The sequence below is a fragment of the Achromobacter sp. SD115 genome (genome assembly GCF_017355315.1).
GTDB lineage: Bacteria > Pseudomonadota > Gammaproteobacteria > Burkholderiales > Burkholderiaceae_B > Achromobacter > Achromobacter xylosoxidans_B.
On record NZ_JADIJM010000003.1, the window covers coordinates 222110 to 331881 of the forward strand.

Genomic DNA, 109772 nt, shown 5'->3' on the forward strand with positions numbered 1-109772 from the left:
GTTATGGCCTGAAGCAGACGCTGGGCGAATCCGCCGGCACGCAGACCTTCGATTCCGTCATGCACACCGATGTGGTGATCGTGATGGGCGCCAACCCCAGCAGCGGCCATCCGGTGTTCGCCTCGCGCCTGAAGCGCCGCCTGCGCCAGGGCGCGCGCCTGATCGTGATCGATCCGCGCCGCATCGAACTGGTGAGTTCGCCGCACATCAAGGCCGACTTCCATCTGCAGGTGCGCCCCGGCACCAACACCGCGCTGCTGTCCTCGCTGGCGCACGTGATCGCCACCGAAAACCTCATCGCCGAAGACTTCGTGGCCGAGCGCTGCGAAGCCAAGGCCTTCAAGGAATGGCGCGACTTCGTCTCGCTGCCGGAAAACTCGCCGGAAGCCATGGAAGAGATCACCGGCGTGCCGGCGCAGGCCGTGCGCGGCGCGGCGCGCCTGTACGCCACCGGCGGCAACGGCTCCATCTACTACGGCCTGGGCGTAACCGAACACAGCCAGGGCTCCACCACCGTCATGGCCATCGCCAACCTGGCCATGGCCACCGGCAACGTCGGCCGCGAAGGCGTGGGCGTGAACCCGCTGCGCGGGCAGAACAACGTGCAGGGCTCTTGCGACATGGGCTCGTTCCCGCATGAGCTGCCGGGCTACCGCCACATTTCCGACAACACGGTGCGCGCGCAGTTCGAACAGGACTGGGGCGTAACCCTGCAGCCCGAACCCGGCCTGCGCATCCCCAACATGTTCGAGGCCGCGCTGGGCGGGACCTTCAAGGGCCTGTACTGCCAGGGCGAAGACATCGTGCAGTCGGACCCCAACACGCAGCACGTGGCAGCCTCGCTGGCGGCCATGGAATGCATCGTGGTGCAGGACCTGTTCCTCAATGAAACAGCCAAGTACGCCCACGTGTTCCTGCCCGGCTCCTCATTCCTGGAAAAGGACGGCACCTTCACCAACGCCGAGCGCCGCATCTCGCGCGTGCGCAAGGTGATGGAACCCAAGAACGGCAAGTCCGACTGGGAAGTGACGGTGGCGTTGTCCAATGCGCTGGGCTATCCCATGGACTACAAGCATCCGCGCGAGATCATGGACGAGATCGCGCGCCTGACGCCCACGTTCTCCGGCGTCAGCTACGAAAAGCTCGACAAGCTGGGCAGCCTGCAATGGCCCTGCAACGACGACGCGCCCGACGGCACGCCCATCATGCACATCGACGAGTTCGTGCGCGGCAAGGGCAAGTTCATGATCACCAAGTACGTGCCCACGGACGAGCGCAGCACGCGCCGCTTCCCGCTGCTGCTGACCACCGGCCGCATCCTGTCGCAATACAACGTGGGCGCGCAGACCCGGCGCACCCCCAACGTCATGTGGCATGGCGAAGACGTGCTGGAACTGCATCCGCAGGACGCCGAGGACCGCGGCGTGAAGGACGGCGACTGGGTCGGCATCCAGAGCCGCGCAGGCGAGACCGTGCTGCGGGCGACGCTGACCGACCGGGTGCAGCCGGGCGTGGTATACACCACCTTCCATTTCCCCGAGTCCGGCGCCAACGTCGTCACCACCGACAGTTCCGACTGGGCCACCAACTGCCCCGAATACAAGGTGACGGCCGTGCAGGTCACGCGCGTGTCCCAACCGTCGGAATGGCAGCGCCAGTGGTCGCGCTTTGCGGATATCCAGCAAAAGCTGCTGCGCGAGCGTTCGCGCGAAAACGAGGCGGCGCTGACCGGGAAATAACCGCCCGCCTCAACCGCCAGGACGCCGCCATGCCCACGCCACCGCCTTCCCGCCCCGACTGCACGCAGGTTCAGGTCACCCGCGTGCGGGGCGGCGCCCTGGTCTCCGAGGTCGAAACCGACTCCGTGGCCGAGGAAACGCCGGTGGCGCTGGAGTTCAACGGCATCAGCCACGCCACCATGCTGGCCACGCCGTCCGACCTGGAGGACTTCGCGGTGGGCTTCGCGCTGTCCGAAGGCATTATCGACGGCGTCAGCGACGTGCGCGGCATCGACCTGCTGCCGCAATGCGACGGCATCGTGATCCAGCTGGAAATTTCCAGCGCCTGTGAAGTGCGACTGAAGTCGCGCCGTCGCGCCATGGCAGGCCGCACAGGCTGCGGCCTGTGCGGCGTGGAAACACTGCCCGAAGTGCTGCGGCCGGTGGCGCCCGTCACCAATGGCGCGCCGGTACGCATCCAGGCGGTGCTGGCGGCCATGCGCGACATGCGCGCCCGCCAGGCGCTGCACGACCTTACGGGCGCGACCCACGCCGCCGGCTGGGCCGGCGCCGACGGCGCCGTGGCGCTGGTGCGCGAAGACGTCGGCCGGCACAACGCGCTGGACAAGCTGGTCGGCGCCCTGGCGCGCCAGGCCATGCATGCCGGCGACGGCATCGTGGTGGTGTCCAGCCGCGCCAGCTTCGAAATGGTGCAGAAAACCGCCGCCGCCGGCATCGCCGTGCTGGCGTCCGTCTCCGCGCCCACCGCGCTCGCCATCCGCCTGGCCCATGAGGCCAACGTCAGCCTGCTGGGCTTTCTACGCGGCGAAGACGCCACCTTGTACACCCATCCCCTACGCATCATCTCCTGAACCGGACCTACGCAAGCATGGAAATCGGCAACCTGATCCGCATGGCCAACCGCATCGGCCAATTCTTCGAGGCCATGCCCGACCGGCAGGAAGCGCTGGAAGGCGTGGCCAACCATATCCACAAGTTCTGGGAGCCGCGCATGCGCAACGAGCTCCTGGGCTTTCTCGAACAAAACCCCGACGGCGATGCCGGCGGGGAACGGCTGCATCCGCTGGTGCTGGAAGCGGTCACGCAGAACCGTCAGCGCCTGACGCCGCTGGCCCGCGTGGCCTAGCGCAGCGGCGCGACGCAAGACAACAAGAGCATCACAAAAGAAGGCGGCGGGACCGGCCGGATGCCGGACCACGCACGCCAACGAGCGGCCCCCAAAGAGGAGACAACATGCAAAGCACTGCCACGCTGGACCTGCCCGGTTCGAAGCCGGGATTTTTCGACAAGGAACGCACCATCGCCGGCCCGGGCTTCTCGCGCTGGCTGGTGCCGCCGGCCGCCCTGGCCATCCACCTGTGCATCGGCATGGCCTACGGCTTCTCGGTGTTCTGGCTGCCGCTGTCCAAGGTGGTGGGCGGCGCCAAGCCGCTGGCCTGCCCCGCGGACATGAGCCTCGTCGCCGAGCTGTTCGCCACCAACTGCGACTGGAAAATCTCGACCATGGGGTGGATGTACACCCTGTTCTTCGTGCTGCTGGGCTGCTCGGCCGCGCTGTGGGGCGGCTGGCTGGAACGCGCCGGCCCGCGCAAGGCGGGCGTGGTGTCGGCCCTGTGCTGGTGCGGCGGCCTGGTCATCTCGGCCATCGGCGTGTACTTGCACCAGATGTGGATGCTGTGGCTGGGTTCGGGCGTCATCGGCGGCATCGGCCTGGGCCTGGGCTACATCTCGCCCGTGAGCACGCTGATCAAGTGGTTCCCGGATCGCCGCGGCATGGCCACGGGCATGGCCATCATGGGCTTTGGTGGCGGCGCCATGATAGGCGCGCCGCTGGCTGACCTGCTGATGCGCCACTTCGCCACGCCAGATTCACCCGGCGTCTGGCAGACCTTCCTGACCATGGCGGCGGTGTACTTCGTCTTCATGATGTCGGGCGCGCTGGGCTACCGCGTGCCGCCTACCGGCTGGAAGCCCGAAGGCTGGACCGCGCCGGCCAAGCATGCCGGCAACGCCATGATCACCAAGGGCCATGTGCACGTGCAGCGCGTCTGGGGCGTGCCGCAGTTCTGGCTGGTGTGGTGGGCGCTATGCCTGAACGTCACTGCGGGCATCGGCATCCTGGGCATGGCCTCGCCGCTGCTGCAGGAAGTGTTCGGCGGCGGCCTGATCAACCAGCCTGAACTGGGCTACGCGCAGCTGGACAAGAGCCAGTTGGCAGCCATCGCCGCCATCGCCGCCGGCTTCACCGGCCTGCTCAGCCTGTTCAACATCGGCGGCCGCTTCTTCTGGGCCAGCCTGTCCGACAAGCTGGGCCGCAAGACCACCTACTTCGTGTTCTTCGTGCTGGGCTTCGCGCTGTATTCGGCCATCCCCTGGACCGCGCATATCGGCGCGCTGGCCCTGTTCGTGGCCGCCTTCTGCATCATCCTGTCCATGTACGGCGGCGGCTTCTCCACCGTGCCGGCCTATCTGGCGGACCTGTTCGGCACGCAGATGGTGGGCGCCATCCATGGCCGGCTGCTGACGGCCTGGTCGGCGGCGGGCATTTTCGGGCCGGTGCTGGTGAACTACATCCGCGAATACCAGTTGTCCATCGGCGTGCCGCGCGCCCAGGTGTACGACATCACCATGTATATCCTGGCAGGCATGCTGGTGCTGGGCTTTCTGTGCAACCTGGCGATCCGGCCGGTGAACGCCAAGTACTTCATGAGCGACGATGAGCTGGCCCGCGAAAAGGCGCTGGCCCACGAACGCGCGGTCGCCACGGAAACGCACGGGGTCGGCGCATCCACGTTCCGCACGCCGGCGGCGCTGGTGGTATTCGCCTGGGCCTGCGTGGGCATCCCGCTGGCCTGGGGCATCTGGATCACCCTGCAGAAGGCGGTGGTGCTGTTCCACTAAGGCCGGCAACGGCAGGCGCGGCAGGCCACGCCTGCCGCGGCGGGGCGTGAAGCTGCTACATTGGCAGCCCGCGCCCCCTTTTTTTGCTTTCTCCATGACCACCCTGCCCCGCGCGCCCCGCCTTGCTGGAGCGACACGTTGACCGTCCCTGAAATCCGCTGGGAAGAAAACCAGACCCCCCATTCCGCCCGCTGGCGCTCCGAATCCGGCGCCGCGCCGCCCAAGCGCGTGGTGGTCGCGGACGACACCATGACGGCGGACATGGCCTACCGCCAGGCCTGCGAAGGCGTCGGCCTGCTGTGGCGCGGCGATTTCCAGAATGCGCGGCAACTGCTGCAGGCCATGACGCGGCGGGTCGACAAGCGCCCCCGCAAGCCCGTCGACACCCTGCTGGACGCCTTCAACCAGCACCGCCAGATCCAGTCGCAGCGCGCCCGCATCCTGGGCATGTTGCTGATCCCGTTCGACGCCGGCCACGGTATTCCGCTGCGCCGCGCGCCCGACGCGCAACTGGCCTGCGAGGAAGCCCATGGCCCGGCCGCCGAGCCCTATGTCGCGTCGCTGCGCGAACTGCTAGGCCTGATCGGCGCCTTCGAATGGCGCAAGAAAGGCGTCGAAATCCCCGCGCTGAACGCCCGCATCCATCCGCACTACGGCGTGTTTTCGCCGCTGCGCGGCGAGTACGTCGATCTGGTGGCGCGCACCCCGATGCCGCGCGGCAGCGTGGCCTTCGACATCGGCACCGGCACCGGCGTGCTGGCCGCCGTGATCGCACGCCGCGGCGGCAAGCGCGTCATCGCCACCGACACGGATCCCCGCGCCCTGGCCTGCGCCCGCGAAAACCTGGAGCGGCTGGGCCTGTCCAAGCAGGTCGACGTCGAAGAAACGGACCTGTTCCCCGAAGGACGGGTATCGCTGATCGTCTGCAACCCGCCCTGGCTGCCGGCCCGCCCCAGTTCGCCCGTCGAGCATGCGGTCTACGATCCCGACAGCCGCATGCTGCGCGGTTTCCTGAACGGACTGGCGGCCCATCTGACGCCCAACGGCGAAGGCTGGCTGATCCTGTCGGACCTGGCCGAACACCTGGGCCTGCGCAGCCGCGAAGCGCTGCTGGAAATGATCAGCCAGGCCGGCCTGCAGGTCATCGAACGCATCGACACGCGGCCCACGCATGGCCGCGCGCAAGATGCGAGCGACCCGCTGCACGCGGCGCGCTCGAAGGAAGTCACGTCCTTGTGGCGCCTGGGCGCAGCCTGAGGCGTGGCCCCGCTGGGCGGTCCTAGGCCCGCCCAGCCGCCACGTTCACGCTGATGGCGATGATGAAGACGTTGAAGAAAAACGCGATGACACTATGCGTCAGCGCTGTGCGGCGCAAGCGCCGGTTCACGATCTGCACGTCCGATACCTGGAACGTCATGCCCAGCACCAGCGCGAAATAGGCGAAGTCCCAGTAGTCAGGATCTTCCGTACCCGGGAAATCCAGTCCCTTGTGCATGGCGTTGCGATGGCCGTAATAGCCATGCGCGTAGTGCAGCGCGAAGATCATGTTCATGTAGAGCCACGACAGGATGATGGTCGCGGCGGCGGCCAGCATGGCCAGTACGCTGCCCACGCCGCTCTCGCCCCGCAACTCGACCCACAGCGCCATCATCACCATGCAGGACAGCGCCACGCTGCTCCACAGCACGCCCGTGCGGCCGACATCCTGCTGCTGCGCGTGCTGGCGCATGGCCGCAGAACTGGTCCGGCCGAACGCCCGCGCCGTCATCAGCAGGAACACCAGCGCCCCTGCGTCGAATCCCAGCAACAGCGCCAGGACCCACGGCACGCCCAGGGCGTAGAGCGCGCCCGCCGTGAGCAGCAGCAAGCCGGCGCACCCGACCAGGCGCCGATGCGCGTGGAAGAACGGCAAGGCAGCGCCGGAAGCAGCGTCGTCCTCGGGATCGAAATCCTTGAGCGGCGGCATGCGGCGCTCCTTTAGACGTGAACAGGCCCTAACGCTAACCGATGCCGAGCAAACCGACCAGTGCACCGCCGAACAGCAGCCATAGCGGATGGATGCGGGTGACGCTGCCCAGCAGCGCGACCACGGCGGTAATCACGCCCAGCAGCCAGGTATGCACCGAGGCTTCAGTGATGAGCGCCGCGCTGGCGGCCACCAGCCCCACCGTCATGGGGAAGATGCCGGCCTGGATCACCCCGCGCCAGGGGCGGTCCTTGAAGCGCTCCCAGAGCCCCAGGGCAATCACGGTGATGATGGAGGACGGGCCGAACTTGGCGATGGTGGTGACCAGCACGCCCAGGCCGCCGGCCACATGCCAGCCCACCAACGTGACCACCATCAGGTTCGGGCCCGGAGCGGCCTGCCCCAGGGCGAACAGCGCGGAAAAATCGGCTGCCGTCATCCAGCCATGCACGTCCACCACCTGGCGCTGCATCTCGGGCAGGATGGTGTTGCCGCCGCCGAATGCCAGCACGGACAGCTCGGAAAAGATCAGGGCCAGGGCGATCAGGGTGTGGATCATCGACGTTGCCTCCAGACCATCAGGATGCTCAGCGGCGTCAGCACCGCCATGGTCGGCAGCAGCGGAATGCGCAGCACGGCGATGGCGATGAAGCAGGCCGTGGCGACCACGCCGGCCAGCCAGTCGCGGCGCTTGAGCACCGGCAGCCCGATCTTCACCGCCATCGAGATCAGCAGGCCCGCGGCGGCCGCGGCCAGCCCGGCGAACAGGTGCTGGATGTGCGGATCGTCCTGGAAGCGGTCGTACACCATGCCCAGCAGCACCACGATGGCGGACGGCGCCAGGATCAGGCCCATCAGCGCCGCGAAGGCGCCGCGCGGGCCGCGAAACTTCATGCCCAACGCCACCGACAGGTTGATGATGTTGCCGCCGGGCAGGAACTGGCACAGGCCCAGCAGATCGGTGAACTCGGCGCCGCTGAGCCAGCGGTGCTTTTCTACGACCATGCGGCGCGCCAGCGGCAGGGCGCCGCCAAAGGCCGTCAGGCCAAGCATGAGGAATCCGTAGAACAATTGCCCGCAAGTGGGCGCGGGCCGGAGATCGGCCTCGGGGATGGAAGGTGCTGCGTTCATCATTTTTTTATGCCGGCGCCGGGCAAGGGGCGCGGGGTGGAACAGGGGAAGACGACGAGATTGCAGCCTACTCTTCGCCCTGGATAATGTCTAATATATGACTATCTATATATTCATATCGGTTGAATATGGCATCCGTAGACTTGAGGCTGTTGCGCTACTTCCTGGCCGTGGCCGAGGAATCCCACCTGACCAAGGCCGCGGCGCGGCTGGGCATACGCCAGCCGCCGCTGAGCCAGCAGATCCGAGTGCTGGAGCAGGAATTGGGCGTAACGCTGTTCCACCGCCTGCCGCGCGGCATGGAGCTGACCGAAAGCGGCCGCGCGCTGCTGGACGACGCGCGCAACATCGTGGCCCTGGTGGACCAGGCCGTCGAAGGCGTGCGCCGCGTATCGCTGGGCGAGGCCGGACGCCTGACCGTGGGCTTCACCGGATCGGCCGCCTTCCACCCCTTCGTGCCGTCCGTCATCCGGCGTTTCCGCGAGGCCGCGCCCAACGTGAGGCTGGTGTTGGAGGAAAGCAGCACCGGTGAACTGATGGAGGCTGTCGGCGCGGGCCGCGTGGACGCGGCGTTCATCCGCGGCCCCTATGGCCTGGGTCCCGGCGTGGTGGTGGAAACCGTGCTGGAGGAACCGATGCTGGCCGCCTTTCCCGCCGATCACCCGGCTGTCAAGGGCCGGTCGCGCAAGCGCATCGCGCTGTCCGAACTGGCCGACGAATCCTTGATCCTCTATCGCCGCCATAGCGGGCCAGGGCTGTATGACGCCATCATCGCCGCCTGCGGCGCCGCCGGCTTCAGCCCCCGTGTGGCCCAGGAAGCGCCGCGCATGCTGTCCACCCTGAGCCTGGTGGCGGCAGGCCTGGGCGTGTCGCTGGTGCCGGCGTCGCTGCGCCGCGTGAACATCGAAGGCGTGGTCTACGTCAACCTGACCCAGCCCGCGGAGCTGCGCGCGCCGCTCAACCTCATCTGGCGCGACGAATCCCTGTCGGGCGCGACCCGCAAGCTGATCGACGAGGCCCGCCGGCAGCGGGAGGAATCGCTGGCCTGAGCACGCGGCGCTACACTGCCCCGCACCCGCACTCTGCATTGCAGCCATGTTTTCAGAATCCCCCATAGGCATCTACGATTCCGGCGTCGGCGGACTGAGCGTGCTGCGCGCCATCCGCGACGCGCTGCCCCACGAATACCTGCTGTACGTGGCCGACTCGGCCCACGTGCCCTACGGCGAAAAGACCCAGGACTACGTCGAGCAGCGCGCCAGCACCATCGCCGATTACTTCGTGTCGCGCCAGGCCAAGGCCATGGTGGTGGCTTGCAACACCGCGACCGCGGCGGCCATCGCCCAACTGCGCCAGCGCCATCCGCAACTGATCATCATCGGCGTGGAACCCGCCATCAAGCCCGCCGCGCACCTGACCACGAGCGGCGTGGTCGGCGTGTTCGCCACCACCGGCACCCTGGCCAGCCCCAAATTCGCGGCGCTGGTCCAGCGCCAGGCCCCCGAAGTCCGCATCCTGTTCAGGCCCTGCCCCGAATGGGTGCGGCTGGTGGAACAAGGCGTGCTCAGCGGCCCCGAGGCCGAGGCCGCGGTGCGCGCTCCCGTGGCGGAGCTGCGCGAAGCCGGCGCCGATGTGCTGGTGCTGGGCTGCACCCACTTTCCTTTCCTGCGCGACGCGATCCAGGCGGCTGCCGGCCCCGGCGTGCCGCTGCTGGAAACCGGTGCGCCCGTGGCGCGCTGGCTGCGTCACCAGCTCCAGGAACGCAGCCTGCTGCGCGCCGACGGCCCGGGCGACCTGCGTCTGGAGACCAGCGGCTCGGCCGAGGCGCTGAGCGCGCTGGCCCCACGCCTGCTCGGACAAGCGCCCGCCGCACATACTTTGGAGCCGCGCTGGCGTTGATGACGCGTCGACCGCGCGCCCAGCGGACCCCGATTGCGCGCTGATTGCGCCCGGTTTGATCCCGCGCATGTCGCGCTTGTCCGATTCGGCGAATAATTCGGATACAGTGGACTACAACGCCGCCCGCGGCGCGCACAAGGAGACGCCCATGAAACGCATCCTGATCCCCGTGGACGGTTCGCAGCCCGCCGTCCATGCGGTCCAAGCCCTGCTCGACGCCCGCGGCTACGACCCCGTCGAACGCGTGGAACTGCTCACGGTCCAGATCCCCCTGAAGTCGGGCAAGATCGGCCGCGGCCTGTCGCAGGCCGAGATCGACGCCTACCACGAGGAAGAAGGCCGCCACGCGCTGCAGGCCGCCAGCGACCTGCTGACCCAGGCCGGCGTGCCCTTCCAGGCCCGCGTCGAAGTAGGCGCGGCGGCCGAGACCATCGTGCGCGTGGCCGACGAATCCGGCGCCGACGAGATCTACATGGGCTCGCGCGGGCTGGGCTCGGTGTCGTCCTGGTTCCTGGGTTCGGTCGCAACACGCGTCCTGCATCTGACGGAGTTGCCCGTCACTCTGGTCAAGTAACCGTCAAGGAGCATCCATGCTGAACATCCTGGTCCCTGTAGACGGCTCCGACAACGCCAACCGCGCCGTCCTGTATGCCCGCCAGCTGGCCCAAGGCGCCGGCGCCGCGCGCATCCATCTGCTCAACGTCCAGACGCCCGTGCAAGGCCGGGCCGGCCTGTCGCGCCTGATCACGCAGGACATGATCGACGAGTTCTACCTGCGCGAAGGCCAGGAGGCCACGGACGAGGCGCGCAAGCTGCTGGACGTGACCGGCGCCGACTACACCAGCCACGTCGCATTCGGCCATGCGGCGACGGAAATCGCCGGCTACGCGCAAGACCACAACTGCGCACGCATCGTGATGGGCACGCGCGGCAACGGCACACTAGCGAACATCCTGATCGGCTCGGTCGCCAATCAGGTGCTGCAACTGGCCGAAGCGCCGGTCACGCTGGTCAAGTAAATCCGTGCGCCGGCCTCAGGCGGCCGGCAGCCACAGCGACACTCTCAAGCCGCCCAACGGCGAGCGCTCGGCCCGCACCTGCCCGCCATACGTGGTGGCCAGGTCGCGCACGATGTCCAATCCCAGGCCCGATCCCGGGCGCTGTTCGTCCATGCGCACACCGCGCAGGAAGATGCGCTCGCGCTCCTCGTCGGCAATGCCGGGACCGTCGTCGTCGATCTGGATCAGCAACTGGCCTGGGCCCGCCGCAAGCGCGCTGACCTGCACCTGGCGTTCGGCCCACTTGCAGGCGTTGTCCAGCAGGTTGCCGACCATCTCCTGCAAGTCCTGCTCTTCTCCGCGGAACACCAGGCCATCGGCAAACGCGGGCATTTCCAGCTGCAAACCGCGCTGCGCGTACAGGCGCTGCATGACCCGCAACAGCCCTTCGATGGGCTTGCGCAAGGGCGTGCGGCTATCGGCCGCATCGGACGCCGCGGCGGCGCGGGCGCGCGCCAGGTGATAGTCGATCTGGCGGCGCGCCATGCCGACCTGTTCCTGCACCAGCGCCGCCAACGGCCCTTCCTCGCGCGCCGCGGCATTGCCCAGGATCGTCAGCGGCGTCTTCACCGCATGCGCCAGATTGCCGGCCTGCGTGCGCGCGCGCTGCACCATGTCGGCGTTGACGGCCAGGGCGCGGTTGAAATCGTCGACCAGGGGCTGGATTTCACTGGGGAAACTACCTTCGATGCGCACGCTCGCGCCGCCATGCTGCCGGGCCAGCTGCCGCCTGAGCCTTGCCAGCGGCCGCAACCCCACCATCACCTGGACCACGGCCGCCACGGTCAATCCGGCCGCCAGCGCGCCCAGCGAAATCAGCAGCATATGGTTGAAGCGCCCTATCGGCTCGGCCAGCACCTGGCTGTCGGCGGCCACGATCAGGCGCAACGGCGCGGCCTCGGTCTCGGCCGGCTCCAGCATGCGCGTCAGCGCGGTGAGACTGTGCTTTTCCGGTCCCGCGATTTCATAGACGCCATCGGCGCTGTCGGCGGCGGGCAGCGCCAGCACCTGGTCCCAAAGGGAACGCGAGCGCGCCGCGCCCACGGCCACCGGGCGGCCCTGCTCGTCGAGCCGGTCGATCTGCCAGTACAGGCCGGACAGCGGCTGCTCCAGCCGCGGGTCGCTCAAGGGCGGCGACACCGCCAGGCGGCCGTCCGGGCCGACGTTCACCGCGGCGGTCAGCTGGTTCAGGTGCAGCGTCAGTTCGGCGCGCAGTTGCTCGGTGATGTGCTGGCGAAACAGGCTGCCCAGCCCCCAGCCGGCCAACACCACCGTGACCAGGATCCAGGCCAACGTGCCGGCCAGCAGGCGCCAGCGCAGCGAGCCGGGTGCGCGCGCGCCTTGCGGCATCATGCGGCGCAGGCCAGGCGGTAGCCCAGGCCGCGCACGGTTTCGATGGTGTCGGGCGGCAGCTTCTTGCGCAGCCGCCCGATGAACACGTCGATGGTGTTGGAATCGCGGTCGTGGTCCTGGGCGTATACATGCTCGGTCAGTTCGCTGCGCGAAATGACTTCCCCCGCGCGCTGCATCAGCACCGCCAGCACCTTGAATTCGTGGCTGGTCAGGGACAACGCCTGGCCGTCCACCGTGACCTTGGCCAGGCGCGTGTCCAGCATCAGCGGTCCGCAGCGCCATTGCGCGCTGGCGTGGCTGCTGGAGCGGCGCAGCAGCGCCCGCACCCGCGCCAGCAGTTCTTCCATGTGGAAAGGCTTGGTCAGGTAATCGTCGGCGCCGGCATCGATGCCGGCGACCTTCTCGTGCCAGTTGTCGCGCGCCGTCAGGATCAGCACCGGCATGCCCTGGCCGCCGGCGCGCCATTGCTTGAGCACGGTCAGGCCGTCCATGACCGGCAGGCCCAGGTCCAGCACCACCACGTCGTAGGTCTCGACCGCGCCCATGTATTGGGCCGTCCCGCCATCGGCCGCGGTATCGACGGTATATCCGGCCTGGCGCAAGGCGTCGGCCAATTGCGTGGCCAGGGTGGGTTCGTCTTCGACCACGAGTATGCGCATCAGTGCTTGTCCCGGAATTGGATGTCGCGCCCCTTCACGCCCAGCACCTTGCCGTCGCGCGCGTCGATCTTCAGCTTGACCAACCGGCCGCCGCCTTGCAGCAGCCGGATCTCGTAGATGAACTCGCCGTCGTCTTCGTCGAATTCGACCTTGACCACCTGCCCGGGATAGTCGCGCTCGACGATGTCCAGCACCGAGCGCAGGGGCAGGACCTTGCCGGCCTGCAAAGCCTGGCGCGCCTGTTCATGGTCATTTTCATCGGCCAGGCCCGCGTTGGGGCCGACAGCCAGCGCCAGCATCAGCGCGCCGCAGGACAGCCAGATTCGGGTACGCGTTCCTCGGGTCATGGTCTCTTTCGCAATTCAGGGTCCGCCATGAGAGGCGATTCTCCGCCCAGTTATAGCGCCGGAAAAATGAACGGCACGTGAACGGCCACTTCAGAATTGGTTCATCCGCACAACCGAATAATGCGGTCATGGTCGCCATTCCGGCAACCCGCAACAACCAAGGAGCCATTCCATGACCGCAATCCGCAACACCCTGGCCGCCCTGGCGCTTGGCGCCGCAACCCTCACCGGCGCGGCCGCCGTGCATGCCCAGACGCCGGCGCAAACGCCGGTCCAGCCCGCCGCCACGGCGCCCGCCAGCGCGACGCTGACCGTGCGCCAGGTCTACGACATGCTGACCGCCGCAGGCTACCGCAACATCACCGAGATCGAGCTCGAACACGGCCGCTATGACGTCAAGGCCGACAACCCGCAAGGCCAGCGCGTGAAGCTGCGGGTCGACGCTCAAAGCGGCGCCGTCCTGCGCAGCAAGATCAAGGACTGAAACGCCGGCGCGATCGCGCCTTGCCACGCTCCGCCCGCATCCGGCGGGCCGAGCGCCCCAACACGGATGTCATCATGAAACCGATAGGAACCGGCGCCGCCCTCGGCGGCTTCCTGCTTGCCCTTGCCCTGGCCTGGGGCCTGGACGCGCTGATCCTGCAGCCGCCCGCCGCGGGCGCCTGGTACTGGATCGCGCGGCAGCAAGGCCTGTACCTCACGGGCGTCTGGTCCATCGGGCTGATGGCCTTGATCATGCTGCTGGCCTTGCGGCCGGCGTGGCTGGAACGGCCGCTGGGCGGCATGGACAAGATCTACCGGCTGCACAAATGGGCCGGCATACTCGCGGTAGGCGCCGGCGCCGCGCACTGGTTGCTGAAGCTGGCCAGCGGCCCCTTGAAGGGTCTGGCGGACGCGGACAACCGTCCCGCCCGCGACGTCGTGCTGGCGTTTTTCGAAGGCTCGCGCGGCGTGGCCAAGGACCTGGGCGAATGGTCGATCTACCTGCTGCTTGCCATGCTGGCGATCACCCTGTGGCGGCGCTTTCCCTACCGGGCCTGGCGCCTCCTGCACCGCGTCATGCCGCTGCTGTTCCTGGCGCTGGTGTTCCATACCGTGGCGCTGGCGCCGGCGTACTACTGGAGCGGCCCCGTGGGCCTGCTGCTGATTCCGCTGCTGGCCGCGGGCGTCTATGCCGCGCTGGTGGCGCTGCTGGGACGCGTTGGCCACGGCCGCCGCGCGCGCGGAAAGATCGTATCGCTGACACACCAGCCGGACGGCATCATGGAGGTCAGCTGCGATCTCGACGCCGATTGGCGGCATCACCATGCGGGGCAATTTGCTTTCGTCACCTTCGACCGCAAGGAAGGCGCCCACCCCTACACGATCGCCAGTGCCCCCGTGCCTGGCGAGCACCGCGTGACATTCCAGATCAAGGCCCTGGGCGACTACACCCGCACGCTGGCGCGCACGCTGCGCATCGGTCAGGATGTCGCCGTGGAAGGACCCTATGGCCGCTTTCAGCTGGAGCCCGACGCGGCTGGCGCCGCGCAGGTCTGGGTTGCGGGCGGCATAGGCGTCACCCCCTTCCTCGCGTGGCTGGAAGCGTTGCAGGCCGGCCAGGCACAGCCGAGGCGCGTGTGGTTGCATTACTGCGTGCGCGACGCCGCGGCCGATCCCTTCGTGCCGCTGCTGCGGGAGCGCTGCGCCGCGCTGGACTGTGTGACGCTGACGATACACAGCGCGCGTGACGGCAACACGCTGACGGCCGGCGCGCTGGCGCAGGGCGAGGTGGCCGCGGGCCGCATCGCCGACGTCTGGTTCTGCGGACCCACCGGCCTGGCGGATGCGCTCAGGCGCGGGCTGCGCAAGCTGGGCGGCGCACACGTGCGCTGGCATCAGGAAGCGTTCGAGATGCGCTGATCATCCCCGGACCGGCGCGGGCCCAAGCGTATGATGGACCTCACCGCCCCTGGAGCATGCATCATGCCCACACCACGCCTTCTGCTGGCCGCCGCGATGGCCGTCGCCACCCTCAATGCCTGCGGCGAAATGGCCACGCTACCGGTCGAGGCCGGCATGGGCCCGTCGCCCCAGCTGCCCGCCCCCAATCCCACCGCCATACCCACCGTGAAGACGGCCAAGGCCGTGGGCTGGCCCGCCGGCGCGCATCCCATGGCCGCCGATGGCATGGCGGTGATCGAGTTCGCCAGCGGCCTGGACCATCCGCGCTGGCTGTACGTGCTGCCCAACGGCGACGTGCTGGTGGCCGAGACCAATGCACCGCCCAAGCCCGAATCGGCCTCGGGCGGATTCAAGGGCTGGGTCGCCGGCCTGGTCATGAAACGCGCCGGCGCCAGGACCGACAGCGCCAACCGCATCACCCTGCTGCGCGACACCGACCACGACGGCGTCGCCGACACCCGTAGCGTGCTGCTCGCGGGCCTGAATTCGCCGTTCGGCATGGCCCTGATCGGCAATCAGCTCTACGTGGCCAATGCCGACGCCGTGGTCCGCTTCCCCTATGAGGCCGGGCAGCAGCGGATCAGCGCCGCTGGCGTGAAGGTCACCGACCTGCCGGCCGGCATCAACCATCACTGGACCAAGAACCTGCTGGCCAGCCCGGACGGCAGCAAGCTCTATGTGTCGGTAGGCTCCAACAGCAACGTCGGCGAAAACGGCATGGACATCGAAGAGGGCCGCGCCGCGATCTGGGAGATCGACGTGGCCAGCGGCAACAAGCGCCTGTATGCCACCGGCCTGCGCAACCCGGTGGGCATGGCCTGGGCGCCCGACGGCAAGACGTTGTGGACCTCCGTCAACGAGCGCGACGAGCTTGGCAGCGACCTGGTGCCCGACTACATGACCTCGGTGCGCGACGGCGGCTTCTACGGCTGGCCCTACAGCTACTTCGGCCAGCACGTCGACACCCGGGTGCAGCCGCCGCGCCCGGACCTGGTGGCGCGCGCCATCGTGCCCGATTACGCGCTGGGTCCGCACACGGCCTCGCTGGGGTTGGCCTGGTCGGGCGGCTCCAAGCTGCCCGCGCCCTACACCGATGGCATGTTCGTGGGCCAGCACGGTTCCTGGAACCGCGATCCGCGCAGCGGCTATAAGGTCATCTTCGTGCCCTTCCGCGACGGCAAGCCCGATGGCGCCGCGCGCGACGTGCTGACGGGCTTCCTGAACCAAAGCGGCGAAGCCCAGGGGCGGCCGGTAGGGGTGGCCATAGACCGCCAGGGCGGCCTGCTGGTGGCGGACGACGTCGGCAATGTGGTGTGGCGGGTCGGTCCCGCTTCTACAATGGCCGCTCCCCAATAATTCAAGACCAGGAGTGAGCATGAGCACGGAAAAAGTGGCGATCGTCACCGCCGGCGGCAGCGGCATGGGCGCGGCGGCGGCGCGCAAACTGGCGGCCGACGGCTGGCGCGTGGCCATCTTGTCTTCCTCCGGCAAGGGCGAGGCCCTGGCGCAGGAACTGGACGGCCTGGGCATCACAGGGTCCAACCGCTCGCCCGAAGACCTGGCGCGGCTGGTGGACGCCACCCTGCAGAAATGGGGCAGGATCGACGCGGTAGTCAACAGCGCCGGCCACGGCCCCAAGGGTCCGCTGCTGGAAATCAGCGACGAGGACTGGCACCTGGGCATGGAGTTCTACCTGCTGAACGTGGTGCGCATCGCGCGCCTGGTCGCGCCGGTGATGAAGCAGCAGAAATCCGGCGCCATCGTCAATATTTCGACCTACGCCACCTTTGAACCGGAAGCGCTGTTCCCCACCTCCGGCGTGTTCCGCGCCGGGCTGGCCGCCTTCACCAAGGTGTTCGCCGACGAGTACGCCCAGCACAATGTGCGGATGAACAACGTGCTGCCGGGCTTCATCGACAGCCTGCCTGAAAAGGAAGACCGCCGCACTCGCATCCCGATGGGCCGCTACGGCACCGCCGAAGAGGTCGCGGACCTGATCGCCTTCCTGGCTTCCGACGCATCGTCCTACATCACCGGCCAGAACATCCGCATCGACGGCGGCATCACGCGCTCGGTCTGAATCCCATGCTTTTGGACTAGTCCCTCGTCCGAATGACGGTATTGAAGCCCGCCCTGGGCTTCAGTACCGTAGGTTTTCGCATTCGACGAGGTGCCTGCGCATGTCCGCTACGCCGTCAGCGGCTGCGCCGCAGTCCGCCGATATCTCCCACCGCAAGCCCACCCCGGGCCAGGCCTCGCGCTTCCTGGCGCAGGCCACGTTCGGCCCCACGCCCGCCGACATCGACGCCGTGGTGCGCGACGGCTACGCGGCCTGGCTGGACGCCCAGCTGGCCATGCCGCCGTCGCAGACCCACTTCGATTGGCTGCTGCAACAAAAAAAGAACACCGAGGAGTTCAAGGGCAACGGCATCAACGCCCCCCTGGAATCCACGCTGTGGCGCAAGTTCATCGCCGCGCCGGACCAGGTGCGCACGCGGGTGGCGTTCGCGCTGTCCGAGATCTTCGTGGTGGGCGTGTCGTCGATCACCGCGTCCTGGCCGCTGTTCGGCGCGGCCGGCTTCATGGACCTGCTGGCCGAGCATGCCCTGGGCAATTATCAGCAGCTGCTGACGGCCGTGACCCGCAACCTGTCGATGGGCTGCATGCTGACCTATCGCGGCAACCGCAAGGAAGATCCCAAGACCGGCCGCCATCCCGACGAGAACTACGCCCGCGAGGTCATGCAGCTGTTCAGCATCGGCCTGCTGGAGCTGGAGCCGGACGGCGCCGTCAGGATGGCGAACGGCGCGCCGGTGGAAACCTATGACAATGCCGACGTGCAGGGCCTGGCCAAGGTCTTCACCGGCTGGGACATCAACGGCCCGGAAACCGATGTGGAGTTCCACCGCCGGCCCATGGCCCTGAACAACGGACTGCATTCCCTGGCTGAAAAGCGCTTCCTGGGCGCGGTGGTGCCGGCGGGCACCGACGGCCACCTGTCGCTCAAGCGCGCCATGGAGGTGATCTGCGCCCATCCCAACGTGGCGCCCTTCATCGGCACGCAACTGATCCAGCGGCTGGTCACCAGCAATCCCAGCCGCGCCTATGTCGGACGCGTATCCGCCGCCTTCAACGACGATGGCGCCGGCGCGCGTGGCAACCTGAGGGCGGTGGTGCGCGCGGTCCTGCTCGACCCCGAGGCGCGCAACCCCGACCTGGCCGCGCCCGGCTGGGGCAAGGTGCGCGAACCCATCGTGCGCTTTGCGGCCTGGGCGCGCGCGTTCGGCGCCACCTCCAACAACGGCGTCTGGGCCATGCCGGACACCACCGACAACACGATCCGGCTGGCCCAGAGTCCAATGCGTTCGGCCAGCGTCTTCAATTTCTTCCGGCCGCGCTACGTGCCGCCGGTGACCGAGCTGGCGCGCCAGCACCTGGTGGCGCCGGAACTGCAGATCACCGACGAGACCAGCATCGCCGGCTACCTGAACTTCCTGGCCATCTATGTGGACCGGGGCTGGGAGGATCTGCAGACCCCCTACACCGCCGAGATCGCGCTGGCGCAGGATCCGTCCGCGCTGGTGGCTCGGGTGGCGCTGCTGCTGGCGGGCGACGCCTACTCCGCCGAGACCGCCGGCGCCATCGCGCAGGCCGTGGCGACGATCCCCGCGGGCCGGCCGCGCGACCGCGTGCGCGCCGCCATCATGCTGGTGGCCGCCAGCCCCGAATACCTGGTGCAGAAATGAAGACCTCCCGCTCCGATGCGCAGACCAGCCGCCGCGAATTCCTGCTGCGCGCCTGCGCGCTGGGCGCCACCGGGGCTGCCGCGCCGCTGGCGCTGAACCTGGCGGCCCTGGGCGCGGCGGCCGCGCAATCGGCGCCAGCTTCTTCCTACAAGGCGCTGGTCTGCGTGTTCCTGTACGGCGGCAACGACCCCTACAACTCGCTGGTGCCCTACGACGCGGCTTCATACAAGGCGTATGCCCAGGCGCGTACCGACATCGCGCTGCCGCGCGACGCCCTGCAGGCCACCGCGCTGCGCGGCAAGGAGGCCGCACCCGGCGGCGTGCAGTTCGCGCTGGCGCCGTCGCTGGCGCCGCTCAAGCCCTTGTACGAAAGCGGCGACATGGCGGTGCTGCTGAACATAGGCCCGCTGGTGGTGCCCACGTCCAAGCAGGAATACATCGGCGCGCGCGTGCCCCTGCCGCCCAAGCTGTTCTCGCACAACGACCAGCAGTCGTACTGGCAGGCGCTGGCGCCGGAAGGCGCCGCATCGGGCTGGGCCGGAAGGCTGACGGACCTGTACGCCGATGCCAACGCGCAACGCACCTTCACGGGCATTACCGCGGGCGGCAGCAGCGTGCTGCTGGCCGGGCGCAAGATTGCCGGATACCGCGTGGGCATCCATGGTTCCACGCAGATAGACCTGCTGACCCGCGACATGTATGGCTCCAGCGTCTGCACCGCCTTGCTGCGCCAACTGATCACCCAGCCGCGCGCGCATCTGATGGAACGCGAGATGTCGCGCATCGCCGCGCAGTCCATCGACGCCGACACGCGCCTGCGCGCAGCGCTTGCGGACGTGGCCGTGCCCGGCGATTTCTCATCGCCGCTCGCGCAGCAGTTGAAGATCGTCGCCCGCATCATCGCCGCCAGGCAGGCGCTGGGCGCGCGCCGCCAGGTCTTCTTCGTGTCGCAGAACGGCTATGACAACCACGCGGGCCTCAACGACACCCACCCCGCCCTGCTGAAGGAGCTGGGCCAGGCCCTGGCCGCGTTCCAGCAGGCCTTGTCGGCGATAGGCGTGGCCGACCAGGTGACCACCTTCACCGCATCCGAATTCGGCCGCACCCTGGGCTCCAACGGCAACGGCTCGGACCATGGCTGGGGCTCGCACCACTTCGTGCTGGGCGGCGCCGTCCAGGGTGGCCGCTACTACGGCAGCCATCCGGAAATCGCCCTGGACGGCCCCGGCTTCGTCGACAACGGCCGCCTCTTGCCCACCCTGGCCGTGGATCAGCTGGGAGCGTCCCTGGGCGCCTGGTTCGGCGCTGGCCGCGAGGACCTGGGCCTGGTGTTCCCGAACCTGCGCCGCTTCGACGCGCAGGCGCTGGACCTGCTGCCGCGCGCCTAGGGCCGTGCCGGCAGCGGCGGACTCATAGCTGCCGCGCCTGTTCGCGCAGCAGGTACTTCTGGATCTTGCCCGTGGCGGTCTTGGGCAACGGGCCGAACACGAAGGTGCGCGGCACCTTGAAGCCGGCCAGCCGGGATCGGCAGAAGCCGGTCAATTCGTCCGCGCTTGCGGCGCAGCCGTCCTTCAGCGTGACGAAGGCGCAGGGCGTCTCGCCCCATTTGGCGTCGGGCCGCGCCACCACCGCCGCTTCCAGCACGGCGGGGTGCGCGTACAAGGCATCCTCGACCTCTACCGTCGAGATGTTCTCGCCGCCGGAGATGACGATGTCCTTGGCGCGGTCCTTGATCTGCATGTAGCCATCGGGGTGCACCACGGCCAGATCGCCAGTATGGAACCAGCCGCCCGCGAAGGCCTCGGCGGTCGCCTGGGGGTTCTTCAGATATCCCTTCATCAGCGTGTTGCCGCGCATCATGATTTCGCCCACGGTAACGCCGTCCGGCGGCACGGGGTCCAGGGTGGCGGGATCCAGCACGCGGACCTGCTCCATCGTGTGCTTGCGCACGCCGATGCGGGCCTTGAGCGCGGCCTGTTCTTGCAGCGGCAGGTTGCTCCAGGCCTCGTGCCAGGCGCAGCTGATCGACGGGCCATAGCTCTCGGTCAGGCCGTACAGATGCGTCACGTCTATGCCCAGTTCATCCATCGCCGCAATCACGGCGGCCGGCGGCGGCGAGCCGCCCGTAAGCGCCTGCACCGGACGCGCGGCGCGGCGCTTGATCTCCGGCGGACTGTTGATGAGCATGCCCAGCACCACCGGCGCGGCGCAGAAATAATCGACCCCGTGCGCCTGGATGGCATCGAAGACGGCGCCGGCCTCGACCCGCCGCAGGCAGACGTTGGTTCCGGCCAGCAGCGCAATGGTCCAGGGAAAGCTCCAGCCATTGCAATGGAACATCGGCAAGGTCCAGAGGTACACGGCATGCTGGCGCATGTCGCAGGCCAAGGCGTTGCCCATCGCATTCAGGTAAGCGCCGCGATGGTGGTACAGCACGCCCTTGGGGCTGCCGGTGGTGCCGGAGGTGTAGTTCAGGCACAGCGACTGCCATTCGTCCGCCGGCCAGGAAAATCCGTCCTGCGCATCGCCCGACGCCAGCAGCGCCTCGTAGCTCATCTCCCCGATCAGCTCGCCCGGCCCGCCGTACTCGGGGTCGTCGATGTCCACCACGCGGATCCGCCTGCTGGTCTTGGCCAGCGCCTGCGCCATGAGCGGCGCGTACTCACGGTCCGTCAGCAACACCGTGGCTGCGCCGTGCTCCAGGATGAAGGACAGCGTTTCCGCGTCCAGCCGGGTATTCAGGGCATTGAGCACCGCGCCCGCCATGGCGACGCCGAAATGGGCTTCGTACAGCGCCGGGATGTTGGGCGCCATCACGGCCACCGTATCGCCGGGCCGCACGCCCAGGCGCGCCAGCCCGCTGGCCAGCTGGCGGCAGCGCGCGTAGGTCTGCCGCCAGTTCTGGCGCAACGCGCCGTGGACGATGGCGGTGCGCTCCGGATAGACCTTGGCCGCGCGCTCGATGAATGTCAGCGGGGTAAGCGCCACGTGGTTGGCGCTGTTGCGTGCGATATCCAGGACATGATGGTCGGGTGTGTCGGCGGGCATCGGAGTCTCACAGAGGCATAGCGCTCACCGCGCCCTTCAGGCGGCGGCTTGCGGGGACAGGCCGCGCAGCGTGGCGCGCAGCAGGGAATCGATTAAGTCCGCGTCCGCCTGCATCAAGCGCCGCAGCAGGCGGTCAGGGCTATCGCCGGACGTTTCCAGATGCCAGCCATACAGGTGCAGCCCGTTCAGCACATAGGCATCGTCCAGGCCTTCCAACACCGCTTGCCGGCGCGGCGCGCGCACCGACGGCGGCAAGGCGTTGTCGGCGCAGTCCGCCACCAGGATGGAAGTCGGCTTGGAAAAATAATCTGTCACCCGCGCGCGGGCTTGCTCCAGCCGGCGCAGCGCCGCGGCATCCAGCGGTTCATCCGCCAGACGCACTTTGAGCAGCACGTTGCGCTGGTCGAGTTCGACGATGTGCAGGTCTTTCTCGACCCAATCCGCATGGACCGGCACGTTCTTGCGGCGGAAGACTTCCGCAGCCGCCAACCCCGCTCCCAGGCCTTCGCCGGCAAGCAGCTGCTTGAAGAAATCCCGCTCGGCCATGGCGCGATCCAGTTCCTGCAGCTCCAGGTCGAGCGCATGGCGTTCGCGCAGGCACTGCGCGCGGCGGGCATGCAATTGCTCATCCGCCGCGCCGCGTTGCAGATCCAGCCACGCCGCCAGGCGCACGCCGCTGCGCTGGCCCAGGCGTTCTATGCAGCGGCGCAATTCCCGCAGGAACAGCGCCGCGCCCGCCTCCTCCTGGGCCAACCCCGGCGCCAGCGCCGGCAGCAGCAGCAGGCGGCCGGGCGGTTCGCTGGCGTAGCTGGCCAGCGTCATGCCCGACCCTGTCTCCAGAATGCTCGCGCCCGGCGCCGCAGACAAGGTCGCGCCAGGCTGAAAACAGCGCGCGGCTTCAGTGAAGAGCGTGCGGAAAGGCTCGCCCGCCTGCCGTGGCGCGGCGTCGCCCTCGATCGCCTGGCTGCTCACCGTCCTGGGCAGGAGAGGCTCGGACCAATCGTAGGGAAGGATGTCTTGCAGGGTATGCACGCCCACCGTGCGCGGCGCGGGAACCAGGACGACCAGCGTGCCGCCCGCGCCCAGCAGGCGTTTGAACTGCTCGCGCCAGTGGCGGCTGGTGGCCAGCAGCCATTCCGAGGCGCCCACGCCCAACACCGGCGGATCGGTGCGTTCGCAGGCGGCCTCCAGCACCGGATACAGCCCGGCGGGATCCCATATGAGCACGTCCGCCCGGTCCAGCGACGCGGGCTGATCAAAGGACAGGACGGCATCCAGGCTGTGGGGCGCGAGTGCCAACGCAAGGTCGAGCGTAGAAATATTCATATCGCTAATCCGTACTTGACTTTCGAAATCAATATATCATAAAGTCTAGTTAACTAGACAAATATACAAATCCTATATACATATCCCGGAACCCAGCTGTCATGTCCACTCTTACGAACGTACGCAGCGAGCCCCCCGTCGCCAGCCCCGTGGCGCTGGACCGGGACTCCCCTCTGCCGCTCTATGTGCAGATCAAGCGGCGCGTGCTGATGATGATCCTGAATTGGCAGCAGGAAAGCGACCGCTTCCACACCGATCATGAGCTGAGCGAGCAATTCGACGTCAGCCGCATGACGGTGCGCCAAGCCATCCAGGAACTGGTGGACGAGGGCTACCTGCGGCGGGTCCGCGGGTCCGGCACCTTCGTCTGCGCCCCCAAGATCGACGAGCAGTTCAGCCCGGCCATGGACTTCATTGACCAATGGTCGGCGCACGGCCGCCCCCTCAGCCTGCGGGTGCTGCACTGCGCCCAGGAGCCCGCCTCCAACGCCGTGGCGCGCGAACTGGACGTGGCGCCGGGCACGCCGGTCTGGAGCATTCTGCGCCTGCGCACGGTCCAGCAGGTGCCGATTTCGATCGACTACCGCTATGTGCGCGTCGACCGCATCCCGCACATCGACGCCCGCCAGGCCGAGGCCGGTTCCTTGCTGGAACTGATCGGCCGCCAGGTCGAGCTGGCCTACGGCAACCTCAAGATCGAAGGCGGCGCGGTGCAGGCCGAACATGCCGACTACCTCAGCCTGCTGCCCGGAGACCCGGTGCTGACGCGGCACCTGGTGTATTTCGACAAACAGGACCGGCCGGTCATGTCCGGCCTGTCCCACTACCGCGCGGACCAGGTCCGGTACTCGGTGCGCGTGCCGTTGCAGAACGGCGCAGGCAAGACGGACCAGGTCTCGGACTCGCTCGAGTTCCGCAACCCCTCGGGCGTAGGGGACTAAGCCCGACTACGTTTTCGCTGTTCGTGGAAGTTGCTGCACACCCCAAATCCCGCATCAGGTACAGGAGTAGCACCATGACTTGCATAACGACGTTTCTGGAGTTCTCGCGGCGCGCAGCCATCGCGCTGCCGGCCGCCGCGCTGATGCTGGGCATGCACGCCGCCAGCGCGCAGGACGCGGTACGGATCGGGTCCATCCTGTCCGTGACCGGTCCCGCCGCCTTCCTCGGCGAAGACATGAAGGCCGGCATGGAAATGGCCATCGACGACATCAACGCCGCCGGCGGCATCGGCGGCAAGAAAGTCGAATGGGTGTTCTACGACGCCGAAAGCCAGACCGCCAAGGCGATCAACGCCACCAAGCGCCTGCTGTCCCAGGACAAGGTGGACATCATCGTCGGCGGCGGCAACATGAGCGGCATCGCCATGGCCATGGTGCCGATGGTCGACAAGGCCGCCACCCCCTTCATTTCCACCGAAGGCTCGATGCAGATCGTGATGCCGGTGGCGGAACGCAAGTACGTGTTCAAGAGCACCGTGGACGACGACCAGGTGATCGACCGGGTGCTGGACTACTTCGACAAGAAAGGCATCAAGCGCGCCGCCCTGCTGGCCGACAACAGCGGCTTCGGCCAGAGCGCCGTCGAGCAGATGAAGCGGCTGGCTGCCAAGCGCGGCATCGACATCACCTACGAATCCTTCAACCCCGCCGACACCGACCTGACCCCGCAGCTCACGCGCATCAAAAACGCGTCGGTGCAGGCCATCATCTGCTGGACCGTCACCCCGGCCGGCGTGGTGTTCATCAAGCAGGCGCAGCAACTGGGCCTGGACAAGCTCACGCTGGTGCACAGCTACGGCTTCGTCGATCAGCGCTATATGAAGCTGGCCGGCGACTCGGTCAAGGACCTCCTGCTGGTCAGCGTCAAGTTCCCGGTGGGCCAGGATCTGCCCGATGCCGACCCCATCAAGACCCGCATCGTGGACCTCAGCAAGCGCTTCGAGGCCCGCTACAAGCGCAAGCCCAACCAGTTCGTGGCCCAGACCTACGACGCCATGATGCTGGCCCGCGCCGCCCTGGAAAAAAGCGGCGGCGACAAGGAAAAGACCCGCGAACAGCTGACCGCCATCACCGGCTACCAGGGCGTGGGCGGGGTCTTCAATTTCTCGCCCCAGCGCCACTCCGGCCTGGACAAGGACGACATCGTCATGCTCGGCTACCGGGACGGTCAATTCCGGCTGGCCGACTACAAGTAAGCAGTCCATCTCCGCAACCTCCACTCACGCGCGCCGCCGGCGCGGCAAACCTGGGAGTGCAGTCATGAACGTAGCAAGCGCCGAGCCGCGTACCATCCTGGACGATCCGGAAAGCATCTTTCCGCTGGACCTGGACACCCGGATTCCCAAGATCCGCGATCTCTACCACCTGGCGACGGTCAAGCAGTGGGACCCGCGCACCGACATCGATTGGCATCTGTTCGATGCCTCGCAGTACACGCCTGAACAGCGCTATGCGGCCCGCCAGTACTGGAGCCGCCGCGCCTGGAGCGAGTACGGCGCCATTTCGGAAAGCCCTGCCTTGCAGATCCGCTTCTGCCACGACAAGTGCGAACCCGACCTGCGGCTGTTCTTCACCATCCGTTCGCAGGAAGAAAGCCGCCACGCGGAGGCCTGCTACCGCATGGCCGAAGCCCTGGGCGGCTACATGGAGCAGCCGGCCCAGGCCGCGTACCAGGGTTCGGTCGCCACCCACGGCGTGCGCAAGATGGCGCTCGACCCCGAGGTGTCGGTCGAGGCGATCCTTGCGGCGCTGGTCTGCGCCGCAGAGGAAATCGCGTTCGACGTCTTTCGCCACCTGGTGGAGATCACTCGCGATCCCGTCGCCAAGCAGATCTGCGCCCGCATCATGCGCGACGAGGTGCGGCACTGCGCGTTCGGCTGGCGCTTCCTCGACCACCGCATTCCGCAGATGTCGCCCGCCGAGATCAAGGTGGTGGAGAACGCCGTGATCAACATGATGGAAAAAGTCGAGCTCAACGGCTACCACAGCGCGTGGCTGGCGCCCGACAACCCGGCCTCGCGCGCCGAGATGGAAGTGGACCGGGTCACCTGGGAAGCCGGCCTGGGTTCCACAGTCGAGGAACTGGAAAAGCCCCTGTTCGTGGAAACGGTGCAGCGCGTGCGGCGCCAGATGGAGCCCTGGGGCGTGCACCTGCCCTTGCTGCATCACCCGAAGATCGGCGAATTCTGAATCCAAGGACCCGTCATGAACGCAGCCACGACCAGAATTCCCGTTGAGCGCCGCTTCCCGCTGACGCTCAAGCAGTCCATCACCTCGATCCGCGAACTGTACGAAACCGGCAAGCAGCAGCGTTGGGCGCCCGAAACCGACATTCCCTGGGCCAGCTTCGACATCGGCGCGCTCGACGCCCGGACCCGCGACGCGGCCCGCCTGACCTGGAGCCGCCGCGCCTGGGTGGAATACGCGGGCTTGAGCGAAACGCCGGCACTGCTGGTGCGCCTGTGCCTGGAGAGCGGCCGCGAATCCGATCCCAAGTACTTCCTCACCGTGCGCAACACCGAGGAAGCCTGGCAGATCGAGTGCTTCCACCGCTACGCCACGCTGTTGGGCGGCTACCTGAACCGCCCGCCCAGCCCGCGGCAGGAAGCCATCTTCAACCAATGCCGGCACCGCCAGGTGCTGGACGCCGCCTGCCATGCCGACGCCTTCTTCACCGCGCACGCGGCGGTCGAAGACGGACTGGAACTCGAACTGTTCCGGGCCTACCTGGAGAACGCCCGCGAGCCCGTGGCGCGCCGCATCCTGGAGCAGTGCGTGCAGGCCAAGGAACGCCACGCTACTTTCGGCTGGCTCTACGTCGCGGAACGCGCCGCCGCCTGGTCCGACGCCGACCGCAACGCCGTGGCCGGGGCCGTGTCGGGCTATCTGAACGAGGTCGAACTGCGGGGCTATCACTGCCCCTGGCTGGCCGAACCCGATGGTCCCGAAAGCCAGGCCAACGCCCTGACGGCCGCGGCCGGCCTGGGCGCCGTATCCGCCGACAAGGAATACGAGATCCTGTGGTCGTACCTGGAAACGGTGACGCGGCGCCTGGCCGAATTCGGCGTCGAGCTGCCGGGCATCGCGCTGGCTGCGCGCCGGCCCAACTGAGCCAGCACGGAACCCCGCCATGGATATGTCCGCGCAAATCGTCCAACTGCTCGTCGCCGGGATCACCACCGGCAGCATCTACGCCATCGTGGCGGTGGGGTTCAACGTCATTTTCAAGAGCACCGACGCCATCAACTTCGCCCAGGGCGAATGGGTGATGATGGGCGGCATGGTGGCGGCGGCCTGCTACGCGGTGGCCGAACTGCCGCTATGGCTGTCCTGTCTGGCGGCGGTGGCCCTGGTCGCCCTGGCGGGCGGCCTGTCCGAACGCCTGGTGATCCATCCGCTGAAGAAGCCCGCGCCGCTGCTGGTGACGCTGCTGAGCATCGGCCTGGCCATCTGCACCAAGAGCCTGGTGATGCTGGGGCTGGGCAAGACCCCCATGGGCTATCCCGCGTTTTCCGGCGACGCGCCCGTGCCGCTGGCGGGCGCGCAGATTCCGCCGCAAAGCTTCTGGGTGATGGGCGTGGCGCTGGTCTTCATGCTGGGGACGCACTTCTTCTTCGAGCGCACGCTGCTGGGCAAGACCCTGCGCGCCACGGCCATCGACCGCGACGCCGCCGCCCTGGTCGGCATCAACGTGCGGCGTTCGGTGACTGTGGCCTTCGTGCTGGCGGCGCTGGCCGGCGGCATCGCCGGCGTGATCATCGCGCCGCTGACCTTCACCTCCTATGACCACGGCACCATGCTCGGCTTCAAGGGCTTCAGCGCAGCCATGCTGGGCGGGTTGGGCAGCCTGCAGGGCGCCTTGCTCGGCGGCCTGCTGCTGGGCGTGATCGAGGCGCTGGGAGGCGGCCTGATTTCCTCGCAGTACAAGGATGCGCTGTCCTTCATCGTGTTGCTGCTGGTGCTGTTCTACCGTCCCCAGGGCTTGCTGGGCAAAGCCGAAATCAACAAGGTCTGAAGGGGGTGAAGATGAAATCAGAAATCCACCCGCACGGGGACGGCGGACACCGCGACCTGCGCATCCTGCTGGCGCTGTGGGGACTTTTCCTGCTGTTTCCGCTGGTGGCGCCGAACAGCTATGCCGTGGGCCTGGCGGTGACGTTCAGCATCAACCTGATGCTGATCGCCAGCCTCAACCTGCTGATGGGCTACTGCGGACAGATCTCCATGTGCCAGGCCGGCTTCTTCGGCCTGGGCGCCTATGTCAGCGGCGCCTTGTCGGCCAAGTACGGCGTTCCGGCGCTTGCCAGCATCCCAGCCGCGCTGGCGGTCGCAAGCACGGCGGCGCTGCTCATCGCCCTGCCCGTGCTGCGGCTGCGCGGACATTACCTGGCGATGGCCACGTTGGGATTCAACGCCATCCTGTCGGTGCTGTTCGTCGAGCTGGTGGACTTTACCGGCGGCCCCAACGGCCTGTCGGGGGTCGAGCCCATCACGGTCGCGGGCTACGCCTTCGATACCGACCGCCGCTTCTTCTACCTGGCCTGGGCCGCCGGCCTGTTGCTGATGTGGGGCTTCCTGAATCTGACCCGCTCGCGCATCGGCCGCGCCATGATCAGCGTGGCCGGCAGCGAGGTCGGCGCGGCCAGCCTGGGCATCAATACTTATGCGCTGAAGGTGGCGATCTTCGTGCTCTGCGCCGCGGTGGCTGCCCTGGCTGGCACTTTCTACGTGCACTTCAACCAGTTCGCGTCGCCGGAGACCTTCAGCTTCTCGGCGTCGGTGCTGCTGCTGGTCATGGTCGCGGTCGGTGGCTGGGGCAAGTACTGGGGACCGCTGTTCGGCGCGCTGGTCTATACCGCCGTACCGGAATTGCTGCGCGCCTTCCATGACGTCGAACTGCTGCTGTTCGGGCTGGGCATGATCCTGGTCCTGATGTTCTTTCCTGGCGGACTGGCGGGAATGGCGCAGCGCTTGTGCCACCGTCCCAGAAGCTTGCCGGCTACCCCGGTGGCGGCGACAAAGGGCAAGGTGCGCCATGGCTGATCACGATTTCCTGTCGGTGCGGGACCTGGGCATCAACTTCGGCGGACTGGCCGCGCTTGCCGACCTGTCCTTCGACCTGAAGCAAGGCCAGATCAAGGGCCTGATCGGCCCCAACGGCGCGGGCAAGAGCACCTTGTTCAATATCGTCGCCGGCCTGCTGCATCCAGGGCGCGGCGAGGTGTGCTTTCGCGGCCGCCCGGTACGCGGCCTGCCGCCGCACCAGCGCGTCAGGCTGGGCATCGCCCGCACCTTCCAGAACCTGCAGATCTTCAAGGACCTGACGGTGCTGGAGAACGTCATGGTGGGCTGCCATGCGCGCTTCGGCTCCGGCCTGTGGGCCTGCATGCTGCGCACGCCCCGGCAGCGCCGCGACGAACGGCAGATGCGCGACATCGCGATGCAGCGGCTGGAGCAGCTGCACCTGGCCCGCCACGCCGACGTGCTGGCCGCGGACCTGAGCTTCGGCCAGGCCAAGATCCTCGAAATCGCGCGCGCCCTGGCCGCCGACCCCACCCTGCTGCTGCTGGACGAGCCCGTCGCCGGCGTGCCGCATGCCGAAGTGGCGCAGGTCGCGCAGGTCATACGCGAAGTGAACGCCAGCGGGGTGACCGTGCTGCTGGTCGAGCACAACATGAGCTTCGTCATGCAGCTGTGCGACGACATCCTGGTGCTGAACTACGGCCGCAAGATCGCCGAAGGCCGGGCCGACGCGGTGCGCGCCGATCCCCTGGTGCTGCAGGCCTATCTCGGGGAGGACATGCCCGATGCTTGAGATCACCAACCTGTGCGCCTCGTATGGCGCGGGCGACGTGCTGCGCGAAACCAGCCTGGAGATTCCCGCCGGGCAAATCGGCTGCCTGCTCGGCGCCAACGGCGCCGGCAAGACCACGGTCATGCGCAGCCTGAGCGGCCTGCTACGGCCCCTGCGCGGCAGCGTCCGCTTCGAAGGCGAAGCGATCGAGGCGCTGACCGCGGACCGCATCGTCGACCGCGGCATCGTGCTGGTGCCGGAAGGCCGGCGCGTGTTCGCGCCCCTGTCGGTCAGCGAAAACCTGGAGATGGGCGGCTACAAGCTGCTGAAGCAGCGCCGCCAGACGGAGTTCCGCCGCAATCTCGACTTCGTCCTGGACCTGTTCCCGCGGCTGTCCGAACGCGCGCGCCAGCCTGCGGGGACGCTGTCGGGCGGCGAACAGCAGATGGTTGCGATAGGCCGGGCGCTGATGAGCAGCCCGCGCCTGCTGATGCTGGACGAACCTTCCATGGGCCTCGCGCCCCTGGTCGTGAAGGACATCTTCCTGTCGCTGCGGCGGCTCAAGCAGGAAGGGCTGACGCTGTTCATCGCCGAACAGAACGCCAGGCTGACCTTGAGCGCCGCGGACTACGGCTACGTGCTGCAGGAAGGCCGGGTGGCGTATTCGGGCAGCGCCCAGGCGCTGCGCGACGATACACGGGTACAGGCTGCCTACCTGGGCGCCTGACAGGAGACAGGTGAAGCGATGACGTGTTCTTCCCAGGAGCAGGCGATCGATCCGGAGCAGGAAGCGCAGTACAACCTGCGCGCCCGGCATCCCGAACGCGAGGAAATCTACTTTACCTATGCGCGCCGCAGCGCGGACACGCGCAGCCGGCCCGAGGCGCGCCTGGACCTGCGCTTCGGCCAGCGGGCTTCCAGCGTGCTGGACCTGTTCGTGCCCGAGCATGTGCCGGCGCCGCCGCTGCTGGTCTTTATCCATGGCGGTTACTGGCGCGCCCTGGACAAGCACGGCTTTTCGTTCATCGCCGACGAGTACCTGGCGCGCGGCGTGGCGGTGGCGCTGCCCAACTACACGCTGGCGCCACATGCGAGCGTCTCCGACATCGTCGACGAGGCGTGCACGGCCGTGTCCTGGCTGACCGCGCAGGGCGAGCGCCACGGCTACGACGCCAGCCGCATCGTCTTGTCCGGCCATTCCGCGGGCGGGCACATGGCCGCCAGGGCCTTGTGCCGCGACCTGGTTCCCGCCCTGGCCGGCCGGATACGCGGCTACGTCGGGCTGAGCGGGCTGTTCGATCTGGAGCCGCTGCTGCGCACTTCCATCAACCGCGATCTCCATATGAGCGTGTCGGAAGCCCGCAACCTGGGGCTGTACCAGCGCGCCTCGCTCTACGAAGTCCCCATGGTGTTCGCGGCCGGCGCCCTGGAAACCGAGGGCTTTCGCGGGCAAAGCCGGGATTTTTCACAGCATTGCGCCAGCCACGGCTACCAGGTCGAAAACCTGGTGGTGCCGCAACGCAACCATTTCGATCTGCTGACCGATTTCGCCGGCGGCGGCTATCCGCTGTTCAACAAGACGCTCGATCTGCTGCTGCCCGGCGCGGGCCGGGCCTGATCTTTCACGAGGAGTCCACATGGCAGGCCAACCACTCAATCCCGCGGGCGTCTGCGCCCCCCTGGGTCCCTATAGCCAGGGCGTGCTGACCGAAGGCGCCGGGCGCTGGCTGCACATTGCCGGCCAGGTGGGAGTATCGTCCGAAGGCGAGCTCGCAGCAGGCTTCGAAGCCCAGGCCCATGCCGCCTGGCGCAACATCCAGGCCATGCTGGAGGCCGCGGGGATGAATGCCGGCGACCTGGTCAAGGTCGTGACCTACATCACCGACGAAAGCCAGCTGCCGCTGCTCGGCCCGGTCAGGCTGGCCTATCTGGGCGAGGCCCGCCCCGCCGCGACCCTGGTCGTGGTGCGGGCCCTGGCGCGGCCCGAATGGCTGATCGAAGTGGAAGCGTCGGCGTACAAGCCTGCATGACCCCCGCGGCGGCAATGCCCGAAGGAGAGTGAGCATGTTCGAGGACCTACGCAACAAGCGGGCCCTGGTGACCGGCGCCTTCGGCGGGCTGGGCGCGGAATTCGCGCGCACCCTGGCCGCCGCCGGCGCGCACGTGGCCCTGGCTGGGCGCAGGCTGCAGGCCGGCGAGCAACTGGCCGCGGAACTGGCCGCCGCGGACCGGCGCACCTGCGCCATCGCCCTGGACGTGACCCAACCCGACAGCGTCGCAGGTTTATTCGATGCCGCGTCCGAGCGACTCGACGGCGCCATCGACATCCTGGTCAACAACGCCGGCGTCACCACCACCCGGCCGGCGCTGGAACACACCGAGGCCGACTGGAGCGACGTGATCGACGTCAACCTGAACGGCACATGGCGCGTGGCGCAGGCGGCAGGCCGCCACATGCAGGCGCACGGCGGCGGCAGCATCATCAACATCGCCTCCATCCTCGGGCTGCGCGTGGCCCAGCAAGTACCGGCCTACGCCGCCTCCAAGGCCGCGCTGATCCAGCTGACGCAGGCCCTGGCGCTGGAGTGGGCGCGCCACGGCATCCGCGTCAATGCCCTCGCGCCCGGCTACATCGAAACCGACCTGAACCGCGAATTCTTCGCCAGCGACGCGGGACAGGCGCTGATCCGGCGCGTGCCGCAGCGCCGGCTCGGACAGGCGCGGGAGCTGTCCGCCCCGCTGCTGCTGCTGGCTTCCGACGCCTCTTCCTTCATGACCGGTTCCGTCCTGGTCGTGGACGGCGGACATCTCATTTCCACGCTCTGACCCCGGGACGCAATATGGACTTCAGCCTCACGCCAGAAATCGAAAGCTACCGCCTGCGCATCAAGGACTTTGTAGAGACCCACATCCTGCCGGTGGAGGCGGACCCTGCCTCCTACGACGAACACGAAAACATCCGCGAGGAAGTCTTGCAGCCGCTGCGCCGGCGCGCCCGCGAGGCCGGACTGTGGGCGCTGCAGATGCCGCGCGAACGCGGCGGCCAGGGCCTGTCACGCGTCGGCATGGCGGCCTGCTACGAAGAAATGAACGTGTCGATCTTCGGCCCCGTGGTGTTCAACAGCGCGGCGCCCGACGACGGCAACATGATGGTGCTGGAGAAGGTGGCCACCGACGCGCAGAAGGCGCGCTGGCTGCAGCCCATCGTGGACGGCAAGGTACGCTCCTCGTTCGCCATGACCGAACCGCATCCGGGCAGCGGCTCCGACCCATCCATGATGCTCACCAGCGCCACCCTGAAAGACGGCAAGTGGCGGGTGCATGGCAAAAAGTGGTTCATCACCGGCGCCGGCGTGGCGCAGCACTTCATCCTGATGGCCAAGACCTCGGACGATCCGCGCAAGGGCCTGACGGCCTTCCTCTTCGACGCGGACCAGCCGGGCTGGCGCATCGAACGCCGCATCCCCATCATGGGACCGGAGGAGCACGGCGGCCACTGCGAACTGGTGTTCGACGGGCTGGAAATCCCCGATGAAAACCGCCTGCTCGGCGTGGGCGACGGCCTGAAGGTCACGCAGATCCGCCTGGGACCCGCGCGGCTGACGCATTGCATGCGCTGGCTGGGACTGGCCCGCCGCTCCCTGGCCATCGCGCGCGACTACGTGGCGACCCGGCAGAGCTTCGGCACCGCGCTGGCCGAGCGCGAAGGCGTGCAATGGATGCTGGGCGAATGCGCCATGGCGATCGAGATCGGCCGCCTGTTGACGATGCGCGCCGCCGTCGCCCTGGACCAGGGCAGCTACGCGCGCAAGGAAGTCTCGATGGCGAAGATCGTCGTCTCCGAAACGCTGCACAAGGCGGTCGATACCGCCATCCAGCTGACCGGCGCGCGCGGCTATTCGCGCGATACGGCCTTGGCCTGGATCTACCGCTACGCGCGCCAGGCGCGGCTGGTCGATGGGGCATCCGAAGTGCACAAGATGGTGCTGGCGCGATTCCTGATGGACGAGGGCGACGAGTTCTGGCATTGGCAGGCGCAGGAACAGGCCGGGGCGCAATCGTGACGGGCGCGACAGTGGAGACGATTGCTGGCCAGGACGCGCTGGCCGCCTATCTGGTGCGTGCGGGCTATGCCGGGCAAGCCGGCGAAGTGGCGCTGCGCCGCCTGGCCGGCGGCCAATCGAATCCGACTTACATCGTGGCCACGGCCCGCGGCCAGTATGTGCTGCGCAAGCAGCCGGCGGGCAAGCTGTTGCCCTCGGCGCACGCCATCGACCGCGAGTTCCGGGTCATGCGGGCGCTGGAGCGCAGCGACGTGCCCGTGCCGCGCATGCTGGACTATTGCGCCGACGACAGCCTGCTGGGCACTCCCTTCTACCTGATGGACTATGTGCAGGGGCGCACCTTTGTCGACCCGACCCTGCCAGGCCTGGACCCGGCCGAGCGCGGCGCGATCTACGCCGAAACCAGCCGTGTGCTCGCGGCCCTGCATGAGCTGGACTACGTGGCCCTGGGCCTGGAAAGCTACGGCCGGCCCGGCAACTACTATGCCCGGCAAATCTCGCGCTGGACGCGGCAGTACCGCGAAAGCCGGCCCGCGGCGGACCTGCCCGCCATGGAGTCGCTGATCGACTGGCTGCCCCGCAACATTCCCGCCAGCGACGAAACGCGGCTGGTGCATGGCGACTTCCGCCTGGACAACCTGATCTTCCACCCCACCGAGCCCCGCGCCCTGGCCTTGCTGGACTGGGAGCTTTCCACGCTGGGACATCCGCTGGCGGACCTGGCCTATTACTGCATGTGCTGGCGAGTGTCGCCGCAGCTGTGGCGCGGCGTGGCCGGATCCGATCTCGGCGCGCTGGGGATTCCCACGGAGGACGAGGTCGTGGCGGCGTACTGCCGGGCGCGCGGGCTTGCCGGTGTCGCCGATTGGGGCTTTTACCTCGCTTACAGCTTCTTCCGCATGGCCGCCATCCTGCAGGGGGTCGCCGCGCGCGCCTCGGGCGGCAACGCGGCCGCCGACGACGCCCAGTCCATGGGCGCCAAGGTGGCGCCGCTGGCCGAGCTAGGGTGGGAGTGCGCGCGCAGCGGCGGCGCGGATTGAAGAGCAGGATCAAAGGACCTGGTTGAGGAGCCGGGTCAATGAGCCGGCCGCCGTCGGCCGGGCTGGCGCCCGGGGCGCAACCGCTCTATAACCTGATAATCGGGCCGGCACGGCAGCCGGACGCCTCCTACCTCCCCCGCCTCCATGACCCAGACCTGCTCCCTGGCGCTGCAGCCCGCCACCGAAGACGACCTGCCCTTCCTGCTTGCCCTGCGCAAGACCACCATGCACGAGCACCTGCGGCGCGCGGGCGCGCCGCAGGACGACGACTACCATCTGGCCCGCATCCTCTACCGCTTCGAGGACGCCCGCATCGTCTGGCTGGACGGGCGGCCCGCCGGGCTGTTCAAGCATGGCCGGGACGCGGCCAGCTGGCGCATCGTGCAGATCCAGATCGACCCCGCCTTCCAGGGCCGCGGGCTGGGCCGCCGCCTGCTGGAAGGCGTGCTGGACGAGGCCGACGCCGAAGGCATCCCGGTCACCCTGAGCGTGCTGAAAGGCAACCCCGCCCGCCGCCTGTATGAAGCGCTGGGCTTCACCCCCGTGGAGGAAACCGAACTGGAACACGAAATGCGTTACGAACCCGGCGCGGTCCGGCCGGCAGGCTGACCCTTTGCAACTTCTTTCCGCCCGGCGGGAATAAAGCCCGGGCCGGCAGCGTCTGTAGAGGGCAGTCCCCCACTTTCCCTATCTACGTACGAGGCAAACCATGCGCAAACACATCGCCGCAGCCCTGGCCATCTCCGCCGCCGCCCTGTTTTCGGCCGGCGCCCAGGCCCAGGCCGTCAAGACCCAGGACGGCATGCTGGTCAACAGCGCCGGCATGACGCTTTACACCTTCGACAAGGATGCCGGCGGCAAGAGCGCCTGCAATGACCAGTGCGCCAAGATCTGGCCGCCCGTCATGGCCAGCGCCGACGCCAAGCCCATGGGCGATATGACCGTCATCACCCGCGACGACGGCAGCAAGCAATGGGCCAGCAAGGGCAAGCCGCTGTACACCTACGCCAAGGACGCCAAGGCCGGCGACAAGACGGGCGACAACTTCAAGGAAGTCTGGCACGTCGCCAAGCCCTGAGACCGTGTCCGCCAGCAAACGCAGCAATCCATGCGCGCCGAAGACGAAGCCCTGATCCTGGCCTGCATCCCCAGCCTGCGGCGCTACGCCCGCGGGCTGACGGGCGACCCCCACCGGGCCGACGACCTGGTCCAGGACACGCTGGAGCGCGCATGGAGCCGCTATTCGCGCTGGCAACGGCGCGGCGAGCTGCGCGCCTGGATGTTCGGCATCATGCACAACCATTTCATCGACGGCGTGCGCGCCAGCAGCCGGCGGGCCGAGCAGACCGCCCCGGGCGAACTGCCGGACGCCCCGGTGCGCGCCACGCAGACCGACCACCTGGAGGTGCGCGACCTGGACCGCTGCCTGCAAGCCCTGCCCGCCGAACAGCGGGAGGTATTGCTGCTGATCTGCGTGGAGGACCTGTCCTATCAGGAAACCGCCCGGATACTGGACGTGCCGATGGGCACGGTCATGTCGCGCCTGTCGCGCGCCCGCGAGAAGCTGGGCGCGCTGATGCAGGCGCGCGACACCGTCAGCAAGCTTCATCGCGTGAAATGACATGAACGAGAAACGCCTCCACGCAGTGCCCGGCGCGGGCACCCCGATTACCGAAGCCGACCTGCATGCCTATGCGGACGGCCAGTTACCGCCGGCGCGCCGCGCCGAGGTCGAGACCTTCCTGGGCGCGCATCCGCAGGACCAGGCCCGGGTCGACGAATGGCGCGAACAGCGGCGCCTGCTGCACGCCATGCTGGACCCGGTGCTGGACGAGCCGCTGCCGCTGCGCCTGCCCCTGGCGCGGCCCGCGAACCCCTGGCCCTGGCGGGCCCTGGCCGCCGGCGTGGCGATCGCCGCCGTCAGCGCCAGCGCTGCCTGGATCACCCGCGGCGCCATGGATGCGCGCCATCTGCAAGCGGTGCTGGCCACCGCCAGCCCGGAGCGCGTCGCGGGCGGCTATGCCCAGCGCGCCGCCATCGCCCACGCGGTCTACGCGCCCGACATGGGCCGCCCCGTGGAAGTCGGCGCCGACAACGAGAAGGGCCTGGTCACCTGGCTGACCAAACGCATGGGCGCGACCATGCGCCCGCCGTCCCTGTCGCAGGCCGGCTATGAGCTGGTGGGCGGACGCCTGCTGCCCGGTGGCGCGGGGCCGGTTGCGCTCTTCATGTACGGCGCGGCCGATGGCCAGCGCCTGACCTTGTACGTCACCCGCGAGGCTGCCGGTGGGCAGACCGCCTTCCAGTTCACCCAGGAGGGTCCGGTGCGGGTGTTCTATTGGGTCGAAGGCCAGTTCGGCTACGCGCTGTCGGGCGCAGTCAGCCGCGACGAGTTGCTGCGCGTGTCGCAAGAGGTCTACCAGCAGCTACAGGGCTAACCCGAAGGCGCGAGGATGTGCGGCGGCAGTTGCGGGCGCGGGACAAATAGGAAATCACATCGATTGCCGGGCGCGCATGCCCGGCATCCCCATCTGCTCCGATATAATCGGGCGCCATGTGCTCCGCTGCCTACCTGACCCGCCCCGCCGTGTGGATCGCGCTCGTCGCGATCCTGTGGGCGTCGTTGGCGCCGTCGCTGGCGCATGCGCTGAGCCTGTCCCCAGCCAGCCACAACGCCCATCGCATCACCGTCGACTTCTGCACCAGCGAAGGCGCGGGACAAGCCTCATTCTCCCTGGATGTGCCGGGCAGCAGCGATGACGGCAGCCACGCGGACGACCATGGCGACAGCCATCACTGCCCCTTGTGCCGCAACCCGGGTGCCGACGTGGGCATCCTGCCCGCGACCGTTCCCGTCGTGCCCGCCCCGCTTGGGCGCGCCATCACCTATCCGCCGCTGTTCTTCCTCGCGGCGCATTCTCTTCATGCCTGGAGCGCGGCGCAGCCGCGCGCGCCGCCAGCAGTCTGAGCCGGCGCGCCCCGCCGCCTGACGGCGACCGGTCCGCGTCCGCACGCTGCTACCTCGCCGCCACCTTCCGTCCGCGCCGACCGCGCGTCCAGAGGCGTGCCGTCATTCAGGCTCATGCGCCCCGACCAGCCCCGCCCGTCCCCAGAGGGCAGCCGGGCGCGCGGGCCGGACCACTGGTTCCAGACATGAAGAAAACCACGACCTACACCTTGCTGCTGGGCGCGCTCGCCAGCGGCTCCGCCCAGGCCCAGCCCACGGAACCCGCCGTGCAAACCCTGGCGCCAACCACTGTGCATGGCGCAAGCGCCGAAGCGCCCGCCCCCAACGGCCCCATCAATCTGAACGCGCGCGACAGCACCGGCAGCCGCCTGGGCCTGACCCTGCGCGAAACGCCGGCCAGCGTCACCGTGATCTCGCGCGAGCAGATCGAGGCGCGCGGCTCCTTGAACACGCAGGAGATCGCCCGTGGCATCCCCGGCGTGGACAACGCCTCGCCGCCCGGCAATGCCGGCGCGGTCAGTTACCGCGGCTTCTCCGGCGGCCAGGTCTCGCAGCTGTTCAACGGCATCTCCGTGCAGTACGACTCGATCGCCGCGCGGCCGGTCGACAGCTGGATCTATGACCGGGTCGAAGCGATAGGCGGCCCCTCCACCTTCCTGTTCGGCGCGGGCGCGGTGGGCGGCGCCATCAATTACGTCACCAAGCTGCCCGAGCGCGACACGTTTTACGACGGCCAACTGCGGCTGGGCTCGTTCGACAGCCGCCAACTGTCGGTCGGCCTGAACCAGCAACTGGCGGGCGAACCCGGCGGCCGCGGCCACTATCTGCGCATCGACGCCAATACCGATTCCAGCCACGGCTGGGTCGACGGCAACCACTCCCGCTCCAGCCAGGTGGCCGCATCGCTGCTGTCCGACCTGGGCGCGGATGTAACCCAGACTTTCGCCTTCGAGTACCAGCGCGAACAGGTCGACCGCCCCTACTGGGGCACGCCGCTGAAAACCGGCGCCAACGGCGTGGTGCAGGGCACGGGCCGCATCCTGGATGGCACACGCTTCAAGAACTACAACGTCAACGATGGCCTGTACGAGCAGTCGGTGCTATGGGCGCGCTCCCTGACGGAATGGCGCGCCGGATCGAATCTGACCTTCAAGAACACGCTCTACTACTATCGCGCCGAACGCGATTACCGCAACCTGGAAAGCTACCGCCTGAACGCCGGCAACAGCCTGGTGCTGCGCTCTGGCGCGCTGCTGCAGCGCCACGAGCAAAGCCTGATCGGCAACCGCGTGGAAGGGCTGTACCGCTCGACCCTGGCCGGCCTGCCCAGCGACTGGTCCTTCGGCGTGGACGTCAGCCAGAACAAGATCACCCGCTATCCCACCAGCCTGCCCGCCCAGGTGGATGCAGTCGATCCCTACGACTTCTCGGCCGGCGATTTCTACGACATTCCCGGCATGAAGCGTGGCCATGTCGCCGACCGCGACAACCGCATCCGCACGTTGGCGCTGACGATGGAAAACCGCACCACGGTGCTGCCCGGCGTGGCCATCGTGTCGGCGCTGCGCAAGGACTTCATCGACCTGGACCTGACCAACCGCCGCGCCGTCACCGCCGCCTCGCCCGCCAGCGCGCAGCGCAGCTACTCGCCACTGACCGGACGGCTCGGCGTGAACTGGGAGCTGAGCCCGGAAGCTACGCTGTACGCGCAGTACGCCACCGCGGCGGATCCTCCATCGGGCATCCTGGCCACGGCCTCGTTCGCCGATGTGCTGAGCAATGACAAGCTCAGTACCGGCAGGCAGGCCGAAGTGGGCGGCAAGTTCAACTTCTGGGACGGCCGCGGCACGGCCACCGTGGCGATCTATGAGATCAAGCGCAAGAACATAGCAACCTCGGACCCGAACAATCCCGGGGTCAGTGTGCCGGTGGGCGCGCAATCGGCGCGCGGCATCGAACTGGCCGGCGGCCTGCAGCTGACTTCCCAGCTGTCCCTGCAAGGCAATGTCGCCTTCGTCGATCCCCAGTACGATGACTTCTCGCAATCGGTGGGCGGCGTGGCGGTCTCGCGCAACGGCAACGTGCCGACCAACACCCCGCGCCGCCTCGCCAACGTCTGGCTGGATTACGCCTTCCTGCCCGACTGGACCGCCAGCATGGCGGCGCGCTACGTGGGCCGCATGTACGCCGACGCCGCCAACACCGTGTGGACCCCGTCCTACACCGTGTTCGACGCGGCGCTGTCGCACCGGATCAACCCCAACCTGAGCGTGACGGCGCGCGTGCGCAACCTGACCGACAAGGTCTACGCCGCGAACGCGACGCCGACCATGTACTACCTGGGCGCGCCGCGCTCGGTCGAGCTCACCTTGCAGGCCCGCTTCTGAGCGGCGCGCCGGGACAGACCGCCATGAACACGACACACCTCTCATCGTCCCGCCATCGCGCCGGACCGCCGCTGTCGGCGCGCGCCAAGCGCTGGCTGTACCTGATCCATCGCTGGGCGGGCATCGTGCTGTGCCTGTTCTTCGCCATGTGGTTCATCTCCGGCGTGGTGATGATGTACGTGGGCTATCCCAAGCTCACGCCGCAGGAACGCCTGGCGCACCTGCCCGCGCTGGACGCCGCCGCGATTGCCGTGACGCCCGCGCAGGCGTTGACAGCGGCGGGAGCCAAGGACTCCGCTGGCCTGGTGCTGGCTGCGGCCCGCGGCGGCGCACCGGTCTATCTGGTTCCGACCGAGGCGCGCCGCGCGCCCAAAGTGGTGGACGCCGCCAGCGGCGCGCTGCTGCCCCCGGCCGACGCCGCGACCGCGCTGGCCACGGCCCGCGCCTGGTCGGGTGGCCAGTATGCCGCCCATTACCAGGGCACGGTGGACGAGGACGCCTATACCCATTCGCGCGCGCTCGGTCCCGACCGGCCGCTGCACCGGGTGGACCTGGACGATCCGGCGCGCACGCGGCTCTACGTCTCGTCCGCCACGGGCATGGTGGTGCTGGACGCCACCCGCGCCGAACGCGTCTGGAACTACGCGGGCGCCTGGATCCACTGGCTGTATCCGTTCCGCGGCAACGCGCTGGACGGCTGGTGGCACGACATCGTGGTGTGGCTGTCGGTCGCCGGCGTATTGCTGGCAGTGACGGGTACGGTGGTGGGGATCCTGCGCTGGCGCTTTTCGCGGCCCTATGCCAGCGGCAGCCGCTCGCCCTACCGCGAGAACATCATGCGCTGGCATCACTGGAGCGGCCTGCTGTTCGCGGCCATCACCATCACCTGGATCTTCAGCGGGCTGATGTCGATGAACCCGTGGAAGCTGTTCAGCAGCGGCGCCCCGCCCCTGGCCCAGGCAGCCTATGCCGGCGCGCCGGGCGCCACCCTGGCCGCGCCCGGCGCGCTGATCGCAGCGCTGCCCGCCGCGCCGCGCGAACTGCGCTGGGCCCGCGCCGACGGTCATGACGTGGTGCTGGCGCGCAGCGCCGCGGGCGCCCCGCTGGTGCTGTCGGCCGGCGATGCGCAACCCCATGCGTTCGACCCGGCGACCCTGCGCGCCGCCGCCGCCCGGCTGGTTCCCGGCGCGCGGCTCGCCAGCGCCGAAACGCTGGAGGCCTACGACTTCTATTACTACGCCCGAGACGAGCACGCGATGCTGGGCCACGTCGAAAAGCCCTTGCCCGTGTGGCGCCTGGCCTATGACGATCCCCAGGTGACCTGGGTCTATCTGGACCCGCGCACGGGACAGATCGTCAGCCGGCAGGACAGCGGTTCGCGCGCCAGCCGCTGGCTGTTCGCCTTCCTGCATAGCTGGGACTGGACCGGCCTCTTGTCGCGCCGCCCGCTGTGGGACGCCCTGCTGGTGTTCCTGAGCCTGGGCGGCGCGGCGCTGAGCCTGACCGGCGCGGTGATAGGCTGGCGGCGGCTGGGCAAGAAGCTGCGGGCCTGAAGCGCCAGCGCCAATGCACTATGCTCACAGCCTTGCATGACGCATGACGACACACCGGAAAGAGGAGCTTCCATGTCCGACGTAACCATCTACCACAACCCCAAGTGCGGCACCTCGCGCAACACCCTGGCCATGATCCGCAACGCCGGCATCGAACCCGAAGTCGTGCTGTACCTGGAAACGCCGCCCTCGCGCGCCGCCCTGAAGGCGCTGTTCAAGAAGGCCGGCGTCAGCGTGCGCGAGGCCCTGCGCGAGAAAGGCACGCCTTACCAGGAACTGGGCCTGGACGACGCATCCCTCTCTGACGACGCGCTGCTGGACGCGATCGAACAGCACCCCATCCTGCTGAACCGTCCCTTTGTCTCGACGTCGCTGGGCGCGCGCCTGTGCCGTCCCTCCGAGCTGGTGCTGGATCTCCTGCCGGCGCCGCAGCAAGGCGCGTTCAGCAAGGAAGACGGCGAAGCCGTGATCGACGCGCAGGGCAAACGCATCCAGAAGTAAAAGGACGCAGTCCGGCGCCTTTTTGCAAGCGGACTGAAGGCTGGGTTCTTTACCATCGCGGCAATCGCTTTATTACGCCGCAATGACCAGTCATGAATTCCCTCGAAGGCCTCAACCAGTCCCTTTTTCTTTGGATCAACGCCGATCCGGCCACCCCGATCTGGCAGATCCACGCCGCCATGCTGGTGGCCAACCGGCTGATCCTGCTGGTGCCGGCCGTCCTGGCCGCCCTGTGGCTGTGGGGCGGCCGGCCACAGCGCGACCTGGCGCTGAAGGCCCTGGCCGGCATCGCCGTGGCGCTGTTCGCCAGCTATCTGTGCGGCGCCCTGTGGCCGCATGCCCGGCCCTTCGTCATGGGCCTGGGACATGCGTTCTTTCCCCACAAGGCGACGTCCTCGTTCCCCAGCAATCACACCATCATCATCGCCACGCTGGCGTGCACGCTGATCCACGACCGGCGTTGGGCCGCCTGGGGCTGGCTGACGCTGGCCGCGGCCGTCCTGGTGGGCGCGTCGCGCGTCTACCTGGGCGTGCACTTCCCGCTGGACATCGTGGGCGGGCTCTTGCTGGCGCCTGTCGCCGCCGGACTCGCCGCGATGGCATGGAGCCGCTGCGGCGAGCCTCTCACGGGCGTGGCGCAAAGCCTGTACCGGAAGGTGTTGGCGCTGCCGATCGCGCGCGGCTGGATCCGCGCCTGAACGGACGCCGCGCTCAGTTGATCGCGACCTTGGCGTCCTTGACCAGCTTGGCGTAGTTCTCGGTGTCCGTGCCGATGCGCGCCTTCATCTCGGTGGGCGTGTCGCCGATCGGCACCGCGCCGATCTCCGCCATCCGCCGCGAGAAGTCGGGCGAACGGATGATCTTGACCATCTCGGCGTTCAGGCGCGCCACCACGTCCGCGGGCGTGGCCGCCGGCGCCAGCACGCCGAACCAGGTTCCCATGTTGAAGGGCTTGAGGCCAGCCTCCTCCATGGTGGGCACGTCGGGCAGCGCGGCCGAGCGCTGATTGGTGGTGACGGCCAGCGCGCGCAGCTTGCCGCTCTGGATGTGCGCAAGCACCGGCGTCACGGTATCGAACGACATGTCGATCTGGCCGCCCAGCAGGTCGGTGGTCAAGGGGCCGCTGCCCTTGTAAGGGACGTGCAGCAGCTGCACATGCCCTTCCTTTTCGAACTGCGCGCCGATCAGGTGTTGTCCCGTGCCCATGCCGTTTGAGCCATAGGTCAGCTTGCCCGGCTGGCCTTGCGCCAGCTTCAGCAGGGCCTGCACGTTCTGCGCCGGCAGCTTGGGATTGACCACCAGCACGTTGGGCACCAGGGCCACCGTGGTCACCGGCGCGAAATCCTTCTGGAAGTCGTAATGCAGGCTCTTGTAGACGCTGGTGGCGATGGTGTGGTGCACGGCGCCCATCAGCAGCGTGTAGCCGTCGGGCGCGGCCTTGGCCACGTAGTCCGCGCCCAGGGTCGAGCCCGCGCCGGGCTTGTTCTCCACCACCACCGGCTGGCCCAGGGTCTTGGCCAACTCCTGGCCCAGCGCACGCGCCAGCACATCGGTGGTGCCGCCGGCCGGAAACGGCACGACCAGGTTCACGGGCCGGACGGGGTAGGTCTGCGCCTGCGCGCCGCCGGCCAAGGACAGGCCAGCCAGGCAGGCCAGCGCCAGGACGCGCGCGGGTATGGTTCTCTTGTGCATGCTTGTCTCCTCGGTACGAATGGAATTCGCTTCTTGTCGTGGAGCCCGGAGCCGGCCTGGGATCTTGCGCCCCGGTCCCGCTACGGGCCTGCTTCGGGCCAGCTTTCGTCTATGCGGCCCGGACCCTGGCCGCGGCCGCCAGCTTGGCGCAGACCGCCGCCGTGACCTGCTCGGTGGTGGCGGTTCCGCCCAGGTCGCCCGTATGCAGCGACGGATCGGCGGTCACGCTTTCGATCGCCTGCATCAGCCGCGCGGCGGCCTGCGTTTCGCCCAAGTGCTCCAGCAGCATGACCACGGACCAGAAGGTGCCGACCGGGTTCGCCAGGCCCTTGCCCATGATGTCGAAGGCCGAGCCGTGGATCGGTTCGAACATGGAGGGATAGCGGCGTTCGGGATCGATGTTGCCGGTGGGCGCGATGCCCAGGCTGCCGGCCAGCGCCGCCGCCAGGTCGCTGAGGATGTCGGCATGCAGGTTGGTGGCGACGATGGTGTCCAGCGTGGCCGGACGGTTCACCATGCGGGCGGTGGCGGCGTCGACCAGTTCCTTGTCCCAGGTCACGTCCGGGAACTCGCGGCTGACCTCCACGGCGATCTCGTCCCACATCACCATGGCGTGGCGCTGCGCGTTGGACTTGGTCACCACCGTCAGCAGCTTGCGCGGACGGGATTGCGCCAGCTTGAAGGCGAAGCGCAGGATGCGCTCGACGCCGGCGCGGGTCATGATGGAGACGTCGGTCGCGGCTTCCAACGGATGGCCCTGGTGCACCCGGCCGCCCACGCCGGAGTACTCGCCTTCGGAGTTCTCGCGCACGATGACCCAGTCCAGCTGGTCCGGCGCGCAGCGCTTGAGCGGCGCGTCTATGCCCGGCAGGATGCGCGTCGGGCGGACGTTGGCGTACTGGTCGAAGCCCTGGCAGATCTTCAGCCGCAGGCCCCACAGGGTGATGTGGTCGGGAATATGCGGATCGCCCGCCGAACCGAACAGGATGGCGTCCTTGCCGCGCAGCGCGTCCAGGCCGTCGGCCGGCATCATGACGCCATGCTGGCGGTAATAGTCGCCGCCCCAGCCGAAATCCTCGAATTCGAAGCTCAGGCCGCCGTCCCGGGCCAGTTCCTGCATGATGCGCTGTCCGGCGGGAATCACTTCCTTGCCGATGCCGTCGCCGGGGATGGTTGCGATGCGATAGGTCTTCATGGGCCGACTGGGCTCCTTGCTGGTGAGATGCTGTCGGCACTGTACTGACGCCTGCGGACGGCGGGCGCCGTGGAATTCAAAACATCTTTTACCTGGAGTTGAAGGTGAAATGCGCAGGCGCCGATTTGAACGCGCAAATAAAACAGCGCCCGCATGGGGCGCTGTTTCGGGCCGCGGCCATGTCGCGGCCGCTGGCGGGCGCTGCCGTCAGCAGCGGCCGACGTTCAAGGTAGAGATCATGTTGTTGAAGTTCTGGCGCAGGCTGCCGGCGTCCATCTCGATGGTGAGGCGGATCATCTTGAATGCGCCAGTGCGCGCCGCTTCTTCCTTGTAGCGGCCGCTGCTGGTGTTTTCAAGGATCTTGCGGCCGGAAGCCAGGAAGCTGTTGACGTTCATCATCATGCTGGAGCAGCCCTTGGGATCGGCCTCGCGGGTCTTCTTGTCAAAGCCCAGCGCCATCTCGTTCATCTTGTCCAACTCCTGCTTGAACGCCTCCTGGTCGACGCCCAGGCCCGTGCCGTCGAACACGCCCGACGCCTTGTCCATCGTGGCCTTGCCGTAATAGACCAGGCCGGCGCGGTAATAGGCGACCGTGTCCTTCTCGGCCTTCTCGAACGCTGCCTTGGTATTGGCCGTGTCCCTGATGGAAATGCCGCGATAGAAGCCGTTTTCGGCCTTCACCACTTCGGTCAGCGCCGCGACGTAGGCCGGGCTCTTCTCGTGCGCCAGCGCGCCGTTGTCCGACAGGAAAGTCTTGGCTGCCGCGTAGTTCTGCAATTCGTTGCTCAGCGGCGCCAGCTTGCCCAGCGCGTCCGAAAATTCCTTGGCAGGCGCATCGATCTCGGCAATCGGCGTCTTCATCGCCAGCGCGCCGTCGAGTTTTTCCTTGGTGCGCAGGATGCTGGAATCGTTGCTGATGGAGAAATCCTTGAGCGGTTTGCCATCCTTCAGCGCCGGGACGACACGCGTCTGGTAGCGGTCCAGCGCCTCTTCGAAAGTCGTGGAGAGGCCATTGGCGGTGTCGACGTACTGGTTGTACTTGATGATCTCGGCCTGGGCGGTGGTCGGCTCGGACGCTTTCGCTTCCTTCTTGGCGCTATCGTCGCCACACGCGGCAAGCGCCAGCGTGACGGCCAGAACGGCGGACATGCGCAAGGGGCGCGGCATAAACATCTTTGTTTCCTGTTGCGGGTTGCTCTGAAGGGGACGGATGATATGCCTTTCAGATGCTTAACACGCTACAAATCTATTCAGCCCTGTCACAAGAATTTTCAAGCCATCTCTGCTCGTGATCGAGCAGCCAGCGCTTGCGATGCAGCCCCCCGCCATAACCGGTCAGGGAAGCATCCGCGCCCACGATGCGGTGGCAAGGCACGACGATGCCGATGGGATTCGCCCCGTTGGCCGCGCCCACCGCGCGCACGGCCGCGGGACGCGCGATGCGCTGCGCCAACGCGCCATAGCTGACCGATTGGCCGCCCGACACTCCCCGCAACGCCCGCCACACCTCACGCTGGAAGTCGGTGCCGCCGGTGGCCACGTCCAAGGCGTCAATGGCGCGCACGTCGCCGTCGAAATAGTCCAGCAGCGCGCGCCGCGCGGGCGAGGCCTGGGCGGCATCGCGCAGCTCCACGGCCTGGTTGCGGTATTGCCTGCGCAGCAGCAGATGCATGCGCGATTCGTAGTCTTCCCAGTCCACCGCCCGCAAGCGCTGCTGCTCGTCGCTCAGGACCAGCATCAGGCCGATGGGCGTGGGAACGCGTTCAAGAAAGAAGGCCTGGATTCGGGTGGACATCGGGCTGGCTCCTGCGGCGGTGATCAATGGGACCAATATAGGCGCGGACGCGAAACTTGCGCTGGCGGTTTTCGGACAGGAATGCCGCATCCACAACACTGTCCGAAAACCGCTAGATCCGGCGCCCGCCGCGGCGGTAGCATGATCCCATGGACCTGAACCACGACACCTGCTACAGCGCCATCCAAGTGCGCGACGCCCGTTACGACGGCCGCTTCTTCACTGCCGTGAAGACCACGCGCATCTATTGCCGCCCGGTGTGTCCGGCGCGCACGCCGCTGTCGAAGAACGTGGCGTTCTACGCCACCGCCGCGGCGGCGCAGGAGGCCGGCTACCACCCTTGCCTGCGCTGCCGCCCGGAAACCGCACCTGAACTGGGACCTGGGCATGAGCTGCCGGACAGCGTGGCCCGCGCGCTGCAACTGATCGAACTGGGCGCATTGGACGAAGACGGCGTGGACGTGCTGGCGCAGCGCCTGGGCGTGGGCGAACGCCAGCTGCGGCGCCAGTTCCGCCAGCACCTGGGCGCTTCGCCCGTGGCCGTGGCGCAGACGCGGCGCGTGCTGCTGGCCAAGCAGCTGATCCACGAAACCCGGCTGCCGATGGCGGAAATCGCATTTGCCTCGGGCTTTGGCAGCATCCGCCGCTTCAACGAGATCTTCCACGACCTGTTCGCACGCGCCCCCGGAGACCTGCGGCGTTCCGGCAAGCCCGAGGTGTCCGCGGCGCAAGAAGGCGAGATCAAGCTGCTGCTGCGCTACCGTCCGCCCTACGACTGGGACGCGATGCTGGGTTTCCTGCGGCTGCGTGCGATCCCCGGCATTGAGCAGGTCACGGAGGACAGCTATGCGCGCACCGTCCTGCTCGACGGCCACCAAGGCACGGTGACGGTGCGCCCGGGCCGCGGCGATGCGCTCGAAGCCACGGTGCGCTTCCCCCGGCTGCAGGCGCTGCCGGCCATCATCGCGCGCCTGCGCCGCGTCTTCGACTTGGCCAGCGATCCAGTCGCCATCGCCGCGCAATTCGCCAGCGACCCTATCATGACCGAGCTGATCCGAGCGCGGCCCGGCCTGCGCGTGCCCGGGGCCTGGGACGGCTTCGAGCTGGCCATGCGCGCCGTGCTGGGCCAGCAGATCACGGTGGTCGCGGCCATCCGCCTGGCAGGCAAGCTGGTGGCCGCGCACGGGGCGGCGATGGCGCGTCCCGAAGGCGGGCTGACGCATGTGTTTCCCTTGCCCGAAGCCGTGGCGGCCGCCGAGCTGGCGCCGCTGGGCATGCCGCGCAGCCGCGCGGCGACCTTGTCGGCAGTGGCCGCGGCGGCGGTGGCGGACAAACATCTATTCGATGCGGCCGGCGGCCTGGAGGACGCGGTGCTCCGGCTGCGCACCATACGCGGCGTGGGGGAATGGACGGCGCAATACATCGCCCTGCGCCAGTTGCGCGAGCCGGATGCGTTCCCGTCCGCCGACATCGGGTTGATACGGGCGCTGGAGAAGCTGGAATCACGGGCCTACACGCCCGCGCAATTGCTGGCCCGCGCCGAGACGTGGCGGCCCTGGCGCGCCTACGCGGCGCAGCACCTGTGGTCGGCCTGAGCCGGGCCGTGTATCACCACCGGCTGTCCGCGCCTTTCCTGAAATACGCCACCAGGAAGTCCACGAACACCCGTACCTTGGCGGACAGGTGGTGCCTTTCCGGAAAGACCGCGTAGATGTCGGCTTGCGGCAAGGCGTAGTCTTCCAGCACCTGCACCAGCCTGCCACTGCGCAGATAACGGGCCAGGTCCCATTCGGCGCGCTGCAGGATGCCCAGGCCGGCCAGGCCCCAGGTCAGCGTCACTTCGCCGTCATTGCTGCTGAGATTGCCGCGCACCTTCACGGTCTCGCTGCGGCGTCCCTTGGTAAAGCGCCACAAGCCGTACGCGGCTTCATTCTGCCGCAGCACGATGCACTGGTGCCGCGCCAGGTCGTGCGGCGTGACGGGAACACCATGGGTCTTCAGGTAGCCCGGCGATGCGCAGACCAGGCGCCGGTTCGGCGCGATCTTGCGGGCGATGAGGCGGGTGTCGGGCAGGTCGCCGAAGCGCACCGCCACGTCGAAGGCGTCCTGCACGAAATCCGCCGGGCTGTCGGTCAGCTGCAATTGCAGCGACACCTCGGGATAGGCCTGGGCGAATTCCGCAATCGCGGGCGCGATGTAGCTGCGGCCGAACCCCAGCGGCGCGTTGACCTTGAGCAGGCCGCGCGGACTGTCCTGGCGGCTGGCGATCAACTGGTCCAGGTCCTCGATCTCGCCCAGGATGCGGCGGGCGCTCTCCAGGTAGACCTCGCCTTCGGCGGTCAGGCTCAGGCGCCGCGTGCTGCGGTTGACCAACCGCACGCCCAGCCGCGCCTCGATCTGGGCCAGTCGCTTGCTGACCGCGGCCGGCGTGACGCCGAGCTCGCGGGCAGCAGCGGACATGCCGCCGGCGCGCACCAGTTCGACCACCAGCTGCAACTCATTGGAATGTCCCATGGCCCCCCTCGAGGTCGGCAGGGCGCCGCGCGCCCTGGCGCGGGGCGGATCAGTCGCGGAAGTTCTCGAACTGCAGCGGCAGATCGACGTCGGTCTTCTTCAGCAGCGCGATGGCGGTCTGCAGGTCGTCGCGCTTCTTGCCGCTGATGCGCAGCTTGTCGCCGTTGATCTGCGATTCCACCTTGAGCTTGGCGTTCTTGATGGCGGCGATGAGTTTCTTGGCCACCGGCTGTTCGATGCCCTGCTTGATGGTGACCTTCTGGCGCGCGCCGCCCAGGTTTTCGAGAGGATCGGCCACATCCAGGCAGCGAACGTCGATGCCGCGCGCCGACAGGCGGCCGCGCAGGATGTCCAGCATCTGCTTGAGCTGGAACGCGCTGGAAGCGACCTGGGTCACGACAAATTCGTCGAGTTCGAACTTGGCCTCGGTGCCCTTGAAATCGAAGCGGGTGGCCAGTTCGCGGTTGGCTTGGTCGACAGCGTTGGAGAGTTCGTGTTTGTCGACTTCGGAGACGACGTCAAAAGTAGGCATGACACGGGGTCCTGTTGGGTAGATGTTGAAAAAGGCGATTACCAGCGTATCGCCTATTTTACCGGCCCCACAGCCCGCGTCACGCCATCAGCACCAGAAGGCGGCCGGCTTGCAGGGGATGCGGAATCACCTGCGCGTCGATGCCGTAGGCCAGATACAGATTGGCCGGCGTCAGGACCTCCGCCGGCGTGCCTTGCGCAATGCCGCGCCCGCCGCAAAGCAGCAGCAGGCGGTCGCACCAGCGCGCGGCCAGGTTCATGTCGTGCAGGATCACCAGTACGCCCGTATGGGCGCTGTGGGCCAGTTCCCAGGCGCGGCGCAGCAAATCGCCCTGATGCTTGGGATCCAGGCTGGCGGTGGGTTCGTCCAGCAACAGGTAGCGCGGCTCGCCCTGCCCGCGCGCGGCATGGCACTGAACCAGCACGCGGGCGAACTGCACGCGCTGCTGTTCGCCGCCGGACAACTCCGGATAGCGCCGTCCCGCCAGATGCGCCGCATCGGCCTGGCCCAGCGCCTGCGTCACCAGTTCGTCCACCGCCTGCGGCGGCAACTCCGGGAACGGATAGGCACCCATGGCAACCACCTCGCGCACGCTCAGGTCGAAAGTCAGCCCGGGCTTTTGCGGCAGCACGGCGCGCTGGCGAGCCTGCTGCCGGTGCGGCAGCGCGGCGAGCGGCGTTGCGCCCAGGCTCAATTGGCCGGCATCAGGGGCCAGTTCCGACGACAGCGCGCCCAGCAAGGTGGATTTGCCGGCGCCGTTGGCGCCCAGCAAGCCCACTACTTCTCCGGGCCGGATGTCCAGCGACACATCGGTGAGGATGCGCGCGCCGCCGCGGCTCACGGTCAGATTCTGTGCGGAAAGCGTCATCCGATCCTCCGTCCGCGCGCCAGCAGCCACAGGAAGAACGGCCCGCCGACCAGACCGGTCACCAGGCCGATAGGCAGTTCCGCCGGCACGACCACGGTGCGGGCCAGCCAATCCGCGAGTATCAGCGCCAACCCTCCCGCCAGAATGGTGGCGGGCAGCAGCCAGCGGTGGTTGGCGCCCAGGGTCATGCGGACCAAATGCGGCACCACCAGCCCGACGAAGACGATGGTCCCCGTGGCGGCGACCAGCGGCCCGACGATCAGCGCGCTGGCCAGCACCAGCCGGGCCCGCACGCGCTTGAGCGTGTAGCCCAGGTGCTGGGCCTCGCGCTCGCCCAGCAGCAAGGCGTTCATGACGCGCCACTGGCTCATCAGCCACAGGCTGACCAGCAGCACCCATGGCCCCAGGAACGACAGCACTTTCCAGTTGGCGCCCCCCAGGCTGCCCATGTTCCAGAAGGTCAGGTCGCGCAGTTGCGCGTCGGTGGCGACGAAGGTGAACAGGCCGATCAGGCTGAACGCCATGGCCGTGATGGCCACGCCCGCCAGCAGCAGCCCGGCCACGCCCGGCACGCGCCGGCCCACCGCATAGGCGCAGAGCGTGGCGACCAGGCTGCCGGCGAAGGCCGAAGGCGCGGTGATCCAGAAGCCGCCGGATGTCAGCACGATGGCGGCCACCGCGCCCAGCGCGCCGCCGGCCGATATGCCGATCAGCCCGGGCTCGGCCAGCGGATTGCGGAACAGCGCCTGCATGGCCGCGCCGGATACCGCCAGTCCGGCGCCCGCCACCAGCGCGAACAGGACGCGCGGCAGGCGGATGTCGATCAGCACGTTGCGCCACAAGGCGTTTTCCGGCGTCGGCGCGCCCCACAGCAGGGAGGGCAGTTCGCGCAAAGGGATCGCCACCGCACCGTTGGCGGTGGCGGCCACCACCGCGACCGCCAAGGCCGCGGCGAGCAAACCCAATGCCAGCGGCGCGCTAACGCGCCATGACATGCGCGACCTCCTGCTTGAGCTGGGTCAGCGCCAGCGGCAGGCGCGGCCCCATCCCCAGGATGAGCAGGTCGTCCATGACCACGATCCGCCGCTTTGCGGCGGCCTGGGTGGACGCGATGCCGGGCATGCGCAGGAAGGCTTCCATGCCGCCGCCCGCGTCCAGCGACGCCTGCGTGACCACGATCAGGTCGGGCGCGAGCGCGCCCAAGGCTTCGGCCGACAGGGGCTTGTAGCCCTGCTGGTCTTGCAGCACGTTCACCAATCCCGCCAGATGCATGACTTCGTTGGCGGCGGTATCGCGGCCAGCGCCTTGCGGCGAGCCCGTGCGGTTGATCAGCAGCAGGGCCCGCGCGCGCGTCGCGGGCACCGCCTCGGCGCGCGCGAGTTCACGCGTGACCTCTGCCACCATGCGTTCGCCCGCGGGCGCCACGCCCAACGCGTCGGCAATGCCGCGGATGCGCGACTTGAGCGAGTCCACCGACGGCGCGTCCGACACGGTGACGACCCGCAAGCCGACATCCGCCAGGCGCTTGAGCGCATCCGGCGGCCCCGCCTGCTCGGACGCCAGCACCAGATCAGGCTTGAGCGACAGCACGCCTTCCACCGGCACGGCCCGGTAGTAGCCGACGCGCGGCAGCTTGGTCGCGGCCTCGGGATAGAGGCTGGAGAGATCGTCTCCCACCAGCTTGTCGCCCTGCCCCAGCTGATACACGATTTCGGTCACGCTGCCGCCCAGGGTCACCACCCGGGTGGGCGGCGCGGCGTGCACGCTGAGCGCGAATGCCCAGCCCGCCGCCATTGCCAGCCATTTTTTCATCGCTACGTCCTTATGGAATCAGGCGGCCAGCGGCACGCTGCACAAGCCGGTCATCAGTTCGCGCCAGCCGGCCAGTTCCGGCTTGCCCGGCTTGCGTTCGCCGAAGAACTGCGCGATCAGGTCGCCGGTGGCGGAATACAGCTCCAGCGAGGTGACCCAGCCGTCCGAGGTCGGTTTGTTCACCACCCAGGCCGAGGCGATGGCGGTGGTGTCCAGATGCAGGTTGAACTTCGGGTCCAGCACGTTGTACCAGGGGCCGGTGCGGCGCAATTGCTGCACCGGGCCGGTATGGATCTGGATCATGCCGCGGTTGCCCACGAAGCACATGATGGACAAGCCGGACTGCGCCGCGGATTCCAGCATGCGCTCGACAGCGTCGGCCGGCACCTGCTGTGCCAGGTCCTCGCCCGCAGCCACCAGCGCGGCCAGGCGCGACACTTTGAACTTGCGCAGCAGAGGGAAGAATTCATGCGTGTCCTGCATGCCCAGCCAGGCCTCGCGCCATTGCGCGCTGTCCTCGACCCGGTCGGCGTCGGCGGCGGGCGCATAGGGCTGGGTTTCCGGCCATTGCGCCTCGCCCGCGAACTTCGCGACCAGGGCGTCGTAGGCGGCCGCGTCGGTAGCCTCGGTACGGTAGACCTTGTGCACCGCCACGCCCGCGCCGTCAAAGAACTGCAGGCTGTGGCGGCCGTCCTGCTCGACCGCCCAGGCCGACTTCCAGGACGTGAAAAAGACGCGCAGGTCGATGTCCGGCCCCAGCACCAGGCCTACCGGACCTTCGGCCTGGATGTCCTCATACACGCCGTGACGCTCGTGCACACACCAGTCGTTGCGCGTCAGCGCCATGACCGGACCCAGCGTACCCAGTTCGCGGAAGATCTCCTGGGGCGTGCCGTGCAGGGCCGCGGCCTTGAGGCCGCCGCATTCCGCCGCCACCCATTCGGCTTCGGACACGCCCAGCGCCTGCGCCAGGTTGCGGGCGCGCAGCTTGGGTTGCGAGGCCGCCAGCGCGTCGTTGCGGGCGCGCAGTTCCTGGGCGCGGGACGTGAAATCGGTATTGCTCATCGTGAGGCCCTCCGGCCGTTGCTAAGGTTTGCGTAGACCGCCGCCGCTCCAGTATCGACCGGACCGGCGGCGGGGTCTGGATCAATACTGGTATGTCAGTGAGACGCGCAGGCTGCGTCCCGGTTCCGTGTACCAATCGACCGGACGCGGAATGGCGATGGCGCCGGCGGTCGGCACATTGATGGCCTCCCAGTACTTCTTGTCGAACAGGTTGAAAACGCCTGCCTGCACCTGCAGCCCCTTCACCGCGGCCGGCCGCCAGTAGCCCATCAGGTCCACCACGCCATAGCCGGGCGCCTGGAAGTCGGCATTGCGCGCCGTGGCCGTGGGCTCGGGGTACTCGACCTTGTTGCGCTTCAGGGCGGTGGTCAGCATCGCGTCCACGCCCCACACGTCGCGGCCGTAGCCCAGGCCCAGCACCGCCTTCAGCGGCGCCACCGAGTTCAGGTACTGCCCCGTCCCTTCATCCTTGCCCACGGCCCACGCCAGCGAGCCCCAGGTGCGCCAGCCCGGCGAGAACTTCCAGTGCGCGCTGGCTTCGGCGCCATAAATGCGCACCTTGGCGCGGTTGACGTTGCCGGTCACGCCCAAGGGATACTGGCCGGCCCAGCCCGGCTGCCACTGCGGCGACGATGCGTTCAGCGGCACGTCGCCATCGATGAAATTCTGGTAGCGGTTGTCGAACAACGATACCGCGCCGCCCAGGGAATCGGAACCGATCTTGGCGCCCAGCTCCCAGCCCTTGCTGGTTTCGGGCTTCAGATAGGGATTACCCACGCGCAGGTAGGTGCCGGGGCCGCCGTAGTTGGTGTAGAGCTGCGTCGGGCTGGGCGCCTTGAAGCCGTAGGCGTACTGGGCGTAGAGGCTCAGTTCTTCCGCGGCCTTCCAGGTAGCCAGCAGCTTGGGGGAGAAACGGCTACCGCTGTTGGATGGCGGCAGCGCGCCCGCGTTCGGGTTGCTTTCGTAGCTGGCGGTGGACTGCGGCTTCTGCTCGTAGTGGTCGTAGCGCAACGCCGGCATGATGGTGTAGCGGCCGTCGGCGAAGCTGAATTCGTCCTGCACCCACAGGGCCCATTGATTGCCCTTGGACTGCGGCACGTCGGCCTGGTTGGTGTGCAGCATGTCGCACAGGCGCGGGCCCATGGGCGCCGGCGTGCCGGAGGGAATCGCGGGGCAATTGTCGTAGCCGCTGGAGTACTGCTCGGTCTTGTTGCCGTACCATTCCGCGCCCGCTGTCCAGAGCTGCGACACGGTCGCGCCGGCCAGGCGTTTCGTGACTTCGGCATTGGCGCCGAACATGGTCTGGCGAATGGAATTGCTGCGGCCATAGGGGCCGCTGGGATAGCCGTAATAGTAGGGATCGCCGGGCCTGGCATAGGCGCGGGAATCGACGCTGCGCACGCCGCTCAGCGAGCTGTCCAGCTGCAGGCGCTGCCAATAGACGACCGCGGTGGCCGTGTCGATCAGGCTGCCCTCGCCGGGCGCCTTGTACGAGTAGTCGAAGGACACGCGCTGGCGCTCGGTTTCCTTGCGCGTGCTGTTCTCGCCGTAGAGATAGCTGGTGCCCGCGCCCTGCTCGAACATATTGTCGATGTCGGCATTGCGCTTGAAGTACTCGCCCGTCAGGCCGAAGCGATGACCGCCTTCGACGCGCTGCTGCAATTTCAGCAGGAAGCTGCGCTGATCGTAGTCTTCCGGGCTGGGCTCGCTGCGCTTGGAGCCGTAGCCGCCCACGTCGGCGCGGTTGTCCAATGCGTGGCCGTTGCGCACGCCGGCCTGCACCAGCCAGAACGTGTTGCTGTGGATCTGGCCCGCCAAGGCGGCATTGGCGCCCCAGCTGCTGTCTGCCGTGTCGTAGTCGGTCTTCGCCAACGCGCCGAAGGTCTTGCCGTCGGTCAGCAGGTCCGAGGGCTGCAGCGTGTACAGGTCCGCGATCCCGGAAATCGCGCCGGAGCCGCCGCCGCTGGCGTCGGCGCCGCGCACGATGTCCAGCCGCGACAGGCTGTTGAAGTCCACCGCCTCCAGGCCGCCCTTCAGGCCGCGCGCGCCGTCGTCCAGCCACGGCAGGCGGATGCCGTCCACGCGCGTCAGCACGCGGTCCTGGTCCAGGCCGCGGATGTTGATGCTGTTGGTCGTGCGGTTGAAATTCACGCCGGGTTCGGCGCGCTTGCCGAAGTCGCTCCAGTTCCTGACTTGCAGGTCGTCCAGGCGCTTGCGGTCGGTGCTGGTTTCCCAGGCTGGCGCGACCGGCGCACCGTCGCCATCCACCTGGACCGGCGCCAGCTGCGTCACGTCCGCGGCCGTCACCGCCTGCAGCACATAGACCCGGGCGCTGCGCTCCTGCACGCCCAGGCCGCTGCCGGCCAGCAAGCGCGCGAAGCCTTCATTCACGGAATAGACGCCATCGAGACCCGCCGTACGGCGCTGTCCCACCAGCGCCGCATCGAACAGCACGGTCACGCCCGCGCTGTCGGCAAAGCGCGGCAGCGCCTCGGCCAGCGCGCCCGCCGGAATCCGATAGCCGCGCGCCTGCGTCTGCTGCGCAGACTGGGCCCATGCGCCGCTTGCAGGCAGCAAGGCGGCGGACAAGGCGGTCAGCGCCAGCGCGGCATGCACGGCGGCAGCTATGCGGGTCATGCGGCATTGCAGGCCTCGGGCGGGTCGGGAGCCGCTTGCGCGGCTGGCGGATAGGTAAGCCATGGTCGTCCTTTCGATCCAAACGGTGTCGGCATTCGTTTGCCTCTACAGACCATGACCCTCGTGAAATCCGAATCGGACAGCTGGCCCTCCAGTTTTTTGTAACAGCGCGGATTCAGGCCTCGGCGGCCGCGCGCGCGGTGATCGTCACCCAGTACGGCGTGCGGTAGCGCACCTGCACCGGCAAGGTCGCGGGCAGCGCCGCCAGGACCGCATCGGTGTCGCGCACCTGGAACGCGCCCGAGATGCGCAGGTGCGCGGCTTCGGGATCGCAACGCAAAATGCCGGGGCGGTAGCGGCCCAGTTCCGCCGCGAAGGCGTCCAGGCGCATGCGCTGGGCGTACAGCACGCCGCGCTGCCAGTCGCTGGCGTGCGGATCGGCGGGAGACGGCGGCGACACGCCCCCGGCCGTCAGGCCGCTCTGTTCGCCAGCCTCCAGGCTGACCAGGCCGCGCGGCTGCGCGGCGCTGCCAACGCGGACCCGCCCTTCCTGCACGCTGACCCGGCACAGCCCGCCTTCCTGGCGCACACAGAAGCGCGAGGCCTGCGCCTCGATATCGCCCAGGCTGGTGCGCACCACGAACGGGCGCGCCTGCGGCGCCGTGTCGGCCACGGCGTGCACCGCGATCTCGCCCGCGCGCAGGCGCAGCAGGCGGGCGGTGGAACTGAACATCACGTCGACGGCGCTGGCCGTGTTCAGCAGCAGCGTGGAGCCGTCCGCCAAGGCCACTTCGCGCCGCTCGCCCGGCGCGCTGCGATAGTCCGCGGTCCAGTCCAGCGGATCGGCGCGCCAGGCGGCCCAGCCCACGGGCCCGGCCACCACCAGCGCCACCAGCGTCTTGAGCGCGGCGCGGCGGTTCCTGAGTTCGGGCCGGTTCAAGGTCGCCATGCCCAGCGCCGCCGGAATCAGCCCGAAACGATCGTTCACGCGTTGCGCGCGCTGCCAGGCATGCTCGTGCTCGGCCTTGCTGGCGCGCCACAGTGCACAGGCGCGCTGGTCGGCATCGGTGGCGCGGCCGGAACTCAGCCGCAGCAGCCAGCGCGCGGCCTCGCGCGCCACACTGCGTTCGACGGCGGGCAGTTCGGGCGCCGCCTCGGCCGGTGCGCTCAGATCGATGCCATGATGCATTGCTCGAATCCCTTGGCGATGTAGCGGTGGACGGTGCGCAGCGATACGTTGAGGCGGGCGGCGATCTCGCCATGGCTCAGCCCTTCCAGCTGCGCCATCAGGAATGCCTGGCGGGCCGGCAGCGACAGCCCCGCCAGCATCTCGTCGATTTCCTGCAGCGTTTCCAGGATGATCAGGCGCTGCTCGGCCGAGGGCGCCAGGGCCTCTGGCATCAGCGCCAAGGCTTCCAGGTAGGCCTGCTCCACCGAGCGCCGCCGGTGGTGGTTGAGCAGCAGGCGCTTGGCGATGGTGGTCAGATAGGCGCGCGGCTCGCGCAGAGCGTCCAGTTCATGGCGGTGGCGCAGCACCCGCACGAAAGTATCCTGAGCCAGGTCGGCCGCGTCGAAGCTGTTGCCCAGCTTGGCGCGCAGCCAGCCGTGCAGCCATCCATGGTGAGCGCGGTACAACAGGTGGACGTTGTCGCTGGCGGCGACCGCGGGATTCGGCACGGAGGGGCTCCCTGAACTAACAATCACAAATAGAAATCAATCTCATTCTAAATGCAAAACCATGATTCCGGTCAAGTCCGCGCGCCGCGCTTGACGGGGATATGATGGGGACGGATTCCTCCCTACAGGCCTGCCCCATGTTCTACGCCGCGCTCAAATTCATCCACCTGATGGCCGTGATCCTCTGGGTCGGGGGCATGCTGTTCGCGCACTGTTTCCTGCGGCCGGCGGCCGCGCAGTTGGAACCGCCAGTCCGGCTGCGGCTGATGGCGTCGGTGCTGGGTCCGTTCCTGAATGCCGTGCTGGCGGCCATCCTGCTGATCCTGGCGACCGGCGCGGCGATGATCGGCCAGGAAGCCAGCCAGGCGGCGCAGACCGGCGGCGCCTTCTTCATGCCGCGCAGCTGGACCCTCATGGCCTCGGGCGGCCTGGTCATGACGGCCATCTACGCCTATATCCGCTTCGTGCTCTACCCGCAGCTGCGGGCGGCGGTCGCCGCATCCGCCTGGCCGCAGGGCGGGCAGGCCATGGCCGGCATACGCCGCTGGGTCGGCATCAACCTGCTGCTGGGCATCGCCATCGTGGCCATCGTCTTTCTGGTGTAGGCGGATATCAGCCGCCGGGCGCCAGCTATCGGGCATGCGCAGGCTGGTATCGGAATTCTTTTGCTTGGTGCAATACGCAGTACATCCGCGCTGGCCACACTGCGGATGACTCTCGCGGGCCTACACAAACAAAAGGAATTTCCATGATCAAGCGTGTCTTCCAACTGGCCGCCCTCGGCCTGTTCGCCTCCGCCTCGGCCGCGCATGCCGCGGCCCCCATCGACAACAGCGCCCTGGACAAACCGGAATTCCGCGAGCACAAGGCCACCTACGGCGTGGTCTACCGCCTGCCCCAGGACGTCAATGCCATCCTGGACGCCAAGATCAACGCCACGCTGAAGGCCGACCTGCTCAAGCTGGGCCTGAAGACCGAAGCCGAAACGCCCAACATGCCGCACGTGACGGTGGTGCACATCCACAGCGCCGACCCGCAAACGCCCGCCCGCATGTTGAAGGCCCTGCCCAAGCCGCCGGCCCCGCTGCAGGTCACGCTGAAGAACTTCTATCCGACCGAAGCCGCCAAGGGCGCGGGCCATCCCTGGTGGCTGGACCTGGGCGTGGTCAAGAGCGGCCAGGGCTTCGAAGACATGATGCGCTACAACACCGTCGCCACCGCCGCCCTGGCGCCGCTGCGCGACGGCCCGCTGCCGCGCGTCACCGGTCCGGTCTACGCCAAGATGGGCGATGCCGGAAAGGACCTGGTCAAGACCATGGGCGTGAGCGGCGTGAACATCATGCAGGACGGCAAGGAAGTGCGCGCGCACAACCCGCACACCACGCTGGTCTACAGCATGGCCTTGTACGACACGCGCCTGCAGGACGCCATGAAGCAGGAGTCCGACAAGTTCAACGCCGTGCTGCCCGACGGCATCAACACCACCTTCAAGGACGTCTCCATCGTCGAAATCGGCTTCGCCGGCAACGTGGTGCGCGAGATCTACCGCGTCAGCCTGGAAGACGGCTCGGCCATCGACGTGGCCACGGGCAAGAAGGTCGGGTCCTAAACGCCAGCTGCGGGAGCGGCCTCGCCGTTCCCGCTATAAAGTTCCAACGTACCGACGAGCGGCGCGCAGCATGAAAGCGCGATCCGCTGATCGCTGCGGCCCCTGATGCTGCCATTTCGTGGCAGCATTATGGATCCGCCATCTCCGCCCGTCCCATGTCCCGCACCGAACGCCTCCTGGGCCTGCTGCAGACCTTGCGCTGCCATCGCCGCCCCGTCAGCGGCCGCCAGTTGGCCGCCGACCTCGGCGTCAGCATCCGCACGCTGTACCGCGACATCGCCACCCTGCAAGCGCAGGGCGCCGAGATCGAGGGCGAGCCGGGCGTGGGCTACGTGCTGCGGCCCGGCTTCATGCTGCCGCCGCTGATGTTCAGCACCGAAGAGATCGAGGCATTGGTGCTGGGCACCCGCTGGGTAGCGGACCGCGCCGACCCGCGCCTGGCGCAGGCCGCGAGCAATGCCTTGGCCAAGATCGGCGCGGTGCTGCCGGGAGAGCTGCGCGACGGACTGGATGCGATACCGCTGCTGGTCGGCCCCAGTTCGATGCGGGTGATAGATCGGGTGGACCTGGCGCTGATCCGCCACGCCATACGCTGCGAACAGAAAATCGACATCACCTACCGCGACGACAAGGGCGCCGATTCCGCGCGGGTGATCTGGCCGTTCGCGCTGGGATTTTTCGATAGTGTGCGCATCGTCATGGCCTGGTGCGAACTGCGCCAGGATTTCCGCCATTTCCGCACCGACCGCATCGCCACCTTGACGCCCGGCCCGCGCTATCCCAAGCGCCGGCATGCCCTGCTCAAGGAGTGGCGCGCGATCGAACATACGTCCAAGAAATGCTGATGCAAGCTACTGCCAAAAACTGACAGTACCCCTGTCTAAGATGAGCGCGTCTACCACCCGGAGCGCATCATGTCAGACACCAATTTCGTCATTTTCTACGTCGAAAAGCCCGCCGCCAGCGCCGCGTTCTATAGCGCCCTGCTGCAGCGTCCGCCCGTCGAAAGCTCCCCGACCTTCGCGCTGTTCAGGCTGGATTCCGGCCTGATGCTGGGCCTGTGGTCGCGCTACACCGTGGAACCGGCCGCCGCCGGCCGCGGCGGCGCGACCGAGCTGGCGTTCACCGTCCCCGACGCGCAGGCGCTGGACCGCCGCCATGTGGACTGGAGCCTGCGCGGCCTGCCCATCCTGCAAGCGCCCACCGACATGGATTTCGGCCGCACCTTCGTGGCGCTGGACCCCGACGGCCACCGGCTGCGCGTGTTCGCGCCGGCGCCGCAGGAACAGGCCGCGGAGCAGCACGCGCCCGCCATGGCCAGTGCCTGAAGCGCGCATATGAAATGGGGGCCTGAGGCTTGCGCCCGAACCCGGCGCGGCAACATCAGGAGCGCTGATCGCGCGGGGTCAGCGCCACGGCTTCGCCGCGTCGGCGGAACAGCAGTTGGTACAGCACCGCCAGCACCAACAGGAACGGCACGCCGAACACCAGCGTCATCTTGAAGACGCTGGTGAAGTAGGTGGTGGCCAGAATGGCCAGCATCGCCCCCGCGCCCAGCAGGGTCAGCACCGGAAAGCCCGGCATGCGGAACGACAGCTTGCCGCCGCCTTCGCGCGCCCAGCGGCGGCGAAAGCAATAGTGGGTGACAAAGATCATCATCCAGGTGAACAGCGCCCCGAACATCGAAATCGCCATCATCAGCGTGAACGAGGTCTCGGGGTACAGCACGTTCAGCACTGCGGCGATGGCGATGCCGCTGGTCGACAGCAGCAAGGCGTTCAGCGGCGTGCCGTTGCGGCTCAGCCGGCCGAAGGCGGACGGCGCATGGCCGGCGCGCGACAGGCTGAACATCATGCGGGTGGTGATGTACAGCTGGCTGTTCATGGCCGACAGCGCCGCCACCAGCACGATGAAGTTGATGACGCCCGCGGCCCCCGGAATCTCCAGCGCCTGCATCACCTTGACGAAGGGACTGCCGCCCTTGCCGGCCTCGTCCCAGGGCACGATGGCCAGGATCAGCGCCAGCGTCAGCAAGTAGAACACCACCAGCCGGACGATGGTGGCGCGGAAGGCCTGCTTGACCGCGCGCTCGGGATCTTCGGCCTCGCCCGCCGCCACCGCGATCATCTCCACGCTGAGGTAGCTGAAGATCGAGATGACCACGGCGATCCACATGCCCCAGACGCCGTTCGGGAAGAAGCCGCCGTGCAAGGTGTACAGCGCCGTGCCGTACTGCGGATTGCCCCAGACCACGTAGGCGCCCAGGATGATGAAGGCCACGATGGCGGTGATCTTGATGGTGGAGAACCAGTATTCGACCGTGCCGAAGGTCTTGACGCTCATGGCGTTGATGAAGATCAGCACCGCCGAGAACAAGCAGACCCACTGCCAGCCTGGCACGTCCGGGAACCAGAACTTCATGTATTCCGCCACGGCGGTGACTTCCGTGCCCACCGCCAGCACCACGCACGACCAGTACGCATAGCGCACCAGAAAGCCCGCCAGCGGGCCGACGTAGTGCTCGGCGTAGGCGCCGAACGAGCCCGAGGTGGAATGCGCCACCGTCATTTCCGCCAGGCAGCCCATCAGCAGCAGCGTGATCAGGCCGCCGATGGCGTAGCTGATGATGACGCTGGGCCCGGCGAAACCGATGGCGAACTTGCTGCCCAGGAACAGGCCCGTGCCTATGGCGCCGCCGATGGCGATCATGCTCATCTGCCCCGAGGTCAGCCGCCGTTTCAAGCCCTGCTCGCGTTCGGCGATCTGGCCGAATCCTTTCTGTTGTTGCATTGTCTCCTCCAGGTCCTGCGCTCTCTTTGTGGATGTAGGGCCGGTCTGGCCCGCGCAATACGGTTGCGTTGCGGTGCTCAGGTCACGGCGGCGCGGTGCTTGAATTCCGGCTTGTCCCAGGAACGCGTATCCAGCACGTCCTTCAGGATGTCGACGGCGTCCCACACGTCGGCGTAGCCGAAGTACAGCGGCGTCAGGCCGAAGCGCAGCACCTCGGGCTCGCGGTAGTCGCCGATCACGCCGCGACCGATCAGCGCCTGCATCACCTCGAAACCGTTGGGATGGCGGAAACTGACGTGGCTGCCGCGGTCGGCGTGCTTGCGCGGCGTCACCAGCGTGAGGGGGTGGTCGGCGCAGCGCTCTTCGACCAGTGCGATGAACAGATCGCCCAATGCCAGCGATTTCTTGCGCACCTCGGCCATGTCGGCGGCATGCGCCACGTCCAGACCGCATTCCACCAGCGACAGCGACACGATGGGTTGGGTGCCGCACAGATAGCGGCGCACGCCGCCCGCCGGCTCGTAGGCCACGGCCATGTCGAACGGCCGCGTGTGGCCCCACCAGCCGGACAGCGGCTGCCAGAAGTCCTTGGTGTGGCGCGGCGCCACCCAGATGAAGGCGGGCGAGCCCGGACCGCCGTTCAGGTACTTATAGGTGCAGCCCACGGCGAAGTCGGCGTTGGCGCCGTTCAGGTCCACCGGCACCGCGCCCGCGGCGTGCGCCAGGTCCCAGATGGCCAGCGCGCCGCGCTCATGCGCCAGCGCGGTCACGGCGGCCATGTCGTGCATCTGGCCGCTGCGGTAGTTCACGTGCGACAGCAGCATCACGGCCACGGACTCGTCCAGCGCCTTTTCCAGGGGCAGTTCGTCGTCGATCAGGCGCATTTCGTAGCCCTGCTGCAGCAGGTCGATCATGCCCTGGATCATGTAGAGATCGGTGGGGAAGTTGTCGCGTTCGGACAGGATGACGCGGCGCTGCGGGTGCTGGTGCTGCTGGATGCGCAGGGCGGCGGCCAGCGCCTTGAAGATGTTCAGCGAGGTCGTGTCGGTCACGACCAGCTCGCCTTCGCGCGCGCCCAGCAGGCGGCCCAGCTTGTCACCCAGGCGGGCGGGCAGTTCGAACCAGCCGGCGGTGTTCCAGCTACGGATCAGGCCTGTACCCCATTCCTGGCCGATCACGGCGGCGGCGCGGGCGGCGGCATCCTTGGGCAGCACACCCAGGGAATTGCCATCCATGTAGAGCACGCCGGGCGGCAGGTCGAAACGGTCTTTGAGGGGCGCCAGGGGGTCCTGGCGGTCGGCGTTCACGCAGGCGTCGCGGGTGTTCATTTTTTGCTCCAAGAGGCTATATTCTGGATACATACTATCAGCGCGATCGGGCTGATAAATTGCAAACTCAGGCGCGGAATACCCTAGGTTTCCGCATTGAATTGCACGTAATCCATATTTTTGGAATTTGATTGCACCATGCAAATCGACGCGATAGACCAGCGCATTCTGTACCGGCTGCAGGAAGACGGCCACCTCAGCAACCAGGACCTGGCCGAGCAGGTGGCGTTGTCGCCCTCGGCCTGCCTGCGGCGGGTGCGCGCGCTGGAGGAAAGCGGACTGATCCGCAACTATCGCGCCGTGCTGGACGCGGAAAAGCTGGGTTTCGAGCTGGAGGCCATCGTCCATGTGTCGCTGGACCAGTCGCGCCCGGGCTGGCACGAGGAGTTCCTGGCCGGCATCGCGCTGCATGACGAGATCACCGAGGCCAGCATCGTGACCGGCGCGTCCAACTACATCCTGACAGTGAGCACGCGCAATCTGAAGGCGTTCTCACTGTTCGTCGAAGACAAGCTCAGCAAGATCCCGGGCGTGCGGAATCTGTCCTCGCATATCGTCATGCGCAAAGTGAAGAACCGCGGCGGCATGCTGCCGCTGGCAAGCTGGCGCTAGACCGGCAGCGCCGGCTCGCCAATCGGCCCAGGCCTGGATTTGCAGGCGCCGGAAACGGCCCGGATCAGGCCGGACTCAGCCTCAGGAAGCCGAACACCGTCACGAAGTGGCAGGCCGTGCCGCCCATGACGAACAGATGCCAGATGCCGTGCGCGTGCGGCCAGCGCTGGTCGTTGACGTAGAACAGCGTGCCGGCGGTATAGACCGCCGCGCCCGCCAGCAGCCAGGCCAGTCCGGCCGCGGACAGCGCGCCCGCGATCGGCGCGGCGAACATCACGCCCAGCCAGCCCATCGCCAGATACAGCGGCAGGGCCGGCGCCGCGCCGCGCGCCCACCACAGTTCGCGGCTGATGCCGACCGCGGCCAACGCCCAGATCGCCACGCCCATGGCCGCGCCCCAGCCGTGCTCCACCGGCCCGTAGGCCAGCGGCGTGTAGGTGCCGGCGATCAGCAGGTAGATCGCGCAATGGTCGGCCTTGGCCCATAGCGCCTTGCGGCGACCGCGGGTGCAATGGAACAGCACCGACGAGGCATAGACCGCGATCATCGACGCGGCGAACACGGCGCAGGCAACGACCTGCCGCGTGTCCACCTTCAGTTCGGCGGCACGGGCGATCAGCGCGCCCGAGGCCGCCACGGCGAGCGCCAGGCCGGCCAGGTGCGTCGCGCCGTTGAATCGTTCGCCCTTGTACATGCACGCCCTCCACCCGCCGGCCATGCGCCGGCGCCACCTATGATGGCCCGGTTGTGTGACAAGCCGAGGTCAGGACGGCATGGCGTCAGGCGACGAAGTCCACCGCCGCCGGATAGCCTTCCAACGCACGCGCCGACAGGATGGCGCGCTGCACCGCGATCGCCATCGCTTCGGCCGCCATCACGCCCAGCAGCATCACGTTGCCCGGCTTGCCAGAGGTGCCGGTACCCAGCGCGAAGATGGTGTCGCCGTCCAGCATGGTGTGGATGGGATTGATGGTGCGGGCCAGGCCGTCATGCGCCATGCCGGCGATCTTCTGCGCCTGCGCCTTGGTGAGTTTGGCGTCCGTCGCGACCAGGCCGATGGTGGTGGCGGTGCCCGGCCGCATGGACTTGGGCAGGTCGCCCGCCAGGATGGCGGCGCGGGTATCCAGCAGCATCTTGCCGTCAGGCGTGCGCGCGCCGGCCAGGATGCGTCCGGTGGCCGGGTCCACCACGTCGCCCACCGCATTGACCGCGACGATGGCGCCCACGGTCACGCCCGCCACCGTCAGCGACGCGCTGCCGATGCCGCCCTTCATGGCGCGCTTGGGGCCATAGAGTTTGCCCACTGTCGCTCCGGCTCCGGCGCCCACGTTGCCCTCCTGCGGCGCGGCGTCGGTGGCCGACTTGCAGGCCTGGTAACCCGCGGCCGCGTCCGGCCGGATCGAGGCGTCGCCCACCCCCAGGTCGAACAGGATGGCCGAGGGCACGATGGGCACATGCGCCACGCCCACGTCGAAGCCGATCTTCTTTTCTTCCAGATAGCGCATGACGCCCGAGGCCGCGTCCAGCCCGAAGGCGCTGCCGCCGGACAGCACCACCGCGTGCACTTTTTCGACCATGTTCACGGGATTGAGCAGATCGGTTTCGCGCGTGCCAGGCGCCGCGCCGCGCACATCGACCCCGGCGGTCGCGCCGGCCTCGGCGATGATGACGGTACAGCCCGTCGGGCGGCGCGTGTCGGTGTAGTGCCCCACCCGCAACCCCGCCACTTGCGTAATGCTGCCGCCGCCCGGCATCAGCCGCGTGCCGTCCGCGGCCTGGGCGGGCATTGCGCTTGCCGCCGCCGCGCCTGCGGCCGCCATCATGAAAGCCCGCCTGTTCCATTGCTGTTCCACACCGCTCTCCATCGAAGTCCTGCCTGGATAAACCCCGGTCGCCGGGCGCCGGGGCATGGGTATCGCCATATGACTTGCAGCTATATTTTTACTATTCCTTATGCTTTGTGGAAAAATAGGCGCGTTGTTAGAGTGCGGCTACGCCGGAGGGCATTGCAGGCACGGATGCTCTCCACCGAGATATCTGCCATCCGTGGAGCACCGCCATGAAACTCTTCCGTACGCTGTTCGTCGCCGGCCTGGTCCAGGTCGCCGCCTTGTCCGCGGCCCACGCCCAATCCGGACTGGACCAGATCAAATCCGCCGGCGTGTTCAAGATCGGCACCGAAGGCACCTACGCCCCTTTCACTTTCCACGACGCATCCGGGCAGCTTACCGGGTTTGACGTGGACATCGGCCGCGCCATCGCCGAACGCCTGGGCGTCAAGCCGCAATTCGTCGAAGGCAAGTGGGACGGCCTGATCGCTGGCCTGGACGCCAAGCGCTACGACGCGGTGATCAACCAGGTCGGCATCACCGACGCGCGCCGCGCCAAGTACGATTTTTCCGATCCCTACATCTCGTCGGCCGCCGTGCTGATCGTGCGGGACGACAACACCAGCATCAAGTCCTTCGACGACCTCAAGGGCAAGAAGTCCGCCAACACGCTGACCAGCAACTTCGGCAAGCTGGCGCAACAGCACGGCGCGGAAGTGATCGCGGTGCAGGGCTTCAATGAAGCCATCGACCTGCTGACCTCGGGCCGGGTCGAGGCCACCGTGAACGACAACCTGTCGTTCCTGGACTTCAAGAAGCAGAAGCCCAACGCCCGCGTAAAGATCGCCGCCACCGACAAGACCGCCGAATTCAGCAATTCGGGCGTGCTGATCCGCAAGGGCAACCCCGAGCTGCAGGCCGCCATCAACAAGGCGCTGGCCGACATCAAGGCGGACGGCACCTACAAAACCATCTCGGTCAAGTACTTCGGCACGGACCTGTCGGCGCAATAAACGAGCGGAGCGCACATGACGCTACCCCCCTGGCTGCAATCCGTCCTGCCCGACTGGCTGCTGGCGCAACTCGGCAACTGGGCGGTACCGGCCTGGGTGCAGCTGATGCTGGACTCGTTCTGGCCCCTGCTGCACGCGGGGCTGATGTTCACGGTCCCGCTGACGCTGATGTCGTTCGCGCTGGGCCTGGCGCTGGCCTTCGTGGTGGCGCTGATCCGCCTGTTCGGCCCCGCGCCGCTGGTGGCCCTGGTGCGCTTCTACGTCTGGCTGATCCGTGGCACGCCGCTGCTGGTGCAGCTGTTCGTGATCTTCTACGGCCTGCCCAGCGTCGGCATCGTGCTGGACCCGCTGCCCGCCGCGCTGATCGGCTTCACCCTCAACGTCGGCGCGTACAACTCGGAAGTGATACGCGGCGCCATCGAGTCCATCACCAAGGGCCAGTGGGAAGCGGCCTATTCGCTGAGCATGACGCGCGCGCAGGCGCTGCGCCGGACCATCCTGCCACAGGCGGCGCGGGTGGCGGTGCCGCCCCTGTCCAACTCCTTCATCGCGCTGGTCAAGGACACCTCGCTGGCGGCGGTGCTGACCGTGCCCGAGATCTTCCAGGCCGCGCAGCGCATCGCCGCCGTCACCTATGAACCGCTGATCCTGTACACCGAGGCCGCGCTGATCTACCTGGTGTTCAGCTCCGTGCTGTCCGCCGCGCAGGTCCGCCTGGAACGGCGCTTCGGCCAGCATGCGGTCTTTAACGAGAAAAACCGATGATCCGCCTGGAAAAGATAGAGAAGACGTTCGGCGGCAATCCCGTGCTCAAGCAGGTGGACGTGAGCATCGCCGAAGGCAGCGTCACCGCCCTGATCGGTCCGTCCGGCAGCGGCAAAAGCACCCTGCTGCGCTGCGTGAACCTGCTGGAAGTGCCGGACCGCGGCACGCTGGAGATCGGACCGGAAACCGTGCAATTCGAGCCCGGCCGCAAGCTCTCGCGCGATCAGGTCCAGCGCGTGCGCAAGCAGACCGGCATGGTGTTCCAGAACTTCCAGCTGTTCCCGCACCAGACCGTCATCGGCAACGTCATGGAAGGCCTGCTGACGGTACAGAAGTGGCCGCTGGACCGTGCGCGCGCCCGCGCCGAGGAACTGCTGCGCAAGGTCGGCATGCTGGAAAAGCGCGACGCCTGGCCCGCCAACCTGTCGGGCGGCCAGCAGCAGCGCGTGGCCATCGCCCGCGCGCTGGCGCCCGCGCCGCGCGTGCTGTTGTGCGACGAGCCGACCTCGGCGCTGGACCCTGGCCTGGCGGCCGAAGTGGTGGACGTGCTGCGCCAGCTCGCCGCCGAAGGCATGACCATGCTGATGGCCACCCATGACCTGCGCCTGGCGGCCAGCGTGTCGCGCGAGGTGGTGTTCCTGCTGGACGGCACGGTGGTCGAGTCCGGCGATTCGCGCACGCTGTTCAGCCAGCCTGCGGACCCGCGCACGGCCGCGTTCATTTCGACCCTGACGCAGGAAGCGGCGCTGTAGGACGGCGGGAGTCCCGCCCGGCCCGCCGCCCGTGCCGCCTCAGTTTTCGCTGTCCGTCACGAAGTAATCGAACAACGATTCCGGTTCGGCGACGACGACCCGCGCGGCGATGTCGCGCCGCAACTGGGCGTGGACGCGCTGCGCGTCCGGCGCGGGATTTCCCAGCAAATCAAAGAATTCCGGCGGCAGCACGCCGGGACGCAGCACGCCCTGGACGCTGCGCGCGCCCCGGCGCAGATGGAAGCTGTACGACTTGTCCGCGCTGCGGCTGTAGCGCGCTTCGGGCAGCGTCAGGTCCACCGTATAGCAGCCGCGCGTGACGGCGCGCGTGACGAATTCGAACGCGTCGCGCACGCCCGGACCGGGATGCCCGCTGATGACGGACAATTCCTTGCGCGGCGCCGGCACGCCGTCCTGCTCCAGCTTCGGCAGCGCGCCGCGCAAGCCCTGGAAGGTCAGCGCCAGCATGGCCAGCGCCCCGTGGCCATGGTAGGCCTGGACGGCGTCGAAACAGATGGGCAGCGGCCCCTCCTCGGCCGTCACGGTCAAGGAGGAAGCGCGTTGTTCGGGGGTAGTCATGGAATATCTCCGTGTCGTGCGCGGTCGCGGGCCGCCGCCATGGCGGCCCGCTGGCGCAAAGATGGGTCTAGGGTTGAAGGACGCGCCGGGGCGCGCCCAGGTGGACTGGCGGATTCAGAAGCGCGTGCGCAGCGTCAGGCTGAAGCTGCGGCCGGGTTCCAGCAGCGGATTCAGATCGGTCATGGCATAGGCCACGTTGGATGAGGTCGCCGCCGTGCGGTAGGCGCGGTCGAACAGGTTGTTCACGCCCAGCACGACCTGGGTATTGCCGGCCTGCGGCAGCCCCAGGCGATCCAGCTGGAACTGGGCGTACAGGTTCACGACGCCGAAGCCCGCGGCCGGATACTCGGTGCGCTCGGCGTAGCGGCTCTGGCCCTTGGCCCACTGCAGTTCGCCGCTGAGCGCATAGGCCTCGTTGGGGCTCATGTATTGCACGCCCAGCAGGCCGCTGAAGGGTGCGATCGATTGCAGCGGCGTGTCCGTCGTGCGGTTGGTGCCGTGCAGGTAGCTGGCGTTGCCGTACAGATTGACCTCGCGGCTCAGCTGCCAGCGCCAGTCCAGCTCCAGGCCCTGGATCCGCGCCCGGCCGACGTTGCGGCGCTGCGTGGCGGGCAGGCCTTCATAAGAGGTGGTGACGTTCTCCAGGAAGTCGCTGTAGTTGCTGCGGAAGGCGGTCAGGCCGACGGTGGCCTGCTCGAAGTGCAGCCGGGTGCCGGCTTCCACGGTGACGCCGCGTTCCGGCTTCAGGCCGGGGTTCGGAATGGTGTAGCTGGTTCCGGTATAGCCGCTGCTGAACATTTCCGAGGTCCACGGCATGCGGAACGAGCTGCCCACGCTGCCCAGCAATTCGACCACCTCGGTAGCGCGGTAGGCCAGCCCCAGGCTGCCGGTGGTGGCGGTTTCGGTGCTGTTCTGCGCGGCGCGGAACGCGGGCAGCAGATTGGGCGAGGGCAAGGGCTCCAGCCCCACATCGGACTTGAACCAGTCGAAGCGGCCGCCTGCCGTAACGGTCCATTTCGGCGCGGGCTTCCATTCCGTGGTCAGGAATGCGCCGACGTTGGTCTGGTACTGGTCAGGGCCCGTCTTGGCATAGGACGTGCTGGTGGTCGTGTTGGTGCCGTTGGGGCGGCGCACGGTGATGTCGCTGCGCGATTCCGATCCGGGACGGCGTTCGTGCATGAAGTCCAGGCCGAAGGTCGTGTTGGTGTCGGCCCACGGCACCGTCGCCGCGACGCTGCCGCCCCACACCAGCGGCCCGATCACATTGCTGCGCGCATCCACCACGCGCGCCGGATTGGTCTGGTTGTGCGTGGCCATGACGGTGCCGAACTCGTTCACATAGACGCTGGCCTTGAGCGCGCTGATGACGCCATCGAACTCGCCGCTGTAGGCCAGCCTGCCCTGCTTGACCTTGAGCGGATCGCGGCGGCTGTAGCTCAAGGGATATTGCGGCACCGTGCCGGCCGCACCGTCCTTCACATAGGCCACGCGCGCGCTGGCCTCGATGCGCTGGCGCGCGTCGGGCATGTAGCCCAGCACGATGCCGCCGCCCGCGCCGCGGAAGTCGCTGTTGGGCACTTCGCCCGCCGCGCTGTCGTAATTGCTGGCGCGGCGTCCGGTGGCGTAGACGCGCAGGTCGAAGCCGTCGCCGGCGCCTTCCAGCGCCACATTGCTCTGCACGCCATCGCCGTTGGTGTTGTACGTGACCGAGGCTTCGCCGCCATTCAACCCGAAGGGCTGACTCAGATTGCCATGCGCCCGCTTGGTCACGAAGTTGACCAGCCCGCCCAGGCCGTCGCTGCCGAAACGCGAGGAGTTCGGCCCGCGCACCACCTCGACCTGTTCGATCTCGGTCGGACTGATGAGCATGAACTGCAAGGTGTTGCGGCCGCGGAAGCGGTCGCCGTCGATGAACATCGGCACCCGCATGTCGTTGGTATTGAGTCCGCGCAGGAACAGCGTGCCGGCGATGCCGCCGCTGCGGCTGACGGTAGCGTTGGGCACGCGGCCCAGCAGATCCAGCGTGCTCATCGTGTTCAGCCGATCGATGTCCTGGCTGTCGACCACGCTGACGGCTTGCGTGACGTTGTGATCGATCGAGGCGGCGGGCGGCGTGACCCCCATGGGCCGCAGGCGGCCGTCATCGGGCTGGCCGTCGGCCGTGACCTGGATCGACGGCAATTGCGGTACGTCGGCCGCGGCGCTGGGCGCGGCGATGGCGGCGGTCAGCAGTCCGGCGCCGACCAAAGGGGCATAAAGATAGGAGCGTTGCATACATGCACACAAGAGAGGGGGCAAAATCGGAATGGGCGCGGCGGTCCGCGCCTCGTCAGGCGGGGGGCAGGTCTTGATCGATGGCCGGCGTGGAATCCCTCAGCCAGGGCAGAAAGCCGCGCAAGAACCGGCTGGAAGCAGGCATGAAGTAGCTGCCGTGGTGATACATCGGGTCCAGCGAGGTCACGATCAGGCGACCCGGCGTGCTGTGCCTGTCCTCGTACAGCACCGATCCGGCGCCGGCCTTGTCGATCAAGGACAGCGCGCCTGACGGCGGTTCGAAGGAGCCGTGCTGGTGCCAGGTGGCGTCGGCCAGCGTCAGGGTGCTGAACAGCGGATGCGCGGGCGCCGCCAGGCGCAGGCCGGAATCGGCGCCCGGCTCTTTCCACCACCAGAAATTCACTTCGGACGGGGTCCAGCGCACGCCGTCCAGCCAGCGCTCGGAATGGGTTTCGCCCATGGCGACCAGGGTCTTGCCGGCGGCCAGGAAGCGGCGCCAGAGATCACGGTGCGGCACCAGCAGATCCGGATTGCTGCGGCACGACACGATCAACGCGTCGCAGCCCCGCAGCGCGGCCTCGTCCAGGTCGCGGAGATATATCGTCCGGTCGATGTGAGGCATCAGGTCCGGCGTACGGAAGGTGCGATGGTGGTAGTAGGTCCCGGCGTCCAGCGCCGCGATCACGGGGGTGCGTCCTGCAGTCATGCCGCGTCTCCGTGCAGCCAGTCGAACAGTTGGGGAACGATGCGGCCGGCGCTGTCGGCGCTGCCGGCGTACATCCACAGGTCATTGCCGGAATGCACCAGCAGGCGTCCGCCTCCTGGCAGGGCCAGGACCCAGTCGATGGGCTGGGCATCGGGACCCAGCGTGTTGAGTACCTGCGCGCCGTCCGGCGCGGGATTGCCGCCGCGCGCATAGAAACCCGCCACGCCGCGCCGGAACGTCAGGTGTTCGGGGTCCACGCCGTCGAACACCGGATGGGGCGCGGCACGCTGCACCCGCAGGCCCGCGATGCCTGCGCCGGATCCCGGCACGAAGGGCGCCAGCCAGCGCAGGAAGGGATAGGCGACATGGCCGTTGAAGACCAGCGTGCCGCCCGCTTCCAGATAGTCTTCCAGGAGCGCGCTGTGCTCCAGCAAGTAGCGCTGGTCGGTGTGCGCCGGGACCAGCAGCGCGCGGTAGCCGGAAAGATCGCGTTCATGCAGCTGATACAGCGGCAGGCAGGCGGCGCGCGGCGCGGGGCCGCCAGTCAGCGCGGCAGGGCCGTCGCCGGTCCAGTTGTTCAGGTAGGCAATGGTGTTTTTCATGATTCAACGGAAGACGGGGATCACGCCCAGGATGTCGCCAGACTCGCCGCGCAAGGTAGTCACACGCACCGGCAGGCCGTACAGGCGGCTCAGGCGTTCGTCCACGCACATGCTGGCGGTGGCGCCGGCTTCGCAGCCATCGGCATGCATGAGCAGGGTCTGGTCGGCGATGTGCTGCGCGTGCTGCGGCTGGTGCGTGGTGAAGACCACGGCCAGGCCCTGTTCGCGCGCCAGCCGGCGCAGCAACGACAGGACCACGTCCTGATTGCGCAGGTCCAGGGCGGCCGCGGGCTCGTCCAGGATGATCATGGGACTGGCGCTGGCCATGGCGCGCGCGATGCAGGCCAGTTGCTGTTCGCCGCCGCTCAAGGCGTGGAAAGGACGGTCCGCCAGATGCGCCAGGCCAACTTCGCCCAGACATTCGCGGGCGATGCGCCAGTCGTGCGCGCCGGGCGATGCGTACCAGCGCAGATGGCGCGCGCGGCCCATGCTGACCATGGTCAGCACGTCATAGGCATACAGCGTGTCGCTGCGCTGGGGCACATAGGCGGCGTGGCCCTGCAGACGGACGCTGCCTGCGGCAGGCGGGTTCAGTCCGAGGATGGTGCGCAGCAGCGTGGTCTTGCCGCGGCCGTTCGGCCCCAGCACCGCCAGGATCTGTCCGGCGGACAGGCTTAGCGACAGATCGCTCAACAGGCGGCGGCCGCCGGCCTGCACGGCCAATTGCTTCAGCTCAAGCATGCTGCGCTCCCCCGCGCTGGGCGCGGCGCAACAGCCATGCGAACAGCGGCGCGCCGATCAGCGCGGTAATCACGCCCAGCGGAATCTCGGCGCTGGTGGCGCTGCGGGCTACGGTGTCGACCCACACCATGTAGGTGCCGCCTATCAGGGCGCTGGCGGGCAATAGCACTCGGTGGTCGGGACCGACCAGCATGCGCGCGATGTGCGGCACCACCAGCCCTACCCAACCCACGGTGCCCGATACGGCCACGCTGGCCGAAACCACCAGCGTGGCGCAGCCCAGCAGCAGCCAGCGCAAGGGCTCGACCGCAATGCCCATGGCGCTGGCCTGCTCGTCGCCCAGCGACAGCACATTGATGCGGAAGCGCAGCGCGTACAGCAGCGCCATGCCGGCCACGATGGGCGGCACGGCCGCCGCCAGCTTGGTATAGGTGGCGGTGGCGAAACTGCCCATCAGCCAGAACACGATGGCCGGCAGGCTGTCATTCGGATCGGCGAAGTAGGTAGTCAGCGAGATCAGCGCGGAAAAAAAGGCGCTGGTCACCACGCCAGCCAGCACCAGCATCAGAATGGTCGTGCGGCCGTTGGCGCGGCTCAGCAGATAGACGATGGCCACCGCCAGCAGGCCGCCGGCGAATGCCAGGCCCAGCGTCGCCCACAGCGACGAGAACAGCAGGATCGCCGCGCAGCCGCCAAATGCGGCGCCCGACGAAATGCCCAGGATCTGCGGACCGACCAGCGGATTGCGAAAGGCGCCCTGCAACGCCGCGCCGCACATGGCCAGGCTGGATCCTGCGAGCACCGCCAGCAGCACCCGCGGCAAGCGCACCTGCAAGACCACGCGATGCTCCGTGGCGCTGACCGACGGCAGCCAGGCCGCCAAGCCGTCCGGCAAGGCGAGCCCGGCCAGGACGCTGGACACCTGCGACAGCGCGAGCGGATAGCGGCCGACGCAGAGCGCCGCCAGCACGGAAAGCGGCAGCGCCAGCGCCATCAGCAGCCACGGCCACGACCATGCGCCCTGGCGCGTGGACACCGCCCTGCCCGGCGCGCGCGCCGTTTCAACGGAAGCGTTCATAGCCCGCGGCCCCTTGATTCATTTTCAGGCGCAGCACCGCGTCGATCTCGTCCGCGCCGGGCTGATAGCCATAGAGTTCGCCGTAGGCCCGGGCGATGTTGTCCCGCAAGGGCCAGGAGAATTTTTCCGGGTGCAGCAGCAGGCTCAGCCACTGCCAATACAAGGGCGATTCCTGGCTGGGGGGATCCCACAGATACCCGCCCAGCGGCACCTTGTAGACGCGGCGTTCGCGCACGGCGGGTATGTCGGCGAACAGCGGGTCGCGGTACAAGGTTTCCGGCGTCAACCCCGGCTCGAAATTGTTCAGCAGGATCACCTCGGGCGCCCAGGCCATGATCTGTTCGATGTTCACGGTCTGGCCGCTGGCAATGGATGCGGAGACGTTGCGTCCGCCCGCCAGCGTGATGTCATCCTCGAAGCTGGTGTTGCCGCCCGCGGCGCGCAGCTGCGGCGCATGGCGCGACAGATACAGCACGCCCGGCCGCTGGCCCGCCGGGATGGCATCCGTGACGGCGCGGATCTCCGCCCGCACTTGATCGCGCCAGCGCAACTGCGCTTGCGCGCGGGCCTCCTGGCCCAGCGACAGGCCCATCAGGCGTATCCATTCGCGGGTGCGGTCCTCGGTGCCGTACACCAGCGCCGCGGTCGGCAGCCCGGCATTGCGCAGGGGTGCGAGCAGGTCGTCGCCCATATGCCCCCATTGCCACACCAGGTCGGGCTGCATCTGCAGCAGCGTTTCCACATTGGGCACGAAACCGGAACGGGTGATGTCCGTGCGCACCGCGGCCGTGGCCGGGAAGATCCGCGCCAGCAACCCGTCCTTCATCAGGCCGTAGGCGCTGGGATGCATGCCCGCCAGGTGCTCCGCGCCCCCATCCAGTGAGATCAGCAGCGATCCGGCGGGCATGGGCAGGGTCACCGCGCGCTGCGTCGGGACGGGCAGGCTGACGGCATTGCCCAGCATGTCCTTGAACACGATGGGCGTCGCGCCGGCGGCGGACGACAAGAGAGCGCCTGCCGCCACGGCGGCGCGGAAAAACGCTGAGAAAGTCATGTGGGAGCTGGTTGCGCCGCTCGGCCCCGCCGTTGGCGACGGTCCGCGCAGTGGTACGATCACAAATAAGAATCAATCGCATTAATTTTATTGGCCCAGCCCCCCAGACCAAATGACTATTGTCAATTCACGATCCGCACCCTTGATGGCGGCGCTGCGCCAGCACCCGTGGTTCGATGGCGTCGGCGATACCGCCCTGCTCGCCCTGGCGGAGCGCAGCCGCTGGCTGGAGTTCGGCGCGGGCGATACGATTTTTTCGGAAGGCCAGGCGGCTTCCTCCTGCCTGCTGGTGTGTGCGGGATCGCTGCAAGGCTTGCGCTACACCGCGGATGGCGGCGACAAGGTATTCGGCCATGTCGGCCCGGGCGGCTGGCTGTCGGTGTCCTCGCTGTTCGAGGCCGCGCCGCGCCATTTGCACAGCGTGCGCGCGCGCACCGACGGCAACGGCTGCCTGCTCAATGGCGAGGCCTTCCGCCAGCTCTGCCTGAACGACGCGCGCTTCGCCTGCCGCGTCATGGCGCACAGCGCCAACCTGATCCGTCATCACACGGACCAGATCGATTGGCTGACGTCGAGTTCGGCGGAAGAGCGCCTGGCCGAGTACATCCTGCGCGCGGGCAAGCCGCAGGGCAGCCAGCCCGTGGTGCTGCCGCTGAGCCATTCGCAGATTGCGGTCAAGCTGGGCATGCGCGCCGAAACGTTGAGCAGGATATTCGCCAAATGGCGGCGCCAGGGCTATATCTCGGACCGGCGCGGCGAGCTATGCATCCTGAAGCTGGATTCGCTCAAGCAGCTGGTGCATATCTAGCATCTACGGCACAGGGCCATGCGACTTACTTCGGCGGCAAGGATCCCGCCGGATCGACCGCCTGGCCGTCGTAGCGCAATTCGAAGTACAGGCCGATCTGCTTGCTGTCGCTATTGCCCATTTCGGCGATCTTCTGGCCCTGGCTGACGCGCTGCCCTTCCTTGACCAGCAGCTTGCTGTTGTGCGCGTAGATGCTCAGGAAACTGGCGTTGTGCTTGACGATGACCAGATGGCCGTAGCCGCGCAGGCCGCTGCCGGAATAGGCCACGGTGCCTTGCGCCGCGGCCACCACCGGCGTGCCCGATGAGTTGCTGATGACGATGCCGTTGGAGCCCGAGCCATCGTAGCCGCGCGTGACCTTGCCCTGGGCGGGCCAGACCAGCGAGATCGCGCCCGGCGGAGCGGTGCGGCGCTTGGCGGTCGAGGTCGACGACTTGGGCGAAGGCGCGGGTTTGCCGCGCGCCTTGCTGGGCGTGGTGGAGGAGCTGGCCTGCCCGGCCGGCGACTGGACCCGCAGCAATTGCCCGACCTCGATGGAATTGGAATTCGACAGATTGTTCCAGCGCACCAGATTGCTGACGCTGGTGCCCTGCTTGCGCGCGATCTGGGTCAGCGTGTCGCCCGATTGCACGCGGTAGTAGCCGGGCTGGACCTTGGTGGTGCCGCAGGCGCTCAGCAACGTCAACAGCGCGACCGCCAGGACGCACAACCAGCGGCGGGCGGATGGACCTGTCCAGCCCCCGCTGGCGGGCGCTGCGGCTGTGGATGAAACGGAAACGGGCAAGGCCGGAGCGGACAAGGAGAGCACTGAAACCTGGGGCACTGAGGTGGAGTATCGGGATCTGAGTGCGTTCAAGGGTACCAAGATTTTGGCGGATTGGTGTGGCGCGAGCGCTTCGCGGGCCGACGCGGAGCGTGTATAACCCGCAGATCGGGGCGAACGGTTTTCGCCGTGGATCAATGCGCCAGCAAGGACCCTCATGGGAATGAAAGACTCGTCCAGAAGAAACCCGCTCTGCCTGCTGTGGGCCATCCCTTATCTGCTTTGCGGCTGGTTTTCGCATCTGCTGAACGACCCGGTCAGCCATGCTTCGTTCGTGTGGCTGCCGCCCGGCGTGGCGGTCGGCGCCTACCTGCTGACGCGGCGCCGCGACTGGCCCTTGCTGCTGATCGGCTTTTTCTGCGCGCAGTTGCTGCTGACCCTGGTCTGGCGCGGCCAGCCCGTGACCGCGGTGGTGTTCGCGGTCACGGGCAGCCTGTCTTCGATGCTGGCCGCCTGGACGGTGCAGCGGCTGTCGCCGCGCCGGCACGGGCCTGGCTTCGTGGCCGCGCTGCTGGCCGGCGCCGTGGCCGGCGCGGCCTGCAGCGCGCTGCTGGGCGGCGGCTGGCTATGGTTGACGCAGGAGGCCGGCGCACTGCTGCGGCTGCGCACCTGGGTAGTGGCCTATCTCGCCGGCATACTGATCCTGGCGCCGGCCTTGACCGGCTGGGCGCAGTTCCGCCCGCGCCGCTCGGGCGGCCCGCGCTTGCGCGACTTCGTGCTGGGGGCCGTGGCCTACGTGCTGATGATCGTGTCGACCTTCATGACCTTCGACGGCGACATGATCCGCAACCTGCCCTACGTCGTGTCGTTCGAGCTGACCTATCTGCCCCTGGTGTTCGCGGTGCTGATCGCGCTGGTGTGGGGACCGCAAGGCGGCACGCTGGCGATGGTCACCTTGATGGTGATGGCGCTATACCAGAGCGCCCAGGGCGAAGGCCCCTTTGTCGAGGCCAACGATCCCTGGCACGTACTGCTGGCCACCCAGGTCTATCTGGTGGTCACCGCGCTCCTGCTCCTGCTGGTCAACACCTTGCGCAGCGCCCGCGAGCAGGCGCAGGCCGACGCCGAGCAATGGCGCGGCCGCTTCGACCTGGCGCTGGCGGGCAGCCATCAACTCATGTACCGCTACGATCCGCATGACGGCGCGCTGGAACTGGCGGGCGACCTGCAGGACGCGTTCGGGCTATCCGCTGGCGCCATCTCCGACCTGGACGCGCTGCTGGCGCTTGCCCACCCGGACGATCGCGCCCGCCTGTCGATGCACTGGGCGGCGCGGCGCGCGGGCGCGCAGGACCGCACGCCGCTGCCGTTCCGGCTGGCGCATGCGGACGGAGGCTGGCGCGTCGTCAGTGACCGCGGCTCGCCGCTGGCCGACTTCGACGGCAGCGTCGCGGTCGTGGCGGGCATGTGGCGCCTGGGAGAAATCGAGCGCGAGCCGGCCGATGTCCGCTAGCCCAGACAATTCCGGCACCGCTGCGCTGCTGATCCATGGCCTGGGCGGAACCCAGTACGACCTGGGATCCATGCACAAGGTGCTCAGGCGCGTCGGCATCGAAACGCACAGCCTGACCCTGCCCGGGCACGGCACCACGCCGGAAGACCTGGTGTCGGTGCGCGCGGAGGCCTGGCTGGACGCCGTGACCGCCAAATACCATGAGATCGCCGACCGCTACGACACCCTGCACGTGATGGGCATGTGCCTGGGCGCGCTGCTGGCGGTCGAACTCTGCAAGCGGGTCGGCCACAAGAAAGGCAAGCTGGTATCGCTGGCCGCGCCGGTATTCATCGACGGCTGGAGCACGCCGTGGTATCGCGGCCTGCGCAAGCTGGTCTACCGCATTCCGGGCCTGGGCGCGCGCATGCGGGTCGAAGAGGAAGAGCCCTACGGCATCAAGAACGAACTGGTCCGGTCCATCGTCAAGGCCAAGTTCGAACGCGGCGAGAACTTCCACTACCGCTGGGTGCCGCTGGCCTGCGTGCGCGAAGTCGACCGGCTGCGCGGCTTCGTCAGGCGCGGGCTGGACCGCATCGGCTGCCCCACCCTGATCGTGCACGCCCACGAGGACGAGCTCACGTCCGTGCGCTCGGCCCATCTGCTGCACCAGCAGATCGCCGGCAGCCGGCTGGTGCTGCTGGACAACAGCTATCACATGATCTGCGTGGACAACGACCGCGACCGGGTCGCCGCCAACGTGCTCGAATTCATGGGCCAGGATCCCGCCGCGGCGCAACCCGCGCGCGCCGCCGGACGCGCCGCCCCCATGGGCGCCGAGGATGTCGAACGCCTGCTCGAGGCCTACCGCGGTTCGCTGCTGGCTGGGAAATTCGAATTGCTGTTTCCCTTGTTCGCCGAGGACGTGGTCTGGAACGAGGCAGGCGACAGCCCCATCAGCGGCGTCTATGAAGGCCGGGGCGCGCTGATCGACCTGTTCTCGCGCCTGATGGACTACTCGCGCAATACCTTCGCCATCCAGGGCGTGGGTCCGCCCGCCCCCTCTGGCCGTTCCATCGCGCTGCCGCTGAGCTACCAGGTGCAGGACGGCGCGCAGTTGCATCTGGGCGGCGCCACGCACACCCTGCGCTTGCGCAACAACGCCATCTCCAAGGTCAACGCCCAGGCCGACGACCCCACGCGCGAGGATGCCATGTGGCGTCGGCTGGCCGCCGCAAGCGGCCGGGAGCCCGAGGGCGACGCCATCGACGCGGACACCCAGGCCCTGACGGCCGAAGCGCTGCCCGACGCCTTTGAAGCCGCGCTCATCGAGCGGCGGGCCCTGGCCCGCGAACCTTCGGCCGCCATCGCCATCCGGCTGTACGCCTGCGAACAGCAGGCGCGCCACGGCGATGCGCCGGCCTCGTCCGAACCCGGCGCGGCGCCGCTGGACCAAGTGCGGCACGCCGCCTGGCAACGGCTATCCGGCCTGCCGGCCGATCAGGCGCAACGCCGCTACATCGCGCTGGTGCGGCGCTTGGACGCAGCCTGACGGCCTGCCTGCGCACTAGAATACCGCCATGTCCCGCCTGACCCGCCTCCAGCATCTCGGCAGCGCCGCGCGCGCGCGGGGCGTGCTATGGCTGGCGCTCCTGGCCCTGGCGCTGCGCGCGCTGGTGCCCGCGGGTTATATGCCCGACGCCCGGGCGCTGCACGATGGCCGGCTGGAAGTCACGTTCTGCTCGGCTGCCGGCGACCTGTCGGCGCTGACGCTGGCGCTGTCGCCCGGCGACAAGAACAAGGCCGGACACGAAACCGCCGAGGCCGGCGCGCTCTGCCCCTTCGGCCTGCTGGCGCATGTGGCGCCCGCGCCCGCTCCCGCGCTCACTCCCCTGCTGCTGGCCGCCGGCCGGCATGCGCTGCCCGCGCCCGCGCGCGACGCCCCACCCGTCCGGACCGCCTCGGGTCCGCCGCTGGGTTCCCGCGCCCCGCCATTCCTCGCCTGACTCCGCCTGCACGCGCGGCCCCGCCGCGCCCCTGGACGAACCGTCAACCGACGAGGTTTTCATGCATTCCCCCCTTCTGCGCGCGCCCGCTGGCGCGCCGCGCGCCCACGCGCCCGATCCGCGGCGCCGCCTGCTGCTGTCCTCTTTCGCCCTGCTGGCCCTGGCGGGCTGCGGCCCCGATGCGCCCAAGCTGCACGGCATGGACCTGTCCGGCATGCCGGCCGGCGACTTCCAGCTGCAGGACACCGAGGGCCGCGAACGCCGGCTTGCCGACTACGCTGGCCAGCCGGTCATGCTGTTCTTCGGTTTCACGCAGTGCCCGGACATCTGCCCCACGGCGCTGACCCGCGCCGTCGAGATCAAGAGCCTGCTGGGCGCGGATGCCAAGAAGCTGCGCGTCCTCTTCATCACCGTCGATCCCGAGCGCGACACGCCGGAAATCCTGCGCGCCTATACCCAGGCTTTCGACCCGGATTTCGTCGGCTTGCGCGGCAATGCCGAGCAGACGCGCGCCGCCGCCCAGTCGTTCAAGGTCTTCTACCAGAAGGTCGCGACCGGCTCGTCCTACACCATGGACCACACCGCACTGACCTACGTCATCGACGCCAGCGGCAAGCTGCGCATCGCCCTGCGCCACCAGCAAAGCGCGCAGGAATGCGTGGACGACCTGCGCACCGTGCTCTGACCCGAACCTATATAGAGAGACAACCATCATGAAAAAATCCGCGATCAAGTCCCTGGCGGCCGCCGCCTTCGCCGTCTGCGCCCTGGCGGGCGCCCACCCCGCCGCGCTCGCCCAGGACGCCGCCCTGAAGGTGGACGACGCCTGGGTGCGCTCCACGGTGCCCAGCCAGCACGCCACCGGCGTCTTCATGCGCCTGACCTCCGCCGCCGCCGGCCGCCTGGTCGGCGTGGAATCGCAGGCCGCCAAGCATGTGGAAATCCATGAAATGGCGATGCAGGACAACGTCATGAAGATGCGCCAGGTGCCTGGCATCGCCCTGCCCGCGGGCCAGGCCGTGGAGCTCAAGCCTGGCGGCTATCACGTGATGCTGATCGACCTGGCCGGCCAGATCTCGCCCGGCGACCACGTCGCCCTGACGCTCATCGTCGAGGACGCCGACAAACGCCAGCGCCGCGTGCCGGTGGACGCGGTGGCGCGCCCGCTGAACGCGGCAGCCGCTCCCGCCGCCGGCCACGGCCACTGAGGCCCCGCCCGCAACGTCCCCATGAAAGTGGCTTGACAGCTGTACTGCACGGCTGAAACAGCTTCCTTGCAACAAGGCCGTCCGCGGTGCAACGCCGCGCCGCGCGCCGGGTCGAATTGGAAAAGGTCCGGCGCGCGCCCTCGCGGCGCGCCCGGCCAGGCTTTCCCGCATCCAGGAATCGTCCGCAGACCGCATCGCGAACGAAGGCGCGGCCCTCCACGGCCGCAAGCTTTGATTGCCAGGAGCGTTTCATGAAGACCCTCAGCAGGACCTTATTGCTATGCGCCGGCTTGGCCGCCGCCGGGGCCGTCCAGGCCCAGACCACGCAGTACACGCACGACCTTTACGGCGACTGGCGCGTGACCTACGCCGCCCCGGCCGCCAAGACGGCGGACCAGGTCAGCGCCGAACTGGCCCAGGCCAAGGCTAACGGCCAGTACACGTTCGGCGACGAAGACTATCCTCCCCCGGTCATGTCGCGCCAGTCCGAAACCCGCGCCCAAGTTGACCAGGAGCTGCGGCAGGCGCAGATCCAGGGCCAGATGGCGTCCGACGAGGAAGACTATCCGCCGCCCGCGATGGCACACAGCGGCACCTCTGATATCCACTAAGACAGAGGCGGGGCGGCGGCAGGTCCAGGCGTCATGCACGCATATCGGGGACGCATTAATCGGAGGCTGACCGGCGGCAGCGCCTGATTCGCCATACAATGCCAGCACATCCACCGCCGGCCCGCCTGAGGGCGCGGCGGGGCAGCCGGCCTCCTGCGCCGCGCCCCGGATGCCAGCGTTCCGCGCAGCCGGGCGCCCGTAGCCGCCGGCAGCCAGCCGGCACCTCTGTGTCTGGATATGCCCGGTAGTTCCGCCTTTTCATTCCTGCGTACCCTCTGCAGCCTGCGCTGGCTCGCCATCGCGGGCCAGGCCGCCACCATCCTGCTGGCCAGCAGCGTCCTGGGCCTGGCCCTGCCGCTCGAGCCGCTGTGGATAGGCGTCGGCGCGCTGATCGGCTTCAATGCCTACGCCAGCCTGCGCCTGCGCCACCGGCGCGACCTGTCCCACGCCACCGCCTTCGGCCATCTGTTCGTGGACATGGCGGTGCTGGCCTGGATGGTGGGCTGGAGCGGCGGCATCAGCAATCCGTTCGGCATGATGTTCCTGATCCTGACCGCGCTGGCGGCGCTGGCGTTGCCGCGCAACTGGGCGCTGGCCGCGGCGGTGGCGGGCATCTCGGGTTACGCCGCGGCCGCGATCTTCGGCCAGCCTCTGCGCGGCAACGTCGACACCCATACCCTGCTGCTCTGGGGCATGGGGGCCAACTTCCTGATATCCGTGGTGGTGGTGCTGGTGTTTTCGACCCGCCTGGCCTCGGACCTGCGCGACCGCGAGCGCGAGCTGGCGCGGCTGCGCGAACGCTTCACCCGCAACGAGGGCATCGTCGCCCTGGCCACCCACGCCGCGGCGATGGCGCACGAACTGAACACGCCGCTGGCGACCATGACCCTGCTGGCCGACGAAATCGCCGCCGAGGTCAAGGACGAGGACCTGCGCGCCGACGTCTCCACCCTCAGCCAGCTGCTGGCCCTGTGCCGGGAACGTATCCGCAATCTGGCGGTCCCAACCGCGGTGGATCTGGTCCGCGTGGTGGGGCAATGGCGTTTGATCCGGCCGACCATCGACCTGCAACGCTCGGGCACCCTGCCCGGCCGCCTGCGGGTCGATCCGGCCATCGCCCACTTGCTGCAGGCTCTGCTGAACAATGCGGCGGACGCTGGCGAAGCCGCCGACGTGCCGCGCGTGGACCTGCATCTGGAGTACGGTTATGGCGCCCTGCGCGGCGAAGTCAGGGACTACGGACGGGGTTTCGATCCCGACCAGACCCTGCTGCCGGCGACCAGCCTGTTCAACAGCGGCAAGCCGGGAGGGCTGGGCGTGGGCCTGGCGCTGTCGCACGCCACGGTGGAACAGATGGGCGGCGAAATGACCATGACCGCCGCCGAGGAAGGCGGCACGCGTATTCGCTTTTACCTCCCGCTGGGGAGTACCGGGACTTGAGTGCAATGAATCCAACCGATCTTGGCCTGCTGATCGACGACGACGAACTGTATGTGCGCACCTTGCAGCGCAGCCTGTCGCGCCGCGGCCTGGAAACCCGAACCGCCACCGGCATTGCCGAGGCGCTGCGCGTGGCCGAGGAAATCCGTCCCGCCTTCGCCCTGGTGGACCTGCGCCTGGGCGAAGACTCCGGCCTGACCCTGATCCGTCCGTTGCGCGCCCTGCGCGCCGACATGCGGATCCTGCTGGTCACTGGCTACGCCAGCGTGGCCACCGCCGTCGAGGCCATCAAGCGCGGCGCGGACGACTACCTGCCCAAGCCCGCCACGGCGCCCATGATCCTGCGCACGCTGGGCCTGGTGACGCCGGAAAACGTTACGATCGAAACCACCATGACGCCCTTGCACCGCCTGGAATGGGAGCACATCCACCAGGCCCTGCACGAAACCGGCGGCAACGTTTCGGCGGCGGCGCGCCTCTTGGGCATGCATCGACGCTCCCTGCAGCGCAAATTGGCCAAGAAACCGGGGCCGGAACGCGAAGTGCTCGTCGACTGATTTGTGCGGATGCGACAAAACGTCGCATCCTACTCATGCGGTGGTGCGACATATCGTCGCACCCGGGAACCTGGGGGCAGCCTCCTGCTCCCCTAGGAAAACCCTGAATCTGCCCCCCTTGGGGCGGAATCCTCCCAGGCAATGCGACCATTCGTCGCATGCTTGACCCATATCAAGCCGATAGGATGGACCTTGCTGCCTAGCAGCATTCCAGTCTGCTGCTTTGCAGCATTTCCCACCTTCCATCCAAGGCTGTACGTGAAACACCCCCTCCTTGCGACCCTTACGCGCATTCTCAGCGTCGGCGCGGTCATGCTGCTTGGCGGCTGCAACATGGAAATCCTCTCCCCCAAGGGAGATATCGGCATCCAGGAAAGGACTTTGCTGTTCACGACGACCGGGCTCATGCTCCTCGTCGTGATTCCGGTCATCGTCATGATCCTGGCCTTTGCCTGGAAATACCGCGCATCCAACACCAAAGCTGACTACCAGCCCAAGTGGGCCCACTCCACGGCAATCGAAGTCGTGGTCTGGACCGTCCCTTGTATCATCGTGGCCATCCTGGCCGTGATCACCTGGCGCTCGACGCATGCGCTGGATCCCTACAAGCCGCTCGTGTCCGAACACAAGCCGGTGACCATCGAGGTGGTCTCCCTGGATTGGAAGTGGCTGTTCATCTACCCCGAGTACGACATCGCCACGGTCAACGAGATCGCCTTCCCGGTCGATGTTCCGGTCAACTTCCGGATCACCTCGGCCACGGTCATGAACTCGTTCTTCATCCCCCAGCTGGGCAGCCAGATCTACTCGATGGCGGGCATGGAAACCAAGCTGCACCTGAACGCGCGCGAAGCCGGCACCTATGCGGGCATCTCGGCCAACTACAGCGGCGCCGGCTTCTCCGGCATGCGTTTCAAGGCCATCGCCATGTCTCAGGAAGGGTTCGACAACTGGGTCAAGGATGCCAAGGCCGCCCCGACCGCGCTGACCCCCGAGGTCTATGCGGAGCTGACCAAGCGCAGCGAGCACAACCCGGTCGCCAAGTACTCCTCGGCGCCCCCCGCCATGTTTGATTTCATTCTTGGCAGCACCATGACCAAGATGGCCGGCGTGGACTCCGCCACGTGCACCCCCACGTCGAACAATCTGATCGCAGGAATTAACTAACAATGCTCGGGAAACTCACCCTCGAGGCCATTCCGTACCATGAACCCATCGTCATGGTTACGCTGGCCGCCGTGTGCCTGGGAGGCCTAGCGGTCTTCGGCGCCATCACCTACTTCCAGAAGTGGAAGTATCTCTGGACGGAATGGCTGACCTCGGTCGATCACAAGCGCATCGGCGTGATGTACATCATCGTCGCCCTGATCATGCTGCTGCGCGGCTTCGCCGACGCCATCATGATGCGTACCCAGCTGGCAGTCGCGTCCGCCGACTCGGCCGGCTTCCTGCCGCCGCACCACTACGACCAGATCTTCACCGCCCACGGCGTCATCATGATTTTCTTCATGGCGATGCCCTTCATCACCGGGCTGATGAACATCGTGGTGCCGCTGCAGATCGGCGCCCGCGACGTGGCCTACCCGTTCCTGAACTCGCTGAGCTTCTGGCTGTTCGGCGCCGGCGTCGCGCTGATGATGATCTCGCTGTTCGTGGGCGAATTCGCCGCGACCGGCTGGCTCGCCTATCCGCCGCTCTCCGGGCTGGACTACAGCCCAAGCGTGGGGGTGGATTACTACATCTGGGCGCTGCAGATATCCGGGCTGGGCACCACGCTTAGCGGCATCAACTTCATCGTGACCATCCTGCGCATGCGCGCGCCTGGCATGAGCCTGATGAAGATGCCGATCTTCACCTGGACCTCGCTGGTCACCAACGTCCTGATCGTCGCCGCCTTCCCGGTGCTGGCCGCCACGCTCGCGCTGCTGACGATGGACCGCTACCTGGGCACGCACTTCTTCACGAACGACATGGGCGGCAACGTCATGATGTACGTGAACCTGATCTGGATCTGGGGCCACCCCGAGGTCTACATCCTGGTGCTGCCGGCGTTTGGCGTGTACTCGGAAATCGTGGCCACCTTCGCCCGCAAGACCCTGTTCGGCTACAAGTCCATGGTCTACGCCACGGCCGCCATCGGCGTGCTGTCGTTCCTGGTCTGGCTGCACCACTTCTTCACCATGGGAGCGGGGGCCAACGTCAATGCCTTCTTCGGCATAGCGACAATGATCATCTCGATCCCGACGGGCGCGAAGATCTTCAACTGGCTGTTCACCATCTACCGCGGCCGCCTGCGCATCACCACGCCGGTGCTGTGGACGCTGGGCTTCATGATCGTGTTCGTCATCGGCGGCATGACCGGCGTGATGCTGGCCATCCCCGGCGTGTCCTTCGTGCTGCACAACAGCCTGTTCCTGATCGCCCACTTCCACAACACCATCATCGGTGGCGTGGTGTTCGGCTGCATCGCGGGCATGACCTACTGGTTCCCCAAGGCGTTCGGCTTCACGCTGAACGAGCGCCTGGGCCGCTACTCGTTCTACTGCTGGTTCGTCGGTTTCTTCATGGCCTTCATGCCCCTGTACATCCTGGGCTTCAAGGGCATGACGCGTCGCCTGAACCACTACGACAATCCCGAATGGCAGCCCTACCTGCTGGTCGCGCTGGCTGGCGCCGCGCTGATCATGCTGGGCATCTGGTTCCTGCTGCAGCAAGTGTTCGTCTCGGTTCGCCAGCGCAAGCAGAACCAGGACGTCACCGGCGATCCCTGGGATGGCCGCACGCTGGAATGGGCCATCTCTTCGCCCGCGCCTTTCTACAACTTCGCCCACGTGCCGCACGTTGACTCGCTGGACCAGTTCTGGGAAGACAAGCAGAACGGCAAGGCCTACAAGCGCCCGGCCAAGTACGAAGACATCCACATGCCGCGCAACACCGCCATGGGCGTGGTTATCGGCGCCTTTGGCCTGGTCATGTGCTTTGCGCTGATCTGGCACATCTGGTGGCTGTCCATCGTCGGTTTCGTCGGCATGGTCGGTTCGTTCATCGTCCGCGCCTATGACCGCGACGTCGACTACTGGGTCCCGGCCGCGGAAGTCGAACGCATCGAAAACGCTCACTTTGACAAAATGCAGAAGGCCGCCTGAGCCATGATTCAAGCCGTAGCCACTCACCCCCACGCGGGTCACGACGATCACGCGCATCACGACGATGGATCCAAGACCGTATTCGGTTTCTGGGTCTATCTGATGAGCGACTTGCTGATCTTTTCGGTGCTGTTCGCCACGTTCGCGGTGTTGTCCAACGCCACCGCGGGCGGCCCGACGGGCAAGGAACTGTTCGATCTGAAGTTCGTGCTGGTCGAAACGCTGTTGCTGCTGTTCTCCAGCTTCACTTTCGGCATGGCCAACCTGAACGTGCACGCCAACAACAAGAGCCGCGCAATGGGCTGGTTGATGGTGACGTTCCTGTTCGGCGCGGGCTTCATCGCGATGGAAGTCTATGAATTCCATCACCTGATCTCGATCGGCGCCGATCCTGGCCGCAGCGCGTACCTGTCGGCGTTCTTCACGCTGATCGGCACGCACGGCCTGCACGTCACCTTCGGCCTGATCTGGATCATCGTCCTGCTGGACATGATCCGCCGCCATGGCCTGGACTCGATCAACAAGCGTCGCCTGGCGTGCCTGAGCCTGTTCTGGCACTTCCTGGACATCGTCTGGATCTGCGTCTTCACCTTCGTCTATCTCATGGGAGCCCTCTGATGTCGCACTCCGCTGCGGCCGCACACGGCCACGACGATCACGCCGCCGACCACGGCAGCCTGAAGTCCTACATCATCGGTTTCGTGCTCTCGCTGCTTCTCACCTTCGGCTCCTTCGGCCTGGTGATGAACGGCGGGCTGTCCCACACCATCACCATCATCGGCGTGGTGGCGCTGTGCGTGCTCCAGTTGCTGGTGCAACTGGTGTACTTCCTGCACATGGGCGCATCGAAGTCGGCCCGCGACAACCTGGCCACGTTCGTCTTCACCTTGATGATCATCTCCATCATCGTCGGCGGCTCCGCCTGGGTGCTGTACAACATGAACGTCAACATGGGTCACGCCATGTAATGACGGCTTGCCGTTGAAGCAAAAAAACAGGCGCCTCAGGGCGCCTGTTTTTTTGTGCGGCAATCCCGCGAACGCGCCGGTCTCAGGGCGCCGGCCGCAGCGTCAACGTCACGTTGGCGCGGCGCGCCAGTTCGCTTGCGCTCAGGCCCGCGAAAGGCTGCACGCGCGAGCGCTGGTTCAAGTCGCAGGCAGGCGCGGCCTCGGCGCCGTCCAGCAACTGCCTGACAGCGCGCGCGCCGGCCGGCCCCAAGGGGCTGCCGTCCTGACTCAATTGCCAGGCCAGCATGTCCGCCACCGCCGCGCCGCAGCGCCAGGGTGTGCGGTACAGGCCGGCGTCGTGCTCCAGCAGCATTTTCGCCTTGGCCTCCTGCCCCAGCCTCAGCATGATGACCAGCGGCAATGCATCGGGGTCGGCCACGCCTTGGATACGGATGCCCTGGTCGGTGCGATCCGAGGGATCGGCGCCCGCTTGCAACCATTCCAGGTACAGGTCGTCCGGCAGCCACGGCAGGCTCAGCGGCGCGATGCGGTTGGCCAGCACGCCAGTCGCATCGGACACCTGCGTCAGGGGCACGCCGGCAGCCAGCAGGCGCGCGGCGGTGGCGCGCAGCCGCGCGCGCAGCCCCTCCCATTGCGGGCCGTTCTGTTTGACCGCCGCGCGGATCTCGACCTGGTTCCACACGCTCAACAGGCTGGACAGCGACTCCGGCGTCAGCGACGCTTGCGGCTTGCCTGCGGCCTGGGCCAGTTGGTCCACCAACGCGGGCTGTATGTAGCGCACCGCCAGGCCCAGCGCTTCGCTCAAACCGTTGCGTTCCAACGCCTTGCCCGCGCCGTAGCCGCCCACGGCGGGATCCGCGCCATGGGCCAGCGCGAAACTCACCCTTTCGGGGATCGGATAGGCCACAGCGGGCGCCAACTCGCCGCTGAGCGATTCGCGCAAGGCTTCCAACAGCGGCGTTTCCCACATGGCGCGGTTGCCGTAGTACATGCGGACATAGGCGGCGTTGATGTCCGCGCCCTTGGCCAGCAGCTTCTCGGCGAACCAGAAGTTCTTCGGACTCTGCATGGCGGCGTGCAGCAACGAGCGCCCGTTCTTCTCGCGGGCGTTCGGGTTGGCGCCCTTGTCCAGCAGATAAAGCAGATTGTCCTTGTCGCCGCTGTAGTAGGAAATGCGCCGCATCAGCAACGGCGTGCCGCCGCTGTCCACCGCATCCACGGGCGCGCCCGCCGCGATCAGGGTGTCGGCCAGCGCATAGCGCTCGGCGGCCGGGCGCGTGTCCTGGCCGTCCGGCAACGCGCTGGCCAGTAGCGGGTAGCCTTTGTGGGGGCCATCGGCCTTGGCGCCCGCGGCCAGCAGGATCCGCACGATCGCGAGCTGCTTGCGCGATACCGCCGCGGCCAGCGCCGGCGTGCCGTTCTCGTTGACGCCGTCGGGATCCTGCCCGCGCACCAATTCGGCCTGCACCGCGGTCGCATCGCCCGCCTGGATCGCCTGGAAGATGGCGAGGCGCGGCCGGCAGGCCGCCGCGTCCAGGGCCGGGACGTTCAGCGCCCCCGCGACGCGACTGGAGATATTTCCGGGGATGGGCTCCTGCGCGGCCAGCCGGCGCGAACAATACTGGCGGTAGTCCTCGCGCGCCAGGGCCTCGAAATAGTCGCGCTTCTCGCCCGCCCGTCCTGCCTGCTTCCAGCGAGCGTCGGCGCGGTTCAGATAGGCGGCGGTGCGCGCCGGATCGCGCCGCAGCACCTCGCCGAGGATCAGGTCGGCTTCCTGCGCCTCGCCCGACTCGGCCAGCCAGAAACCGTAGTCGTTCAACGCGGTCAGTACCTGCGCATTCTTGCCGGTGGAATCGATCTCGCGATAGTCCCGCAGCAGCGCGTAGCGGCGCAACGCAGCCAGCGCGGCGCCGAACTCGGCAGCCTTGGCGCGCGGAACGGCGCGCGCCGCCTGGTGCAGGGCCAGAAAGCCGGCCTGCCCGTCCACCGGCGCGCGCTGCTCGAAGCGCACCTGCACCGGAAAGGTCTTCAAGCGGTTGGGATAGTCCAGCAACGCCGGTCGCAGCGCGGCCGCAATGGCAGCCTTGCGCGCTTCATCCCAAGGCCGGGTGCCGCTCACCACCGCAAGCGCGCCGTCCGCGGCCACCTCATAGACCTCGCCCGTCGCGTCCACCAGAAAGCCCGTGGCGCGCGCCTCGTCCGCATCGTTGTAGGAATAGCCGACCCAGTAATGCGTCTCGCCGTTGCGCGGCGTCCTGACGCTCACCCGTTCCTCGCGCGACGCCTTCCAGGAAGCCGGATCTATCGCCAGCGGCGCGGAACGGAAATCCAGCTTGAACTCCTTGCCCGTCTCGCGCACGTATCGGTACAGGTACAGCCGGTTCTCCAATTGGCCAACCAGCACCGCGTCCTTGACGTTCTCGGTGCCCCACACGCGCCTCTCGGGTTCCTGCAGCGGATAGCGCGACAGCCGGCTGGCCTCGATGACTGCGCCGATGTCGAAAGCCCTGGCCGGCTGCGGCATGGCTGCAAGGCCGGCCAGCGCCAGCGCAACGGCGCCGCACAGGCGGGAAACGACGGGACGGAAGGAACGCAGCATGCGGAAGCTTCAGGGGACGGATAGGAAGGGGCCGATGATACGCGCCTTCCCGCGCCAATCTGGCAAGCCCCGCCATCCGTGCTTTACCGCAAAGACTGCGGATAAGTTTCGTTATATATTCGACAACATAACGATTTCATTAACAGTTTAATTATTCTGCGCCCAACGCTCCTCCGCCATGCACGCCGTTTCGATCGCCCCCGCAGCAGCCCCGGCCTGTAACGCCGAACCCACCCTGCGGTTCGCCAGCGCGCTGCTGCGCCATGCACCGCCCGGCCATCCCGACGCGGGGTTCTTTGCCACCGTCATCGGCAAGAGCCTGGCCTGCGGCGATCTGGGACGCAGCGGCCTGTCGTCGCGGGAACTGGAAGGGCTGATCGCGCGCCTCTTTCCCGGCGCGCTGACGGGCCATGATTCCGCGCTGGCTGCCTTGCGCGAGCAGGCCGCCATTTACCCGGTCCGCGGCATGGATGCGGCCCAGGCGGAATTCATGCGTCTGCTGCGCGCGCTGCTGGACACCTGGGCCGCGCCCGGCGCAAGCACCACGTCCTGGGTCGGCAGCGTGCTGGCGCACGCCTGTCTGCGGCCCGACCATCTGTGGCGGGACCTGGGCCTGTCCGGCCGCGAGGACGTGACCTTCCTGCTGGCGCGCCACTATCCGGGACTGGTGGTGCGCAATGTGCGCAACCTGCGGTGGAAGCAGTTCCTGGCCTATTCCGCCTGTGAGCAGGCGGGCCTGCCGCCCGCCGCCGCGCCCGGCTGTCCGGCCTGCGAAGACTATGGTTTCTGCTATCCGGACATGCCGGACTGAACGCCAGCCTCAGAACCTGTAGGTCGCGCCTACGCCCATTCCCAGGCTGCGTCCGGCTGCCGGTTCGTAATAGCGTCCGTTGGTCTCGTTGACGATAACGGACCCGGCATAGCGCCGGTCGAACAGATTATCCACACGCCCGTAGGCGTTCAGCTCCCAAGCCCCCGCCTTGAGCACGTAGCCCGCGCTCAGCGCCGCCACGAAGTAGCCGGGCGCATCGCCGTCGTTGGCGTCGTTCACATAGATCTTGCTGAGGAAACGCCCTTCCAGCGAGGCCTGCCAGCCTTCCGGTGGCGCCCAGGCCAGCGAGGCATAGGCGGCCTGGCGCGCGATGCCGGGGATCTTGTTGCCGGCGCGGATATCGCCTGGCCCGTCGTCGGCATAGCGCGCATTCAGCCAGGTATAGGCGAGCTGCGCGCGCCCATGGCGCGCGAATTCGCCCGACCAGCCCAGTTCCACGCCGTCGCGCCGCGTGCGGCCGGCGTTCTGGTAGGTGGTCCGTCCGCCCGCGCTGCCCGCGGACACGATCTCGTCGTCGGTGCCGGTATGGAACACGGCGGCCGTCAGCAGGCCGCCCGCCATGCTGGCCTTCACGCCCGCTTCCAGATTGGTGCTGAGCGCGGGCGCCAGGCCGAAATTCAGGCCGGGCTGCCCGCCGGGACGGTAGGAGATTTCGTTGAGCGTCGGCGTCTCGAAACCCCGGCCGTAGGAAGCGTAAAGGCTCAGACCCGGATCCGGCGCATAGCGGATGGCTGCCACCGGCAAGACCTTGCGATAGCGCGCATCGCCGCTGTCGTCGGCATTGCCTGACACGATGTAATGGTCGTTGGAATCAAAGCTGACGGTGCTGTAGCGCAGGCCCGCGTCCAGCGTCCAGCGCTCCGACATCTGCCAGGAGGCCTGCAGGTAAGGATCCGCGTTGTAGACGGTATTGGTTTCGTCGCGCCTGAGCGCGCCCTGCACGCCCAGTTGGCGGTTGGCGCCCGCGCCGCTGAAGTTCTGGTAGCCCTTGCGGTCTTCGCGCATGGAATCGTAGGCAAAGCCGCCGATCACGGTCAGCGGCCTGCCCGCCATCGCCAGCTCGGAGGTCCAGCGCAAGTCCGCGCCGCCGTACTGCCGCTTCAGATCGATGACGCCTCCAGCCTGGGTCGGCGCCATCTGCGCGGCAGGGGGGATCGCCTGGTATTGCGTGGTGTCGCGCTGGCCGTAATAGACCATCACCCGCAAGGTGTTGCGGCTGTCCACCATGCGCTCGTAGACCGCGCCACCCTGGGTCTGCCTGACCGTCTTGCGGGTGTCGAACTGTTCGGCCAGGGGAGCCGCGCGTGGATCGTCCTGGAACTGTTGATAGGTCAGGCCCAGCGGATCCTGCGCCTTGAGGTCCACGCTGTTGGCCACGATGGTCAGCCGGCTGGCGTCGTCCAGTTGCAGGCCCAGCTTGGCATTGCCCAGGTTCTTGCGCGCGGCGCTGTGGTCGCGGTAGCCGTCGGTGGTGAAACGCGTCAGGTCCAGCACGTAGTCCAGTCCGCCGCTGGCGCCGTTGGCGCGGGCGCCATAGCGCCATGTGCCATAGCTGCCGCCCCAGCCGCTGGCCGTGAGCGACGGCGGTTCCACGCCGTCTTCGGTAAACACCTGGATCACGCCGCCCGAGGAATTGCCGTACAGCGCCGAAAACGGACCGCGCAGCACTTCGACGCGGCCGATGGAACCGATGTCGATGTTCGACGTCTGTCCTTGCCCATCGGGCATGGTGGCCGGGATGCCGTCCACGTACAGGCGCACGCCGCGCACGCCGAAGGTGGAGCGCGCGCCGAAGCCGCGGCTGGATATCTGCAGGTCCTGCGCGTAATTCTGGCGGTTCTGGATCTGCAGGCCGGGCACGCCGGCCAGGCCTTCGGACAGGTTGATGCCCGGCTGCTGCAGGCGCATGGCCGCGCCTTCCGCCACGTTCACCGAGGCCGGCGTGTCCAGCACCGAGGTGCCCAGGCGCGTCCCCGTCACCACCACCGCGGGCATCAGCGGTTCCGCCTCCTGCGCCCAGGCAGCGCCCGCTGGGAACGAGGCCAGCAGCCCATGCACCGCCCAGCGCCCCATGCCCGTACGCCACCACTGCCGCTGCGCCAAACACGTCTCCTGTAGGGGCCGTGGCGGGAATCGGTTCTAATACCCGCCATGGATAACTCGCAAGACATCGAACGCCGCCTGCTGGAGCTGGAGGTCAAGGCCAGCTTCTCGGACGACATGCTGGAACAGCTCAACCAGATCATCGTGCGCCAGCAACAGCAGATAGACCGGCTGATGCGTGAAGTGGCCGACCTGCGCCAGCAGACGCCCGAGGGCGGCGCCCCCTTCCGCAGCCTGCGCGACGAAATACCGCCGCACTACTGATACCGGCCACGCCGGCCTCCCCCGCCCGCATCCAAAACCTCATGGAACTACCGCGTTCCAGGCCTTCGTTCGCCTGGAAAGGGCGCCCCCAATTCCATCAATGGAAAATATATCCTAAGAAACCAACTATCTTTCCACTGATGGGAATATCTTTTACCAATACAAGGGTTTATCCCTACTCCGATTCAGCGCACTATTGAGCCATCGGGAAACAGCAACGAACCAGACGGATAGGCCGCCGATTCGCTCCCAAAGCTCTTGAAATCGGAGATTTACCATGAAGACCCTCGCTACCGCTTTGATGATGTCCCTGGCCGCGCTGAGCGCCGGCGCCTACGCCGCCTCGCCCAACATCGAACCCAATAACGTCCCGTTCCAAGGCGTCTACGGCACGCCGTATGAAGGCCCGACCCGCGCCCAGGTGCAAGCCGAACTGGCCGCTGCCAAGGCTGCCGGCCAGATGGCCGAAGTCGAACCGAACAACGTTCCGTTCCAAGGCGTCTACGGCACGCCCGCCACCGGCAAGACTCGCGCTGAAGTGCGCGCCGAACTGGCTGCCGCCCGCGCCGCCGGCCAGATGGCCGATGTGGAACCGAACAACGTGCCCTTCCAAGGCGTCTACCACGCCAACTGAGCGCACGCGGATTTACCCCTCCCCTTGTTGTACCTTGGCCGCCAGCATCTGGCGGCTTTTTTTCGCCTGTGTGAAAGGCGGTTGCCGTGCTCCATGACGCCGCGCTTTCTTCATTGCGGTGTGGCCTCAAGGTAAAAACCGCCGGTTACAGCGCGCCGCGCAAAGCACTGTTCCATCTGTTCGCGTACTATCGCCCCAAGATCAGGCATAACACTACGACTCAACAGGGAGCCCATCTTGAAACACACCCGCGTTCTCGCCTCTTTGCTGGTGGCTTGCGGCATCGCCGCGCCGGCGCTCGCCGCGCCTCCGGTGATGCTGAACAATGCCATCATCACGCAGATCCCCAAGGGCGATCAGCCCTCGTTCCACGAAGCCGTGGCGCAGTCGCTGAACAGCTCGGCCGACGGCCAGCGCACCCAGTGGAGCAGCACGCACCAGCCTAAAAAGGCCCCGCCCATCACCGTGCAGCTGACCCCCACGCAGACCAGCAAGGTCAAGGACGACCGCCTCTGCCGCTTCCTGGTCGGCGATTTCGCCCGCGGCGCCACCACGGAAAAGTGGCAGTTCTGGTTCTGCAAGCAGCCTGACGGCACCTGGAAGGCCAGCAGCAATTAAGGTCGTGCCGCGCTGAACCTCAGCGCCAGCTACGGCTTCTGCGCCAGCGCAAGAAACAACTTCTGCGCCAGCGCAAAAAGCTACCTCTGCGCCAGCGCAAAAAAAAGCGTGCCGCTCCATCATGGAGCGGCACGCTTTTTTTTGCGTCGTGTCCGCGCGCGCCGAGTAGGCGCGCGCAAGAACAGGATCAGGCCGAGGCTTCGGTCCGGTTGGCGTCCAGCACCGTCATCGCGGTCATGTTGATGATGCGGCGCACGGTGGAACTGGAGGTCAGGATGTGCACCGGCGCGTTCGCGCCCAGCAGGAACGGACCCACCGCCACGTTGCCGCCGGCGGCCGTCTTCAACAGGTTGTAGGCGATGTTGCCCGAGTCCACGTTCGGGCATACCAGCAGGTTGGCCTGGCCCTTGAGCGAAGACGAGGGCAGGATGCGCATGCGCAGCGCTTCGTCCAACGCGCAGTCGCCGTGCATCTCGCCGTCGATCTCCAGGTCCGGCGCGGCCTGGCGCACCAGCTCCAGCGCGCGGCGCATCTTCGCGCCCGAGGCCGAACTGCCCGACCCAAAGTTCGAACGCGACAGCAGCGCGACCTTGGGTGCCAGGTTCATGCGGGCCATTTCCTGCGCCGCCATCATCGTGAACTCGGCGATCTGCTCGGCCGAGGGTTCGTCATTGACGTGCGTGTCCACCAGCACCACCGTGCGCTCATTGAGCAGCAGGATGTTCATGGCGGCGTACACATTGTGGCCAGGGCGGCGGCCGATGACTTCGTCCACGAAGCGCAGGTGGTCGTGATACGCGCCCACCGTGCCGCAGACCATGCCGTCGGCATCGCCCAGATGCACCATCATCGCGCCGATCAGGGTCAGGCGGCGACGCATTTCCACGCGCGCCATTTCCTTGGTGATGCCGCGGCGGCACATCAGTTCCCAGTACGTGGTCCAGTACTGATGGAAGCGCTCGTCGTATTCCGGGTTGGTGACTTCGACGTCCTCGCCCAGGCGCAGCCGCAGGCCGAACTTCTCGATGCGCGACAACAGGACCGCGGGACGGCCCACCAGGATGGGACGGGCCAGGCCTTCGTCCACGATCACCTGCACCGCGCGCAGCACGCGTTCGTCTTCGCCTTCCGTGAACACGATGCGGGCCTTCCCGCCTTCGCGCACGATGCGCTTGGCCGCCGAGAACAGCGGCTTCATGAAGGCGCCCGAGTGGTACACGAACTGCTGGAGCTGCTCTTCGTAGGCTTCCAGGTCGGCCAGCGGACGCGTGGCCACGCCGCCTTCCATCGCGGCCTTGGCCACCGCCGGGGCGATGCGCACGATCAGGCGCGGATCGAAAGGCTTGGGAATCAGGTACTCAGGGCCGAAGGAAATATCGTAGGTGCCATAGGCCGCCGCTACGACTTCGTTCTGTTCCTCTTCGGCCAGCTCGGCGATGGCGTAGACCGCCGCCTTTTCCATTTCGCGCGTGATGGTGGTGGCGCCCACGTCCAGCGCGCCGCGGAAGATGTAGGGGAAGCACAGCACGTTGTTGACCTGGTTCGGATAGTCCGAACGGCCGGTGGCCATGACCACGTCGTCGCGCACCGATTGCGCCACTTCCGGCAGGATCTCGGGCGTCGGGTTGGCCAGCGCCAGGATCAGCGGGCGCGGGCCCATCGCCGCGACCATCTCGGGCTTGAGCACGCCGCCGGCCGACAGGCCCAGGAACACGTCGGCGTCCTGGATCACCTCGGCCAGCTTGCGCGCGTCCGTCTTTTGCGCGAAGCGCGCCTTGTCCGGGTCCATCAGCACGGTGCGGCCTTCGTAGACCACGCCTTCGATGTCGGTGACCCAGACGTTTTCCAGCGGCAGGCCCAGGTCCACCATCAGGTCCAGGCAGGCCAGCGCGGCCGCGCCTGCACCGGAAGTCACCACCTTGACCTGCTTGATGTCCTTGCCCACGACCTTCAGGCCGTTGATGAAGGCCGCCGAAACCGTAATGGCCGTGCCGTGCTGGTCGTCATGGAAGACGGGGATCTTCATGCGTTCGCGCAGCTTGCGCTCGACGGTGAAGCACTCCGGGGCCTTGATGTCTTCGAGGTTGATGCCGCCGAAGGTGGCTTCCAGGCCGGCGATGATCTCGACCAGCTTGTCCGGGTCGGTCTCGTTGATCTCGATGTCGTACACGTCCAGGCCGGCGAACTTCTTGAACAGCACCGCCTTGCCTTCCATCACCGGCTTGGAGGCCAGCGCGCCGATATTGCCCAGGCCCAGCACCGCGGTGCCGTTGGTGATCACGCCCACCAAGTTGCCGCGCGCCGTATAGCGGTACACATTGGCCGGATCGGCCACGATCTCTTCACAGGCTGCCGCCACGCCGGGCGAGTACGCCAGGGCCAGGTCGCGCTGGTTGACCAGCGGCTTGGACGCCACGACGGAGATCTTCCCCGGGGTGGGGAACTCGTGATAGTCCAGTGCTGCCTGGCGGTCCGATTGCGTATTCATGGGGCAGAGCCTCCTTGTCTTGATATAGGAAAAATTCTAGGCTTCAATACATAAGCAGATCATTACTTTTTAATATCGTTCCATAATCTTTATCTTATGCATTGCCTATGACAGCCTTTGATCCGGACCTCGTTATCCGGAAACTGACCTCGCGGCTGAAGATGCGCCACCTGGTGCTGCTGCTGCAGATCGAGCAGCACGGCTCGCTGACCCGGGTGGCCGAGCACATGGCCACCAGCCAGCCCGCCGTGACCAATGCCCTGGCGGAACTGGAAAGCATGTTCGACGTGCCCCTGTTCGAACGCTCGGTGCGCGGCATGACGCCCACGCCCCTGGGCGCCGTGGTGCTGGCGCGGGCCCGCGCCCTGGTCCACGACCTGGGCCATCTGGTCCAGGAAATGGAGGCCGTAGCGGCCGGCCACGCCGCCCATCTAAATATCGGCGTCATCCCTTTCGTGTCCGGACAGATGCTGTCGACCGCCATCAGCCGCACCCTGCCCCAAGGCCGCCGGATCACCGCCACCATTCACGAAGGCCAGGGACCGGCGCTGCTGCGTCAGTTGCGCGACCACACCCTGGACATGGTGGTGGGCTGGGCCACGCCCTCGGTCGACATGGAAAGCCTGGGCTTCGAAGTGCTGTACCACCAGCAGCCGCGCCTGATCGCCAGCCGCCGGCTGGCCGCCCGCCTGGGCCGGTCAAAGCTGGAATGGAACCGGCTGGCCGACCTGGACTGGATCCTGGGTACGCCGGACAGCCCGATCCGCGAACAAGTGTCCGAGATCTTCCTGCGCGCCGGGCTGGCGCCCCCCACGCCGTCGGTGCAGAGCGATTCAGCCAAGCTGATCGGCGAAATGATCGTGGCCAGCGACCGCGCCGTCGCCATCCTGCCCGCCGACATCGCCGACGAACTGGTGCGCATCGCCGGCGCGGCCATCGTGCCGTATTCCTTCGACTGGACCCTACCCCCGATCGCCCTGTTCACGCGCGCCGGGGACTTGCGCCGCAACGTCGACGCGCTGTTCGCCACCGCGCTGCGCGAGGCCTACACCAAGGGTGCGCGCCCGTTCGCCTGAGCCTTGCGCGGCAAGAGAATTGCCAACAAATGCAAATGCGCTCGCTTCGCCGCGGCGCGCCCTCCTATACTTCCCGCGCCAAGCAACAAGCAGGAGGGCACGCAGTTTGTTCACACTTCCGCCTATCAACCCGGGCCGCGGCGCGATTGCCCTCATCGCTCTGGCCGCGCTCGCCGGATTGTCCGGCTGCAGTTCGCTGCTGAGCGAAGGCACGGGCGCCGCGGCCGGTATCGCCGGCACCGCCATCGCCAACAAGGTCACTGACAACGCCACCGTCGCCACCGGCATCGGCCTGGGCGTGCAGGCCGGCGCCAAGGCCGCGCTGGCCTACGCCCAACGCAAGACCCGCGGCGAAGAGCAGGACGCCATCGCCATGGCCGCCGGTCCGCTGGCAGTGGGCAAGGTCGCCAACTGGCAGGTCAAGCACCAGTTGCCCATCGAAAGCGACGCGCAGGGCCAGGTCACCGTCAGCCGGCTGATCGGCGGCGTGAACCTGGAATGCAAGGAAGTGGTCTTCTCCATCGACACGCCCGCCGACAAGGCCGGCGCCGATCCGCTGCGCGAGTTCTACGTCACCACCGTCTGCCGCGACGGCGAGCACTGGCGCTGGGCCAGCGCCGAGCCCGCCACCGCCCGCTGGGGCTCCCTGCAGTGAGGCGCGCCGCAAGTCTGCTGGCGCTGGCCGCCTGCCTGGGACTGGCCGGCTGCCAGAGTTCCTCCATCGGCGGCGCCGCCGGCGCCGTGGTCGGCACCGTCAGCGGCGCCGCCACCGCCAATCCGGTGGCGGGCTACGCCATCGGCGTCACGGTGCAGGCGGCGGTGGATGCCACGGTGAAGTACGTGCTGCGCGAATGGAAGAACGACCAGCAGAACGTTATGGCCAATGCGGCCGGCGCCCTGCCCATCGGCCAGGTGCGGCAATGGGAAATCCGCCAACCGCTGTCCGTGGGCAATGAGCGCGGCGGCATCCAGGTGGTGCGCGACATCGCCACGCCACTGACCCATTGCCGCGAAGTGCTGTTCACGGTGGAGCAGAAGGACGCGCCCGCGCCCGCCTACGCCAGCATGATCTGCCAACAGCCAGGCGGCCAATGGAAGTGGGCCGCGGCCGAGCCCGCGGTGGCGCGCTGGAACGGGCTGCAATAGCGTGAACGGCTGCCGCTTGCTCCTCCCAGGGCGGGCGGGCGATACTGGCCGCAAACCCTTTCCTCCCCATTCCCCATGAGCCCAGGCCAATTCGTCATGCAACGCAGTGCGCTCGCCGGCGTGCAGGCCGTGGCCGCGCACAGCCGGCACGCGTTCGCGCGCCACACGCACGAGCAGTTCGGCATAGGCGTCATGCGCCAGGGCGCGCAGGTCTCGGCCAGCGGCCGCGGCCAGGTCGAGGCCGGCCCCGGGCACGTCATCACGGTGAACCCCGGCGAAGTGCATGACGGCGCCCCCATCGGCGACGGCGGGCGCGCCTGGCAGATGCTGTACCTGGATGCCGACGTGGTGGCCCAGGCCGCGGCCGAACTGGGTGCAAGCGGGGCCAGCTACGAATTCGAACATCCGGCGCAGGACCGCCCGGCGCTGGCGCGCGACGTGCTGGCGCTGTATGCGCAGGCCACCGCCGGCGCGGCGCCCCTGGCCTGCGACGCGCTGCTGCTGCGCATCCTGGCGCAGGCGCGCGACCGCGACGCGGCGCGCCTGGCCCGGCCGCCGCGCGCCGCTCCCGGCGCCATCCGGCATGCCCGCGCCCTGATCGACGACGACCCGGCGGCGGCGCTGTCCCTGGCCGACTTGGCCGCGGCCAGCGGCCTCAGCCGCTACCAGGTGCTGCGGGCCTTTGCCCGCGACACCGGCCTTACGCCTCACGCCTACCAGGTGCAACGCCGGCTGCTGCTGGCGCGCAGCCTGATCCGGCAGGGTTCGGCCCTGGCCGATGCCGCGGCCGCGGTCGGCTTCGCCGACCAAAGCCACATGACGCGGCTGTTCGTGCGCGCCTACGGCGTATCGCCGCGGCGCTACGCACTGGCCGCCAGCTGAGCGCTGCAATTTCGTTCAAGACCCGGGCTCGCCCGCCGGCTTAGCCTGTGCGCCTTGCTCTCACAAAGGCGTGGATCGGGTCATGAACAATCGGATGCGGGGCTATTGCTATCTGGCAGCCGCCATGGTGCTGGTGGGCAGCACGGTGGCCGCCAGCAAAATCATCGGAACGGGTCTGCCCCCTTTCACCGCGACCGCCTTGCGCTTCGCCATCGCCCTGCCCTGCTTCGTGCTGCTGATGGCCTTGACCGGCGCGCGCCTGCCACGGCTGGACCGGCGCGACTGGCTGCTGCTGGTGGCCCAGGCCACCGCCGGCAGCGTCGGCTACACCACCCTGCTGATCGCCGGCCTGCAGCGCGCATCGGCGGTGGACGGCGGCATCATCCTGGGCACCTTGCCGCTGGTGTCCGCCGCCATTGCCATGCTGCTGCTGGGCGAACGCCCCGGCAAGGCCACGCTGGCCGCCATCGTCGCGGCGGCCTTCGGCGTCTGGCTGATGATGCGCCATTCGGCCGGCGCGGGCGGCGCGAGCTCGTTGGTGGGCAATGCGCTGATCCTGGGCGCAGTGCTGTGCGAGGGGCTGTTCATCCTGTTGAACAAGCGGCTGCGCCAGCCGGTGGCGCCGCTGGCGCTATCCACGCTCATGACCGGTTTCGGGCTGGCGTTCTCGGCCGTGGCCAGCGTGGCGGAAGCACCCTGGACCCTGGGCCTGTCCGCGCCGGCCCTGGCCGCGGTAGCCTATTACGCGCTGGTGCCCACGGTAGGCGGCTTCCTGCTCTGGTATGCGGGCGCGGCCCGCGTCAACGGCGCCGAAGCCGCCCTGTTCACCGCGCTTGCGCCGGTATCGGCGGTAACGCTGGCCGCCGGACTGCTGGGTGAATCCCTGGCCCCCGCGCAACTGGCGGGCATGGCTTGCGTGCTGGGCGCGGTGGTGGCGCTGGGCTGGTCCGGGGTCCGCTCGCGCGACAAGCCGCCAAGCGCCGGACCCGAAGCTCCCCGCCACGGCCAGCAAGCTCGCACCGGCCCTAGCCGCGGCTGAACGCCAGCGCGAACTCGTCGGAAAAAATATCGGCCAGCGAGCGCCGCAACGCGGCTGCCCGCTCGGCGCCATAGGCGGCCTCGAAGCGGCGCTGCGCGTCCTTCCACAGGCGCTTGGACTCGGCCAGCTTGGCGCGGCCCGCCTCGGTCAGCGCCACCCGGCGGCTGCGGCCGTCCAAGGGGTCGCGCGCCATCTGCACGTAGCCGTCCCGCTCCAGGGGCTTGAGGTTGTGCGCCAGCGCCGAGCGGTCCAGCACCATGATGCGCGCCAGGTCGGTCATGGATGGCGTGCCGGCGCGCGCGATGTGCACCAGGATGGAATGCTGCGACACCTTCAGGCCGCAAGGCGCCAGCACCGTGTCGTACAGCTGCGAGACGCGCCGGGTGGCCTTGCGCAGCGCCGCGCCGTTGCAGACGAGCGGATCGGGAGCAATCGAGGCGGCCGGAGCGGCGGGCTGTTCGTCGGACATGAGAGGCGCAAGAAGTAGAGAACGGCAAGGACTCAACGCTACCGCCGGCTTAGGTTCGAGTCTAGCCCAATCTTGACTTTTATTGGCATATGCACGTAAATATTCCAACGTCATCCACGGATTCTTCCCTATGTCCGCGCCCGCTGCTCCTCGCCCCGCCAACGCGCGCCTGCAGGCCATGCTGCACGCGCCCATCGCGCCCACGCTGGCGCGGCTGGCGTGGCCGAACATCCTGATGATGCTGGCGCAATCGTCCACGGGATTGATCGAGACCTGGTTCCTGGCGCGCCTGGGCACGCCGGTGCTGGCAGGGGTGGCTCTGGTGGTGCCGGTGCTGATGCTGATGCAGAACATGTCGCAGGGCGCCATGGGCGGCGGCATCTCGGCCGCGGTGGCCAGGGCGCTGGGCGGCGGCCGGCAACGCGAAGCGGACCAACTGGTGCTGCATGCCGTGGTGCTCAACGGTTTGCTCGGCCTGGCCTTTTGCGCGCTGCTGTTACTGGGCGGTCCTTGGCTGTACCGCAAGCTGGGCGCCGAGGGCGAGGCGCTGGTGGCAGCCCTGGCTTATTCCGACGTCATCTTCGGCGGCATCGTCCTGATGTGGCTGATGAACGCGTTCGCCAGCGCCATCCGCGGCACCGGCAATATGCTGGTGCCTGGCGCCGTGATCTGCGGCGGCGCCTTGCTGCTGATCCCGCTGTCGCCCTGCCTGATCTTCGGCTGGGGCCCGTTCCCTGCGCTGGGCGTGGCCGGCGGCGGCTGGGCGCTGGTGATCTATTACGCCGTGGGCGCGCTGATCCTGGGCCTGTACTGCGCCAGCGGACGCAATGCGGCGCGGCTGGTCCCCAGCCGCCTGTACCCGGGCCTGATGCGCAACATCCTCAGCGTGGGCGCGCTGGCCACCATCAACCCGTTCCTGACCAATGCGCTGGTAGCGCTGACGGCAGCCCTGGTCGGCGCCTATGCCGGCACCGCGGCGGTCGCCGGCTACGGCATCGCCGTACGCCTGGAATACCTGCTGATGCCCATCGCCTTCGGCCTGGGCGCGCCCATGGTGGCGATGGTGGGGTCCAACATCGGCGCGGGCCAGCCCGAGCGCGCGCTGCGCATCGCCCTGACCGGCGGCGCGATGGCCTTTGTGCTGGCAGAGACCATCGGCCTGGCGGCCGCGTTCTTCCCCGAGGCCTGGCTGCGCCTGTTCGGCGCGCAGGACCACATGCTGGAAGCCGGCGCCAACTACCTGCGCACCGTCGGTCCGGTCTACGGCTTCTTTGCCCTGGGCTTCTCCATGTACTTCGCTTCGCAGGGCGCCGGCCGCCTGAAATGGCCGCTGATCGCGGGGTTCCTGCGCCTGCTGATTGCCATTGGAGCCGGCGGCATCGCCTTGCGCCTGACGGGATCGCTGAGTCTGTTCTTCGCGGTCGCGGCAGTGGCGATTTGCGTCTACGGCCTGGTCATCCTGGGCGCCGTCGCGTCGGGCTCCTGGTTCGAACGCGCGCCGTTGCGCAAGCGCCGGCTGTTCGCGCGTTCATAGCTGCCCGCGCCGCGGATGCGCGCGCACGCAACATCTTCTCAGCAGGCTGGAACGTCGCGCAGTGCCTTCAGGACGCGGGCGCGTCGCGCAACGCGTACTCCACCAGTTCGGCCGCATAGGCCGGCAGCGTGTCGCGCACGCACAGCACCAGGTCGCGCGCGGCCCAGTCGTCGGCCAGGGCCACGCGCCGCACGCCCGCCGCGCGGCCATAGCGCAGCGCCGCCACGCGCGGCACGATGCCTATGCCCACGCCCTGCCCCACCATCCGGCACACCGCGTCGAAGCTGCGCAGCCGCACCCGGTACGACAATGCCTTGCCGCCGCGGCGCGCGTGATGCGCGATGTGCTCCTGCAAGGCGCTGCCTTCGACCAGCCCCACGAATTCCTGGTCGGCCACGTCGGCCAGCAGCACCGACGCGCGGCCCGCCAACGCATGGTCCGGCGGCACGATCAGCGTCAAGGGGTCGTGCCGGAAGGTCTGCGTGCGCAGGCCGTGCAGATCGGCCGTATCGGCCAGCACGCCGATGTCGCAAGTCCCTGCGCGCAGCGCGTCGGCGATCTCGTGGCTCAGCCGTTCTTCCAGGTCCACGGAGACGCGCGGATGGTCCTTGAGAAAAGCGCCCAGCACCGGCGGCAGGTACTCGCTGAGCGCGGTGGTGTTGCACAGCACGCGCACATGCCCCTTCAACCCCAAGCCGTAATGGTCCAGTTCGCCGCGCATGCGGTCCATCTGCGCCAGCACCACGCGCGCGTGATGCGCCAGCGTGCGGCCCGCCGGCGTGGGCTCGACCCCGCGCGCCTCGCGCAGCAGCAGTGGCACGCCCAGCGTGTCCTCCATGCCGCGGATGCGTTCGCTGGCCGACGCCAGCGTCATATGGGAACGCCGGGCCCCGGCCGTGATGGAGCCGGTTTCCTGCACATTGAGGAATAGCCGCAGATCGGTAAGGTCGAATCGCATGTGAAAAGCGTAGCACGGCGACCCTCAGGCTGAGCCATAGGATCGCTACGCGAGATCCCGATACAGGTTCAAGGACGCAGGGGACCAAAATGAAGTCCCAGCCCTTTCAATCCGGGAAAAATCCATGAATATCCTCAAACCACGGCGCGCCCCCGTTCACTGGCCCGCCCTCGCCCTGCTGGTCTTGGCCCTGCATGGCTCAGGCATGGCCGAAGCCGGCAGCCTGGACCCGCACACCACGCCCGCGCAGAAATACGCGCTGGCGCTGGAAGCCCAGACCCAGGGCGACTATGCCGCCATGGCGCAGTGGCTGCGCACCGCCGCAGGCGACGGCCATGCGCCCGCGCAGCGCATGCTGGGCATCGCGCTGCTCGGCGGCCCGGCCCTGTATGGGGAGTCCCTGCGCGCCGACCTGTGCGAAGGCCGGCAATGGCTGCTGCGCGCGGCACGCCAGGACGGCGCGGGTACTGACGACGTCGCCTATGCCTTGTTCGGCCGCCCCCGCGCCGGCCTCATCGCTCACTGCGAGCCGGCATGACGCTTCCGGATCTGTTTCCCGGCAGCACGCCCGCGCTACTCGCAGTCGCCGTGTCAGTCTTCATCCTGGCCGGCGTGGTCAAGGGCGTGGTCGGACTGGGCCTGCCCACCATTTCCATGGCCATGCTGGCGCTGATCATGGCGCCGGCGCAGGCCGCGGCGCTGCTGATCGTGCCGTCGCTGATCACCAATCTCTGGCAAGCGCAGCCATGGCCCACGCTGCCCACGATGCTGCGCCGCATTGGCGCCATGCAGGCGGGCATTTGCGCAGGCACGATAGGCGGCGCGCTGTGGCTGGGCCCGCCCTCGGGACACTGGGCCAGCGTGTATCTGGGGCTGGCGCTGGTGGCCTATGCCGCCTGGGGCCTGTTCGGCTCGCCGCCCAAGGCGCCGCAGCGGCATCAAGGGCTGGCGGGCGCCGCGGTCGGCGCCGTCACCGGCGTGATCACCGCTGCCACCGGCGTATTCGTGATCCCTGCGGTGCCCTATCTGCAGGCCCTGAACCTGGGCAAGGATGGCCTGATCCAGGCCATGGGCATCTCGTTCACGGTGTCCACCGTGGCGCTGGCGGCCGGCCTGGGCCTCAATGGCGGCTATACGTCCGCAACCGCCGGCGCGTCCGTGCTGATGCTGCTGCCCGCACTGATCGGCATGGCGCTGGGCACATGGCTGCGCGGCAAGCTGTCGCAGCAGGCCTTCAGGCGCTGCTTCATGGTGAGCCTGGCGCTGCTGGGCGCCTACCAGGCCGTCCAGGGTTGGACGGCCTGAGCCCGGCAGTCAGGCCGCCATGCGCCTTTCGTCCACGAAGCCGATCGACACGGACATTTCGCGCCAGCGGGCCAGTTCCTGCTGCACCGACTGGATCTTGGCGCGCGCCTGATCGAAGGCGTCGCGCCCCAGGAACAGGTGCAGGGGCGCGTACTGCGCCTGCGCCGCATTGATCAGCGCCTGGGCCATTTTGGCCGGATCGCCCTCCACGTCACCCGCCTGCGCATTGCGCGCCGCCAGTTCCGGCGTTGGCTCGCCGCTAGTGGCCCGGGGCGCGCGCAGCGCTCCCGGATACACCAGCGACACCCGGATGCCGAAAGGCGCGGCCTCGGCGGCCAGCGCTTCGGTCAGGCCGCTGACTGCAAACTTGGCGGCGCTGTAGGCGCCCCAGTCGGCGCGGCCGCCATCGAAGCCCAGGATGGAAGAAATATTGAACACGTGGCCGCTGCGCTGCGCGCGCATGCGCGGCAGGGCCGCACGGATCACGTTCAGCGTGGCGAATACATTGATGTCGAACGTGCCGCGCAGGTCCTCGTCCGGCAGGCTGTCCAACGCGCCGCGCAGGCCATGGCCGGCGTTGTTCACCACCACATCCAGGCCGCCAAAGGCCGTCACCGTGGCATCCACGGCGCGTTGCACGTTGCGCGCATCGGCCAGATCCACGGTCAGGGGCAGGAACTGCCCCTCCAGCTTGGCGCCCACGGCGTCCAGCAGCGCATCGCCATCGGGCGACGTCGCCGCCACCTTATGGCCCCTATCCAGCAACATCTTCACCAGGACCAGACCCAACCCCGCGGAAGCGTCCGTCACCAACCAGATTTTTTCGGTATTCATGCGATTCCCTTCCCTTGCGTACGCTGCCGGCAACGCGCCCGGCAGCCCGGCGGAACCCGCGCATCCGCAATGAATGCGCCGCCCCGACCCTGGAAGAGATGGTAAGAATCGCAAGCCTGCGCGTACAGGCTCGTTCTTGCGTGAAACCTGCCTATTCCTGCAACGCTGTGTTCCGCGCCAGCCAGGCCTCCTACACACTACATACCGCCTTGCGCAGGCCTTAACCCAGCGCGCTGCGATAGTGCTCGCTGTCGAAGGCCGGCGCACTGGCCGCCTGCGGCGCGGCTGGCGCCTGCGCCGCCGCACCCGGCGTCTCGACGCCGAAAAGAGAGAGTTCCGCGTTGACCAATGCCAGTATGAAATTTGCCATGATGACTCCTTGGATTTCGCGTCCGGACCGGCGCAGGCCGCGCAGGTCTTATAGAGGACATGGGTGCCATGGTGCGGGTCTGGCCGCCGCCCGTCCATTTGCTTTGTTCAATGGCGCCGATTGACGGGATGCAAGCCGGGAGACGCCCGGGGCCGGAATGACGGATAATTCGGGTGTTTTCCGCGGCGCCGCGGGAAACAGCACTTTTTTCGGGCCTTGCGCCCGCCCGCATTCGGAGTCAGTCATGCATCGCGGTATCGAGGCGATCGAAAAATTCATGGAATCCATCGGCCTGGCCTGGCGCCCCGGCTCGACCGAGCGCGCCGAGCTGAAAGTCAGCTACCGCATCGGCAATACCCGTCCGCTGGGCATAGACCGCACGCTGGTCGAGTTCCACTGCGATCCCAAGCGCGCCAAGGTCTGGGTGCCGGAATTCTCCCGCACCAGTTTTCATCAGTGGTTCGAAGTGCCGTACCAGGAATTCGAATTCACGCCCGGCGGCTCGATGCTGAAGATCAAGGCCCCGGCGCGCGGCAACGCCCCGCCGTACAGCGTGGGCATCAAGCCCCTGGCCTGAGCCCTGCTGCCGCCCGCGGCGGCAGCGTCCGCTACAGCTGCTTGTACATGATGGTGGTGCCGTCGAGCTTGGCGGCATCATGCGGGTCGCGGCTGAAACCCGGTATCACCCCCACGGTCTGGTAACCCTGCGACGCGTACAGCGGCTCGGCGCTGTCGCCCGTGCGCGTGTCCAGCGTGATCAGGCTGCGGCCCTGGCGCACCGCCATGGCTTCGGCTTCGACCAGCAAGGCGCGGGCCAGGCCGCGGCGGCGGAAATCCGGATGCACCAGCAGCTTGCGCACCTCGGCGCGGTGCGGCTGGTTGGGCGGCGTGTCCCAATCCAGCTGCACCGATCCCGCGATGCGTCCCTCCTGCCGTGCCACCCACAGCGCCGACTTGCCGCCGGCGATCGCCGGCAGCACCTTGGCGCGCCAAAAGGCCTGCGCCTCCTCGGACGAATACGGCAGGACGAAGCTGACGCTGGCGCCGTCCTGCACGCAGGCGCGCAGCAGTTCGGCCAGCTCGGGCACGAGGGCATCGGCGGCATCCGCCGACAGAAGAATCAATTCCGGATTGGGATGGGACATGGTGGGCTCAGACAATGAAGAGCAGGTAGCGGGCGCCGCAATGCGGCGGGGTTGAAAATTCGCTGGCGCCGAACAGCTGATAACGCAGGCAATCGCCCTGGGACAGGCTGTGCGCCTGCCCGTCGACCGTGATGGCCAGCTCGCCTTCCAGCATCAGCAGGTGATGTTCCAGCCCCGGCCGGGGCGAATTGTCATAGGCGATACGCGCGCCGGCGGCCAGCTCGCACGCCAGCACCTCGCCCGCCAGCCGCTGCGCCGGCGGCGACACCGAACGGCGGCGAAAGCCGGCGCTGCCATCCACCCACACGGCTTGCGCCTGCTGCGGCACCAAGGGCGCGAAATCGTCCTCGACCATGAGCATGAGGCGCGACATGGTCAGGCCATAGGCACCGCACAGCTTGCCCAGCGCGCTGGCGGTGGGGCTGACCTCGGCGTTTTCCAGGCGGGACAAGGTGGCGCGGCTGAGGCCGGCGCGGCCGGCCAGCTCGTCCAGGGACCAGCCGCGCTCCTGGCGCAGCGCCTTGAGCCGGCCG

General features: G+C 67.9%; 114 protein-coding genes (2 of these 114 running past the window's edge). 72 read left to right on the forward strand and 42 right to left on the reverse strand.

The features are described from left to right. The 5 genes from fdhF to IPU70_RS05730 form a co-directional block, all read left to right on the forward strand. On the forward strand, positions 1-1739 hold the 3' portion of the coding sequence (gene fdhF, locus IPU70_RS05710) for a formate dehydrogenase subunit alpha (RefSeq protein WP_207465657.1). The gene continues 1138 nt to the left of window position 1, outside the view; 1739 of the gene's 2877 nt are visible here — the last part of the coding sequence; the start codon falls outside the window, past its left edge; the stop codon is at positions 1737-1739. A 29-nt stretch (positions 1740-1768) separates the two neighbouring features. Then, positions 1769-2590: a formate dehydrogenase accessory sulfurtransferase FdhD gene (fdhD, locus tag IPU70_RS05715; protein WP_207465659.1), complete on the forward strand. Its 822-nt coding sequence runs from the start codon at positions 1769-1771 to the stop codon at positions 2588-2590. Between the two features lie 17 nt (positions 2591-2607). Next, positions 2608-2865, forward strand: coding sequence for a formate dehydrogenase subunit delta (locus IPU70_RS05720; protein WP_207465661.1), 258 nt, complete (start codon positions 2608-2610; stop codon positions 2863-2865). Between the two features lie 107 nt (positions 2866-2972). Beyond that, the gene (locus IPU70_RS05725) at positions 2973-4640 is read left to right on the forward strand and encodes an OFA family MFS transporter (protein WP_207465662.1); all 1668 of its coding nucleotides are present in this window, start codon (positions 2973-2975) and stop codon (positions 4638-4640) included. Positions 4641-4778: 138 nt separating this feature from the next. Next, entirely contained in the window at positions 4779-5897 is a 1119-nt protein-coding gene (locus tag IPU70_RS05730; RefSeq protein WP_207465663.1) for a class I SAM-dependent methyltransferase, read from the forward strand. Between the two features lie 22 nt (positions 5898-5919). On the opposite strand, the gene IPU70_RS05735 is transcribed toward IPU70_RS05730, so the two are convergent. The 3 genes from IPU70_RS05735 to IPU70_RS05745 are packed head-to-tail and all read right to left on the reverse strand — an operon-like array spanning position 5920 to position 7740. Further along, positions 5920-6606: a DUF1345 domain-containing protein gene (locus IPU70_RS05735; RefSeq protein WP_207465664.1), complete on the reverse strand. Its 687-nt coding sequence runs from the start codon at positions 6604-6606 to the stop codon at positions 5920-5922. 34 nt (positions 6607-6640) lie between these two features. After that, positions 6641-7165 (reverse strand): chromate transporter, encoded by a 525-nt coding sequence (locus tag IPU70_RS05740; RefSeq protein WP_013395800.1) that lies wholly within the window; start codon positions 7163-7165, stop codon positions 6641-6643. Then, a complete protein-coding gene (locus IPU70_RS05745; protein ID WP_207465665.1) occupies positions 7162-7740 on the reverse strand; it encodes a chromate transporter in 579 nt (192 codons plus the stop codon). Before IPU70_RS05745 ends, IPU70_RS05740 begins: the two co-directional genes overlap by 4 nt. 125 nt (positions 7741-7865) lie before the next feature. Here IPU70_RS05745 and IPU70_RS05750 point away from each other — a divergent pair, with 125 nt between their 5' ends. From IPU70_RS05750 to IPU70_RS05765, 4 genes are all read left to right on the forward strand, one after another. Next, positions 7866-8786, forward strand: a complete 921-nt coding sequence (locus IPU70_RS05750) for a LysR substrate-binding domain-containing protein (protein ID WP_207465666.1) — start codon at positions 7866-7868, stop codon at positions 8784-8786. A 46-nt stretch (positions 8787-8832) separates the two neighbouring features. Beyond that, positions 8833-9636 carry a glutamate racemase gene (gene murI / locus IPU70_RS05755; protein ID WP_207465667.1) on the forward strand — a complete coding sequence of 268 codons (804 nt, stop codon included), beginning with the start codon at positions 8833-8835 and terminating at the stop codon, positions 9634-9636. A gap of 148 nt (positions 9637-9784) precedes the next feature. Beyond that, positions 9785-10210 (forward strand): universal stress protein, encoded by a 426-nt coding sequence (locus IPU70_RS05760; protein WP_041656145.1) that lies wholly within the window; start codon positions 9785-9787, stop codon positions 10208-10210. Positions 10211-10226: 16 nt separating this feature from the next. Then, positions 10227-10655 carry a universal stress protein gene (locus IPU70_RS05765; protein WP_013395805.1) on the forward strand — a complete coding sequence of 143 codons (429 nt, stop codon included), beginning with the start codon at positions 10227-10229 and terminating at the stop codon, positions 10653-10655. Between the two features lie 15 nt (positions 10656-10670). Here IPU70_RS05765 and IPU70_RS05770 read toward each other — a convergent pair whose 3' ends face one another. The 3 genes from IPU70_RS05770 to IPU70_RS05780 are packed head-to-tail and all read right to left on the reverse strand — an operon-like array spanning position 10671 to position 13053. Then, positions 10671-12047 (reverse strand): sensor histidine kinase, encoded by a 1377-nt coding sequence (locus IPU70_RS05770; RefSeq protein WP_207465668.1) that lies wholly within the window; start codon positions 12045-12047, stop codon positions 10671-10673. After that, on the reverse strand, positions 12044-12706 hold the full coding sequence (locus tag IPU70_RS05775; RefSeq protein WP_013395807.1) for a response regulator transcription factor: 663 nt from the start codon (positions 12704-12706) through the stop codon (positions 12044-12046). Before IPU70_RS05775 ends, IPU70_RS05770 begins: the two co-directional genes overlap by 4 nt. After that, positions 12706-13053, reverse strand: coding sequence for a PepSY domain-containing protein (locus IPU70_RS05780; RefSeq protein ID WP_207465670.1), 348 nt, complete (start codon positions 13051-13053; stop codon positions 12706-12708). The genes IPU70_RS05775 and IPU70_RS05780 overlap by 1 nt, the downstream gene beginning before the upstream one ends. A gap of 172 nt (positions 13054-13225) precedes the next feature. Between IPU70_RS05780 and IPU70_RS05785 the strand changes: the two genes are divergently transcribed. The 6 genes from IPU70_RS05785 to IPU70_RS05810 all read left to right on the forward strand — a co-directional run bounded on the left by IPU70_RS05785 (position 13226) and on the right by IPU70_RS05810 (position 20131). Next, on the forward strand, positions 13226-13537 hold the full coding sequence (locus IPU70_RS05785; RefSeq protein ID WP_207465672.1) for a PepSY domain-containing protein: 312 nt from the start codon (positions 13226-13228) through the stop codon (positions 13535-13537). A 74-nt stretch (positions 13538-13611) separates the two neighbouring features. Next, positions 13612-14955, forward strand: a complete 1344-nt coding sequence (locus tag IPU70_RS05790; RefSeq protein ID WP_207465674.1) for a ferric reductase-like transmembrane domain-containing protein — start codon at positions 13612-13614, stop codon at positions 14953-14955. 63 nt (positions 14956-15018) lie between these two features. Continuing rightward, positions 15019-16353 (forward strand): sorbosone dehydrogenase family protein, encoded by a 1335-nt coding sequence (locus tag IPU70_RS05795; protein WP_207465676.1) that lies wholly within the window; start codon positions 15019-15021, stop codon positions 16351-16353. A gap of 19 nt (positions 16354-16372) precedes the next feature. Further along, positions 16373-17077 (forward strand): SDR family oxidoreductase, encoded by a 705-nt coding sequence (locus IPU70_RS05800; protein ID WP_207465678.1) that lies wholly within the window; start codon positions 16373-16375, stop codon positions 17075-17077. Positions 17078-17177: 100 nt separating this feature from the next. Beyond that, positions 17178-18743: a DUF1800 family protein gene (locus tag IPU70_RS05805; RefSeq protein WP_207465680.1), complete on the forward strand. Its 1566-nt coding sequence runs from the start codon at positions 17178-17180 to the stop codon at positions 18741-18743. Further along, positions 18740-20131 (forward strand): DUF1501 domain-containing protein, encoded by a 1392-nt coding sequence (locus IPU70_RS05810; protein WP_207465682.1) that lies wholly within the window; start codon positions 18740-18742, stop codon positions 20129-20131. Before IPU70_RS05805 ends, IPU70_RS05810 begins: the two co-directional genes overlap by 4 nt. A 22-nt stretch (positions 20132-20153) precedes the next feature. Here the strand turns inward: IPU70_RS05810 and IPU70_RS05815 are convergent, their stop codons facing one another. Together IPU70_RS05815 and IPU70_RS05820 are read right to left on the reverse strand one after the other, a co-directional pair. Then, a complete protein-coding gene (locus IPU70_RS05815; RefSeq protein WP_207465684.1) occupies positions 20154-21791 on the reverse strand; it encodes an acyl-CoA synthetase in 1638 nt (545 codons plus the stop codon). 36 nt (positions 21792-21827) lie between these two features. Beyond that, complete coding sequence (locus IPU70_RS05820) at positions 21828-23117, reverse strand: hypothetical protein (RefSeq protein ID WP_207465685.1); 1290 nt, start codon at positions 23115-23117, stop codon at positions 21828-21830. A 101-nt stretch (positions 23118-23218) separates the two neighbouring features. Between IPU70_RS05820 and IPU70_RS05825 the strand changes: the two genes are divergently transcribed. The 22 genes from IPU70_RS05825 (at position 23219) to IPU70_RS05930 (ending at position 43123) form a co-directional block, all read left to right on the forward strand. Then, the gene (locus tag IPU70_RS05825) at positions 23219-24058 is read left to right on the forward strand and encodes a GntR family transcriptional regulator (RefSeq protein ID WP_207465688.1); all 840 of its coding nucleotides are present in this window, start codon (positions 23219-23221) and stop codon (positions 24056-24058) included. Between the two features lie 74 nt (positions 24059-24132). Beyond that, entirely contained in the window at positions 24133-25314 is a 1182-nt protein-coding gene (locus IPU70_RS05830; RefSeq protein ID WP_207465689.1) for an ABC transporter substrate-binding protein, read from the forward strand. 64 nt (positions 25315-25378) lie between these two features. After that, positions 25379-26308, forward strand: coding sequence for a ferritin-like domain-containing protein (locus tag IPU70_RS05835; RefSeq protein ID WP_207465692.1), 930 nt, complete (start codon positions 25379-25381; stop codon positions 26306-26308). 15 nt (positions 26309-26323) lie between these two features. Next, on the forward strand, positions 26324-27229 hold the full coding sequence (locus IPU70_RS05840; RefSeq protein WP_207465694.1) for a hypothetical protein: 906 nt from the start codon (positions 26324-26326) through the stop codon (positions 27227-27229). A 19-nt stretch (positions 27230-27248) separates the two neighbouring features. Next, positions 27249-28133, forward strand: coding sequence for a branched-chain amino acid ABC transporter permease (locus tag IPU70_RS05845; protein WP_013395821.1), 885 nt, complete (start codon positions 27249-27251; stop codon positions 28131-28133). A gap of 11 nt (positions 28134-28144) precedes the next feature. After that, on the forward strand, positions 28145-29161 hold the full coding sequence (locus tag IPU70_RS05850; protein ID WP_207465696.1) for a branched-chain amino acid ABC transporter permease: 1017 nt from the start codon (positions 28145-28147) through the stop codon (positions 29159-29161). Then, positions 29154-29933 (forward strand): ABC transporter ATP-binding protein, encoded by a 780-nt coding sequence (locus tag IPU70_RS05855; RefSeq protein ID WP_013395823.1) that lies wholly within the window; start codon positions 29154-29156, stop codon positions 29931-29933. The genes IPU70_RS05850 and IPU70_RS05855 overlap by 8 nt, the downstream gene beginning before the upstream one ends. Next, positions 29926-30639: an ABC transporter ATP-binding protein gene (locus tag IPU70_RS05860; protein WP_207465698.1), complete on the forward strand. Its 714-nt coding sequence runs from the start codon at positions 29926-29928 to the stop codon at positions 30637-30639. Before IPU70_RS05855 ends, IPU70_RS05860 begins: the two co-directional genes overlap by 8 nt. Positions 30640-30657: 18 nt before the next feature. Further along, on the forward strand, positions 30658-31530 hold the full coding sequence (locus IPU70_RS05865; protein ID WP_207465700.1) for an alpha/beta hydrolase: 873 nt from the start codon (positions 30658-30660) through the stop codon (positions 31528-31530). Between the two features lie 19 nt (positions 31531-31549). Beyond that, positions 31550-31942, forward strand: coding sequence for a RidA family protein (locus IPU70_RS05870; protein WP_013395826.1), 393 nt, complete (start codon positions 31550-31552; stop codon positions 31940-31942). A 34-nt stretch (positions 31943-31976) separates the two neighbouring features. Continuing rightward, on the forward strand, positions 31977-32738 hold the full coding sequence (locus IPU70_RS05875; protein ID WP_207465702.1) for an SDR family NAD(P)-dependent oxidoreductase: 762 nt from the start codon (positions 31977-31979) through the stop codon (positions 32736-32738). A 14-nt stretch (positions 32739-32752) separates the two neighbouring features. After that, entirely contained in the window at positions 32753-33976 is a 1224-nt protein-coding gene (locus IPU70_RS05880; protein WP_207465704.1) for an acyl-CoA dehydrogenase family protein, read from the forward strand. Beyond that, on the forward strand, positions 33973-35016 hold the full coding sequence (locus tag IPU70_RS05885) for a phosphotransferase (protein ID WP_207465706.1): 1044 nt from the start codon (positions 33973-33975) through the stop codon (positions 35014-35016). Before IPU70_RS05880 ends, IPU70_RS05885 begins: the two co-directional genes overlap by 4 nt. A 144-nt stretch (positions 35017-35160) precedes the next feature. Next, entirely contained in the window at positions 35161-35625 is a 465-nt protein-coding gene (locus IPU70_RS05890) for a GNAT family N-acetyltransferase (RefSeq protein WP_207465708.1), read from the forward strand. Positions 35626-35725: 100 nt separating this feature from the next. Continuing rightward, positions 35726-36094: a hypothetical protein gene (locus IPU70_RS05895; RefSeq protein ID WP_207465710.1), complete on the forward strand. Its 369-nt coding sequence runs from the start codon at positions 35726-35728 to the stop codon at positions 36092-36094. 30 nt (positions 36095-36124) lie between these two features. Continuing rightward, entirely contained in the window at positions 36125-36637 is a 513-nt protein-coding gene (locus IPU70_RS05900; RefSeq protein WP_013395832.1) for an RNA polymerase sigma factor, read from the forward strand. Position 36638: 1 nt separating this feature from the next. Then, positions 36639-37454: an anti-sigma factor gene (locus IPU70_RS05905; protein WP_207465712.1), complete on the forward strand. Its 816-nt coding sequence runs from the start codon at positions 36639-36641 to the stop codon at positions 37452-37454. A gap of 116 nt (positions 37455-37570) precedes the next feature. After that, on the forward strand, positions 37571-37984 hold the full coding sequence (locus IPU70_RS05910) for a DUF2946 domain-containing protein (protein WP_207465713.1): 414 nt from the start codon (positions 37571-37573) through the stop codon (positions 37982-37984). Positions 37985-38169: 185 nt separating this feature from the next. Further along, positions 38170-40371 carry a TonB-dependent siderophore receptor gene (locus IPU70_RS05915; protein WP_207465715.1) on the forward strand — a complete coding sequence of 734 codons (2202 nt, stop codon included), beginning with the start codon at positions 38170-38172 and terminating at the stop codon, positions 40369-40371. 23 nt (positions 40372-40394) lie between these two features. Further along, the gene (locus tag IPU70_RS05920; protein WP_207465717.1) at positions 40395-41924 is read left to right on the forward strand and encodes a PepSY domain-containing protein; all 1530 of its coding nucleotides are present in this window, start codon (positions 40395-40397) and stop codon (positions 41922-41924) included. Positions 41925-41996: 72 nt separating this feature from the next. Continuing rightward, the gene (gene arsC, locus IPU70_RS05925; protein WP_207465719.1) at positions 41997-42425 is read left to right on the forward strand and encodes an arsenate reductase (glutaredoxin); all 429 of its coding nucleotides are present in this window, start codon (positions 41997-41999) and stop codon (positions 42423-42425) included. A gap of 92 nt (positions 42426-42517) precedes the next feature. After that, positions 42518-43123, forward strand: a complete 606-nt coding sequence (locus tag IPU70_RS05930) for a phosphatase PAP2 family protein (RefSeq protein WP_207465721.1) — start codon at positions 42518-42520, stop codon at positions 43121-43123. Between the two features lie 13 nt (positions 43124-43136). Here IPU70_RS05930 and IPU70_RS05935 read toward each other — a convergent pair whose 3' ends face one another. The 4 genes from IPU70_RS05935 to ogt form a co-directional block, all read right to left on the reverse strand. Beyond that, on the reverse strand, positions 43137-44117 hold the full coding sequence (locus tag IPU70_RS05935) for a tripartite tricarboxylate transporter substrate binding protein (RefSeq protein WP_207465723.1): 981 nt from the start codon (positions 44115-44117) through the stop codon (positions 43137-43139). A gap of 109 nt (positions 44118-44226) precedes the next feature. Further along, on the reverse strand, positions 44227-45312 hold the full coding sequence (locus tag IPU70_RS05940; protein ID WP_207465725.1) for a tartrate dehydrogenase: 1086 nt from the start codon (positions 45310-45312) through the stop codon (positions 44227-44229). A 207-nt stretch (positions 45313-45519) separates the two neighbouring features. Further along, positions 45520-46485 carry a DUF3829 domain-containing protein gene (locus tag IPU70_RS05945; protein ID WP_207465727.1) on the reverse strand — a complete coding sequence of 322 codons (966 nt, stop codon included), beginning with the start codon at positions 46483-46485 and terminating at the stop codon, positions 45520-45522. Between the two features lie 73 nt (positions 46486-46558). Beyond that, positions 46559-47107: a methylated-DNA--[protein]-cysteine S-methyltransferase gene (gene ogt, locus IPU70_RS05950; protein WP_207465729.1), complete on the reverse strand. Its 549-nt coding sequence runs from the start codon at positions 47105-47107 to the stop codon at positions 46559-46561. Between the two features lie 149 nt (positions 47108-47256). Between ogt and IPU70_RS05955 the strand changes: the two genes are divergently transcribed. Then, positions 47257-48702: an AlkA N-terminal domain-containing protein gene (locus IPU70_RS05955; protein ID WP_207465731.1), complete on the forward strand. Its 1446-nt coding sequence runs from the start codon at positions 47257-47259 to the stop codon at positions 48700-48702. A gap of 13 nt (positions 48703-48715) precedes the next feature. Here IPU70_RS05955 and IPU70_RS05960 read toward each other — a convergent pair whose 3' ends face one another. The 9 genes from IPU70_RS05960 to IPU70_RS06000 all read right to left on the reverse strand — a co-directional run bounded on the left by IPU70_RS05960 (position 48716) and on the right by IPU70_RS06000 (position 58212). Further along, positions 48716-49621 (reverse strand): LysR family transcriptional regulator, encoded by a 906-nt coding sequence (locus IPU70_RS05960; RefSeq protein WP_207465733.1) that lies wholly within the window; start codon positions 49619-49621, stop codon positions 48716-48718. A gap of 49 nt (positions 49622-49670) precedes the next feature. Further along, positions 49671-50153 (reverse strand): YajQ family cyclic di-GMP-binding protein, encoded by a 483-nt coding sequence (locus IPU70_RS05965; protein ID WP_013395853.1) that lies wholly within the window; start codon positions 50151-50153, stop codon positions 49671-49673. 79 nt (positions 50154-50232) lie between these two features. Next, positions 50233-51021 (reverse strand): heme ABC transporter ATP-binding protein, encoded by a 789-nt coding sequence (locus IPU70_RS05970; RefSeq protein WP_207465735.1) that lies wholly within the window; start codon positions 51019-51021, stop codon positions 50233-50235. Beyond that, complete coding sequence (locus tag IPU70_RS05975) at positions 51018-52016, reverse strand: iron ABC transporter permease (RefSeq protein ID WP_207465737.1); 999 nt, start codon at positions 52014-52016, stop codon at positions 51018-51020. Before IPU70_RS05975 ends, IPU70_RS05970 begins: the two co-directional genes overlap by 4 nt. Next, the gene (locus IPU70_RS05980; protein ID WP_207465739.1) at positions 52000-52833 is read right to left on the reverse strand and encodes a hemin ABC transporter substrate-binding protein; all 834 of its coding nucleotides are present in this window, start codon (positions 52831-52833) and stop codon (positions 52000-52002) included. The genes IPU70_RS05975 and IPU70_RS05980 overlap by 17 nt, the downstream gene beginning before the upstream one ends. Before the next feature lie 18 nt (positions 52834-52851). Then, the gene (locus tag IPU70_RS05985; protein ID WP_207465741.1) at positions 52852-53898 is read right to left on the reverse strand and encodes a hemin-degrading factor; all 1047 of its coding nucleotides are present in this window, start codon (positions 53896-53898) and stop codon (positions 52852-52854) included. An 81-nt stretch (positions 53899-53979) separates the two neighbouring features. After that, positions 53980-56598: a TonB-dependent hemoglobin/transferrin/lactoferrin family receptor gene (locus IPU70_RS05990; RefSeq protein WP_371818869.1), complete on the reverse strand. Its 2619-nt coding sequence runs from the start codon at positions 56596-56598 to the stop codon at positions 53980-53982. A 112-nt stretch (positions 56599-56710) separates the two neighbouring features. Further along, positions 56711-57724: a FecR domain-containing protein gene (locus IPU70_RS05995; RefSeq protein WP_207465745.1), complete on the reverse strand. Its 1014-nt coding sequence runs from the start codon at positions 57722-57724 to the stop codon at positions 56711-56713. After that, positions 57703-58212, reverse strand: coding sequence for a sigma-70 family RNA polymerase sigma factor (locus tag IPU70_RS06000; RefSeq protein ID WP_207465748.1), 510 nt, complete (start codon positions 58210-58212; stop codon positions 57703-57705). The genes IPU70_RS05995 and IPU70_RS06000 overlap by 22 nt, the downstream gene beginning before the upstream one ends. 137 nt (positions 58213-58349) lie before the next feature. Between IPU70_RS06000 and IPU70_RS06005 the strand changes: the two genes are divergently transcribed. The 4 genes from IPU70_RS06005 to IPU70_RS06020 all read left to right on the forward strand — a co-directional run bounded on the left by IPU70_RS06005 (position 58350) and on the right by IPU70_RS06020 (position 61149). Then, positions 58350-58817, forward strand: coding sequence for a CopD family protein (locus IPU70_RS06005; protein ID WP_013395861.1), 468 nt, complete (start codon positions 58350-58352; stop codon positions 58815-58817). Between the two features lie 143 nt (positions 58818-58960). Next, positions 58961-59821, forward strand: a complete 861-nt coding sequence (locus IPU70_RS06010) for a hypothetical protein (RefSeq protein WP_013395862.1) — start codon at positions 58961-58963, stop codon at positions 59819-59821. Between the two features lie 155 nt (positions 59822-59976). Beyond that, positions 59977-60666, forward strand: coding sequence for a YafY family protein (locus tag IPU70_RS06015; protein WP_207465750.1), 690 nt, complete (start codon positions 59977-59979; stop codon positions 60664-60666). Positions 60667-60735: 69 nt separating this feature from the next. Further along, positions 60736-61149, forward strand: a complete 414-nt coding sequence (locus tag IPU70_RS06020; protein WP_013395864.1) for a VOC family protein — start codon at positions 60736-60738, stop codon at positions 61147-61149. Positions 61150-61204: 55 nt separating this feature from the next. Here the strand turns inward: IPU70_RS06020 and IPU70_RS06025 are convergent, their stop codons facing one another. Then, on the reverse strand, positions 61205-62611 hold the full coding sequence (locus IPU70_RS06025; RefSeq protein ID WP_207465752.1) for an amino acid permease: 1407 nt from the start codon (positions 62609-62611) through the stop codon (positions 61205-61207). A 77-nt stretch (positions 62612-62688) separates the two neighbouring features. Continuing rightward, a complete protein-coding gene (gene kynU / locus IPU70_RS06030; RefSeq protein ID WP_207465754.1) occupies positions 62689-63939 on the reverse strand; it encodes a kynureninase in 1251 nt (416 codons plus the stop codon). 138 nt (positions 63940-64077) lie between these two features. On the opposite strand from kynU, the gene IPU70_RS06035 reads away from it, so the two are divergent. Beyond that, on the forward strand, positions 64078-64551 hold the full coding sequence (locus IPU70_RS06035) for an Lrp/AsnC family transcriptional regulator (RefSeq protein WP_013395867.1): 474 nt from the start codon (positions 64078-64080) through the stop codon (positions 64549-64551). Positions 64552-64615: 64 nt separating this feature from the next. Here the strand turns inward: IPU70_RS06035 and IPU70_RS06040 are convergent, their stop codons facing one another. Then, the gene (locus IPU70_RS06040; RefSeq protein WP_207465756.1) at positions 64616-65245 is read right to left on the reverse strand and encodes a hemolysin III family protein; all 630 of its coding nucleotides are present in this window, start codon (positions 65243-65245) and stop codon (positions 64616-64618) included. Positions 65246-65330: 85 nt separating this feature from the next. Further along, entirely contained in the window at positions 65331-66416 is a 1086-nt protein-coding gene (locus tag IPU70_RS06045; protein ID WP_207465758.1) for a P1 family peptidase, read from the reverse strand. Between the two features lie 194 nt (positions 66417-66610). On the opposite strand from IPU70_RS06045, the gene IPU70_RS06050 reads away from it, so the two are divergent. The 3 genes from IPU70_RS06050 (at position 66611) to IPU70_RS06060 (ending at position 68910) form a co-directional block, all read left to right on the forward strand. Beyond that, positions 66611-67393, forward strand: a complete 783-nt coding sequence (locus IPU70_RS06050) for an amino acid ABC transporter substrate-binding protein (protein WP_207465760.1) — start codon at positions 66611-66613, stop codon at positions 67391-67393. A gap of 105 nt (positions 67394-67498) precedes the next feature. Next, the gene (locus IPU70_RS06055) at positions 67499-68158 is read left to right on the forward strand and encodes an amino acid ABC transporter permease (RefSeq protein WP_207465996.1); all 660 of its coding nucleotides are present in this window, start codon (positions 67499-67501) and stop codon (positions 68156-68158) included. Beyond that, complete coding sequence (locus tag IPU70_RS06060) at positions 68155-68910, forward strand: amino acid ABC transporter ATP-binding protein (protein WP_207465762.1); 756 nt, start codon at positions 68155-68157, stop codon at positions 68908-68910. The genes IPU70_RS06055 and IPU70_RS06060 overlap by 4 nt, the downstream gene beginning before the upstream one ends. A gap of 39 nt (positions 68911-68949) precedes the next feature. On the opposite strand, the gene IPU70_RS06065 is transcribed toward IPU70_RS06060, so the two are convergent. The 7 genes from IPU70_RS06065 to IPU70_RS06095 form a co-directional block, all read right to left on the reverse strand. Beyond that, positions 68950-69489 (reverse strand): hypothetical protein, encoded by a 540-nt coding sequence (locus tag IPU70_RS06065; protein ID WP_207465764.1) that lies wholly within the window; start codon positions 69487-69489, stop codon positions 68950-68952. Positions 69490-69603: 114 nt separating this feature from the next. Further along, a complete protein-coding gene (locus IPU70_RS06070) occupies positions 69604-71763 on the reverse strand; it encodes a TonB-dependent receptor (protein WP_207465765.1) in 2160 nt (719 codons plus the stop codon). Positions 71764-71818: 55 nt separating this feature from the next. After that, positions 71819-72469 carry a hypothetical protein gene (locus IPU70_RS06075; RefSeq protein ID WP_207465767.1) on the reverse strand — a complete coding sequence of 217 codons (651 nt, stop codon included), beginning with the start codon at positions 72467-72469 and terminating at the stop codon, positions 71819-71821. Continuing rightward, complete coding sequence (locus tag IPU70_RS06080; protein ID WP_207465769.1) at positions 72466-73071, reverse strand: hypothetical protein; 606 nt, start codon at positions 73069-73071, stop codon at positions 72466-72468. Before IPU70_RS06080 ends, IPU70_RS06075 begins: the two co-directional genes overlap by 4 nt. Positions 73072-73074: 3 nt before the next feature. Then, entirely contained in the window at positions 73075-73812 is a 738-nt protein-coding gene (locus IPU70_RS06085; RefSeq protein WP_207465771.1) for an ABC transporter ATP-binding protein, read from the reverse strand. Beyond that, the gene (locus tag IPU70_RS06090) at positions 73805-74890 is read right to left on the reverse strand and encodes an iron ABC transporter permease (RefSeq protein WP_242702334.1); all 1086 of its coding nucleotides are present in this window, start codon (positions 74888-74890) and stop codon (positions 73805-73807) included. The genes IPU70_RS06085 and IPU70_RS06090 overlap by 8 nt, the downstream gene beginning before the upstream one ends. Continuing rightward, a complete protein-coding gene (locus IPU70_RS06095) occupies positions 74874-75944 on the reverse strand; it encodes an ABC transporter substrate-binding protein (protein ID WP_207465772.1) in 1071 nt (356 codons plus the stop codon). The genes IPU70_RS06090 and IPU70_RS06095 overlap by 17 nt, the downstream gene beginning before the upstream one ends. A gap of 112 nt (positions 75945-76056) precedes the next feature. Here IPU70_RS06095 and IPU70_RS06100 point away from each other — a divergent pair, with 112 nt between their 5' ends. Further along, positions 76057-76752, forward strand: coding sequence for a Crp/Fnr family transcriptional regulator (locus tag IPU70_RS06100; RefSeq protein WP_148260634.1), 696 nt, complete (start codon positions 76057-76059; stop codon positions 76750-76752). A 25-nt stretch (positions 76753-76777) separates the two neighbouring features. On the opposite strand, the gene IPU70_RS06105 is transcribed toward IPU70_RS06100, so the two are convergent. Continuing rightward, complete coding sequence (locus tag IPU70_RS06105) at positions 76778-77461, reverse strand: M23 family metallopeptidase (protein WP_207465999.1); 684 nt, start codon at positions 77459-77461, stop codon at positions 76778-76780. Between the two features lie 277 nt (positions 77462-77738). Between IPU70_RS06105 and IPU70_RS06110 the strand changes: the two genes are divergently transcribed. The 12 genes from IPU70_RS06110 to cyoD all read left to right on the forward strand — a co-directional run bounded on the left by IPU70_RS06110 (position 77739) and on the right by cyoD (position 88943). Next, positions 77739-79028: an MASE1 domain-containing protein gene (locus IPU70_RS06110; protein WP_207465774.1), complete on the forward strand. Its 1290-nt coding sequence runs from the start codon at positions 77739-77741 to the stop codon at positions 79026-79028. Then, the gene (locus tag IPU70_RS06115; RefSeq protein WP_207465776.1) at positions 79018-80559 is read left to right on the forward strand and encodes an acyl-CoA-binding protein; all 1542 of its coding nucleotides are present in this window, start codon (positions 79018-79020) and stop codon (positions 80557-80559) included. Before IPU70_RS06110 ends, IPU70_RS06115 begins: the two co-directional genes overlap by 11 nt. Positions 80560-80587: 28 nt before the next feature. Continuing rightward, a complete protein-coding gene (locus IPU70_RS06120) occupies positions 80588-81013 on the forward strand; it encodes a DUF2946 family protein (RefSeq protein ID WP_207465778.1) in 426 nt (141 codons plus the stop codon). Between the two features lie 61 nt (positions 81014-81074). Beyond that, a complete protein-coding gene (locus IPU70_RS06125; protein ID WP_013395885.1) occupies positions 81075-81698 on the forward strand; it encodes an SCO family protein in 624 nt (207 codons plus the stop codon). A 28-nt stretch (positions 81699-81726) separates the two neighbouring features. Next, on the forward strand, positions 81727-82221 hold the full coding sequence (locus IPU70_RS06130) for a copper chaperone PCu(A)C (protein WP_207465780.1): 495 nt from the start codon (positions 81727-81729) through the stop codon (positions 82219-82221). 251 nt (positions 82222-82472) lie between these two features. Continuing rightward, complete coding sequence (locus tag IPU70_RS06135) at positions 82473-82832, forward strand: DUF4148 domain-containing protein (RefSeq protein ID WP_207465782.1); 360 nt, start codon at positions 82473-82475, stop codon at positions 82830-82832. 237 nt (positions 82833-83069) lie between these two features. Further along, positions 83070-84272, forward strand: coding sequence for an ATP-binding protein (locus tag IPU70_RS06140; protein WP_207465784.1), 1203 nt, complete (start codon positions 83070-83072; stop codon positions 84270-84272). A 5-nt stretch (positions 84273-84277) separates the two neighbouring features. Further along, on the forward strand, positions 84278-84829 hold the full coding sequence (locus tag IPU70_RS06145; protein WP_207465786.1) for a response regulator transcription factor: 552 nt from the start codon (positions 84278-84280) through the stop codon (positions 84827-84829). A gap of 258 nt (positions 84830-85087) precedes the next feature. Further along, entirely contained in the window at positions 85088-85996 is a 909-nt protein-coding gene (gene cyoA / locus IPU70_RS06150; RefSeq protein ID WP_207465788.1) for a ubiquinol oxidase subunit II, read from the forward strand. 2 nt (positions 85997-85998) lie between these two features. After that, positions 85999-87975, forward strand: a complete 1977-nt coding sequence (gene cyoB, locus IPU70_RS06155) for a cytochrome o ubiquinol oxidase subunit I (protein WP_013395891.1) — start codon at positions 85999-86001, stop codon at positions 87973-87975. A gap of 3 nt (positions 87976-87978) precedes the next feature. Next, positions 87979-88593 (forward strand): cytochrome o ubiquinol oxidase subunit III, encoded by a 615-nt coding sequence (cyoC, locus tag IPU70_RS06160; protein ID WP_173145897.1) that lies wholly within the window; start codon positions 87979-87981, stop codon positions 88591-88593. Continuing rightward, positions 88593-88943 (forward strand): cytochrome o ubiquinol oxidase subunit IV, encoded by a 351-nt coding sequence (cyoD, locus tag IPU70_RS06165; protein ID WP_013395893.1) that lies wholly within the window; start codon positions 88593-88595, stop codon positions 88941-88943. The genes cyoC and cyoD overlap by 1 nt, the downstream gene beginning before the upstream one ends. A gap of 82 nt (positions 88944-89025) precedes the next feature. Here the strand turns inward: cyoD and IPU70_RS06170 are convergent, their stop codons facing one another. Further along, the gene (locus tag IPU70_RS06170; protein WP_207465790.1) at positions 89026-91542 is read right to left on the reverse strand and encodes an ankyrin repeat domain-containing protein; all 2517 of its coding nucleotides are present in this window, start codon (positions 91540-91542) and stop codon (positions 89026-89028) included. A gap of 178 nt (positions 91543-91720) precedes the next feature. Between IPU70_RS06170 and IPU70_RS06175 the strand changes: the two genes are divergently transcribed. Next, on the forward strand, positions 91721-92353 hold the full coding sequence (locus IPU70_RS06175; RefSeq protein ID WP_207465792.1) for a nitrogen fixation protein NifQ: 633 nt from the start codon (positions 91721-91723) through the stop codon (positions 92351-92353). Between the two features lie 9 nt (positions 92354-92362). Here IPU70_RS06175 and IPU70_RS06180 read toward each other — a convergent pair whose 3' ends face one another. Further along, positions 92363-94447 carry a TonB-dependent receptor gene (locus tag IPU70_RS06180; RefSeq protein WP_207466001.1) on the reverse strand — a complete coding sequence of 695 codons (2085 nt, stop codon included), beginning with the start codon at positions 94445-94447 and terminating at the stop codon, positions 92363-92365. Positions 94448-94525: 78 nt separating this feature from the next. Between IPU70_RS06180 and IPU70_RS06185 the strand changes: the two genes are divergently transcribed. The 3 genes from IPU70_RS06185 (at position 94526) to IPU70_RS06195 (ending at position 95993) form a co-directional block, all read left to right on the forward strand. Beyond that, a complete protein-coding gene (locus IPU70_RS06185; RefSeq protein WP_207465794.1) occupies positions 94526-94741 on the forward strand; it encodes a SlyX family protein in 216 nt (71 codons plus the stop codon). 277 nt (positions 94742-95018) lie between these two features. Next, on the forward strand, positions 95019-95375 hold the full coding sequence (locus IPU70_RS06190) for a DUF4148 domain-containing protein (RefSeq protein WP_013395898.1): 357 nt from the start codon (positions 95019-95021) through the stop codon (positions 95373-95375). 237 nt (positions 95376-95612) lie between these two features. Beyond that, positions 95613-95993 carry a hypothetical protein gene (locus tag IPU70_RS06195; RefSeq protein WP_013395899.1) on the forward strand — a complete coding sequence of 127 codons (381 nt, stop codon included), beginning with the start codon at positions 95613-95615 and terminating at the stop codon, positions 95991-95993. A gap of 187 nt (positions 95994-96180) precedes the next feature. On the opposite strand, the gene IPU70_RS06200 is transcribed toward IPU70_RS06195, so the two are convergent. Next, positions 96181-98481 carry an NADP-dependent malic enzyme gene (locus IPU70_RS06200; protein ID WP_207465796.1) on the reverse strand — a complete coding sequence of 767 codons (2301 nt, stop codon included), beginning with the start codon at positions 98479-98481 and terminating at the stop codon, positions 96181-96183. Positions 98482-98588: 107 nt separating this feature from the next. Between IPU70_RS06200 and IPU70_RS06205 the strand changes: the two genes are divergently transcribed. From IPU70_RS06205 to IPU70_RS06225, 5 genes are all read left to right on the forward strand, one after another. After that, positions 98589-99557, forward strand: a complete 969-nt coding sequence (locus IPU70_RS06205) for a LysR substrate-binding domain-containing protein (protein WP_207465798.1) — start codon at positions 98589-98591, stop codon at positions 99555-99557. 106 nt (positions 99558-99663) lie between these two features. Then, positions 99664-100212, forward strand: a complete 549-nt coding sequence (locus IPU70_RS06210) for a hypothetical protein (RefSeq protein WP_013395902.1) — start codon at positions 99664-99666, stop codon at positions 100210-100212. Continuing rightward, positions 100209-100703 (forward strand): hypothetical protein, encoded by a 495-nt coding sequence (locus IPU70_RS06215; RefSeq protein ID WP_207465800.1) that lies wholly within the window; start codon positions 100209-100211, stop codon positions 100701-100703. The genes IPU70_RS06210 and IPU70_RS06215 overlap by 4 nt, the downstream gene beginning before the upstream one ends. Positions 100704-100778: 75 nt before the next feature. Beyond that, positions 100779-101585 carry an AraC family transcriptional regulator gene (locus tag IPU70_RS06220; protein ID WP_207465803.1) on the forward strand — a complete coding sequence of 269 codons (807 nt, stop codon included), beginning with the start codon at positions 100779-100781 and terminating at the stop codon, positions 101583-101585. 82 nt (positions 101586-101667) lie between these two features. Then, the gene (locus tag IPU70_RS06225; protein WP_207465805.1) at positions 101668-102624 is read left to right on the forward strand and encodes a DMT family transporter; all 957 of its coding nucleotides are present in this window, start codon (positions 101668-101670) and stop codon (positions 102622-102624) included. Here the strand turns inward: IPU70_RS06225 and IPU70_RS06230 are convergent. Then, on the reverse strand, positions 102611-103093 hold the full coding sequence (locus IPU70_RS06230) for a MarR family winged helix-turn-helix transcriptional regulator (RefSeq protein ID WP_207465807.1): 483 nt from the start codon (positions 103091-103093) through the stop codon (positions 102611-102613). The genes IPU70_RS06225 and IPU70_RS06230 overlap by 14 nt on opposite strands. 130 nt (positions 103094-103223) lie before the next feature. On the opposite strand from IPU70_RS06230, the gene IPU70_RS06235 reads away from it, so the two are divergent. Beyond that, the gene (locus IPU70_RS06235) at positions 103224-104627 is read left to right on the forward strand and encodes an MATE family efflux transporter (protein ID WP_242702335.1); all 1404 of its coding nucleotides are present in this window, start codon (positions 103224-103226) and stop codon (positions 104625-104627) included. A 67-nt stretch (positions 104628-104694) separates the two neighbouring features. On the opposite strand, the gene IPU70_RS06240 is transcribed toward IPU70_RS06235, so the two are convergent. Continuing rightward, positions 104695-105585 (reverse strand): LysR family transcriptional regulator, encoded by an 891-nt coding sequence (locus tag IPU70_RS06240; protein WP_013395908.1) that lies wholly within the window; start codon positions 105583-105585, stop codon positions 104695-104697. Positions 105586-105709: 124 nt separating this feature from the next. Between IPU70_RS06240 and IPU70_RS06245 the strand changes: the two genes are divergently transcribed. Both IPU70_RS06245 and IPU70_RS06250 read left to right on the forward strand, forming a co-directional pair. Continuing rightward, positions 105710-106123, forward strand: coding sequence for a sel1 repeat family protein (locus tag IPU70_RS06245; RefSeq protein ID WP_207465809.1), 414 nt, complete (start codon positions 105710-105712; stop codon positions 106121-106123). Next, the gene (locus IPU70_RS06250; RefSeq protein WP_207465811.1) at positions 106120-106890 is read left to right on the forward strand and encodes a sulfite exporter TauE/SafE family protein; all 771 of its coding nucleotides are present in this window, start codon (positions 106120-106122) and stop codon (positions 106888-106890) included. Before IPU70_RS06245 ends, IPU70_RS06250 begins: the two co-directional genes overlap by 4 nt. A 9-nt stretch (positions 106891-106899) precedes the next feature. On the opposite strand, the gene IPU70_RS06255 is transcribed toward IPU70_RS06250, so the two are convergent. Then, a complete protein-coding gene (locus tag IPU70_RS06255) occupies positions 106900-107724 on the reverse strand; it encodes an SDR family NAD(P)-dependent oxidoreductase (protein ID WP_207465813.1) in 825 nt (274 codons plus the stop codon). Positions 107725-107944: 220 nt separating this feature from the next. Beyond that, positions 107945-108094, reverse strand: coding sequence for a hypothetical protein (locus tag IPU70_RS06260; RefSeq protein WP_013395912.1), 150 nt, complete (start codon positions 108092-108094; stop codon positions 107945-107947). A 244-nt stretch (positions 108095-108338) separates the two neighbouring features. On the opposite strand from IPU70_RS06260, the gene IPU70_RS06265 reads away from it, so the two are divergent. After that, positions 108339-108671 (forward strand): hypothetical protein, encoded by a 333-nt coding sequence (locus tag IPU70_RS06265; RefSeq protein WP_013395913.1) that lies wholly within the window; start codon positions 108339-108341, stop codon positions 108669-108671. 31 nt (positions 108672-108702) lie between these two features. Here IPU70_RS06265 and IPU70_RS06270 read toward each other — a convergent pair whose 3' ends face one another. Continuing rightward, positions 108703-109239, reverse strand: a complete 537-nt coding sequence (locus tag IPU70_RS06270) for a GNAT family N-acetyltransferase (RefSeq protein ID WP_207465815.1) — start codon at positions 109237-109239, stop codon at positions 108703-108705. Positions 109240-109246: 7 nt separating this feature from the next. Continuing rightward, a protein-coding gene (locus IPU70_RS06275) for a helix-turn-helix domain-containing protein (RefSeq protein ID WP_207465817.1) crosses the window boundary here: on the reverse strand, positions 109247-109772 show its 3' portion. 47 nt of this gene lie beyond the right edge of the window; 526 of the gene's 573 nt are visible here — the last part of the coding sequence; its start codon lies off the right edge, out of view; its stop codon occupies positions 109247-109249.

Bases quoted from the DNA above. Each gene is read 5' to 3' on its own strand.
- fdhD (WP_207465659.1), top strand. From the start codon at position 1,769: ATGCCCACGCCACCGCCTTCCCGCCCCGACTGCACGCAGGTTCAGGTC.
- IPU70_RS05720 (WP_207465661.1), top strand. From the start codon at position 2,608: ATGGAAATCGGCAACCTGATCCGCATGGCCAACCGCATCGGCCAATTC.
- IPU70_RS05725 (WP_207465662.1), top strand. From the start codon at position 2,973: ATGCAAAGCACTGCCACGCTGGACCTGCCCGGTTCGAAGCCGGGATTT.
- IPU70_RS05735 (WP_207465664.1), bottom strand. From the start codon at position 6,606: ATGCCGCCGCTCAAGGATTTCGATCCCGAGGACGACGCTGCTTCCGGC.
- IPU70_RS05740 (WP_013395800.1), bottom strand. From the start codon at position 7,165: ATGATCCACACCCTGATCGCCCTGGCCCTGATCTTTTCCGAGCTGTCC.
- IPU70_RS05745 (WP_207465665.1), bottom strand. From the start codon at position 7,740: ATGATGAACGCAGCACCTTCCATCCCCGAGGCCGATCTCCGGCCCGCG.
- IPU70_RS05750 (WP_207465666.1), top strand. From the start codon at position 7,866: ATGGCATCCGTAGACTTGAGGCTGTTGCGCTACTTCCTGGCCGTGGCC.
- murI (WP_207465667.1), top strand. From the start codon at position 8,833: ATGTTTTCAGAATCCCCCATAGGCATCTACGATTCCGGCGTCGGCGGA.
- IPU70_RS05760 (WP_041656145.1), top strand. From the start codon at position 9,785: ATGAAACGCATCCTGATCCCCGTGGACGGTTCGCAGCCCGCCGTCCAT.
- IPU70_RS05765 (WP_013395805.1), top strand. From the start codon at position 10,227: ATGCTGAACATCCTGGTCCCTGTAGACGGCTCCGACAACGCCAACCGC.
- IPU70_RS05770 (WP_207465668.1), bottom strand. From the start codon at position 12,047: ATGATGCCGCAAGGCGCGCGCGCACCCGGCTCGCTGCGCTGGCGCCTG.
- IPU70_RS05775 (WP_013395807.1), bottom strand. From the start codon at position 12,706: ATGCGCATACTCGTGGTCGAAGACGAACCCACCCTGGCCACGCAATTG.
- IPU70_RS05780 (WP_207465670.1), bottom strand. From the start codon at position 13,053: ATGACCCGAGGAACGCGTACCCGAATCTGGCTGTCCTGCGGCGCGCTG.
- IPU70_RS05785 (WP_207465672.1), top strand. From the start codon at position 13,226: ATGACCGCAATCCGCAACACCCTGGCCGCCCTGGCGCTTGGCGCCGCA.
- IPU70_RS05790 (WP_207465674.1), top strand. From the start codon at position 13,612: ATGAAACCGATAGGAACCGGCGCCGCCCTCGGCGGCTTCCTGCTTGCC.
- IPU70_RS05795 (WP_207465676.1), top strand. From the start codon at position 15,019: ATGCCCACACCACGCCTTCTGCTGGCCGCCGCGATGGCCGTCGCCACC.
- IPU70_RS05800 (WP_207465678.1), top strand. From the start codon at position 16,373: ATGAGCACGGAAAAAGTGGCGATCGTCACCGCCGGCGGCAGCGGCATG.
- IPU70_RS05805 (WP_207465680.1), top strand. From the start codon at position 17,178: ATGTCCGCTACGCCGTCAGCGGCTGCGCCGCAGTCCGCCGATATCTCC.
- IPU70_RS05810 (WP_207465682.1), top strand. From the start codon at position 18,740: ATGAAGACCTCCCGCTCCGATGCGCAGACCAGCCGCCGCGAATTCCTG.
- IPU70_RS05815 (WP_207465684.1), bottom strand. From the start codon at position 21,791: ATGCCCGCCGACACACCCGACCATCATGTCCTGGATATCGCACGCAAC.
- IPU70_RS05820 (WP_207465685.1), bottom strand. From the start codon at position 23,117: ATGAATATTTCTACGCTCGACCTTGCGTTGGCACTCGCGCCCCACAGC.
- IPU70_RS05825 (WP_207465688.1), top strand. From the start codon at position 23,219: ATGTCCACTCTTACGAACGTACGCAGCGAGCCCCCCGTCGCCAGCCCC.
- IPU70_RS05830 (WP_207465689.1), top strand. From the start codon at position 24,133: ATGACTTGCATAACGACGTTTCTGGAGTTCTCGCGGCGCGCAGCCATC.
- IPU70_RS05835 (WP_207465692.1), top strand. From the start codon at position 25,379: ATGAACGTAGCAAGCGCCGAGCCGCGTACCATCCTGGACGATCCGGAA.
- IPU70_RS05840 (WP_207465694.1), top strand. From the start codon at position 26,324: ATGAACGCAGCCACGACCAGAATTCCCGTTGAGCGCCGCTTCCCGCTG.
- IPU70_RS05845 (WP_013395821.1), top strand. From the start codon at position 27,249: ATGGATATGTCCGCGCAAATCGTCCAACTGCTCGTCGCCGGGATCACC.
- IPU70_RS05850 (WP_207465696.1), top strand. From the start codon at position 28,145: ATGAAATCAGAAATCCACCCGCACGGGGACGGCGGACACCGCGACCTG.
- IPU70_RS05855 (WP_013395823.1), top strand. From the start codon at position 29,154: ATGGCTGATCACGATTTCCTGTCGGTGCGGGACCTGGGCATCAACTTC.
- IPU70_RS05860 (WP_207465698.1), top strand. From the start codon at position 29,926: ATGCTTGAGATCACCAACCTGTGCGCCTCGTATGGCGCGGGCGACGTG.
- IPU70_RS05865 (WP_207465700.1), top strand. From the start codon at position 30,658: ATGACGTGTTCTTCCCAGGAGCAGGCGATCGATCCGGAGCAGGAAGCG.
- IPU70_RS05870 (WP_013395826.1), top strand. From the start codon at position 31,550: ATGGCAGGCCAACCACTCAATCCCGCGGGCGTCTGCGCCCCCCTGGGT.
- IPU70_RS05875 (WP_207465702.1), top strand. From the start codon at position 31,977: ATGTTCGAGGACCTACGCAACAAGCGGGCCCTGGTGACCGGCGCCTTC.
- IPU70_RS05880 (WP_207465704.1), top strand. From the start codon at position 32,753: ATGGACTTCAGCCTCACGCCAGAAATCGAAAGCTACCGCCTGCGCATC.
- IPU70_RS05890 (WP_207465708.1), top strand. From the start codon at position 35,161: ATGACCCAGACCTGCTCCCTGGCGCTGCAGCCCGCCACCGAAGACGAC.
- IPU70_RS05895 (WP_207465710.1), top strand. From the start codon at position 35,726: ATGCGCAAACACATCGCCGCAGCCCTGGCCATCTCCGCCGCCGCCCTG.
- IPU70_RS05900 (WP_013395832.1), top strand. From the start codon at position 36,125: ATGCGCGCCGAAGACGAAGCCCTGATCCTGGCCTGCATCCCCAGCCTG.
- IPU70_RS05905 (WP_207465712.1), top strand. From the start codon at position 36,639: ATGAACGAGAAACGCCTCCACGCAGTGCCCGGCGCGGGCACCCCGATT.
- IPU70_RS05910 (WP_207465713.1), top strand. From the start codon at position 37,571: ATGTGCTCCGCTGCCTACCTGACCCGCCCCGCCGTGTGGATCGCGCTC.
- IPU70_RS05915 (WP_207465715.1), top strand. From the start codon at position 38,170: ATGAAGAAAACCACGACCTACACCTTGCTGCTGGGCGCGCTCGCCAGC.
- IPU70_RS05920 (WP_207465717.1), top strand. From the start codon at position 40,395: ATGAACACGACACACCTCTCATCGTCCCGCCATCGCGCCGGACCGCCG.
- arsC (WP_207465719.1), top strand. From the start codon at position 41,997: ATGTCCGACGTAACCATCTACCACAACCCCAAGTGCGGCACCTCGCGC.
- IPU70_RS05930 (WP_207465721.1), top strand. From the start codon at position 42,518: ATGAATTCCCTCGAAGGCCTCAACCAGTCCCTTTTTCTTTGGATCAAC.
- IPU70_RS05935 (WP_207465723.1), bottom strand. From the start codon at position 44,117: ATGCACAAGAGAACCATACCCGCGCGCGTCCTGGCGCTGGCCTGCCTG.
- IPU70_RS05940 (WP_207465725.1), bottom strand. From the start codon at position 45,312: ATGAAGACCTATCGCATCGCAACCATCCCCGGCGACGGCATCGGCAAG.
- IPU70_RS05945 (WP_207465727.1), bottom strand. From the start codon at position 46,485: ATGTTTATGCCGCGCCCCTTGCGCATGTCCGCCGTTCTGGCCGTCACG.
- ogt (WP_207465729.1), bottom strand. From the start codon at position 47,107: ATGTCCACCCGAATCCAGGCCTTCTTTCTTGAACGCGTTCCCACGCCC.
- IPU70_RS05955 (WP_207465731.1), top strand. From the start codon at position 47,257: ATGGACCTGAACCACGACACCTGCTACAGCGCCATCCAAGTGCGCGAC.
- IPU70_RS05960 (WP_207465733.1), bottom strand. From the start codon at position 49,621: ATGGGACATTCCAATGAGTTGCAGCTGGTGGTCGAACTGGTGCGCGCC.
- IPU70_RS05965 (WP_013395853.1), bottom strand. From the start codon at position 50,153: ATGCCTACTTTTGACGTCGTCTCCGAAGTCGACAAACACGAACTCTCC.
- IPU70_RS05970 (WP_207465735.1), bottom strand. From the start codon at position 51,021: ATGACGCTTTCCGCACAGAATCTGACCGTGAGCCGCGGCGGCGCGCGC.
- IPU70_RS05975 (WP_207465737.1), bottom strand. From the start codon at position 52,016: ATGTCATGGCGCGTTAGCGCGCCGCTGGCATTGGGTTTGCTCGCCGCG.
- IPU70_RS05980 (WP_207465739.1), bottom strand. From the start codon at position 52,833: ATGAAAAAATGGCTGGCAATGGCGGCGGGCTGGGCATTCGCGCTCAGC.
- IPU70_RS05985 (WP_207465741.1), bottom strand. From the start codon at position 53,898: ATGAGCAATACCGATTTCACGTCCCGCGCCCAGGAACTGCGCGCCCGC.
- IPU70_RS05990 (WP_371818869.1), bottom strand. From the start codon at position 56,598: ATGGCTTACCTATCCGCCAGCCGCGCAAGCGGCTCCCGACCCGCCCGA.
- IPU70_RS05995 (WP_207465745.1), bottom strand. From the start codon at position 57,724: ATGCATCATGGCATCGATCTGAGCGCACCGGCCGAGGCGGCGCCCGAA.
- IPU70_RS06005 (WP_013395861.1), top strand. From the start codon at position 58,350: ATGTTCTACGCCGCGCTCAAATTCATCCACCTGATGGCCGTGATCCTC.
- IPU70_RS06010 (WP_013395862.1), top strand. From the start codon at position 58,961: ATGATCAAGCGTGTCTTCCAACTGGCCGCCCTCGGCCTGTTCGCCTCC.
- IPU70_RS06015 (WP_207465750.1), top strand. From the start codon at position 59,977: ATGTCCCGCACCGAACGCCTCCTGGGCCTGCTGCAGACCTTGCGCTGC.
- IPU70_RS06020 (WP_013395864.1), top strand. From the start codon at position 60,736: ATGTCAGACACCAATTTCGTCATTTTCTACGTCGAAAAGCCCGCCGCC.
- IPU70_RS06025 (WP_207465752.1), bottom strand. From the start codon at position 62,611: ATGCAACAACAGAAAGGATTCGGCCAGATCGCCGAACGCGAGCAGGGC.
- kynU (WP_207465754.1), bottom strand. From the start codon at position 63,939: ATGAACACCCGCGACGCCTGCGTGAACGCCGACCGCCAGGACCCCCTG.
- IPU70_RS06035 (WP_013395867.1), top strand. From the start codon at position 64,078: ATGCAAATCGACGCGATAGACCAGCGCATTCTGTACCGGCTGCAGGAA.
- IPU70_RS06040 (WP_207465756.1), bottom strand. From the start codon at position 65,245: ATGTACAAGGGCGAACGATTCAACGGCGCGACGCACCTGGCCGGCCTG.
- IPU70_RS06045 (WP_207465758.1), bottom strand. From the start codon at position 66,416: ATGGAGAGCGGTGTGGAACAGCAATGGAACAGGCGGGCTTTCATGATG.
- IPU70_RS06050 (WP_207465760.1), top strand. From the start codon at position 66,611: ATGAAACTCTTCCGTACGCTGTTCGTCGCCGGCCTGGTCCAGGTCGCC.
- IPU70_RS06055 (WP_207465996.1), top strand. From the start codon at position 67,499: ATGCTGGACTCGTTCTGGCCCCTGCTGCACGCGGGGCTGATGTTCACG.
- IPU70_RS06060 (WP_207465762.1), top strand. From the start codon at position 68,155: ATGATCCGCCTGGAAAAGATAGAGAAGACGTTCGGCGGCAATCCCGTG.
- IPU70_RS06065 (WP_207465764.1), bottom strand. From the start codon at position 69,489: ATGACTACCCCCGAACAACGCGCTTCCTCCTTGACCGTGACGGCCGAG.
- IPU70_RS06070 (WP_207465765.1), bottom strand. From the start codon at position 71,763: ATGCAACGCTCCTATCTTTATGCCCCTTTGGTCGGCGCCGGACTGCTG.
- IPU70_RS06075 (WP_207465767.1), bottom strand. From the start codon at position 72,469: ATGACTGCAGGACGCACCCCCGTGATCGCGGCGCTGGACGCCGGGACC.
- IPU70_RS06080 (WP_207465769.1), bottom strand. From the start codon at position 73,071: ATGAAAAACACCATTGCCTACCTGAACAACTGGACCGGCGACGGCCCT.
- IPU70_RS06085 (WP_207465771.1), bottom strand. From the start codon at position 73,812: ATGCTTGAGCTGAAGCAATTGGCCGTGCAGGCCGGCGGCCGCCGCCTG.
- IPU70_RS06090 (WP_242702334.1), bottom strand. From the start codon at position 74,890: ATGAACGCTTCCGTTGAAACGGCGCGCGCGCCGGGCAGGGCGGTGTCC.
- IPU70_RS06095 (WP_207465772.1), bottom strand. From the start codon at position 75,944: ATGACTTTCTCAGCGTTTTTCCGCGCCGCCGTGGCGGCAGGCGCTCTC.
- IPU70_RS06100 (WP_148260634.1), top strand. From the start codon at position 76,057: ATGACTATTGTCAATTCACGATCCGCACCCTTGATGGCGGCGCTGCGC.
- IPU70_RS06110 (WP_207465774.1), top strand. From the start codon at position 77,739: ATGAAAGACTCGTCCAGAAGAAACCCGCTCTGCCTGCTGTGGGCCATC.
- IPU70_RS06115 (WP_207465776.1), top strand. From the start codon at position 79,018: ATGTCCGCTAGCCCAGACAATTCCGGCACCGCTGCGCTGCTGATCCAT.
- IPU70_RS06120 (WP_207465778.1), top strand. From the start codon at position 80,588: ATGTCCCGCCTGACCCGCCTCCAGCATCTCGGCAGCGCCGCGCGCGCG.
- IPU70_RS06125 (WP_013395885.1), top strand. From the start codon at position 81,075: ATGCATTCCCCCCTTCTGCGCGCGCCCGCTGGCGCGCCGCGCGCCCAC.
- IPU70_RS06130 (WP_207465780.1), top strand. From the start codon at position 81,727: ATGAAAAAATCCGCGATCAAGTCCCTGGCGGCCGCCGCCTTCGCCGTC.
- IPU70_RS06135 (WP_207465782.1), top strand. From the start codon at position 82,473: ATGAAGACCCTCAGCAGGACCTTATTGCTATGCGCCGGCTTGGCCGCC.
- IPU70_RS06140 (WP_207465784.1), top strand. From the start codon at position 83,070: ATGCCCGGTAGTTCCGCCTTTTCATTCCTGCGTACCCTCTGCAGCCTG.
- IPU70_RS06145 (WP_207465786.1), top strand. From the start codon at position 84,278: ATGAATCCAACCGATCTTGGCCTGCTGATCGACGACGACGAACTGTAT.
- cyoB (WP_013395891.1), top strand. From the start codon at position 85,999: ATGCTCGGGAAACTCACCCTCGAGGCCATTCCGTACCATGAACCCATC.
- cyoC (WP_173145897.1), top strand. From the start codon at position 87,979: ATGATTCAAGCCGTAGCCACTCACCCCCACGCGGGTCACGACGATCAC.
- cyoD (WP_013395893.1), top strand. From the start codon at position 88,593: ATGTCGCACTCCGCTGCGGCCGCACACGGCCACGACGATCACGCCGCC.
- IPU70_RS06170 (WP_207465790.1), bottom strand. From the start codon at position 91,542: ATGCTGCGTTCCTTCCGTCCCGTCGTTTCCCGCCTGTGCGGCGCCGTT.
- IPU70_RS06175 (WP_207465792.1), top strand. From the start codon at position 91,721: ATGCACGCCGTTTCGATCGCCCCCGCAGCAGCCCCGGCCTGTAACGCC.
- IPU70_RS06180 (WP_207466001.1), bottom strand. From the start codon at position 94,447: ATGGGGCGCTGGGCGGTGCATGGGCTGCTGGCCTCGTTCCCAGCGGGC.
- IPU70_RS06185 (WP_207465794.1), top strand. From the start codon at position 94,526: ATGGATAACTCGCAAGACATCGAACGCCGCCTGCTGGAGCTGGAGGTC.
- IPU70_RS06190 (WP_013395898.1), top strand. From the start codon at position 95,019: ATGAAGACCCTCGCTACCGCTTTGATGATGTCCCTGGCCGCGCTGAGC.
- IPU70_RS06200 (WP_207465796.1), bottom strand. From the start codon at position 98,481: ATGAATACGCAATCGGACCGCCAGGCAGCACTGGACTATCACGAGTTC.
- IPU70_RS06205 (WP_207465798.1), top strand. From the start codon at position 98,589: ATGACAGCCTTTGATCCGGACCTCGTTATCCGGAAACTGACCTCGCGG.
- IPU70_RS06220 (WP_207465803.1), top strand. From the start codon at position 100,779: ATGAGCCCAGGCCAATTCGTCATGCAACGCAGTGCGCTCGCCGGCGTG.
- IPU70_RS06225 (WP_207465805.1), top strand. From the start codon at position 101,668: ATGAACAATCGGATGCGGGGCTATTGCTATCTGGCAGCCGCCATGGTG.
- IPU70_RS06230 (WP_207465807.1), bottom strand. From the start codon at position 103,093: ATGTCCGACGAACAGCCCGCCGCTCCGGCCGCCTCGATTGCTCCCGAT.
- IPU70_RS06235 (WP_242702335.1), top strand. From the start codon at position 103,224: ATGTCCGCGCCCGCTGCTCCTCGCCCCGCCAACGCGCGCCTGCAGGCC.
- IPU70_RS06240 (WP_013395908.1), bottom strand. From the start codon at position 105,585: ATGCGATTCGACCTTACCGATCTGCGGCTATTCCTCAATGTGCAGGAA.
- IPU70_RS06245 (WP_207465809.1), top strand. From the start codon at position 105,710: ATGAATATCCTCAAACCACGGCGCGCCCCCGTTCACTGGCCCGCCCTC.
- IPU70_RS06250 (WP_207465811.1), top strand. From the start codon at position 106,120: ATGACGCTTCCGGATCTGTTTCCCGGCAGCACGCCCGCGCTACTCGCA.
- IPU70_RS06255 (WP_207465813.1), bottom strand. From the start codon at position 107,724: ATGAATACCGAAAAAATCTGGTTGGTGACGGACGCTTCCGCGGGGTTG.
- IPU70_RS06260 (WP_013395912.1), bottom strand. From the start codon at position 108,094: ATGGCAAATTTCATACTGGCATTGGTCAACGCGGAACTCTCTCTTTTC.
- IPU70_RS06265 (WP_013395913.1), top strand. From the start codon at position 108,339: ATGCATCGCGGTATCGAGGCGATCGAAAAATTCATGGAATCCATCGGC.
- IPU70_RS06270 (WP_207465815.1), bottom strand. From the start codon at position 109,239: ATGTCCCATCCCAATCCGGAATTGATTCTTCTGTCGGCGGATGCCGCC.